The following is a 115,343-nucleotide window of genomic DNA, read 5'->3' as shown; positions in this document are numbered from 1 at the left end:
CCGCAGTTTTCGCGATGCTTCCACTGATGCTTTCAATCAGGACTTCCCCAAACCCGTCAACCGGGATTGATGTCAGAACCCTGCCGACCCTCCCTCTCAGATCATTATCATGAAATGTCAAACTTTCTTCCGCTGATGAGATGGGAATCAAAACAAATACATTCAGTAAAGTGACGATGGTAAATGAAATGATCAGGGAAATGCCGGCACTCAATCCAGCATGAAGTCCTGAAAGAGATTCAAGTAAAAACCCACTCGCAAAAAACACGGTCAAAAAGCTAAAAATGAGTGTAGGATTAAATATATCCGGTAATTCAAGTCCGGAAAATATATCATTAAACAAGATAAATAAGAAAGTTAGCCCCCCGAATATAATTAATCCATATAAATAGACTGTTTCTAATGGAACCCCAAATAACTCCATCTCTTTCATCCTTTAAATTCGATTTTTTCCAAGCCGCATACTATTTTAAGGACCTGGGATAAGCGTTTTCCCAACATTGATAGTCTTTGTTATAATCCCCTCCATTTTCTTCGCCTACCATTCATACGAATGATGCATTAAAAAAGTTTCATTTATTTTCCAAGTTTTGAATTTTACCCTTGTGTTCACTCACAAACAATGTAGTCTAATAAATCATTAATGTATTAAAATACATAATTTCATTGACAGTGTTTAGTTAACATATTAAAATTCTTTATATGTTAACTCGTCATATAAATAGGTTTACATTAGGAGGAAGCACAATGAAGGAGCGTCATGAGAAGTTAAGAATGATGATGGTTACAGCTTTATTTGCAGCACTTATAGGAATACTTGCCCAAATTACAATTCCACTGCCCTTAGTTCCGATTACAGGACAGACTCTAGCCGTCGGATTGGCAGCAACGATACTCGGTTCACGTTATGGAACTTCTTCCGTTTTATTATACTTGTTCATAGGAGCAGCGGGAGTGCCGGTATTCGCTGAAATGTCTGGAGGATTAGCTAAGATATTCGGTCCGACAGGCGGTTATTTATTATCCTATATCCCGACAGTATATATAACGGGGCTGATATTGGAAAAAACCCGTTTCACAGTTGCAATGGCTTTCCTTGCTAATACAATCGGGATGATAATTACTTTAGTCATCGGTACGGTTTGGTTAAAATATATGAGTTCATTATCTTGGCCAGTGGCATTTGCCAGCGGTTTTGCTCCATTTATAATCGTAGGCGTTTTAAAGGCATTCCTTGCATCATGGCTTGGCATCACAATCCGTTCAAGGTTAGCCTCGGCTAATATGCTGCCAAAAAAAAATGCACCACTTTCCCAATGATGGGTAAATGAAAGAGAGGGTACCGCTTGTGGTACCCTCTCTTTCATTTATATTCAACTTCCCGAAAACTTGCACAAAAAAAAGACTCTTAAAAAAGAATCTTTTTTACAAGTAATTATTGCGGTCCTATCCCCATAAGTCCGAATATAAATAGCAAATGTATATGATCCCCTTTGCTAACCGTAATCATTTTACTATAGTAACCGTCATTTGACAACTATTGAAGATACACATGAACTTACTGCCATTTTATTACTTAAGGAAGAATAAAGTAACGGATTTAATTACTTATTATTCACTTTATATTCTTTTTTCGTACCATCTTCGAAAACGACCTCTAAATCAAATTCTTGATAGTCATCCTTCAAATTAAAAGCTTTTGTCACTTCTTGAATGACTTCCTCCTCTGATGAATCTTTGGTGAATGTCAATTTTTCCAGAATCGGGGTCAATTCTTTCATTGCTTCATCACCGTAAACTTCATGTTTGTTAAGTTTGTCCTCGATCGAAGCTTCTGTTTGAGCACCCATGGTATCATATTCAGCTTCGTATTCGTTATCATTGCCTGTGTAATCTACTTCCAATTGAAAATCCTTATAAGTGAATGGCAGTTTTTCATTATTATCCGTTCCTGTTTCAGGATTATTTTCAGCTTGATTTTCATTCTCCTGAACCGGCGGGTTTTTCACCTCATCGTTTTCTTCGCCGCATCCCGCCAAAACAAGCATAGCGGCAAACGGAACTGATAATATTTTGATTGATCTTCTCATGAGTTTTCCCTCCTATAGTCTGTATACCTTATCTATTTCCTAATAGAGGTTAAATAAAACTCAAGATTTCCTCATATACATCAAATCGGCCAAGTGATCATAGTGGAAGGATATAAAACAATACCGCAAAAAAGTGTGTGACAGATCCCCCAAGCACGAATACATGCCAAACCGCGTGATGAAACGGAAAACCGCGCCAAACATAAAATATGGCTCCAAACGTATAAAGCAATCCACCTGCAATCAGTAACTGGATACCAGCTGTTGGCATCGTTGCTGTAAGTGGTCCCCAAACGATAACGATCATCCACCCCATTGCAATATAGAGAATCGTCGAAAGGAAGAGGAATTTTTTCACATAGAAAGCTTTAAAGACGACCCCAACTATGGCAACTCCCCAGATTATACCCAGCAGTGTCCAGCCCAGTGACCCTTGAATCACAAGAAGCATGATGGGCGTGTATGTTCCTGCAATGAATATATATATGGCTGAATGATCAAAGATTTCGAATATATCCTTTGTTTTGCCCTCAGGAAAACTATGCACTAATGTGGAAGAGACGTATAAAAGTAGCATGGAAACACCATAAATGACTGAAATGACTATATGCCAAGGCGATCCTGTTTGGGCTGAGAATATGATTAAAAACACAAGTGCTGCAATACTTAACAAAACGCCGACACCGTGGGTTATCGCATTGACCACTTCTTCTTTTTTTGTATAAACATGTGTATTGGCCATGTTACAGCTCCTTAGTTCCGAATTAATTTTTTAGTATCCAACCAAAGTATACAACAGATCTTCCAAGCAATATAGAAAAGTGAATATTAACTTGATTATCACCCTTTAATTAGATTATTATCTAATTAGATGATAATCTAATTAAAGGGAGGGGTAAAAGTGCAATTAGAAAAATTGGTCGCATTCCATAAAACGATTGGTGATGTTACAAGGATTAGAATTATATCCATCCTGGCAAATGGTCCAAAACACGGACAAGCACTTGCCGGAATATTAAAATTGACGGCACCGACCATCTCGCACCATTTAACTAAATTGAAGGGCATTAATTTAGTGAAGGATCGAAGGGAAAAAAATACGGTGTATTATTTTTTGAATGAAGATGTCCTGAAGCATTATTCGTCAGCATTACCTAAACTCGTTTCAACTAAGGGGGATTCCAATAAAATGGATAATCAAAAGCTTAATACAGAACACAAAAAGATCCTTGAAAACTTTTTGATGCCAGATGGTCGACTAAAAACCATACCTGCACAGAGAAAAAAGAAAATGATCGTTCTTCATCATATAGCCAGCCTTTTGGAAACGGGACGTAAATATTCAGAAAAAGAATTGAATGAATTCATCCAGTCTTTCCATGATGATTATGCAACAATAAGGCGTGAACTCATTATAGGGAGTATCATGTATCGTGAAAACAGTATTTATGAATTGAATCCCCGCGAGATGTGGGCTGATATCGTTTAACGGAAGGTTTCAAAATTAAAAAACCGGCCTCCCATTTGGAAAGCCGGTTCTTGAGATGTCGTTTATATGGCAAAGTGATGGCCGCCGATAATTTTTATTACCTCTAATTGTTTCATCCATTCGCTATCCGAAATACTAGGATTCCAAAAATACAAGGCATCATTTGTATAGCCATGAATCGCCAATGCTTCATTGACAGCTTTCTTCGCATCATCTCCTGCTGGTTTATTTATACTGCCGTCACCAACAGGCGAGAATTGGTTTTTTTGATAAATCACTTCCCGTACCGTATCAGGAAATTCATCGCTATCAAGGCGATTCAAAACGACTCCTGCCACCTCGACCTTACCTCTGTATGGCTCCCCTTTAGCTTCTGCATGCACAAGCCTTGCTAATAATTCTTTATCTTTTTCATTCATTACATGTGGAATGATCAATGTTTTACCTGGCTCGGCAACATTATTTACATTATTATTGACTTCTTTCAACTTTCCGATAGGAACACCGTACTGCTTCGCAATATCCCATATCGATTCACCTTGTTTAATGACATGTTTGGTTGCTCCATCCGAAGCTTTACTGGTCGTTCCCTTAGGAAAAGCTATCCCAAGCATGATGACACTTAGAGTCATTATCACGGTTATTATAACTGATAATTTCATCCTGTAACCTCCTCGTTAAGCATCTTCCAAGGATAACAGACCATATGGGAGAAAACAGTGCTAAATTTTTTCCAAGGAAATGAAGGAAAAATTTTCACGGGGGTCTATTAACTTCGAAATTTTAATGATTCCCATTCTTCCCGTAGCATTCCCATTCTGACTGAATCATAATAATAACCATCATGATAACGGCATTTCCTCATCCTTCCCTCTACTTGCATGCCTACCTTTTCTCCTACTGTGATCATGCGTTCATTACCTGACCATGTCGTCAGACCCACCCGCTCAATCTCCATTTTTTCGAATAAATAGCCTATGAATAACCTTAACGCTTCTGTTCCATAACCGCCATTCCAATACTTGGGCTCAAATATCGTAATTCCGATTTCAAGCCAACGTGAAGGTTCATGTTCCCAGTAATATACAACAGATCCTATTATTTGATCGTTCTTTTCCATTAATAGCTCAGAGTAAGCCCCCATTTTCTCATCATAGGTTCTATATTTCATTTCTTTATCGATATACGTTTGGAAATCAATGAGTTCAAGAGGATGATAAGGTGCATCCCACTTTTTCCATTCTGGATCGGCTTCTCCATATTTCAGGCTCCATAATCGTTTTAAATCGGCTTGTTTAACATTCCTTAATATTACTTTACTTCCTTCAATCCAAACATCGTCCAATCCGCTTCCTCCCAATTCAACCTTGCCGTACTTTCCATTTTACCTGTCGACACATAATTTAATAAAATATTGCCTTTCTCTGGGACCATCGAATTCACAAAAATATACACCCTGCCAGGTACCAAGGATCAAGCTCCCTTTATGGATGATCACCTGCTGTGAAGAACCAACCGCACTTGATTTCAAATGGGCTGCCGTGTTTCCTTCCATATGTAAATCCAATGTATGATTCCATGGGTATTGCTCATCCAGTCTTCTTAACATATCCTTTTTGACATCAGGATCAGCATTTTCATTAATCGTGATCCCTGCTGTCGTATGTGGACAATATATAAGAGCTACTCCCTCTTGAATCCCGTTTTCCTTGATGAACGCCTGTACTTCTGTCGTGACATCAATCATATCATCCCTCTTCGTCGTTTTTAAGGTATTTTTCTTCAGCATGTACGTTCACTCCTTTTTTTGTTCGTTTTTATATTCCTTTACCCATAAACATAAAGGTTCATGCTTTAATAAACCAGTCGATATTAAGATTAACAAACCTTTTTATTATTATTTTGTTATCATATTGGATTTATAAGGAATGAGGGGGTATCTTAAGTCAACATTTCAAATTAGCCACTCCTGCATATAAAGTGGACCGAATGATGAAGTAATCTGCAGTCTTAAGGGAGAGTATGGCTTGAATCCGGATCGATCAATTGAGGGCCGCGCGGAAAAGTCACATCCAGCTCTTGTAGTTGAAAATCAGATAGGCTATAGGCTTCTAGCCACATTTAATAATTAATCATATATCTTTAAAGTGAAAGTGACGCAATATTTCCTGAAGCGTACAGCATTTTTTTATCACCCTTTCTGCAACCGGATTGAAGTTTTGGATTGGATATAAGAAAAGCGGACCCACTGTATTTGGATCCGCTTTCTTTCAGTTTTTTTATATCCGTTTCTTTTTCCAGAACCCCAATAGTAAGGCGGTGATGAGGGATCCTATTAAAATGGCCAATAAATAGAAAAATGGGTGATTGACAAGTGGGATGACAAATATTCCACCATGTGGTGCAGGGAGAGTCACGTTAAAAGCCATTGACAGTGCTCCCGCTGTTGCTGCACCGACAACACTGCTGACGATAACACGCAATGGATCCGCTGCCGCAAAAGGAATCGCTCCTTCTGTAATGAACGAAGCACCCATGAAATAATTAGTGAATCCTGATTTTCTTTCCATTTCAGTGAACTTGCTTTTAAAGAATGTAGTGGCCAAGGCAATCCCTAGAGGAGGAACCATTCCACCAGCCATTACAGCAGCATGCGGTCCGAAACTCTGAGCTTCAATGGCCGCTAGCCCAAATGTGAAGGCAGCCTTGTTTAGGGGGCCACCCATATCTACAGCCATCATCCCCCCAAGAATCAAGCCAAGGAATATTGCGTTCGTACCAGATAAACCTTGCAGCCAATTGGTCAAGCCCATGTTTATTGCGGTTACTGGTTCATTTATGAGAAATAACATGATAAACCCTGTAATTAACATACCGAATACAGGATAGAGTAAAACTGGTTTAATGCCATCGAGTGTTTGCGGTAATCTGGAAAACAATTTTCTTAAAAGTAAGACGACATAACCTGCAAGGAAACCGGCGATCAGTCCGCCAAGAAAACCGGCATTAGCCTGTGCTGCCAATAATCCCCCTACCATACCAGGAGCAAAACCCGGACGGTCGGCAATACTTGAAGCAATGAACCCAGCCAGGACAGGGACAAGTAAGAAGAAAGCACCATTTCCCCCGCCAATATCACTTAATGCTTTGGCAATGGGATTATAATCCGGATTTGCCGGATTGGCCGCCTCGATTCCAAAAAAGAAAGAAAGCGCAATCAAGATTCCGCCACCGACAACAAATGGAAGCATATTACTTACGCCATTCATTAAGTGCTTGTAAATCCCCAATCCTCCTTTTGCTGAATCCCCTTTATCACTTTTATCGTTTCCTGTTCCGTTGTAAACAGGGGCGTCCTGATTCAGGGCTCTGGTTAACAGCTCCTCGGTCTTCCGGATTCCATGGGCCACTGGGACAATAATGACATGTTTCCCGTTAAAACGATTCATTTCCACCTGCTTATCAGCTGCAACGATAATTGCATCCGCCTCATCAATTTCTGCGGCGCTTAAACCATTTTTGATTCCTGTGGAGCCATTTGTTTCGACTTTGAAATCGATTCCCATTTCCTTAGCTTTAGCTTTTAACGCATCGGCTGCCATATAAGTATGGGCAATTCCTGTTGGACAAGCTGTAACGGCTAGGATTTTACCTACTTTATTTTTACCACTGGCAGCATTACTTGATTGCTGCTCTTCCATTTCTTCTTCATAAGCTTCCATTTCTTTTTGATTGATTATCTCCAACACTTCCTCACCAGAAGTAGCAGAAATCAATCGGGCTCTGAATTTATCATCCATCAGTAATGAAGAAAGCCGGGAAAGGGTTTCCAAGTGATCTGCATTCGCTCCTTCACTTGCAGCAATCATAAAGAACAAATGAGCTGGCTGCCCATCAAGCGATTCATAATCCACACCACTGACAGATTTGCCGAAGCAGATGGCAGGTACCTTTACAGCACTTGTTTTTGCGTGTGGTATGGCTATTCCTTCACCAATCCCAGTCGTGCTTTGCTCTTCACGTTTTAAGATGGCAGCTTTAAAACCCTCCACATCGTTTAACCTGTCTGCCTCGGCTAGCTTTCCTGATAGTTCGTCAATGACTGCTTGCTTTGTAACGCTTTGCAGATTGATGATGATTGTATCCAATTTTAACAAGTCTGTAATTTTCATAGAGTCAGCCTCCTGTTAGATAATTGATGGCAATTTGCGGTAATAACTCTTCAATTTTATCCAATGTACCAAGATCAGATGAAAAGGCCGTAGCACTTCCTGCTGCAAGACTGAAGCGGAATGCAGATAGAATGTCCCCTGTACTTTCATATGTCCCAATGAAACCTGCGACCATGGAATCACCGGCACCCACTGAATTGATGACGTTCCCTTTTGGAACATTTGCGGAATATGACACTCCACCGGAGCAAAGCACGGCCCCCTGTCCCGCCATTGATACAATAACGTTATGTGCCCCTGCTTCAACCAATTTAGCGCCATATTCCCTAGCATCATCAACCGTTCTTATTTCGGTTGAAAAAAGCTCACCCAGTTCATGATGATTGGGCTTTATTAAAAATGGCCGGTGTGGAAGGACATCCAGTAATTCCTTGCCACTCGTATCCACTACCACTTTAATGCCGTTATGGGAACATGACCTTGCCATGGCTTCGTATACATCCGAAGGAACGCTTGGAGGGATGCTTCCTGACAAAATGAGGATATCATTATTATTCAACTGTTCAATCTGACTAATTAATTGTTGATAATTCCCTTTTGAAATGATTGGCCCTTGACTATTTATTTCAGTCTCCAGCCCTGTTTTCAATTTAATGTTTATTCTTGTATCTCCAGCTATCTCTGTAAAGTCCGTGAAAATCTCTTCTTGTCTTAAAAACCTTTTTACAAATTCACCAGTTTGTCCACCGATGAATCCTAACGCTGTCGTACTATTTCCCAGCCTTTTTAGCACTCTGGAAACATTGATTCCTTTCCCTCCTGGGAATTTTGCATCATAACTGGTTCGATTCACCTTGCCCATTTGAAAACTCTCCACCTCGACCAGGTAATCGATGGATGGGTTTAGTGTCACTGTATAAATCATTAAATGGTCACGACCTTTATCTTTGGATTTTTTTGGAGTTGAGCAATTGCCTCTTCATCATTGCTGTCAGTAAGGATTATGGCATCGCTTACATCTGCCACCTTAGCGAAAGTAGCTTCATTCAGTTTTGAACTGTCAGCAAGTACGTAGGACTCGTTAGAGAGGCGTAATGCTATCTTCTTCAGTAGCGCTTCTTCCGGGTCGGGTGTTGTGAAACCCAGATCTTGATGGATTCCGTTCATTCCCAAGAAACATTTATCAAAGCGGTATTCATTCAGGAACTGTACAGCATTACTTCCAATAACAGCATTTGTCGAAAATTTTATCGTCCCGCCCACTAACACTGTTTTGATTTCCAATTCGATGAGTTTCGGTATATGCATTAGACCATTCGTCAGCACTGTTATATTTTTATCCTTTAAATAAGGAATCATTTCCGCAGTTGTCGTGCCTGCATCAAGATATATGCAATCATTTTTCTCTATGAATGAAACCGCCAGCTTTGCTATAAGTTGTTTTTCAGCTCTTGCTTTGTATTGCTTTTCCATAGTTGTTGGTTCAAGGCCTTTTCTCTGAAGTAAAGAGGCCCCACCATGCACGCGTTTCAAGAGCTTCATTTCCTCGAGTTGCACTAAATCTCTCCGAATGGTCGACTCCGAGGCTTGTAACTGATCTACAAGCTCTTGCAGCTTTACCGTTCCTTGTTCTTTAAGGATCGATAAGATGAACTGGTGCCTTTCAGTTGTCAACAATTCGCCCACCTCACTTTAATATCATCATCATATATGAAAACAAAGCAATAATCAATCAAAAACATTTAAAAGTAACCAAATTCATTCAAAAATACCTCCAAAAACATTCATATAGTTAGAGATGACCTTTCTTCAATACCATTATCTTTTTTCTATGAAAATATCCTTTCAGTTCTTCACGCAAAAAACCCCCATGTCATGATGACATGGGGGTTCGTATTTATTTTATTAGCCTTGAAGTAAAAGTTGTTCTGGATCTTCCAGCATATCTTTGATGGCTACTAAGAAACCAACAGCTTCTTTTCCGTCAACGATACGGTGATCATAAGATAATGCAAGGTACATCATCGGTCTGTTTTCGATTTGATCTCCAACAGCGATTGGACGAGTCTTGATTGTATGCATTCCCAAGATCCCAACTTGAGGGGCATTCAAGATTGGTGTAGATAATAGGGAACCGAAAGTCCCGCCGTTTGTGATAGTAAAAGTACCACCTGATAAATCTGAAAGTCCCAATTTGTTGTTACGCGCTTTAACAGCTAAATCCGAAATGTTCTTCTCGATTTCAGCAAAGCTTTTACGGTCAGCATCCCTTACTACCGGAACGACAAGACCTTCATCAGTGGATACAGCTACACCGATATCATAAAAGTTCTTTTTCAGGATATGGTCGCCTTGGATTTCAGCATTCAATAATGGATATTTCTTCAATGCGCCAATGACCGCTTTAGTGAAGAATGACATGAAACCAAGTTTAACATCATTTGTTTTCACGAAAGAATCCTTATGGCGGCTACGCAATTCCATGACTGCAGAAAGATCGACTTCGTTAAAAGTAGTAAGCATGGCTGCTTCGGATTGTACTTGAACTAGACGTTTGGCAATGGTTTGACGACGGCGTGTCATCTTAACCACTTCAATGCGGTCATCATTCACTTCAACAGGAGCTGCTGCCTTTTTAGCTGCAGGAGCTTGTTTAGGAGCTGCCGCTGGTGCTGCAGGTGCATTGCTTGCTGCTTCTACGTCTTGTACACGTACGCGACCAAGTGGATCGGCTACAGGCACTTGAGTCAAGTCAATACCTTTTTCACGAGCCAATTTCCTTGCAGCTGGTGATGCAATAACTTGTTGAGTGGATGATGCTTCTTTTGCTTCTGATTTAGGAGCTTCTTTAGCAGGAGCCGCTTGTTCAGCCTTAGCTGGTTCTGCTTTAGCTTCTTCAACCTTAGGAGCTTCCTCTTTTGGAGCTGCTGCAGCTGATCCATTTTCATCAACGATGGCGATAGCCTGTCCAACTTGGACAGTATCGCCTTCTTCTGCTAAATGTTCCGAAAGTGTACCAGTATAATCTGAAATGATTTCTACGTTCACTTTATCCGTTTCAAGTTCAAGGACATATTCTCCTTTTTCAACGTGATCACCGGGTTGTTTTAACCATTGCGCAATAGATCCTTCAGAAATTGATTCTGCTAATTCAGGTACTTTTACTTCAGCCATTTTATTTCTCCCCCTCATTATTGCGTGTAATTGCTTGAGTCATAATCCGTTGTTGTTCATTTTTATGGACAAGTGGATCTCCCTCAGCCGGGCTTGATCTGCGCTTCCTTCCTATATATGTTACTGAAAGATTGCCAGGAGCCGCAGCATTTAGGCGAGGTTCAACAAATGTCCAAGCACCCATGTTTTTAGGTTCTTCTTGAGCCCAGAAGATTTCTTTAAGATTTGTATATTTTTTCAGGGCTTCTTGAACTCCAGTGAATGGGAATGGATAAATTTCTTCGATACTGATGATTTGCAACCAATCTGTATTTTTTTCAGTTGCCGCTTTTTCACGAAGTTCAACCGCCAATTTACCTGATGCAAATACAATGCGTTCAACCGATTTAGGTTTTTTGCCCAAAGCTTTGGTTTCTACGAATGATTCAAAAGAGCCTTCACTGAATTCTTCTGCTGTAGAAGCCATCACTTGATTACGAAGCATACTCTTCGGTGTCATGATGACAAGCGGACGTACTTGCTCTTGATCCAAAATCTTCGCTTGTCTTCTAAGGATATGGAAGTATTGAGCTGCCGAACTCAGGTTGGCAACTGTCCAGTTGTTTTCAGCCGCTAATTGGAGGAAACGCTCCAGGCGGGCACTTGAGTGCTCTGGTCCTTGTCCTTCATAACCGTGTGGAAGCAGCATGACAAGACCTGATTTTTGACCCCATTTTGCACGGCCTGCCGCGATGAATTGGTCAAAGATCACTTGTGCTGTATTAGCGAAGTCACCGAATTGGCCTTCCCATAATACAAGTGTCTCAGGTGCAAATACATTATAACCATATTCATAAGCCAGAACTGCCGTTTCAGTAAGCGGGCTGTTATGAACAGCAAATGATGCTTTGGCAGTTTCTAGTGTGTGAAGTGGTGAATATGTTTTTCCGTTAACACTATCATGTAACATGATATTGCGTTGTGCGAATGTTCCGCGCTCTGAATCTTGTCCTGTCAAACGGATTGGAGTGCCGTCACTTAATATGGATGCGAATGCCAATGTCTCAGCATGAGCCCAATCAATTTTTCCGTCAGCACCAAAGGAATCCAAGCGACGTGATAAGATCTTTCCTAACTTTTTATTAGGAGTGAATCCTTCCGGCCACTTAACAAGTTCTTCGTTAATTGAAACAAGTTCTTGTTTAGGAACTGCCGTATCAATGGCTGGAAGTCCTTTTTCAATAATCCCAGGAGGATTACATTCTTTAGAAGCTTCCGGTTTATTTCCGGAAATTTTTGCATATGCATCTGCAAGCCTTGTATCCACTTGCTCAGCAATCGCTTTAACTTCAGCTTCAGTGAACTCACCGGATTGAATCAGTTTTTTTCCATAAAGCTCTTTAACGGTTTGGTGCTTATGAATTAATGCATACATTTCAGGTTGAGTCACCAATGGCTCATCCATTTCGTTATGGCCGAAACGTCTGTAACCGATCAGGTCGATCAAGAAATCCTTGTTGTATTTTTCACGATATAGGTTAGCAAGGTTCACAGCAGCCATACATGCTTCCGGATCATCTGCATTCACATGCACGATCGGCACTTCAAAGCCTTTGGCCAAATCACTAGCATATAGGGTTGAACGTGAATCTTCACTTTCCGTTGTAAAACCGATCATGTTATTGGCGATGATATGGATGGCGCCGCCAACTTGATAACCGCGTAAACGGCTTAAGTTAAACGTTTCAGGTACAATTCCTTCACCTGGGAATGCTGCATCACCATGAATCAGGATTGCAAGGGATTTGGAAATGTCTTGAACCGGGAACCCTTTTTCTGAACGGTCTTCTTGTGCCGCACGAGAATACCCTTCCACGATTGGACCGACTACTTCCAAGTGACTTGGGTTATTGGCAAGTGTAATCCTTGCTTTTTGTATATTTGATTTAGTTATCTGTTTATCCAGACCTAAATGGTATTTAACATCACCGGTCCATCCATTGTTAATGCCTGTTGAACCTTCGGAAGGAACCAAATCTTTATTCGGTGAATGTTGGAATTCAGAGAAGATGACCTCATATGGCTTTCCTAATACATGTGCTAGAACATTCAAACGTCCTCGGTGAGCCATGGCAATATTCACATTCCCAGTACCGCTTTGAACAGTTTGTGAAATCATTTCATCTAAAATCGGAACCAAAGCATCCAGTCCTTCAATAGAGAAACGTTTTTGCCCTACATATGTGCGGTGAAGGAATTTCTCGAAACCTTCGACTTCATTCAATCGTTTAAGTAATAGTTCCCTTTTCTCTTTAGTCACTTCCGGGAACATGTTTCCGGATTCGACCATATCAGTAAGCCATTGCTTTTCATCCAAGTCATTAACATGGTGAAATTCAAAGGCTATCGTTTTTGTATAGAGTTGTTTTAGGTATTGTACGGCTTCGTATCCGTCTTTCACGTCTTCAGGTGATTCCGGGCAAATAAAGTCAGCCGGTATTTTCCTTAAATCATCTGCAGTCAAGCCATATTTTTCAAAGTGAATTTGTTCAGTGTCCAGAGCTTCTTCTTTTAAAGGATAAATATTTGCAGCAAGATGTCCGTATGCACGGATATTTTCAGCTAACTTGACTGCAGACATAATTTTCTTCATCGGAAGAACTTCTCCAGCTTGTACAGTTGGTGCACTTCCAGTCGTTGTTTCTGCCGATACATCGAATGAAGGAGGACCTGCTACTTCAAAAAAGTTTTTCAGTTCCGGATCCACTTCTTCCGGGTTGGCTAGGAATAGATCGTATTGCTCCATGACATACCCAAGGTTTGGACCTGAAAAAGCTTTCCAGTGGTCTAATACCTTAGAATCATTGATGGTCATTTTGTAAACCCCCAAATTTTTCTCATAATTTTTTTCATTACGTTTTATCCATCCCCAAATTTCTTTCTTCTAAATTTTCCCCAAATATATGATATATATAAGATATACAATAAATAACTTTGGTCATTGAATAATAAAATTTTAAAGGATAAAACGTTTTCAGATGTTATATTAACATGTTTTTGTCGAAATATCCAAAGGTTAAACTACTTTATGCAACCTTTTTGCAACTATATTTCTGTTTAATTCGTCAAAATACGCTTTTAATTGACTTTTTTGCTCATTTAAGTCTTTTTTTCGCTAAAAAAAGATTTTTGTATTTTTGTATAATGATTATTTTTCAGGTAAATTTAACTAGTCTGAAAGCCCTTTCAGCTCAATCAAACTTCCAAGCTGATAAACTTAGATTGCCATATTGAAAGCTCCTATGCAGGAGAGCTGCCTCTTTTTTGTCATCCCCTGACCCCATTGCGATGACCAATGGAACGAAATGCTCTTTGGAGGGCACAGCTTCTGTACTGTATGGGGCGAATTTTTCATACTCAAACAAGGATTGCAAATCCCAATTCATGATTTTCTCTTCGACCCAGTTCTCAAACTCGATTGCCCATCCTTCTGCAACATGCATATCCTCCTGTATTTGGGCGAAATTATGGACAATTCCTCCACTCCCGATAATCAGGACATTACTTTCCTTTAATTCCCTCAATGTTTTCCCAATTTCATACTGCTTGTACAATGGCAGTGCAGGACTAATGGACATAGATACGGTCGGGATGTCAGCTTCGGGATACATGATATGCAAAAGCCCCCATGATCCATGGTCCAGGGGGCGCTTATCATCAAGTTCCCCCAATACACCTATCCTGGACAATAAGGTTAAAATTCGATCTGACAGCTCAAGACATCCCCTGGCTGGATAAGTAATCTGAAATATTTCTTCAGGATACCCTGCAAAATCATAAATGACTTCATGCTTCCCTACTGCTGAAATCATTTGATCTTCGCTTTCCCAATGTGCTGACAAAATTACGATGGCAGCAGGTTTCTTCATAGTTTGCATATAATCCTTCAAAAAAGAAGTGTAGCCATTCTTTTCCAAAGCTAATAGCGGTGTTCCATGTGATAAAAACAATGATGGCATCATAGAAACGATAAATCCTTTCGCATTGTAATCTCAATACCCTATACCTTAATTTACTATAGATAAACATTGTGTTCATCAATTAAATTGCAATTTCGGGGTTGTCTCATCAATAGTATCGAAGGTATACCCTTCTTTTTTAAGAAATTCAATTATATCAGGCAATGCTTTCACTGTATTCTTCATACTATTGATATCATGCAATAAGATATTAACATGCTTTTGATTTTTCGTCCCTTTTTGTACGGCAGTAATGATTTGTTGTTCACTTATTGACGGACTGAAGCCATCTGTCGAGTCAATGGACCAATCAAAGTAAATATACCCTTTATCCTTTAGTTGTTGAAGGATTCCATTAATGATGGGTTTCGTTGCAGCCTGATGCCGCAGACGATTATTCGAGCCGCCAGGAAGGCGCACAATACGGCTTTTTATCCCATATTCCTTTTGCAGCATGGTTTCAAGCCTATTCAAATCTTGAAAGAAACTCTCAGTCGATCGATAAACGATGGAATAATCATGTGTATAAGAATGAAGGGCAATCGCATGACCCCGGGAAACCATTTCCTGATAACTTTCCTTTGCGTATGGTTCTTCATTCCCTTTAACGAAAAATGTGGCCTTAACATGATAGCCGTCCAAAATATCCAATATCTTCATGGTATTCAAAGATGGTCCGTCATCGAATGTCAAATAAGCGATTTTCTGATTTTCCTTACTTTTCAGGAGCGGTGTGATCTCTTCGGGAACCATTGCATGTACTTGAATGTTCTCGACATCCACAGCCAACAAAATAATAATGAAAGAACCCGCCATGAATAGAAATAATTTCAGGAAATTATTCATAGGTGTTGCATCCCCTTCCTTTTGACCATTAAGATGTACCAATTAAGGGGTTTCATGCACTAAAAGGCAGCGGTAAAAAATACCGCTGCCTTTATTAAATGAGTTATCGATCGACATTGAAGTAACGGGCTTCAGGATGTGCAAAAACAATGGCTGACACGGAAGCCTCTGGTTCCATCATGAATCCTTCTGTCAATTCCACGCCAATATCCTGAGGTTGTAACAAGCGGAATAGCTTCTCCTGGTCTTCCAGATTAGGACAAGCAGGATAACCAAATGAAAACCTTTGCCCGGTGTACTTAGCGGCAAACCGCTCTTTCATGGTCATTTCAATCGGATCGCTTATACCTAAATCATCCCGCATTAATTGATGAATTCTTTCTGCGAAACCTTCAGCTGTTTCGAGAGCAAGTGATTGAAGGGCGTGATTTTTCAAGAAATCGCCTTCAAACTTTAGTTTTTCTGCCCATTTTCTAATCCCTTTTCCGGCAGTGACAAGGAAGAAACCAACATAATCCATTTGCCCGGAGGAGATTGGTTTCGCGAAGTCCGCTAAACAAAGATGCGGATTCGTATCTTGCCGGGGGAAGTCGAAAGTTTCCAAAACCTCGTTATGGTTGTCCGGGTTGTATACCAATAGCTTATCTCCTTCGCTTTGAGCAGGGAAAAATTGATAAACTGCATTCAAACCATAATCCGGTTCCATCTTTAGAAATTCAATCAATTCATCAACGAGATCATTTAGTTGCACTGCTTTTTCATTCCCTTGCTTAAGCAATTCGGACACTTTACCTTTTAACCCCAAATGATGTCCAATCAGCATTTGCCTATTAATATACGGCTGGATGACATCCAATGGATAGTTTTTCAGGACGTGACGCTTGATGTCACGCGGTATTTGAACAGGAGCATCGCTTAAAGGGGCAGCTGTGGACTGCTTCCGAACAGGTTTTTCCATCGTGGCAGCAATGGCGGCATTCGCTTTCGCTCTTTCCCGTTTCTCGACTAACTCTTCCAAGTACACCACTTTTTTGTCAGAGTCATGTAAAATATTCGTTACAGCCAAACCATCCATCGCATCTTTGGAATATAAAACCGGCCCTTCATATTCAGGTGATATTTTAAAATCGGTGAATTTACGGGATAATGCTGCCCCTCCCACTAAAATTGGGGTATCTATTCCCGCTTGCCTTAAATCCTGTGCTGTTAAAACCATTTGCTGTGCAGATTTGACAAGTAACCCAGATAGGCCAATGATAGTTGGCTCATGTTTTCGAACCTCTTCTATGATTTGTTGCGGTGCGACCTTTATTCCCAAATCAATGACTTCATAGCCATTATTGGATAGGATGATATCCACTAGGTTTTTCCCGATATCATGCACATCTCCCTTGACGGTCGCCAAAAGGATTTTCCCTTTCTTAGCACTATCTTCTGAGTTTTCCATTAGTGGTTCAAGGTGGGATACAGCCGCCTTCATCGCTTCAGCACTCTGGAGCACCTCTGCGACAATAAGTTGGTTGTCATTAAACAACCTCCCCACCTCACTCATGCCATCCATCAATGGTCCATTGATGATTTCCAATGGGTTGTCACCGCGCTCAATCGCTTCATTTAAATCATCAACCAATCCTTCTTTCGTTCCCTCGATAATATAGTTACCTAAACGTTCATCCAATGGCAGGATCACACCATTATCCTTCTTCTCCGCTTTTTTCCCGCGATAAAACTCGGTAAAAATCGCTAAAGTTTCAGTTGAAGTCTCAAATAGCAGTGCCTCAGCCAATTTCACTTCCTCTTCCGGTATCAGAGCGAAACGTTCAAGTTTTTCTGTATTCACGATAGCATAATCGAGACCCGCTTTTGTACAATGGTAAAGGAAAACTGCATTTAATATTTCCCTTCCCCTCGCTGGCAGACCGAATGAAACGTTAGAAATGCCAAGTATCGTTAGGCATTCCGGAAACTTTTCTTTAATCGCCTTTATTCCATTCACCGTTTCCAATGCAGATCCAATATATTGTTCATCCCCTGTGCCTACAGGAAATACAAGCGGATCAAAAATGATGTCACTTTTGTTCAGACCGTACTTATTAACGAGCAAATTCACAGACCGTGTAGCCACTTCCAATTTCCGTTCAGCATCGACTGCCATCCCAGTTTCATCAATGGTTCCTACGACAACTGCAGCACCATATTGATGGACTAATGGCACTATTTTTTCAAAGCGCTCTTCACCATCTTCAAGGTTTATGGAATTAATGATCGATTTCCCTTGTGAATGTTTTAATGCTTGTTCAAGCACGGCTTCATCCGTAGTATCGATGACCAATGGGACTTTCACTTTTTTGACGACCTCTTCCACAAATTCCTTCATATCGCCAAGCTCATCCCCATCAGGATCAGCAAGACAGATATCAATGACATGGGCCCCTTTTTTTACCTGGGAGCGTGCAATTTCGGCAGCTGGCTCATAATGCTTTCCGCGTATCAGCTCCTTGAATTTTCGGGAACCGATAACATTCGTTCTTTCACCTACGAATAAAGGCCGCATTGAATCATCATAAATTAGCGGCTCTATGCCCGATACGGCATGACCATGGGCTGTTTCCGTAATTGTACGGGGTTTCATGCCTTCGAGGACCCTGGAAAGTTCTTTAATATGTTCTGGTGTCGTACCACAACATCCGCCAATGATATTGATCCATCCCTTTTCGGCGAATTGCTTCATTTTCTCTGCCAGTGAAGTAGGTGACTCATGATAGTGGCCTTCTTCATCAGGGAGCCCGGCATTCGGATAACAGCTGATGGCGCTATTTGATATATCTGCAAGTGTCCTGATATGGTCTATCATGAATTCCGGCCCTGTTGCACAATTAAGGCCAACCGCAACGGGCTTCATATGTTCAACCGATAAATAGAAAGCTTCTATGGACTGGCCAGCAAGCGTAGTGCCCATCGGTTCGATTGTCCCTGATATGATGACAGGCACATCTTTTCCTGTTTTAGCGAATGCTGCTTTGATTCCGGAAAAGGCTGCCTTGACATTAAGCATATCCTGACAGGTTTCCACCAATAACAAGTCTACCCCGCCATCCAAGAGACCCAGTGCCTGTTCTGCATAGGAATCGGTTAAAATATCAAAAGTCGTTCCGCCCGTTACGGAAAGCGTTTTTGTAGTTGGACCCATCGAGCCAGCTACATACCTTGGCCATTCATCATTGGAGTACTTTTCACAAGCTTTAACGGCAAGCTCAGCTGAAATCTTATTAAGTTTGTAAGCGATAGTGCTTATTTGGTATTCCTCGAGTACGATGCTGGTCGCTCCGAAGGTATTTGTTTCAATGATGTCTGCACCCGCTGCTAAATATTTTTCATGAATGGATTGGATGATTTCCGGTTGCGTCAATGATAAATATTCATTGCAGCCCTCGAATTGTTCCCCTCCAAAATCCCCTGCCGTCAAATTCTCCGCTTGAAGCATGGTTCCCATCGCCCCGTCAAGAAGGAGTATTTTAGAATTCAACTGATCTTGAATCGCTTTTTTATTCATGTACTGCCACCTCTGATGTATGTTTACTATCGACTTTTCTAATATATTTCGTAAGTTCCGCCGTCATTTCATAGCGAAGGAACGGAGTGATTAAATATATGCCCTTGAATTTTTCCCTTGCCGCGTCCACTAGCTCTCGCGCGATATTCACTCCTTCAATCCTCGACTTTACAGGGTCATCCCCCGCTAACGCCATGGCTCTTCTAACATTATCAGGCAATTTGATGCCTGGGATTTCATTATGGATGAATTCGGCGTTCCTGGTGCTGGTCAAGGGCATGATACCGATGAAGATCGGGGTTTCTAAATGTTTTGTAGCTTCATATACTTCTTCGATCTGCTCCACGGAATAGATTGGCTGTGTCAAGAAAGATTGGGCACCGCAGGCAATCTTCTTTTCCATTCTCAGTACCGCTTTATCCAGATATTTCACATTGGGATTAAACGCTGCAGCAATTTTGAAATTTGCCCGTTGGCCCAAACTTTGACCCGAATAGGAAAGACCTTCATTAAATTGTTTGACCATACTTATTAGGTCAAAGGAAGATAAATCATAAACCGAAGTGGCGCCCGGGAAGTCCCCAATTTTTGAAGGGTCTCCAGTGATGATCAATATTTCGTTCAGGCCCACCGTCTGCAGACCCATTAAATGTGACTGCAGTCCAATCAAATTTCGATCACGGCATGTTATATGCACCATCGGCTCTATATTCAGTTGGTTCTTAAGTAAATTAGCCAGTGCATCATTCGATATCCTTGGTGAGGCAAGCGAATTATCCGCTAATGTAATGGAATCGACCCCTGCTTTTTTCAAAACCTCGGCACCAGTCATGAAGCTCGCTATACCTAACTTTTTCGGTGGATCAAGTTCGACTAGAATCGTCCTTTCTGTTTTGGCCTTTTCGAACAGGGGACGTTCCAATTCTCTATCATTCACTTCAATTATTTCTATTTCACGGGATTTCGTAAATTTCTCTTTCACAGGAGCCAAACTTCCAATCGCATTCTTTACAGCTTGAATATGCAGCGGAGTCGTTCCACAGCACCCTCCTATGATCGCGGCACCCTGCTCACGAAGTTCTAGGGCACTTGAACCGAAGTATTCCGGCACAGCTTTATAGACGAGCCTTCCATCCACATAATCCGGGAGGCTGGCATTTGGGTATATGGCAATTGATGCTTGCTTTGGCAAACTCACTTCTTCCAAGGCCCGAATCATATGATGTGGACCGAGACGGCAATTCACCCCCACAACATCGGCACCCAATTGCTCAAGTTTTTGAAAGGCTTCATTTAAATGGATTCCATTTTGAAGATTTCCCAGTTCATGCATCGAAACATTTGCGATGATCGGCAGTCCAGTTTCATTTTTAACGATTTGCAGGACGGTTTCCAGTTCTTCCAGGTCATAAAATGTTTCCAAGAGAATCCCATCAGGGTTTTCCATCAAAAGACTGTATAGCTGTTCACGAAAACCCCGTTTTATCTCTTCCATGCTTAAATCCGATTTCCTGATGCTCCGCTGTGCCCCTATGGTACCGAATACGTATGCCTTTCCTTTTGCCGCTTTTTTTGCAAGAATGACTCCCTGGCGATTGATTCTGCTTACCTCATCTTCCAGTCCATACCGTTTCAATTTGTTGAAATTGGCTCCGTATGTATTCGATTGAAGGATATCTGCACCAGCTTCCAAATAGGCACGGTGGATGGATTCTATTTGATCTGGGTTCGTGCAGTTTAATTCCTCATAGCATTGATCGATGCCATTTGAATACAATAAGGTCCCCATTGCCCCTTCCCCAACCAGTATTCTTTCTTTCACGTCTTTACGAAAATTCATCATTACATCCTCTCTCAAAAACAATCCTGTTTTTGTCGTATTCTATGAGTATGAGAGAAAAGGAAAAAAACCTTCTCAAAGAAGAAGGCTTTTTGAAACATTCTCCTCATCTATCAAGCTCTGCTTGCTGGATTTAGCACCTTTGCCTAAGCTGGTTGCTGAGGTTTCTTCGGGCCAGTCCCTCCACCTCTCTCGATAAGATCCATTTATATAATTTTCACAAGATTTCAAAATTTGATTATACTTAATTTACATTAATAATCTGTCAATTTCAATACCTGATCGACATTTTTTTCACTTTTGCAAAAATCATTCAACCTTTTGCAGCTTGAACCCTCTTCAGGATCCTTTGTTTCCAGTCTTCCGCTAACGAGTCTAGTGTAAGTAAAGCCTTTGCGCCTTCCAGCCCATCTCGTTTATGAAGGATTACCTCTGCTGCATAATGAACTGAAATTTTTTCCTGCAAACGATCTATCAGCACAATCTCGTTTTGTTTATTTATCGTTCCTTCTTGAAGTACTCGTGCAAAATAACCAGTTAAACTCGTTTTCAGCACAAGTTCCAAAAACTTAGGTTCTTGATTGAAATGGGAAATGGTCGAACAAAGTATCCTCCCCTGGTTAATTTGAACAATCACTTCGCCTATTTGATAAATATCGCCAATATATGTTGTTTCTTCTCTCATCCCCGCTACAGTTAAGTTTTCACCGAATGCAGGGATTTCTAGTTTTTTAGAGAATTTTTCATTCCATAATGAATAATGCTCAAAGGGGTAAAAGCACAAAACGCGATCAGGACCTCCGTGAAACTTTACATTACCAACCCCATCACCAATTATACCTGATTTAGTCACTGTCACATTATCCTGTGCTTGTTTATCCATTGCTGAAAAGATTTCGATATTCGAAAAAATTTCATGCTTCGGCTTCCCGGCATGAAGTGCTTTGATTTTTCCATTTTCCATTTTGCATCTTCCATTCAAATATATTTTTTATCATTCTGTATGTATAAATTATACTAAAAATCCATTTATTCTGTAGTTATTTATAAGAATATGAAAATGCAAAAGCCTCATGAGCCGTTAAATGGGGGAAATATCATTGATTTCCAGAAAAATTCATAGGTTAGTTTCAGTAATTTTGTTGCTATTTCAGAATTAAATATGGTAGAATATGAACACAATATATAGTCGAAAACTACAACCGTTCGCCTATATGTTGATTTTCACGATTGAATTCCTCATTGTCGCTCTTTAGGGAGCGAATTTTTTTGCCTTCATTTCCATCCACCATTTTCTATTAATCCCATTTTGTTTCTTACATCGTGATCCACTTACATATTTGCACTTTCCTTACCTATGTAAATCTCCCCCCTATTAATTCACTTTCCTTACCATTCAGAAAGCAAATTACCTTGCTAAAACAAGCAGGAAGCCGAGCGACATCATGTGTCTTCCGCTCAGCTTCCTGTTTAAGCTTGTTTCTTTTTTTTCGGTGCCACTTTCTTTCGGGTCGTCTTTTTCATTTCCGTTTCATCATGTTTCGTACGGTCAATGGATGCCTGTAAAGCCTCCATTAAATCGGTTACATTGTTGGAAACTGGTTCTTTTGTTTTGGCTGTAATCGTCGTCTGTCCTGCTTTCTTTGATTCAATCAATTCAAGCAACGCGGTTCGATAGTCATCGGTGTATTTTGCCGGATCGAAAGTAGTCGTTAATTGATCTATCAATAAAACGGCAGTATCGATTTCTTTTTTTTCAATGGTATCGTTGGCAGGAATATTCGGAACATCCGCTGTGGGGCGAACTTCATCCGGATAATGAATCGTTTCCATCACCAAGGTATTATCAACGACTCGGATTACCGCCATTTGTTCTTTAGAGCGGATGATGATTTTCGCTAACCCTACCTTATTCGATTCCTTGAGGGCCTGTCTCAAAAGAGAATAAGCTTTTATCCCTCCGTCATTAGGAGACATGTAATAACTCCGGTTAAAATAAATGGGATCTATTTCTTCAATTTTAACGAAATCCACGATTTCCACGGCTTTTTCTTCGTTTTGTTTTTTCAGTTGTTCTAGTTCATTGTCTTCCAATACAACAAACTTTCCCTTTGTATACTCAAAAGCGCGGACTATATCATCCTTCCCCACTTCTTTCTGGCATACCGGACAAACCTTTTCGTATTTAATCGGTGAATGACATTCCTTATGCAACGTCCTCAAAGAAATATCCTTATCCTCCGTAGCAGCATGAAGTTTGATCGGAATGTTCACCAAACCGAATGATATGCTCCCCTTCCACATCGTATGCATATTCGTCACCTCATAACTTATTTTTAAAGAGAAGAACGATTTTATTATTCCCCTTTGTTCAAAAAAAACCGAAAAAATAATTGCCAACTCTAACACTTCGTTTTTTTGGCAAAATAATCTTAACCAATTATTTGCGGAGGTAAATACAAAAAATGAAACCGATGCTGCCTACCTATTACCCTGAAGCCCACAATTCCAAGGATTGGCGTTATGAAGTCAAATATGACGGCTTTAGGGCTATTTTAACGATAGACTCCGATACCATTAGCATTTCGAGTCGGAACGAAAAGGAATTATCACCACAATTCCCGGAAATCATTGCTTACATCAAAAATCTGCACCTGAAAGACTATCTCCCGCTTCGGTTAGATGGCGAATTGGTCTGGCTTACCAATCAGGCAAAAGCCGACTTTTTTCAAATACAGTGGCGAGGACGCCTTGGGAAACAATCCTTAATTTCAGAAAATGCCCGTTTTTCCCCATGCCGGTTCATAGCGTTTGACCTGCTTAGCATCAGCGGAAAAAACGTAGCAGCTAAACCCATGGAAGAAAGAAGGGAATTGATGTTGAATATGGGGGCAAATCTTGGCTTTCCTATGCCCCCTGATCCCAACGATAAGGCTTTGATACAATTAATAGAGAGTTTTGACATATTGGATAATGCCTTGAATAAGGTCACCCTATTAGATGGCGAAGGGGTTGTCGCCAAGGAAATTCGTGGGACTTGGCAAGAAGGGAAACGTACTGCCTCATGGATCAAGGTGAAAAATTGGAAGACCGTTTCTTGTTTCATTACAGCATTGCATAAAGAAAATGGTTACGTTTCCCTCGCAGTTTTCAAAGAAGGTGCCGTAACCAAAATCGGAAGTGTTAAAAATGGACTGAGTCCTCAAGATAAAAGGATATTGCATGAACTGATCAAGCAAAATGCATCAGACGAGGACACACAATTTTTTTATATCCATCCATCCATTTGCATCGAAGTCCAATTCTTGCACGTGTATGAGGAGAATGAATTGCGTGAGCCTCAATTTTCACAATGGCTTTTACAAACGGCTCCCGAAGAATGTACCTGGGAGAAATTCGTGCTAGGTCAATATACATTTCCAGATACTGTGCAAATAACTTCCAGGGATAAACCGCTTTGGATAACAGGAAATAAAAAGGTGATAAAGGTTGAATACCTCCATTATTTACGGGAGGTTTCAGCTTTCTTCTTACCCTTCTTGAAGAATAAACTGCTTACGACGATCCGCTATCCTCATGGCACTTTGGATAAAGAAAGATTTTTCCAGAAAAACAAACCTGATTATGCGCCGTCCTTTATTAAAACGTTCATTGATGAAGATATCGAGTATATGCTATGTAACGATATTGAAACGCTTCTTTGGTTCGGCAATCAACTTGCATTGGAATTCCATGCGCCATTTCAGAAAGCGGGTAAAACACGCCCCGACGAAATCGTCCTGGACTTGGATCCTCCTTCCATCGAATATTTCTCCTTAGCGATAAAGGCCGCACAGGAAATAAAGAAGGTGATGGATTCATTAAGGATAAAAGCTTTTGTAAAAACTTCAGGTAACAAAGGACTGCAAATACACATCCCACTGCCTGTAGACACATTTACTTATCAGGAGACACGCATTTTCACTGACTTTCTCGGTGACTACTTATCAAGTTCCAACCCAAATGATTTTACAACGGAAAGGATGAAAATAAATCGGCATAATCGACTTTACTTGGACTTTGTGCAGCATAGTGAAGGAAAAACCATCATCCTTCCTTATTCCCCGCGGGGAAATTCTTTCGCTGGCGTGGCTACACCTTTGTTTTGGAAGGAAGTGGATGAAAGTCTCCAGTTAAAGGACTTTACGATTGAAACCATACCAAGCAGAATAAAAAAGGAAGGGTGTGCATTTATGGATTACAGACTCATCGATAATGGACCAGCCTTTTTGGAAGTATTGTCGTTCCTAAAACAAAAAAAGACCAACAGCTGATTGGTCTTAGCGAGTTTAAAATGAACCGTTGATCCCCCTCACCAGGCACTCTTTCTGGGACGCACTTTTCTAAGCAGGAGTCCCCTGACTTCCGGTCCGGATCAACTGGAATGGTCTTTTGATTACATTACTAAGAGGTTTTTAAATGAGAAAACTGCAGGCAAACTCTCTTCTTCGAGTTTGCTGCAGTCTGAATTTTTTTTATAATTTTGTTTTCAAATAACTTTGAACTTCATCCTGAAGCTTGGCATATAAGCTTGTTTCCAATTCAAAATCCTCTTTTTCAAGCACTTCAAATTTTTCAGGCTGATCTAAGTCCATTTCAATCGATACCTTGAATTCATAGGTTGCGTTCCCGATTAAATCAATTGAATACTTTTGGCTTTCATCATCATGGTGGACCACGCATTTAACTTTTCCGCCGTTATTGTAGACAGATATTTCACTTTCCAACGCGTTTAATCCAACAGAGCATGTTACTAGGCTTGAAGCTGACATCGCCGTTCCACACGCATTCGTGAAGCCTACCCCCCGTTCGAATGTCCGCACATAAATGCTCCCTGGTTCCAGCTCTTTCACGAAGCTGACATTGACACCATCAGGGAAAAGCTCATTCGGTTGATTGACCTTTGTTGAAAGTTCATCCTGCAAACCACTTTGCAAAACCTCACTATCAACCAGCGTGATCAAATGTGGATTAGGAACCGCCAATGCCGAAAATAATAGGGTATCATGAAGTTCCGGCAATAATTCGTTTTGCAACTGTTCTTTAGCCAATACAAGAGGTAGATCCTTCACATTAAAACTCACCGGTGAAATTTCCACCTTGAAAGTCGGAATTCCCTCATAAACATCTTCCGTTTTTTCCACGAGTAGATTTGCCTTCATGGTTTCCACAATCATTTTATCGAGTCCTAGAACGTCGTTCGCGTAACGTGCAACACAGCGAAGTCCATTGCCGCACATCGAGGCTTCCGATCCATCCGCATTAAAAACACGCATCCGGCAATCAGCATGTTCACTTTTCATTACGAACAAAATACCATCCGCCCCAAGCTTTTCCCTATTGCATAGGGCCTTCGCGAAATTTTTCCGCTCTTCTTCAGTAAACGTCAGGGTCGTAGTCAATTCATCAATGATTAAGAAATCATTTCCTGAACCATGGCTTTTTAAACCTTCAATAATCATCCTGTCACATCCTCTAATATGCTGCTTGTCATTTATCATTTTTTTAATATTCTATATCATAGCATTTTCAAGATGGATGTGTCATCGCGTAAATCACAATATATCTATTTTTTCCGAAGAAAAAACCAATAAGAAGAGCGGTTGGAATGAGAATTAACTCCTTCCAACCGCTCTATTGAATTATTAACCGATCATACCAATGATGAAATAGACGATAAACATTCCGGCACTCACATACATCGGGGCTGACACTTCTTTCGCTTTTCCGGTTACCAGCTTCAAGAACGGGTACAGGATGAAACCGAATGCCATTCCATCGGCAATACTGTAAGTGAAAGGAATGATCGTGATGATCATGATTGCAGGTATGCTCTCGGTTAAATCGCTGAAATCCAGCTCTTTTATATTTCCGAGCATCAAAATGCCAATGATGATTAAGATGGGGGCAATGGCGCTATCAGGGATTACTTTAATCACCGGTATAAATAGAAGTGATAGAATGAATAGCACGCCCGTCACCACGGAAGTAAAACCAGTTCTGCCTCCTGATGCGATTCCAGCTGCCGTTTCAACTGTAGCAACGGTAGGACTCGAACCGAATATACCTGAAAACAGAACGGACACACTTGTCGCCTGCAGCGACTTTTTATAGGCATCCTGGCGGTTTATGCTATCTACATGCCCGTGTACAAGACCAATATTTTCAAAAACAAGAACCATCGTCATTGCAAATACACTTATCCAGAATTCAATCCGGTTCGCTTCCAAGAACGATAATGAAAAGAAGAGATCGCCGTAGGAAGCTGTGTCAATGCCTGAAAAATGGATTTTTGAAAGTTGAACCGTCCCGAACCAATAAGCAATGAGGCTGCCTGCCAGGATGGTAATCATGAAATTACCGGGGACATTTTTGATGAACAGAGTGATTGCCAGAAAAAAGGTCAACACCGTTGCACACACCGCTGGATCGCTTAAATCTCCCAGTGCGACGATAGATGATGAACCTCTCGTGATTATCCCGCCCTTTTCGAGACCGATTAGCATCAAGAATAAGCCAAGACCGACAGATATGGCTTCTTTAATCGACCTTGGAATCGAATCACTGATTAACTTAGAGTATTTTGTAAAAGCGATGACTACAAAAATGACCCCTGAGATAAATACAGCACCCAATGCCGATTGCCAAGATAGACCCATCCCTTGAACCATTGTATAAGCAAATAGTGCATTTACGCCCATTCCTGGAACGAGGAGGATTGGGACATTCGCCCAAAGTCCTATCATGACACAGCTTAAAGCAGATAAAAGAATCGTCGCAATCACTGCACCATTAATCGGAATGCCCGCTTCCGATAAAATCAGGGAATTCACGATGAGAATATAGACTATTGTAAAATAGCCGACCACTCCAGCAAGGATTTCACGTTTTCCATTCGTTCCATAGTCGGAAAAATGAAAAAACGTTTCCAAGTTTAATTTCTTCATGATGTATCCTTATTAAATTTGTCCCTCGCCCACCCGTTTGTATTAGTGACAAACTACACTTGGCGATTTTAACAAAAAAAAGGATAAAAATAAATAGTAAAGATCAAAATTTGAAAAAAACTGTCGGAAATAATCCCGACAGCCTTGTTGAATATATTATTTTTGTCCTTCCGCATACCCATCGACTACCAATTCCAGCTTCCCTGTATCAGGTGAAATGATAAGACCATGAACAGGAATATTTTTAGGGATCAAAGGGTGTCCTTTAATCACTTCCACACTTTTCTTACAACTTTCATAAACATCATCAAATCCGCGAAGCCAACTGCGAATATCTATTCCTGAAGCTCCAAGGGTATCGATGGTGCTCTGTGGAATATCACGTTCGAGCATCTTCCCTACTACAGAATCAGCATCCACTGAAGCCATCCCGCAATCATGGTGAGGAATGACCAATACTTCATCTGCCTTTAGCTCATAAACGGCAACAAGGATACTCCGCATGACACTTCCGAAAGGATGGGAGACGATTGCCCCGGCAGTCTTCAGGATTTTGACATCGCCATTTTTGACATTCAAGGATTTTGGCAATAGTTCAACGAGTCGTGTGTCCATACAGCTTATGATGACCATACGTTTCTCAGGGAACTTATCCGTTCTATACTTGACATATTCGCCTTTTTCTACAAACTGTTCATTAAAATCAAGAATCTCATTAAGTAAACTCATATTTACCACCTTTTATTTAAGTATTTAATCTATGTATTCCACTAAGATTATATCAAATATTTAAAAGATTTGCTAAAGAGTAACCTTAGTCAATTTGAACGATGATTTAAAGTGGCTGCACAGAAGCCCAAGACGATGATTTTAGGAATTTTATCAACTTTTGATGAAAATGAAAGTATGGGTGTATTTGTCTTGAATCGTTTCCCCCACTCCAAAGGCATCCAGCCCTCTTGGTATGAAACGATTTTTTCCCCTTCTTTTGTGGAAATCTCGAATGAATTCACACTTCCCGGCGTTTCAATGGGCATCCATTCCGTACCATCTTCCTTATATATCATTCCATTAATCTTTAAGAATGACCGATTTTCTTGATACGATCCAATAATGCCACCCTGATCATCCATGATCGTCAATTTATTGAAAAGTCCCCTTTTAATATGGTACTTAGCCAACAATCGCCCCTCATGGTCCACCAGTTCATAACGCTTGGCCAGGAGCATCGACAAGAAATTGGGTATCATCCACATGAACCACTTCATATTCAAATCCCGTACCTCGCCCATTAGAGACCCATCCGGTGCAAAAAGAAGCAGGCGCAATGTCGGCGCTGGCATAAAGGTCAACAAAACATGTTCATTTTTAAATAACCCGGGATTTGTCCCGATGTGTTCATCAGGCAATTCCTTCAATCTATTTTCATATATACGATGACTGACAAATTGGGCAATGCTAATGAAAATAAAAGGAGACGTTATCAATAATATATTGCCCGGAATCATTTTGAAAATATGACAAATGAAAAATACAATGGCCAAAAGAAGTGATATCCAAGATGCATGGAAATTTGAATTGCTTGTTTTCTGATAATATTCACGTATATTCATATCCTGCTCTGCTCCTCACTCCTTACAAGAAAGATTGCCGCAACGAACATTGATTTTTTGCAGTACCACAAACCGCCCGGCATCCACTTCCTAAAAGTGCATTGAAGTAATTATCATAATACTTTATTCGCTTTAATGTGATCTATTCCTTTTTTAATGTAGGTCAATTCCCAACTTGGTTCATATAAAAAAGGACTCCGAATTGAACGGAATCCTTTTTACATCATTACTATAAAATCCTGAAAATCAACGGGAACCTATAATCCGTTCCTTCATAAGCCCTAATGGCAGCGATGATGGTGAATACGACTAAAGCTATCCCTATAACCGGCAATAGCAAGAATCCAACCAATACTACAGTGAGTATCCCTGCAACTATTGAATATACGGTGTAGGAAATGAAAAAATTCAGGTATTCCCTTCCGTGATAATCCACAAATTGTGACGAGTCCTTCTTCAATAACCAAATCACTAAAGGACCGATAAATGCTGTAAAAAAGCTGATCACATAAATAAGGGCAGCAAACACTCTTTCATCTTTAGTAGGCATAGTGTCTTCTCCTCCTTTCTCATATGAATAATTACGAATCAAATGCAAAATAGTTTCATTTTTCCTCTCATTATATTCGAAAAAAGTAAATTAGGACTGCCTTTTCTTTATAAAACCCAAATGGCAATACATATGACAAAAAATCAGAATATGTTCATCCGTCTTGTGCATACAGTTTAAATAATGGATGTCCCATACCTTCTAGAATGGAGTGATGTTTTTTTGCTGAACGAATTTCAAGCCTTCATCCTTGGGATCATTCAAGGCTTGACTGAGTTTTTACCTATTTCAAGCACTGGGCATTTATATTTAGGACGGCATATCTTCCATCTTGACGAGGCCGGCATTTTTCTGGATACCATGCTCCATATCGGTACCTTGCTAGCGTTATTGGTCGTCTATAAGAATGACATTATTGCCATTTTGAAAAAACCTTTCTCTAAAATGACCCTGCTTCTCATTGCCGGGACAATCCCTGCAGTGTTTGCCGGCATTTTACTCGGGGATTGGTTCGATGGCCTTTCAAAAACAGGCGTGACCATAGGCTGGGAATTTTTAGCGACCGGACTGATTTTATGGGTAGCGGACGGAGTAAGAAAAGGCGGTAAATCCCTTAATGAAATTTCGATTAAAGATGCCTTGATCATCGGTACCTTCCAAGCTGCTGCCATCATGCCTGCCCTTTCGCGTTCCGGCCTGACGATAGCCGCTGGCCTATTCTGCCGGCTGGATAGGGCCACTGCAGCCTATTTTTCCTTTTTGCTATCAATTCCTGCCATTACCGGGGGCATTGTATTTCAGATGAAACCGATTTTTACAGGAGAAATTGAACGGCTGCCACTCACTGCACTTTTCGTCGGAACCCTGGCAGCAGCAATCTTTGGTTATATAGCCGTAGTATGGATGATCGATTTCTTAAAAAAGCGATCACTGAAAATATTCTCCATTTATGTATGGGCCCTAGGCGCGATCATTTTATTCATGCAATTCACAGGTGAATTTTAACGAAAAAAGCAGGCGAAAAAACCAGTTTTTCATGGAAAAATGCATACGTTTGCCTTTCAAATTCACCCTTGTTGAAAAAGTTGAAATTTGACGAAAAAAAAAGGCAAAAAACCTATTCCCAAACTGTTTTTTTTTTAGTATTATACCTTCGTAAGGTTCTTTTGATTTGCATATTTTCTGACAATAAAAATAGGGAAGGCAAATGGTGCGCCACCGGTTTCCGGTTCTAGTGGGTTCGATTCCCACCCCGAAATTTTTTGATGAACGACTTAAAAAATTTCGAGGGTGGGCAGCGACTACGCATAAGAACTGCCCTCAAACGGAGGGACGGAAATGTTAAAAAAGAGAGATTTCACAGATTGTTTTTCTCTTTATGAACAAATGACGCATCCAGATGTCTTCCCTTTCGTGCGCCAAAAGGTAGATTCATATGAAGAATATGTTTTCATTACTAAGCAAACGATCGAAGCCGAAGATGCTGGGCAACTCATATCACGAACAATCTTGGATGAATGGGAAAATCCCATCGGTTGTATTTCTTTATACGATATTGAAAATGGTGCAGGTTTCTTAGGCACATGGCTCGGCAAGCCTTATCATGGAAAAGGGTATAATGCCATTGCAAAAGACGCTTTCTTTAAAGAGCTTTTTTTCGAGCTCGGTTTGGAAACGGTATTCATGCGTATCCGCAAAAAAAATATCCGCTCTATAAAAGCCGCAGAAAAGCTTCCCTATGCCGTCAATGCCAACGAAACAAGAAAATCCCTTTATGATCAAATCAATCATGAAGGAGATATCTACGATTTGTATGAAATCCCTAAAGATTTATACACGTTTCATATCCTTAGACAGCATGATGATGACGAACAACAGTTACTTGAAGCATAGAGCGAAGAACATTTCAGTATGGCTTTGTTTTTCTTTTCATATAATGGCCGGAGCTTCCAAACTTGGAAAGCTCTTTTTTCCATTTTCACAGGATGTTTAAGATCGATTGCTGCAAATCCCTATTCTTTTTAGGGATATTTTTTTATAATGAATACAATTGACCAATTCAACAATATATTCAAAGCGTCATTGAAAGGACTTAATCATGAAAAAAACATTTGCTTTTATCGTGCAGCTCATCTTCCTGCTCATCATTTGCAAGCTCGGCTATTATTTAGCCAATTTACTTCATTTACCCATACCAGGCAACGTCATCGGCATGATTCTATTATTCGGTTTATTACAGACGAAGGTAATAAAAGTAGAATGGATTGAACTTACTTCAGGATTTTTGGTAAAGCACTTAGCCTTTTTCTTCATTCCCATTTCAATCAGTTTAATGACCATGGGATGGCTTTTCATTGAATTCGGTTTGCCATTGGCACTGACATTGGGAGTCAGCCTGGTTTTTGGATTTATCGTTTCGGCTTGGACCGTCCAGAAGCTATCCCATAGAGAAGAGGTTAAGCAGCATGACAGAGCTCATCACAACTTATAGCATCTTGATAACCATCCTTGCCTATTTCATTGGAAGGAAAATATATGCTAAACATCCATCACCTTTTACGACACCCGTATTTTTCAGTACGATTACAATTATTCTCGTACTGCTGATCAGCGGTTTGGACTTCGAAGATTATTCACCAGGAAAGGACATCATCACCTACTTCCTGGGACCAGCTACCGTTGCTTTGGCCGTACCTCTTTATAAAAATAGAAAAATAATCGTTAAATATGCAATGCCGGCAATTAGCGGCATGGTTTTTGGTCTTCTGGTCACATTGTTCATTGCCTTTGCCATCGCTAAAGCATTTTCACTTCCGCAAATCATACTCCAAGGATTGGCGGTTAAATCCATTACAGTGCCCATCGCTGTTGAAATCACCGAACTTTATGGCGGAAATTCCAATATATCAGCAGCCTTCGTCATTTTGACTGGGGTATTGGGTACGATGATCGCTCCAAAAATGATGGATAAACTAAACATTACGATGCCCTTCGCACGCGGTATCGCTTATGGTACGATCGCCCATGGTCTCGGAACGGCTCAAGCTGCCCAGGAAAGTGAGTTTACCGGGGCTGTCGCAGGTGCGGCAATGGCTATCGCAGGTATCCTTATTTCCTGTTTCTTTCCTTTTATAAGTAATTTCCTATAAAAAGAACCGCAGCGTCAACGACGTTGCGGTTCTTCTTTATGATTTATTTTTTTTGCAGATCGTCGTATAGACGCCTTAAAATATAGGTTTTATACAGTTCCAGCTTTTTTTTCTCAATTGGATGATAGCTAATCCCTGCTGCTTTCAGCTGCTGAATGAACCACCCTTTGGAATATTCATAAGCCATTCTACCCCCTCCTCTGTTCGAAAAAGATATGCTTCATAGAGGGGAATGATACTTATTTTTTTGCACCCATTACTTTAAGTAGTAATTCATACATTTCAGCTGCCGTTTTGAATGGGCGCTTTTGACGCATTTTCTCCTGATATTCATCTGATTGTTTCACTAAATCCGCTAATGTAGCATTAAAAATCCGGTCATTTAGCTCTTCTTCTTCGATGACTTTACAAAAACCCTGTTTTTCAAAGCTTGACGCATTCAGGATTTGATCTCCACGGGATGCATTGGCACTTAGAGGGATAAGCAACATCGGCTTTTGCAAAGCAAGGAATTCAAAAATTGAATTTGAACCTGCCCTTGACACAACGACATCAGCAGCCGCCAAAAGATCGAACAATTCTTCATGTACGAACTCAAAAGGAGCATATCCCCTTTGTTTCAATTCCGTTTTCACATTTCCCTTCCCGCAAATGTGAATAATCTGATAATCCTTTAATAAGGCATCAAGGTTATCTGTAATCAGATTATTGATTTTAACGGCCCCAAGGCTTCCTCCCATAACGAGCAATACCGGTTTGTTATTCGTGAATCCACAAAATGTCTTTCCAGCAGAAGCGTTTCCAGTAAAAATCCCATCGCGCAATACAGCGCCAAGATACATGGCCTTCTCTTTAGGAAGATCCTTTTCCGTTTCCTGAAAAGTAGTGAAGATTTTAGATGCAAGCGGCATGGCAATCTTATTAGCCAGACCAGGCGTATAATCCGATTCATGTATCGCGATCGGTATTCTTAGCATCCTGCCTGCCAAAACGACTGGAACCGAAACGAATCCACCTTTAGAAAAAATGAAATCCGGCTTGGTCTTTTTTAATATTTTTCGTGCATCAAAAATCCCTTTTATGACCCGGAAAGGATCTTTCATATTTTCAACAGATAGATAACGCCGGAATTTTCCAACGGAAATCGTTTCATAACGGACCTCGGGAAATTCCGTTTCGATGATATTTTTTTCAATGCCTTTTTTTGATCCAATATAAGTAACATCCCAATCATGCTTTAAAAATTCCGGGATGATTGCTGCATTAACAGATACATGACCGGCAGAACCGCCTCCGGTAAATACTATTTTCTTAGTCAATATTTCCACCTTCCAAACTTAAAAAATCACTTTGCATCCATATTACCATATATCCTTGCCATTAATAACTTGAAAAAGTATTCAGTGAATCGCTAAATCCCAATGATGAATGTAATCATCGATTATTTTTCCTTTTTCAGCATGAATATATTATAATCTTAGTATTCTACAATACTACAAGATACATTGGAGGAGTAATACATTGCAAGAAGTTTCTGAATCACTCGATCAATTTGATGGAATCGAAGCCTGGACCGAATTAGGAATTTCCATTGGCATTTTTCTAATTTTCCTTTTGCTTCGAAAAGTATTTACTACATATATATTCAAGTTCTTTCTACGAATTGCAGAAAAACGTAAAGTAGAATTTGCCGCCAACTTAATGCTCGCTATTGAACAACCGGTAAGATTGCTTATCGTTTTGATTGGTGTCATTATATCCATGCACTATTTTCCGATCGACTCACCTTCGATTGAATTCAGATCGAAAATATATAGATCGTTTTTTGTTTTCTTATTCTTTTGGACGATTTTTAATATCAGTTCGAGCTTTACTATATTATTTCCGAAATTGGTAAGTAAATTCGGACTTGAAGTCGATCAAATCGTCATGCCGTTCTTTACGAAAATCATAAAATTAATCATCATTGCTTTTGGTGCCTCCATCATTGCGGAAGAATGGGGATTTAATGTCGATGGATTTGTTGCGGGGCTTGGTTTGGGTGGTTTGGCTTTCGCTCTTGCCGCTAAAGATACCGTCAGCAATTTCTTTGGGGGTATCGTCATCGTTACCGAAAAACCTTTTACCATAGGAGATTGGGTCAAAACTCCAAGTGTGGAGGGAACCATCGAAGACATCACATTCCGAAGCACCAAAGTTCGGACTTTTGCCCAAGCTTTAGTTACAGTCCCAAATGCGACCCTTTCGAATGAACCGATCATCAACTGGTCCAAGATGGGCAAAAGACAGATTGCCTTTCATTTGGGCGTGAATGTCACGACACCGAAAGAAAAATTGGAAAATGTCATTAGGAAAATTGAAAAAATGCTCATTGATCATCCTGAAGTGCATCCTGAAACGATTTTGGTTAAATTTGATGAGTTCAGTCATTCCGGTTTCAACCTTTACCTTTATTTCTTCACGAAAGCGACGGACTTTGGGGGATATTTATCAATAAAAGAAGATGTGAACTTTAAAATAATGGAGATATTGGACCAGGAAGATGTACAAATTGCCATTCCTTCACAGGCATTCATTCTTCAAAAAGACTCAAATTTTGAAGCCATGAATGATTTTGAATCCATGCGCGACTGACAAAAGGACTTGCCCATACGGCAAGTCTTTTTTAGCCTCTAATAAAAACTCTTAAAACATCACATGGTTATGTGATATAATTCTTTCATTGTGTTGAAAATTCCAAATATTGATATTGAGGTACTTTGATGAACCAGACTTATACTAAATCACAAAAGATCCGCTTGTTATTTTATATATTGATACCTATCCTGATCACCCAAATCAGCATGTATGCCATGACTTTTTTTGATGTGATGATGTCGGGACAATACAGCACCCAGGACGTTGCTGGCGTCTCCATCGGCAGTTCGCTATGGACACCAGTGTACACGGGGCTGAGCGGGATATTGATTGCCTTGACGCCAGTGGTTTCACAGCTGGTAGGTTCAAGGAAGTCTAAATCCGTTTCCTATTCCGTGATGCAGGCCATTTATTTAGCAGTAACTTTAGCCTTGATCATTTTAGTCATTGGGGCGTTTTCTTTGAACCCCGTATTGAGTGCCATGGACCTTGAAGATGGTGTTCACATGGTGGCCCATGATTACTTGATCGCCCTTTCACTCGGTATCCTTCCTTTATTCGTTTATAATGCGTTGAGAGCTTTCATTGATGCTCTAGGACAGACTAGGATTTCCATGATCATCACCCTATGTGCACTCCCGGTAAATGTCCTTTTTAATTACCTGTTAATATACGGGAAGTTTGGATTCCCTGAACTTGGCGGGGTGGGTTCCGGTTACGCCACTTCCATTACGTATTGGTTAATTGCCCTTGTGGCCATCATTGTTGTAATAAAAATCAACCCATTTTCTACATATGATGTTTTCAGTGAATTTTTCCGGGTTTCCTGGAAAGAATGGAAGGCCTTATTATTGATCGGGGTACCCATCGGACTGGCAATCTTTTTTGAAACCAGCATTTTCTCGGCCGTCACCCTTTTAATGAGTAAGTATGATACCGTGACTATTGCATCGCATCAGATTGCCATGAATTTTGCGTCACTGCTTTATATGATCCCGCTAAGTATTTCCATGGCATTGACGATCGTCATTGGATTTGAAATAGGAGCAGCCCGTTATAAAGACGCCAAAGAGTATAGCTGGATTGGCATTTCGATGGCATTGACGATGTCGCTCGTTTTGTCGACCATCCTATTCCTCTTCCGCGAACCTGTGGCCGCTTTATACACCAAAGACCATGAGGTAATGATGCTGACATCACATTTCTTGATATATGCCATCTTCTTTCAGATATCGGATGCCCTGCAGGCACCTATTCAGGGTATTTTGCGTGGATATAAAGATGTAAATGTCACATTTGCGATGTCACTTGTCTCCTACTGGATTCTCGGGCTTCCCATTGGCTATATCTTTGCAAAGTATACGGATATGGGAGCCTTTGGGTACTGGATCGGCTTAATTTCCGGCTTGGCTCTCGGAGCTATAGGCTTGGCGGCTCGCTTACGGTTCATACAGCAAGTAAAATATAAAAAAATGACGTAAAAAAAGGTGGGGCTGGATTATACCGGCCCCACCCTTTTTCATTCTGAATTAAACCCCTAAACCACTAGGCTTTATATATTTTCCCAAGAACATCCTTACCGCCTGTTACCGGTATGATGCTGCCGGTAATGAAATCTGATTTTTCATCACAAAGGAACGTGATGACCCTCGCTATATCTTCCCCTGTTCCCGGTCTGCCGACTGGAACCGTATCATCCTTTTCTTCTCTCGCGACCCTTATTTCCTCCTCTTTCCAGTCACCTACGATATCACCGGGACAAACCATATTCACGGTGATGCCATGTGCAGCTTCTTCGGCAGCTAAAGTTCTTGTCAAGGAGGTCAAGCCGCTCTTGGCAGCAGCAAAAACAGAACGATAGATCCAACCTGGTGCAGTTTCACACCGTTCAAACCCCAACGTAATGACTCTACCCCAGTTTCTACTGCGCATTTGTGGAATAAGCTCTTTCGCAAAATAGAAAAAACCATTTAAATTTCCATCGATGATGTATTTCCATTCATCACTGCCATATTCAGTCATGGGCTTACGATCATGCATATATGGCCCTGCATTATGAATGAAAATATCAACATGGCCAAATGACTCCGAAATCTTTTGTAAAATATTCAGGCAATCCTCCTCATTCGACGAGTCACCTTGAATCGCAATTGCCTTAACATGGTACTTATCCTGTAATTCATCCACTAATGCTAAAGCTGCCTTTTTACTTTTTCGATAAGTAATGATAATGGACATTCCATTATCCGCGAGTGAAAGTGCCATCCTTTTGCCGATTCCCGTTGCTCCACCAGTAATAAAAGCTACTTTGTCATCCACAGGCTTTACCCTCTTTATCTAATGGATTTTACTTAATTATACATAAGTTTATTCCATTTTCGATAATTTAGTAATTATAAAAAAGAACCTATGGGCTTTAACTGCATAAAATATAACAAATAAACCTGTCAGACCAAAAGCAGGAGAGAGGAATCCAATATGTTTCCCTGGAATTCACTTTTTTCTTTTAAGAATAACTCGAACCAGAATGAATTCATGAAAAATATGCAGCAAAGTGATGTACAATCGTTCATCGAAAAAGTATTTTCACAAGTCATCCCTGACAATATGCAAGGTATGATGAACCAAAAAAATGATGGCGGCTCACAAGTAAATGCCAGATCTGAACTTCCTTTACATGCAGAAGTATTTGATACCCACTTATATGTCTTTGTAAGAATTCCCATAGAAGATGAATCTTGGTTAAAAAAAATGAAACTTTACCATACATCTAACCAATCCATCATCGAGGGGATTCCTGAAGAGTCAGATCGGCATGTCATTACACTCCCCGCACTTGTTAAGAAAAAAGGGGCATCGGCCCAATATAAAGAATCAACATTGGAAATACGTCTTCAGAAAAGTTTCAATACCCAGTATTCAGAAATCGATGTATCCGAGATATAAGCTGCTACACACCGGGACCTCGCTGATAATAAAGTGCGGTTCCTGTTATTTTCTTGGTCCCAACCCTTTTTAGATTTCGATGTATTTTATTTCATGGAATGGAATGATGCATTCCCGCAAAAAAAAGAGCACCCCATATCAATGGGAAGCTCTTTTCTATTAATCTATTATTTTCCGATGAATTGTTGAGTCCAGTAGTTACCAGATTCTACATAACCTACTCCGATATGAGTAAAGCTAGGGTTCATGATGTTTTCACGGTGTCCTTGGCTATTCATCCAAGCTTGTACAACTTCTTCAGGTGTTTGTTGACCTTGTGCGATGTTTTCGCCAGCTGTTGTATAGCTGATTCCGAATTGTTTCATCATATCGAATGGTGAGCCGTAAGTAGGGCTATTGTGATCAAAGTAGTTTTTATCTTTCATGTCTTGAGACTTAATACGTGCAACTTTGCTCAACTCAGTGTCAATTTTAAGAGCTGCCAAACCTTGTTTTTCACGTTCTGCATTAGTTAATTTAACAACTTGTTGTTCAAAAGCACTTAATTCAGAGCTTGTCTCTTGTTTTTCATCAGTTGATTTATTAGGTGTAACTGGTTTTGCTTCAGGTTTTGCTTGGTTCGTTGTTCCAGCTTCTTGCTGAACTGGTTTTTGAACTGGTTTTTGAGCTGGCGTTTGAACTGGTTTTTGAGCTGGCGTTTGTTGTGCCTGCGCTGCAGGTAAAGTCATATTGTATTTAGCTAGGTATTGGTTAAGGGCTTTTTGCATATCCTCTTTATTAGTAGATTTAAAAGTTACTTGTTTCACAGTATCACAGTTGGCTGCTTCAGCTTGGTTAGCTCCTACTCCTGTGAATATAATAGCTGCAGCCGCTGCTGCTGACATAAACATTTTCTTTTTCATTCGTAATTCCTCCTGTGATGTTCGTTTTTTGTTGTGCTTTGCTTCTGGAATCATCATAACATGCGTTTTTTGTAATAATGGCTCCATCAATTTCCATCAAATTCACAGGAAGGGAATGAAAATATATTTATGATTCAAGTTTCAGAGTACTCTTGCAAAAATGCTTTAACAATCTATGTTTCTGCCAGTAGTATAAATACTCATATTTTCCCATTTATTTCTTGTCAATGGTAGTTACATAGAACCATTTCCATTGAATACTAATAAATTTTATTTGACATATCATTTCCAACCTGCTTTTTATGACTTTCTTTACTTTTATGTTACAAATTTTTCGGTTTAACTTCGACATTTCGTCATTCCCCCCTATTGTCTTGAACATTTTTCCAAACAAAAAAAACAATCCGGTTTTAAACCCGAATTGTCTTGATTTCGATCGTACATTCTTCATTTCATTTCTTCATCATTCATCTCGTCCATTTCCTTTTTTTCGTCATTTTGTTCAGGAGTGCTTGGTTTTCCTATTACGAATTCTTTCTTTGGCATGTTGTGCATATCCCTTGCCGTTACATGGGCATATACATAGTAGGTTCCTTCTTCATCAAAATTCTTTTCCAATTCATATATGCCGTTCCCTTTATGTTTCACTGCGATTTTTTCATGATTATCGCTATTCGCAAGCCAAATTTCAAAACTGACATCATCCGCATCTGTCACGGCTTCGTCCCCATATGTTACTTTTGCCTGAAATTTCACAGGCTCATTCACTTTACCCTGAATTGGATCGACAGCTAAATCGACATTTAACAGTTTCGGAATTTCCTCTTCCTTGCCGCATCCAGCCAAAAAAATTAACGCCATGCAAAATAACATGATTTTTTTCATTTTTGAACGTATCCCCTTTTTATGAATTCCATTCTTCTTTTATAATCGGTAGGATGACCCTAACTGTTGTTCCCCTTTTTTCCTTGCTTTCTATTTCGATTTTACCATTTTGTATTTCCACCAATTTTTTGACAATGGACAGTCCAAGCCCTGACCCGCCATCAAAACGGCTGCGTGCCTTGTTCACTCGGTAAAAACGATTCATGATATATGGCAGATCGGCTTCCGGAATCCCATTACCCGTATCAGTAACCAGCAGTTCGCAATCATCTTTATGCTGAATTAGGGCAATATGGATCGCCCCTCCGGAATCCGTGTACTGAATGGCATTATCAATAATGTTGTGCAGGATCTGTTCCATCCTTCCTTCATCCCCAAAAATAATCGGGTCTGGATCCAGATCTAGCTGCAAGCCCAAATGCTTTTCTTTTATTATCGGTTCATATTTCACTAGTACGTCTTCAATGAATTGCGCATAGGCAATCGGGGTTTTATTTAACAAGAATGGATCACTTTCCATTTTTGATAAGTCCATCAGATCTCCGACAAGCCGCTGCAGCCTAAGAGCCTCCCTTGAAATGAGTTGAAGGTATTTCCGTTGCTCTTCATCATTTTTCACGACACCATCCAATATAGCCTGCGTGTAGCCCTTTACGTAACTAAGCGGAGTTCTGAGTTCATGTGCAACATTTTCAAGAAATTCCTTTTTTCTTTCTTCTTCCATTTGGATGGAATTGGCCATATCATTAAAGGCCATTGCCAGTTTCCCTATTTCATCCTGACTCCTTACCTCGACCTGTATGTCATAATTCCCCTCTGAGACACGATGGGCTGCAGTCTCGATTTCCTTAATCGGACTGACTAGCTTTTTCAACCATTTCGTAGTAAACAAAATCGCTACAATCAAAAATAATAGAACGGCCGCCAACCATTTTGCGGCAAATTCCTTAAGTAAGACCGTAATGGAATCTACAGGAATATATGTATAGATGATACCTTCGAGCCGATTTTCGTCAATCAGGGGTATGATCGCCGCTACGATGTTCTTTTCAAACCTTTTCTCATATCCCTCTTTTTCAACGGCTTTCCCATCTAAAAGCATTTGCCGTTCTTCTTCAGAAATAAGGGTGTCATAATTGATTTCAAAAGGCAGACAGGCACTCAATTCCCTGGGATTGTTGACGACAAAGATCTCGCTGTCATTCTTACTGTTAAACCATTCAACTTTTTCCTTGAAATCTTCACTGATTTCACCGCCGGAGTAATCCGCCCCTAGCAATGACGCTTCATTGACTAAATCTGTTTTAAGCTTCTCCACATATAGATTTTTATAATAATATTGAGAAAGTGAATAAGCGAACAGCACGGATAGGATGATGGCGGTGATGATGGTGAGCCATAATTTAAAAGAAAGGGTCCGCCATTTATTGATCATTTCTTTTCCTCTATCTTATAACCGATTCCCCAGACGGTTTGAATGTAATCGGCCGCTCGTAATTTCATTCGTAACGTTTTGATATGGGTATCCACTGTACGTAAAGATCCTCCATACTCCCCGCTCCATACATTTTCAAGCAGTTGTTCACGACTGAGTGCCTGGCTTTTATGACGCATGAGGAATAACAGCAATTCGAATTCCTTCAAAGTTAAATTGATCGGCTTCCCTTCGACCAAAACCGTTCTGGATTGTAAGTTCAAGCTAATTTTACCGAACCGGACGTGGTTTTGACTCTCTTCATTCAATGATAATTTCCCTGTCCTTCGCAATACCGCTTCGACCCTTGCGACCAATTCTCCTGGATTGAACGGTTTGACGATATAATCGTCGCCGCCAAGCTTCAGCCCTTTCACCTTATCCCATTCTTCACCTTTCGCACTGACAAATATCACAGGGATTTCCCAATTTTCTCGAATTTCTTCACAAACGGAGAAACCATCCATACCTGGCATCATGATATCCAATAGGATTAAATCCACTTCCTCTGTTTCAACCATACTAATAGCTTCTTTTCCATTCGCAGCTTGAAGGCATCGATAACCTGAGTTCAGCAAATACATTTCAACTAGATTTCGCATATCCTCCTCATCATCCACGACTAAAATGGTATAAACATGCATGTCATCTACTCCCTCAACATCAATTGGAACGGACCTTCGCCGACTTTGATCGTTTTTTTAACATCGACTGTTCCAGCATCCATTACATACACTTCATCACTATCATAACCCGCCACGATCACATCTTCGTTGAAGTTCGCCATTTCAAAGGGGTTAACGCCGACCACTTTGCTTTTCACTACTTCATATTGATCATTCAATTTATATAAAGAGCTTGTACCATGACTAAGGACAAATATGCCTTCAGCATTTTCAAGGAACTTTATCGGCATGGTTGGAGCCTTAAGCTTATTCTTCAACTCTCCAGTTTTTGCCGAATAAATATATAGATCTTCTTCCACTTTGTCCCCATCACCGTGTCCTCCGATCCATATTTCATCCTTTTCTTCCCTTAATAATGTGCCTGTGCTGGAACTATGTACGGGAAATTCAAAATCGACCTTTTTCGTTTCAAGGTCTATCACAGAACATTTGGTATCACCAAAATTAATAACATACAAACGATTCTCTTGCACCCCTTGAAGAACGGTCAGGGGTCTTTTACCAACCTTGACAATATCCTGTTTCTCTCCATCTGTATTTAAAAAATAAATGGATTGATTCGATTGGTTGACCGCCACGATGCTTTTTCCATCACGTAACAACTGCATATTAACGATCCCTTTGCCAATTTCCCAACTGTTTATCAACTTTCCTGCTGATAAAGAGTACACTTGGACTTTCTCCATTTCTTTTCCATAAAGCAGGAGAGTATCTTTGTCTGCCAGGAGCAGGGCTCCGGTGAATGGTTCTGAAATATCCCATTTTGCAAATGGATGATAGTTTTCATCTATGAAAGTAAGTGAGGTATCCTTGATATTGACAGTCGCCAGGAAAGATTCATTTTTATTGATTTTAGTAAATGCATTACCGCTATTACACCCAGTAAGCAGTACGATGGCAAGAAAAAGCCCAATGCCCCACTTCATATTCTAAGCTCCTTATTCATTAAATATCTATTTTTTAAAGATTTTAACAATGATTTGTGAAAAAAGTATGAAGCTGAAAAGAATATTTGCTAACAAGCATCCGTAACACCTCGGAAATCATAAGCTTTCCAATTCAGTGATATAGGCCATGACGATCGCATTTTTCATTTCTTCTGAAAGCGATGATTCCATCACTCGTTTAATACAGAGGTAAAATTTCTCCAATACTGGTTTTCGGGCACGGGGATGGGCATTTTCATCCAAAAGCTCACGGCGGATGAGTTCCGACAACACTTCCCTTCCATCTCCATCATTGGTCATCTTACGATTATTCCATATGCTTAAATAAGCCATCAGTAATTCTTCTTGCCTGATATTTTCTTTCATATTATCCCTTCCATCCATTACTAATTTATACATATTAATGTTCAAGTTTGTAAAGACTATCTTAATAATACGATCACGCTTTTTAAAATTCAAAAAAGGAGTGAGTACAATGTCTCAAGTATACCGCTGCCCGAATTGCCGGACAAATAAATCTCGCTTCAATCTCATTCAGCAAGTAGCGACCCCCATTAAAAAGGATCCGCAGTCAGGTGAGATCATTGAACAATATTCGAACGATTCCCTTCAGCCATTCCATCTAGCCTATAATGGTCCTGAAGTTCGGGTTCAATGTGCTGCTTGCGGATTGATAGAAGACGAAAAGACATTTGCCGCCTTTGGAATGCAACAATAAAAATGGTCAGACCCCTAAATGGGTCTGACCATTTTTTCAATCTTTTCCTACCGACATCTTAGCGCGGTCTATGGCGATTGGAATGGCTTTTCCATCCTCATATCCTTCATCCAATAATGCATTGGCGATTTCTATAGCCTTTTCCCTTACATCTTTATCTAGATTCTTCATCGAGTTTGGGTAATCGTTCTTATTCCATGGCACTAAAACCGCCTCCTTGATAAGAATGTCTCCTTTTTATGTTTCCCTTCTTTAATGGGCGGTAAACTTTTATCGGGCAGCTTTCAATTCCAAAGCTTTCAACTGACCGATCAACATTTCCTTATCCAACTTTTCCCCGATTATGACGATATTCAATGGCATTTTCATCATTTCATTCATATACATCGGCATTCCGTATGAATATTGGAATAAATGGGGGTATTGTGAATGTGTAAAGGAAATGTATCCTTTCATCCGATAGACCGTTTCCGGCAAAGCCCTAAGCCACTCTTCAAAGTCGGTTTGTGCCACGGCACCTTCGAATGTATGAACGACTGCAGTTAAATGCAAATGGTCATGTACATCAAGCTTTTGATGGCCATTATGCCGTTTTCTTTGCATTTGCTGCAATGTTGCCAAGGATACGGCTGCATACTCCGTCAATAAACATACAGCATCCGGATTCAGTGCCTGTATCGTATATATCAGCTGTGCGGCATCCATCTCACTTACCAAATCCACTTTATTCAATAATATGAAATCGGCATGGTGGATTTGCTCGGCAAGCAACTGCCGAAGCTGCGGAGACAGTTCCTCCCGATCACGCCACCTTAATAAATCGACGACCGTGATAATTCCTTTATACTCCAGCCTTTTGGCGAAGATCGGCGACATGATGCCATCCAATACTTCAACTGGATGAGCTGCGCCCGTCGTTTCAATATAAACCGCATCCAGTTCATTTTCCGTTAACAATTCATGGAGCTGAACCTCTAGTTTATCTTGAATTGTGCAGCAAATGCACCCGTCAAACAGCTCCTTAAGAGGCACTCCATCACCAATGAGTCCGCTGTCAACCGATACACTGCCGAGCTCATTTAACAGCACGGCCACTTTTCTACCCGCTTCACTTTCCTGTTTTAAAATATTTCGAAGAAGCGTCGTTTTCCCACTGCCGAGAAAGCCGCCCAATATGTACACTTCGGTTGTTTTCATTCTTATCTGCTCCTATGATCCGGTTAAATTCGATTCCGTTAAATTTTATCATACTTATCTTACTAAAGCACTTGCCGGATCGACATAAAAAACCAGCCTGTAAGCTGGTTTCAAACATAGACAAATTCGAAGAAAAGCGAATTCGACTGCAGTTTTTTATATAAAAACGTCAAGTCGATTTCAGAAATCCGCTCCCTTTCCGCCGACTGTCTTCCGAGCCTCCTCGACGCAAGCGTCTGTGGGGTCTCGGCTAGCCAGTTATTCGGCAGGGGTGTCGCAATTTTCTTCAATCGAATAAGGATTAGACTATAAAACTATTAAGACCGGAGTACTATATTCGAGCGGTCATGAGATTTTATGACCTTCATCTCACTATTCGGACTCCGAACACCATTTTGTTGCCAAACTGAAATCACGGAGTCCATCTTCGTGGTTACAGACTTTAGGCAAACTCTATGAAAACTCAATTTGCCTAAAGTGTTTTATTTAAAAAGGTCAGTTGATTTCAGAAATCCGCTCCCTTTCCGCTGACTGTCTGACAGGCCTCTTCGGCGCAAGCTTCTGTGAGATCTCGGCAAGCCAGTTATTCGGTAGGAGTGTCGCAATTTTCTTTAATCTTGCGAGATTTCTTTCCTATAAAATAGAAAAAACACAAAGGATTAATCATGTTTTTTTAAAAAATCAAGGTTAGGTGAGACCATTCCGACTTCCCTTTTGTTTACAAACAGAAACCAGCCCGTAAGCTGGTTTTTCAACAATGATTATGCTTGAACTTCGTCTTTTTCGTAAATCGGCACCCATCCTGCCGCTGTAACGAAAATACGGACAGCAACAGTTTTCCGATCTTCTGCGAGCGTGAAATAATGTCTTGTTGATTCTGGTACACTAATAAGATCGCCTGGATTAAGACGTACATCAAACCACTGTTTATCATTGCCTTCTATGGCAAAGATACTAGTACCGCCTGCTATGAAACGCACTTCATCATCTTCATGGTGATGTTCCTGCTTAAAGTTTTCAAGCATTTGATCCAAGTTCGGATTTGCATCTGATAATGTGATGATATCATGCGCTTTATAACCTCTTCTTTCAGAGATTTCCGCTATCTCTGATTGGAATGTTACAAGGATTTCCTCCTTGTCAGCATCTGTTAAATCGTATTTTTCCACAAGATGGGCCGGTAATTTAGAAATGTCCCATTGTTCATAAATAACCCCTTGTGTTTCTAAAAATCCCTTTACCTGTTCACCGTTTTCAATAACCTCGTTTGTTTCATGGAATCTGATCGTCGCCATCATTCATTCCTCCTCTATGAGTGTTTATCTTAAAGAATCTGCAAACGCCTTTTGTTGATTAAGCAATAGTTGGTATTGAAATAAAAATTCGCAAGCTTCAAGTATTCTTTTTGCTTCGAGTCCGCTTTTACCCCAAACCGTAATGCCATGATTACGGATCAGCACCGCGCCAGAGTCTGCTTCGACATGTGGCTTGAACTTATCGGATAACAGCGGAATGTCAGCATGATTATATATGATTGGAATCCGAAGCTCCGAATCTTCCTCCCACCGATCGGTCGCTTTAATGATTTCGTGGTTACGAAAGGAAACCTGGCCTTCATCTCCGTACAATTCTGATATCACATTATTTTCAACAGTATGGACATGGAGTACACAGTTCGCATTGGTTTTCCGGTAAATGACTGTATGAAGTAAAGTCTCGGCCGATGGTCTTAGGTTCGTTTCTTCAACTGGTTTTCCTTTTAAATCCACCAGTAAAAAGTCCGAATCCGTTTGCTTCCTTTTATCCTTACCGCTTGCCGTAATATAAAAGAAAGCGCTTTTGGGCTCGCGGATGGACAGGTTCCCGCTCGTTCCCATAAACCAATCCCTTTTGGCCAGTTCAGCTTTAATATCTGCCAACTCCCGCCATTCTTTAGAATGATTGTTCACGCTTTAACCGCCTCCTGCCGCTTTAAAATGTCAATTACATCAAAAAATGTTTCAAACCCTTGATGTGGAATTCCTTCCCTTTCGCATTTTTCAAGCAGTATGTCACGGGCTATGACAAAATCGGCCTGTTTGGCCGCTTCAAAATCCGTTACTGAGTCTCCAATAACGAATTTAAAATCTTCCGCCCCCGCTATTTCCCGCATAATGGATGGCTTGCAGCAACCGCAATCATTATTACATTGATCATCACAATCATGCGGCCACTCAATATAAATCTTTTCCTTATCAAAAAATGCTTGGTTGCAATAAACGGACTCTGTTGGCAAGATATCATTTAAAAGCGGTGCAATGAAAAAATCCATGCCCCCGCTTACTATATATAAAGGGATGTTGGCTTGTTTCGTATACTCAACGAATTCATAAAACCCTGGACGAATGCCGGCCGTCTTTCTTACATATTGGATGATGTCATCCTTCATGCCACTATCAAGCAGTGAAAACATCTCCCCAACTCCTGAAGATATACTGATTTTTTGCTGGAGGATACCGTCTTTCAACGTTTCCCATTCCGGAGGAGCAAATTTTTTCATGATGGAAATGATATTATCCGTGTTGGTGATCGTTCCGTCAAAGTCACAAAAGATGATCGGTTTCATTATTCTTATAGGCCTCCCCATAACACAAGAGCTTTTTTTAGTGTTTCTTCCTCAGCAGCCGCTTCAGATAGGTCCTTTCCTGCTAGTACGGCTTCCACAGCAGAACGGAAAGCCTTGGCCCCGCCTTCTGCTCCGTCAGGGTGCCCGTGAACTCCCCCTCCTGCATTAATCACGCTATCGAGGCCAAAATCCTTGATCAGGTCCGGAACCATGCCCGGATGAATGCCTGCAGAAGGAACAGGGAAGGCTTTTTTCCATGAAAGTTCATCTTTTGTCAGAGCTTCAGCAATCGCCAAGGTCTCCTTTTTTTCAAGTGCGACATTTCCATAAGGGGATGGGAACAAGGATAAATCCGCACCTGATAACCTTACTAATTTACCAAGTAATAATGGATAGCCGATCCCATAAAATGATGAAGCTGCCAATGCCCCGCTAAAGGCGGGGTGCGCCATGATCGGCAACTTGATACGATCATGTTCACTCAAGGCCTGCAATACATCCAAACCATATGTATGAACGTTGAACAATAAGGCATCTGCCCCTGCTTCAGCCGCCTGCTCTGCCTTATCCAGTAATTCAAATGTTTTCCCTGATAGATTGACAGCATATAAAGTACGGTGGCCAGTGGTTTCATGGACTTCATTCAATATTCTTTTTCCCGTTTTTATTCTATCGAAAAATGGAGTCAGTTCCTGGTCGAAGAGGATCTCATCATCTTTAACTAGGTCGACGCCCCCTAATGCTTGTTGTCTCAGTTGCTCGTTATGGAATGTCAGGTCTCTTCCTAATACACCTTTAAAGATGCTCATTACCAGGGGCCGGTTAAATACGCCAATCTTCTCCCTTATGCCTCCAATGCCAAATTGCGGTCCGGGAAAAGCTTTTTGAATATCACCGACAAAATCCAGATCGATGAGTTTTATTTCTCCGTCCAATGAAAGTTTGCCGAAGACAGTCGTGAGGATTGCAGGTAAATCAATGGAAAAATTCCCTGCCGGATAGGCAATTTTAATAAGCGAACGGTATACTTTACGATTAAAGTAGCTGTTTGCCCTCTCTTCTTCAGAAAGTGGTGTCACCGATACAACGCGCCCCTTATGTTTTTCCAGTTGTTTCTGGACTAAATGTGGCAGGTCCGTCCATGTCCCGACAGTCAAACCTAGGGCAATGCTCTCTGCTTTTTTCTCATGATTTCCAGTGAAGTCATGAATTAAATAAGTAGCGACTATCTCGCTCATCTGATCACTCCTATAACACGTTAGTAAACTCTCGATGTCATTAACCTGAAATGGTCTCAAAATGGCAAAAGCCCCTTCATAAAGAAGAGGCTTTAAAAAGCCATCTTCTTATCTCCCAGCCATTGGCTGCAAGAATTAGCACCGTGCCTTGTGGATTTCAGAAATCCGGCGAAGAATTCCGCCCCATTTTACAATGGAATTACGGTCGGTTGCTGGGCTTCATAGGGCTAGTCCCTCCACCTGCTCAAAATAAGAAAACGCTGATATATAAATTGCATTCAAGTATCGAAAGATTAAGAATTTATTTTGTATTCTGACAGGTAATCCCTACTTTGTCAATAAGTTTTAACTATTTTAACGGTGAATAAATCGGATATCTCAATCGATCGTTAAAATAAGTTTAATTTACGTATTCGTTCCACAGCCTCTTCAAGTCGTTCTTCCGAGGTCAGCAGCCCTACCCTGACGTAACCTTCGCCAATTTCACCGAATCCATTCCCTGCGGCAACAGCTACGTGGGCATGCGTTAATAAATAGTCTGCAAAACTCTCTGACGTAAAACCATTAGGTACCTTGAGCCAGGCAAAAAACGATGCCGCAGGCGCTTTGACATCCCAGCCGATTGCCCTCAATCCCTCAATGAAAACATCCCTTCGTCTTTCGTACATCTGCACTAACTTCTCTACACAGCTCTGCGAATCAAGCAAAGCACTTGCCGCAGCTTCTTGTATCGCCGGGAAAAGACTCACATAAAGATGGTCTTGTAATAGTTCAAGAGCTTCTATTACACTCTTATTCCCCACTGCGAAGCCGACTCTCCATCCTGCCATATTGTATGTTTTCGATAGTGTGTATATTTCTATTCCAACATCCTTCGCTCCCTCCGATTGGAGAAAGCTTATCGGTTTTTTTCCTTCGAATCCGATCGCGCCATAAGCGAAATCGTGGACCACACAAATGGAATGCTCTTTTGCGAGGGTGACGGTTTCATCAAAGAAACTATCAGTTGCAGAAGCACCTGTGGGATTATTCGGATAGTTCAAGAACATCATTTTGGCTTTATCAAGTACTTCTTTATGTATGTCATCATATTTCGGAAGAAAATCATTTTCTTCTGTCAGAGGCATGAGTTCGGTCTTTGCCCGGGCTAAAACAACTCCGGAAAGATAATCGGGATAGCCGGGATCTGGAACAAGGATCGTATCACCTGGATTCAATAAACACTGCGGCAGTTCGACAAGACCTGCCTTCCCCCCGAAGAGAATCGCCACTTCACTATTCGGATCCAGCTTGACACCGTATTCTCGTTCATAAAAGACGGCGGCAGCATCTTTTAAATATTGATGTCCCCGGAATGGCGAATATTTATGATTAATCGTTTTTTCAGCGGCCGACTGCAAACTTTTCACGATATGTTCTGGCGTCGGCTGATCAGGGTTTCCCTGGCCTAAATTAATGACATCATATCCTTGCTCCGTGATTGCATTGACTTTTGCGACTAGTGAAGCAAAAAACTGCTTGGGCAGGTCCTGAAGCTGGCCGGATTTTTCGAATTGCACCATTTATACACCTTCTCTGAAATTTCTTGAAATTCTAGTCACAAATGATATATGTTTATCATAGTCTTGTAAAGCATTTTTTACATGTGGAGGTTTTAATCGATGAAATGGAAAATAGCTTGTATTCAAATGGATATAGCTTTTGGTCAACCGGATATCAATTTTCAGGTTGCAGAACAATGGTTGGAAAAAGCAGCACGGTCAGAACCCGATATCGTCATTTTACCGGAGCTTTGGACAACAGGATACGACTTGACCAGGTTAAATGAGATTGCTGATCACGAGGCAGAAAAAACGATTGAATTTTTAAAAACACAGGCACAAAAACACCAAATTCACATCATAGGCGGTTCCATCGCGAAAAAGACAAGCAAGGGAATCTATAACACGATGATCATCATTGATAAACATGGGAATCTCATTAAAGAATATGATAAGCTTCACTTATTTCAGTTAATGGATGAACATCATTTCCTGCAGCCAGGAGAAAAAGATGGTTTATTTACTCTTGATGAAAAAATATGTGCTGGATTCATTTGTTATGACATCCGTTTCCCTGAATGGCAGCGTGCCCATACCGTTCAAGGTGCCGAAGTTCTATTCGTAACGGCGGAATGGCCAAAGCCGAGACTCGATCACTGGAGAGCCTTATTGATTAGCCGTGCCATCGAGAACCAAGCCTATGTTGTAGCCGTTAATCGTTCAGGTTCGGATGTCAATAATACATTTGCTGGTCATTCCTTGATTATTGATCCATGGGGGAATCTCATTAGTGAAGCCGGAGAAGGAAACGAACTCTTGACAGGCACCTTGGATTTCAATAAAGTTACGGATGCCCGAAACAAAATACCTGTATTCGAAGATCGCCGCCCTGATTTTTATTAATTTACCCATTGACAAACTATTCAAAAGGTTGTTATTATTTTCCCGAAGATTAAAATTTCAGAAAACATTCACTCTTATCAAGAGCAGGCTGAGGGATAAAGGCCCTATGAAGCCCAGCAACCGACTGTAATACCATTGTGAAATGGGGCGGATTCACCGCCGGATTATAAAATCCACAGAGCACGGTGCTAATTCCACCAGAATTCATTTTCTGGAAGATAAGAGGTCCGAAGCCAAAACTTCTGCCTCTTTCTATATGAAAGAGGCTTTTTTATTCTTATTTTGAATCTGGAGGGAAAAAGAATGACTCAAAACCATTCAAATTTTAAGAGATTGACAAACGAAACAGCTATAAGCCTTGCAAAAAAACTTGGGTTGGTCAATGCGGATGCAAGTTTAAAGTGTAAAGAAATCGGCGATGGAAACTTAAATTATGTTTTTCATGTTACAGACACACACACAAATAAAGGAATAATCATCAAACAAGCGGTCCCTTATGCCAAGGTACTTGGTGAAAGCTGGCCGCTGACATTGAAAAGGGCTGCCATTGAAGCGAATGCACTGATTCATTTCAGAAGTTATTGCCCTGAATTCGTACCGCAAGTCTATTATTCGGATGAACAGCTTGCCATCACGGTCATGGAGGATTTATCTCACTTGAAAATCGTTAGAACAGGGTTGATCGATGGCGATTCATATCCATTGCTTTCACAGCATATTGGTGAGTTTGTTGCGAAGGCGGCATTTTATACATCCGATTATCATCTAGAACCATCTGCGAAAAAGGAAGTGGCCCGACATTTCACGAATCCAGAACTCTGCAAAATCACTGAGGTCTTTATTTTTACGGATCCATTTTTTGAGGAACTCCCAGGAGACTTCGAGGTGGAATTGACTGATGCCGCCAAAAATATCTGGAATGATCAAGAAGTGATACTTGAGGTCGCTAAGCTGAAACAAAGCTTTGAAACCGAGCAGGAAGCCTTACTTCATGGAGATTTACATACTGGAAGTATATTTGCAAGTGAAACTGAAACAAAGGTTATTGATCCGGAATTCGCTTTTTATGGACCTGTTGGTTTTGACCTTGGTCAATACACCGCCAACCTTCTCTTCCAGGCAGTCACACGCAATGGCGCTGGAAAGGAAGAGATCTTCACACACCTTCATGAATTTTGGAATGCCTTTGAAGAAACATATACCGACTTATGGGAAGGTCAAAATAAAAGCCCATTCCGCCGTGTGAAAGGTTATCTGCCTTACTTACTGACAAAATTCAAAAAAGATGCCTTCGGTTTTGCCGGCTGTGAACTGATTCGGCGAACCATCGGCCTTTCCCATGTTGCCGATTTAAACGTCATTGAAAATAAAGAGATAAGGATTGCTGCCAAAACGGCAACGTTGGAAATTGGTGCATTTTTAATTAAAAAACGGGATGAATTAGATGTTCCAACTGTCATTGAAGCGTTGAAGCAACGTACACTTCCATCTTATTCAACCATTTAAAAGGAGCCCTGCAAATGACTACACTAGCACCCTTACCCTATTCGGTACACTGGGATGATACCCATATTACATTATTAAATCAACAAGCCCTACCTTCCATAACTGAATTTATTGAACTTCATTCAGTTAATGATGTATATGACAGCATTTTGACATTAAAAGTTCGCGGTGCGCCAGCAATTGGACTGACGGCAGCATTTGGTGTTGCACTTGGTGCCAAACAGGAAACAACCGCTGAATTAGGGGATTTCAAGAGAAATGTAACGAGGCATATTGAAAAACTCGCCTCTTCAAGGCCAACTGCAGTAAACCTTTTTTGGGCGTTAAGGAGGATGGAGAACACCTTGCATGCTGCGCAAAGCATTTCAGCTGCAAAGGAAGCACTTGTATCGGAGGCTAAAGCCATCTTTGCTGAAGATGAAGAAATGTGCAGGAAAATCGGGGAACATGGTTTAACCTTATTCACTAGAGGAGATTCCATACTAACCCATTGCAATGCTGGGGGAATTGCCACAGCTCGGTATGGCACAGCCTTGGCTCCTTTCCACCTGGCTAAAGAAAGGGACTTTCCGTTAAAAGTATATGCATGTGAAACCAGGCCTGTCCTGCAAGGTGCGCGTTTGACGGCTTGGGAATTGATGCAAGCGGGGGTTGATGTCACCTTAATTTCAGATAATATGGCTGCACATACAATTCACCAGAAACGAATAAATGGAATTATCGTCGGGGCCGACAGGATTGCGGCTAATGGAGATACAGCCAATAAAATCGGGACATTGGGATTGGCCATATTAGCCAAGCACTTTGGCATCCCCTTTTATGTGGCCGCACCATCAAGCACATTCGACCTTTCCATCAAATCAGGCACATCCATCCCGATCGAAGAACGGAATGAAGCGGAAATCACCTCTATTCAAGGTGTAAGGATCGCTCCGGAAAACGTGAAGACTTTCAATCCAGCCTTTGACGTTACACCAAATCATCTTATTACGAGCATCATTACCGAAAACGGTATCATAACACCGGATTTCATTAAAAACATTCCGCATTTTGTTAATTGATCCAGGTTCCTTTATTGGTGATAAAAAACGAGAAGGATTTTTATCCCTCTCGTTTTTTATAGATGATTATGATTATTCTTACGAGGTCTATAATACAATAATTCAAGTGAATTCGAACATTTTCACTTAATATAAGGTTGTTTCCATAATAGTTCTTATTATTTTGAAAAGAACTCCCGAAGTGCCTTTTTATTTTTAGTGAAATCTATTTGCAAAACCGCTCCGGACTGGGGATATATTTCATCTTTAAAGCTTCCTTCCACTGGAACCCTTAAGGTTTCGACGGTGTCCGGTGTATGGAAGACGACTTTTGGACCCATTTCCATTAATGTTTTCAGACCAATATCTGTATCCAGGTACGAGATTCCTTGTTCGATGATACTAGGAAGGGCTGCCATCCCTTCGAAGGATGAGATTTGATTTACGAACGCTGTTTTTAATTGAACCATGACTTCTTGTTGACGCTCCACCCTTCCAAAATCACTTTCTTCGTCATGCCTAAAACGGACATATTTCAATATTTCCTCACCATGTAAAACATTTTTGCCAACACTTGCTTGAATGCTCATATCATCAATGATTTCCTGATCTATATTCACCGCTACCCCATCAGGGGCAAGTAAATCGACCATTTGCACAAATCCCTGGAAGTCGATTACCGCTACATGATCGACCTTGATATCGAAATTCTCCTGTATGGTTTTCTTAAGCAGTTCCCTTCCACCATAATAATAAGCTGCATTTATTTTGTTATATCCTGATTTATTCCCGGGCATTTTCACATAACTATCACGCATGATGGAAGCCAGCTTCAGTTTCTCCTGCTCAGGAAAGTATTTTGCCAATATAAGCGCATCTGATCGAGATTTTTGCTCTCCCCTTGTATCAACACCGATTAACAGAAATGTTTTCACGCTTTCCTGGTCGTCTTCTTTGGTAAGTTTTTTTTCCGTACCTGCATTTCCATTTTGTTTGGGTAAAGGGGCATAAGTGCAGCCTGCCAGAATCAAGATCAATAGATATATGAAGAATACCTTTTCTTTCATTGCCTCACCTCATCGGAAAATTATCCCTATTATCTGTCTAATAATGGAATTTTATGCATTTAACGACAAAAAAGCCTGTCAACGATATCGCTGACAGGCTTTTCGTGCATAATCATTTATTTAATTTCTTTCTTTAATACTTCTACTGCCTTTTTCACCTGTGTGTCGTTTTTAAGGATCTTCTCGCGGATGACCTGCATTAATTTCACGGTAGTATCATCTTTAATTGTCCCAGTTTCTTTAATTTTTTGTTCCTTCTGGAACGCTATGACCGCATTTGTGGTTGCTTCATCAAAAAATCCATCTATCTTTCCTGGATCATGGCCTGCTTCCTTCAGCATCTCTTCAGCCGCTTTCACTTCACTCGAAGAATCGGATGCTTTTAATTCCTTATCAGGTGAAATGTACGGAAGGCTGGCATAATCAGGAAGCTTTACATTAATATCCGGCTTGATCCCTTTCTTATGAATCCAATTGCCTTCAGGTGTCAACCATTTAGCTGCCGTATATTTAAAGTTAGATCCATCTTCAAAGTCTTGGGCAGTCTGAACTGTCCCCTTCCCAAATGACTTGACACCGATCAATGGAATGTCCGCAGACTCACTGACAGCCGCTGCAACGATTTCAGAAGCACTGGCACTTCCGTCATCAATCAACACGACTACCGGAATTTTCAGTTCTCCATCATTCTTCGATTTATAAACTTCTTTTTTCCCGCTGCGCTCCTCAACTTGAAGGACCACTTTCCCATTAGGTATGAACAGGCTCGCCATTTCTATTGCTTGGTCAAGAAGTCCCCCTGGGTTTCCGCGCAAATCCAATACGAGCCCCTTCATGTCCTTCTTCGACATTTCTTCAAGCGCCGTTTTCAGCTCTTGGACTGTATGTTCGGAAAAACTGGTCACTTGAATTTTTGCAACTCCATCATCAAGCATTTCCGCATATACCGTTTCAATCGGAATTGTATCCCGTTTAATGGTGAGCTCCATCGGTTCCGGCTCACCAGCTCTTGAGATGGATAAATTCACTTTCGTTCCCTTTTTGCCCCTGATTTTCAAGACAGCTTCAGAAGAGCTTAGTCCTTCAACGCTTTTACCGTCGACACTTAAAATGATATCATTCGGTTTTACCCCTGCTTTTTCTGCTGGGGACCCTTTTATCGGTGAGACGACCATGATTTGTCCATCCTGCTCCTGAATCTCGGCACCGATTCCTTCAAAAGATGAAGAGATGCTCTCATGGAAACTCGATGCTTCCTTTTTATCCATATAAGCAGAGTAGGGATCATCCAATGCTTTGATCATTCCATTAATTGCCCCGTCAACCAGCTTATCTTGATCAATCTCTTCATAATAGTTGTCTTTTATCGTATCATATGTAGAATACAGCTTTTCAAATTCCGAATGTTTATCCGGTGCTAATGACTCTACTTTTTCATCTCCAAAGGTCAAGGCTATTGTAGTAATCCCTGCAGTTAGAAATATGACTAAGAAAATCCCCATAATGAATGTAAACTTCTTTATTTTAATGAATTTCCCTGCCTCTTTTGGCTGTTTTTGATTTTCTTCTTCCACTGAAGCCTCACCACTTTCATTCTTCATGACGATATAAACGATTTCATTCCTATTTTATCAGCTTTCATGCCAATCGAAAAATAATAGTTATCAAAAATAACAATTTATGACCATATGTATTTTTTTACCTCTTCGCAAACGTTAATATAGAGAAAGCTCCAAGGGCAACAGCCAGCTCCCGACATAATAAAAATACGGATACCAAGGAATAAAGCGTCATTATACTGCATCACTTATTCCTGGTAACCCGCCTGACATTTACCTCCAATTATCAATCCTTGATAGCTGCTTCCAATGCCACCTCAACCATTTCGTTAAAAGTTGACTGGCGCTCATCCGACGTCGTTTCCTCACCGGTTAAAATGTGATCGGAAATGGTTAATACAGATAAAGCTTGGCGGCCAAATTTAGCGGCAAGCGTGTATAGGGCAGCTGATTCCATTTCTATTGCAAGTATTTGGTATTTTGCCCATTTTTCCAATTCACTATTATCGTTATAAAACTGATCGGCCGTAAATACATTACCGACCTTCAATTGCAAGCCCTTAGCCGTGCCGGCGTCATAAGCTTTTCTTAATAATTCGAAATCTGCTGTTGGGGCAAAGTCCACCCCGCCGAAAGTCATGCGGTTCATTTGGGAATCAGTGGAAGCACTCATGGCAAGGATCACATCCCTGACTTTTACATCTTTTTGAATCGCTCCTGCAGTTCCCACACGAATCAGCTTCTGGACATTATAGCTATTCATCAATTCATTCACGTAAATGGAAATGGATGGAACACCCATGCCAGTACCTTGTACTGAAATTCGTTTCCCTTTATATGTCCCTGTATATCCAAACATGTTTCGAACTTCATTATAAAGTTTAGCATCCTCTAAAAATGTTTCAGCAATATATTTTGCACGCAATGGGTCCCCTGGTAGTAAGACCGTTTCCGCAATTTCATTTTCTTTTGCACCAATATGTACGCTCATACGACTATGTCCTCCTTAACTTGTGGTTGAATGATATTCAAAAACTACTATACCATATCAACCACAAGTTAGGAAAATTGAACCTTATCCTAGAACTTGAAAAACTGGAAATCACGAAATGACTTATTGCACCCTTACTCTAAACCGCAAACAAAACGGCGGAGGTCCGCCGTCTTTTTTTAATCGTTAATAAAATTAAGGGAAAGGAAGCTGCTAACCGTCTTATGACCGGTTACTCATCGACTTCTTCATCAATTATGCATTTTTCTAGAAGATATTCGAATGTGATGTCAGCAAGATCTTCAACTTCAGCTTCTGATGGAAGATAGCCCCGTCTTATCAATTCTTGAAAAAAGAATTCCGCTATCTCTTCTGTATCAATAAAAACCTCAATTTCTCGCAAATCATCGCCCCCTTATTTAAAGGTCTATGAATGTGTAGAGTCAAATATACCAATAAGGCACCCCATAATGGAAAATCATATGAAGGACCTAAAAATATCATGGTCCATTTCTGTTCAATTTGAATGGAAGCTTCTATAGGGAATTTGGAAATTGCCCTTTAAAAGTTTGGGATACCTTTCACTTCGTTTGCTTCTTTTTATGATCTGGATAAATTTCCTCTGCCGCTTTTTCAATTTTCGCAAGGGCAATCTTCATGATATGGCGGTATTCATCATCGCCAAAATGTTCGTAGAGCTTACAATAATCATTATATAAATCCAACAGTCCATCAATCATTTCCTTTTTTTCATTTTTTGTCATTGTCATATCTCGCTCACCTTTACCAGGGTTGTTTTGTTTAGCAATGATAGCAAGCTCATTTTTCTTTTTAGGAAGTAGCAGACCCAACTTTTTTATAATTCCATCTGCACGTTTAGCATCGGCTATCAAAGTCAGTTCTTCTTCATGCGCTTCAAGCCATTCACCATCTGAGATTCTTGATAACTCATAGATTACATCCTCCCAGGCATTTTCCTTATAGCGCCAAATTTCCGTTCGATAGCCGATAATCTTGAAATAATCCTGTTCATATCCATCCACTTGGACCAAGTCACCTAATAAAAATTTATATTCAATATCGATCTGTTCTTTTGGATAAAGGATTTCTCCTTCATATTCATTTATCGATTGCAATGTTTTTTCGATATATAGGCCTTCACTATAGTTCACTTCATACACATAAGCACCATCGAGAAATTTCACATCGGTTATATTCCCGACTGTCCCATACATTGTTATTACGACTGTATCGCCTAATTTAAATTTTGGCTGTTTTTTTTTGCCCATAAGAGACATCCCCCAATATGGTCCTTATCGTTTGATTAGTAAATTATATGCACAAACAAACATAGAGGTTAATGGAAATGCGAGGGCATTTTGCTCAATTAGCTTAAAGGGCACTGCAACCAACCAAAAACCGCCTCATTTAATGAGACGGTTCGTAGTGGGGATGATGAGGGTCACTTTCGTTCCTTCGTCGCGGACGCTCTCCATTTGGAATTTACCTTTTAATTCTTCCATTATCTGAATACACGTCGCCACACCTAATCCGTTACCATCCAGTTTGGTGGTGTAAAAGGGCATACCGATATTTTTTAAATCCTCGGGACTGATGCCTTTTCCATCATCGCTGATCACTAATTTTACATATTGGGACACGGAAGTCTGTTGCAGTTCAATCTGCCCCCTTGCTTCGATGGCTTCACAAGAATTATTCAAGACATTCAAGAGAACCTGCCTTAACCGGTTTCTGTCCGAATAAACAAAGATGGATTGTGTCACTTCATTAATTATTCTTACATGATAACTCGGATTTGAGGGGGTATAAGTATCTAAAATTTCTTCAAGGAAATCCTTTAAATCGAATTTCTCCCATTCCAGTTGATGCGGTTTTGCCAAATCAAGAAGTTGTGTCACGAATACATTGACCCGATCCACTTCATGAAGCATGACATCACTATATTTTTCTATTAATGTTGCATCATGATCCTGGCTCTTCAATAATTGGAAAAAGCCCTTTATTGTCGTCAACGGGTTCCTGATTTCATGGGCGACACCGGCAGCAAGCTGGCCAACATATTTCAATTTTTCCGTTCGGACGATTTCCTTCTCACGATCTTCTATCGTTTCCATCATTCTTAGAAAGGCAAGGTTCAATTTTTCCATTTCCTCGAAGCTTCTTTTGTCGGAAATGATGAATTCCTTTCCTCCAATGAAATCCTCTGTCGCTTCTACAAGTTCTTGAACTGGCCGTACGATGGTCTTTGTTAGTAAATAGACAGCCAGAATGATAGAAACTAAAACGATGCTGTAGATTGTCAGGTACCGTGTTAATAGGTCATTCAAAGGTTGAAACACTTGTTTCTTATCAGCACCCACAACAACAAACCATTTATTCTCCGTTTCTGCAATCGTATGGACAGGCTGGATGGAATATATTTTTTCACCATTCTCTGAACTGTACAAATCATCCGATAACGAAGCTTCCATCAGCTTTCCTTTCGTTAATCCCATTTCTTTCAAGGCAGAACCCTGCATGAGGCCATGCGGGTCTTTTTTCGAAATCAAGATGCCTTCTTGATTGATCATGAAAAAGTTCACTGGGTATTTATCGCTAATTTCATTAGCCTTTTTCTCCATCATCTCCCAAAGCCCTTTTAATCGGAAAGCTGGAGATACGACTCCGATCATTTCCCCTGCATCATCATATACTGGCGCACTTAGAACCATTATGGGTTCTGAGAATGCCCTGGTTTTATAAACGTCAGAAAGGAATTCATGACCTTCTATGGCCTCTTTGAACCATATTCTCTTCGCGAGGTTTTCCCCGATCATTTTATTTGATGTATCTGCAATGACATTGCCTTCCATATCCAAATGCAAGACTCCGTAATAATTTCCTTTTGCATCAATAAACTTTCTTAGTTCATCTGACTTCTCTTCTCTTGAATGGCCAGGATTGATGATTACCGAATTTGCACTCATAAACTTCACATCACTGACCCGTTCGTTCAAATAGCTATATGTTTCATTTACCATATTCAGTGAACCTGCATTTAAGGCATTTCTTGCTTCCTTCTCCAGAAGGGAACGTTGTGATCCATAGGATATGATTCCCAATATCAGAAGAGGCACACTTGCAATAAGTAAAGAAAAAAGCAAAATTCGGGTTTGAAGGCTTTTAAACATCCTTCCGATCCTCCCTATTCCTGATCTCCCAATAAGAGCCCTTCTTCTATTTGGACATACTGTTCCCACGCTTGATCGAATACGGACATACTTTCGAGATAGTCTGCATTCAATTCTAAATAACTGCTCAGTTCATTATAATCTGTCGATTGTTTTGGGAAACCATGATCCTCATAGGCATGATTGGCAAATTTAGTGATAGCATCAATTTCCTTCGGTTGTCGAAATTTCATTAAATATAAATAAAATGGTCTCATGATGTCGAGCCCCCCTAAAATAACTATGATTTCTGCTTTAATATATCGGAAACTTTCGCTTCCGTCCACTTTTTTAAAAATCAATTTGGTTTTTTCTTCCTCATTTTAAGAAGTTCATGATTTTTCAACACAAAATGCATTCGTTATATTACGGAATTACACTTAGATATCGTACTCATTCCATATTGATTACATCCTTTTAAAGAATTTTTTTCCTTTAACGACTTAGTTCTTCATGATTCGATAAAGGAAACGAAGTGCCTCAATCTTGTTTAACCTAATGCCCAGGTCCCTTAATAAATACGCTAAGCATGTTCTGACGTGCCGCTTGAAGGATGGCGGAATTTCTTCAAAACCTCATTATCCAAATTACCAGCAGGCTTTCATTTTGCAAAAGGGAAAAACCCCCTTCATCTAAGAAAGAAATAGTGGTTTTCACTGTTCTTTCTAAAATGAGGGGATTTTTTTATTTATGGAAGCGTGAATGCACCCTGCCGCTAAAAGTTAAAGTATTTACGTTTCAGCAGTCTTTTCATATTCATTAGCTCACTATACAAAGGTAGGAACGTGGTCTTTATAGTAGTTTTTTCTAAAGAAAGCATGCGAAAAGAAGCCAATGGACACATGGTTGTTCCACTGCCTACTTAGTTATTTTGCTAGCACACTTTAATAATCAAAAAATAAATGAAAAAGCAAGTAAAGAATAATCATCTCTACTTCCTTTCAATTGAACTCTATTGTTAGTTATATTATTTTTTCCTTTTATTTGCTGTAAAAAATCCAGTCCTTTCACTATCGCCTTACACCTACCCATTTTTTCTCAATAATATTGGGGTTCTTACGATTAGTATGAAGAAAATATAACTCACGAGTAGGATTTTCACGATGAAGTTCTTGATAAGCTTTCATTGCATCAGGAGAAATAGGAAATTTCTTTTTGGTACTCTTCCCACCCATCAAACACCTTTCCATTACTTTTACTTAATGGTTTATTAAACATTTTTTCACCTAGATGGCCACCTGAATCCGCACTTTCAGTGGCTATTTCCCCTAGCAATTCGCTTGTATCTGTCTCTAAAGAATCGATTTCTCCGTTAGAAAATGAAAGAATCATTTTACTTTTACCACTCATTAGTTAGATTCCATAAGATTTTATCAGCAGTTATATTGCGATAGGGCATTATAAGCTTTTCGCTATTCATAGCTCATTGTCCTCCCTATTTCAACTTCAATTACTCATCATACGCCTACTGATTCCCGAGCTGTTTCATATCAATAAAAACCCCAGACCATACATAGTATTGTACCGAAGACAGTTATTAGAGCCAGTAATATAGCGCAATATAGAGTCATAAAAATTGATTTGCTATCATCAGTTTCACGAGCATGCATAAATACAACAAGTTGAACAGCTGCTTGTATGAATGCTGTCAATATAAAAATCGTAATGCCTGTTGCTTTTGACATATTGAAGAAGTAAACCAAGAGAGCTACAAATGTCAAAATCAATGAAAATACAAAACCCCATATTTGTTTAGCCGGGAATAATTCCTTCATGTTTATGTCATTCCTTTCATGTAGATAAAGGTGAAGATGAAGATCCAAACGATATCTAAGAAATGCCAGTAAAGAGAGAAAATGAAGGATTTATTGGCTGTTTCAGGTGTCAACCCGCGTTTTTTCACTTGAAGGATAATAAATAACCCCCAGAAAAGCCCTAATGTAACGTGTGCTCCATGTGTTCCTAATGTTGTAAAGAGCATCGATGTAAATGCACTAGTTTGCAGTGTAGCTCCTTCGCGATAATAGGTAATGAACTCAGTAATTTCAAATCCTAAGAATCCTAATCCAAGAAGAAGAGTGATTACGAAGAATGTCAACATGGCTTTCTTGTTGCCAAGTCGCATGGCATGAATTCCAAGCCCGATGACAAAACTGCTTGTTAAGAGCAAGAATGTTTCAGCAAGTACTGGAGTGATTTCAAAAATTTCTGCTCCAGTAGGACCGTTACCCGTACGATCAACTAATGTAAAATATGATGCAAAGAGTGTTGCAAAAAGCATAATTTCGGCTCCAAGGAAAATCCAGAAGCCTAAAATATTTAGACGATTTTGTTCCGTACTATATTCAAGAGGTTGCGAGTGATCTATTTCCATTTATTAACACCCCCAAATTTTGCTTCTGTCTCTTTAATTTCTTCTACAGAAATGTAATGACCATGATCTATTTCGAATGAACGATGAGCCATGCAAACAAAGATACCGATTAACCCAATAATCGCAAGAAACCAGATGCTGAATACTAACGCAAATCCAAAGACAAAGAAGATACAGGACATGATAAACGGTACGCCGCTGTTATTGGGCATATGAATTTTTTCATACTCACCCTTGAATAATTCATGACCTTTATATTTAGCATCCCAAAACGTTTCCCTTGAGTTCACTTGTGGAATAATAGCAAAGTTATATTCCGGTACTGGATTATGAGTAGCCCATTCAAGGGAACGTGCATCCCACGGATCATCACCAACATCTTTTGGAGCATGGCGAATGCTATAGTAAATCGTATATACGATTAATACAAAGCTGATTGCCATAAAAGCTGCCCCGATAAACGAAATCATATTCAATGGTCCAAATCCAGTCGATTCAGAGTATGTGTATATACGACGTGCTTGACCATCTAAACCAGTGATATACATAGGGAAGAATGCTAAGCAAAAACCAATGGTTAGAAACCAGAACGCCCATTTCCCAATCCTTTCATTCAACATGAAACCAAACATTTTCGGCCAGTAGTAAGTTCCGGCACCAAGTACAGCAAATACAACACCCGGAATAATGACATTGTGGAAGTGAGCTACTAAAAACATTGTATTATGGTATTGATAATCCGCCGCTGACATCGCAAGCATAACCCCGGTAACTCCACCGATTGTAAAAAGAGGTATGAAACCTATTGAATAAAGCATAGGTACGGTAAATCGGATTCTACCTTTCCACATCGTGAACAACCAGTTAAAGATCTTGATTCCAGTTGGAATAGCAATTACCATCGTTGTAATCGAGAAAATACTATTAACATATGCTGCTTGCCCCATCGTAAAGAAATGGTGCGTCCAGACGAAGAATGAATATATAGAGATAAATACCATTGATGCAACCATTGATCGATAGCCATATAGGTTACGTCGCGAAAAGGTTGGGATAATCTCACTAAAAAGACCAAATGCAGGCAAGATTAAGATATATACCTCAGGATGTCCCCAAACCCAGAACAGGTTAGCCCAAAGCATATCCATACCGCCATCAGTTATTGTGAAAAACTTGGTTGCGAATAGTCGATCCATTGTTCCCATGATCAGCGCCACTGTTAATACAGGGAATGCGAAAATGATAATAACGCTTGTGACTAAAGAAGACCATGTAAACATTGGCATTTTCATTAATGTCATACCGGGTGCTCTCATTTTAAGAATAGTCGTCAAAAAGTTAATCCCCGTCATTAATGTACCTATTCCGGCTATTTGAATACCAATCATATAATAATTCGTTCCAACATGCGGGCTAAATTCATTTCCTGCAAGCGGGAAATAAGATGACCACCCTGCATCAGGCGAACCACCAATTACAAACGAGATGTTGAATAGCATCGCACCCATAAAAAATAACCAGAAACTTATAGCGTTTAGACGTGGGAATGCTACATCACGCGCTCCAATTTGTAATGGCACTACGAAATTCATTAAGGCCATAATGTATGGCATCGCCATAAAGATAATCATCACAACCCCGTGTGTTGAAAAAATTTCATTATAGTGCTGTGAATCTAATAATTTGTTATCCGGTACGGCAAGTTGCGCACGCATCATCACAGCATCTACCCCACCACGAAATAGCATCAACAAAGCAGATATTAGATACATAATACCTATTCTTTTATGATCGACAGTTGTTAGCCAGCCACTCCATAAATAAAACCATTTTTTAAAGTGGGTTAAACCAACAATGATCAAGAGAACAGTAACAACAATGGCCACCATTGATGAGTAAATGACGGGACTAGGATTAGGTATAAGAAATCTAGAGAAAAAACCCATACTTTTGTGTTTCCTTCCTGAAAATATTTTTCTTGAGATAGATTAAGAAATTATTCATGATCGTGTGCTGATTTTTCTTTACTATTACTTGACTTATGTTCATGCTCCATATGTTCACCTTTTGAATTCGCGTTAGAGTCAATTGAACCATGATGATGTCCAGCATTTTCACCTTCTGGAGCTGGTGAGAAGTCCAAATGATTTCCAGTAAACGTTAACTGTCCCTCATGACCCGGTTTTAATAATTCATTGAATCTTACTTCAGTAATAGGTTTCGCAGTTTCTTTAACTTCCTTTACCCATTCATCAAACTTATCTTGAGACATCGCTTCGACGTGGAACGTATTTTCAGCGAATCCTTTCCCACTAAAGTTTGCATTTCGTCCCATCATTTCCCCTGATTCGTCCGCTGCTAAGTGTAATGTGGTCACCATGTTAGACATGGCATATTTTTGACCGCCAAGTTGTGGAATCCAGAAACTCGTGATAGGCCCGAATGAATAAAGTTTAAATTCAAGTGGTCGATTTGTTGGAATATACAAATAGTTTACTGTCTCGATATCGTTTTCTGGATAACTAAAATGCCACTTCCAGTCAGATGACGAAGCGTAAATAACTAATGGATCTTGTCCTTTGTACCCTTCCGGAGTGGCTTCCACTTTATTGTTGGAAATTACAGTAACAACGGAGAAGAAAATGACGATTAAAATCGGCACCCCAACAATAATCGTCTCAACAACGTGATTCCCTTCAATGTAGGGTGGTTCATATTCTTTAGGTAGTTTAGAGTCACGGTATTTCGTTAACACAAAGACTAAAATAGCACAAACAACAATAACAATAACCGCCATGATCGCAATTGATAGCCAAATCACATTGGCTTGCGTTTGGGCTTGAGGCCCTTTAGGATCTAAGACCGCTAATGATTCACAGCCAGAAAGCACATTGACTATGGTAGAAAGAATGGCTAATGAAACCCATTTTGTTTTCATATATTTATCCTTTCTTTTAAGATTTTATTTCTAAGTTATCCCAAAAAATGTTTATTAGTAGTGGTAATTTCTCACAATCACTTTTAGAGGGGGGATGTATATGTATTTGTAACGGCATTAGATAAATAACATTTTTCTTTTTTTCCACATGTATTTACTGCAACTATTATCTTAGCTGTTTTTTCAACAATGACCGTTTCATTATTTGGGGTAACAACACTCCTTGTGACCCTCGCAGATGGCGATGATGCTCCAGCTTTGTTCTCTAAAATGCTAAAAAAGTATAAGGAATTCCCTCTTCCTTCATTTTGTCTAGCAGCGATTGGATTAATTGCATCTATTGTCCCTGCGTTGCTGTTACAGCCGCAGGGATCTTAATTTTTGTTACAATAGGTCTTTTTATTTCTGCTCTTCCTATTTGGAAAATAAAAATTAGTTGTTTTAACGTACTTTTTCATCTACCCTAATACCCAATGAAGAAATTTCCATTAATGCCTTCACCGTTCGAGATGTTCACCATATAGACCGCACCTCCGGGCGCACAGAAAAACCTCACCAAAAAAGTAGATGAGGCAACTTCTAATCATTTTGTTATTTTCCAAAATCAAAATAATTCCGCTTTAACACCCGCTTCATCTTCAATAGCTCGTCATACGTCGTCTGTTTCCCTAACTGTTTCGAATCAATTAAAAATAGTTGATTTTCAATTCCCTTCACAATTTCATCACTTTGAAAAAAGGCATCGCAACTCTCACAATGGGATGAGGGAGTTTCCGTAATTTCAACCGCCCTCGTACCATCCGGCAGTTCCCAATACACAGTCCCCCTTACTGATGCAAGCTTCCCTTTCTCACACCATGGACACGTCTCCATGCTATTCATCCCCCTTTTGAGTGCCCTTTTTTTGCTGTGCCTGGAATTTCTTTTCTTTTAACAGATCTCGCTTTTCACGTTTGTTTTTCAATGAAGCATGCGCTGGGTTGGTCACGTAATTTTCCCGTCTATTCATTCGCCTCAGCCCTTCAGGCACTAAATTGAATTGCTTGTCGTTCATTAAACCCGATACACCTATATCTGACTGTTTTCCTTCCATATCAGGATATACCCCTTTGAAATAATCATCGGCAAGTCCTGGTGTATATTGCTCAGGTTCAGGATATGTGGTTATCACACCTTCAAAATTGCGCAGCACCGTTTTTGTTGGAGATTGTGAAAGGATATAATTCGGCTGCAGTGTGATCTTCCCTCCCCCTCCTGGAGCATCGACGACGAAGGTAGGGACAGCATACCCGGATGTATGGCCTCGGAGCCCTTCGATGATTTCAATCCCTTTTGAAATGGGCGCCCTGAAATGGCCGATGCCCTCCGAGAGATCGCACTGATAAATATAGTAAGGGCGGACACGGATCTTAACAAGATCATGCATCAGCTTTTTCATGATTGCGACACTGTCATTTATCCCCGCTAAAATAACTGCCTGGTTGCCCACAGGTACACCTGCATCAGTAAGCATCTCACATGCTTTCTTTGACTCTTCGGTAATTTCTATCGAGGTATTGAAATGAGTATTCAGCCAAACCGGATGATATTTTTTTAAAATGGCACATAAATTTTCAGTGATTCTTTGAGGAAAAACAACCGGAGCCCGCGTACCTATCCTGATTATTTCAACATGCGGAATTTCCCTTAAGTTTTTGAGGATATATTCAAGGATCGTGTCATTAATCAATAATCCGTCCCCTCCGGAAATAAGGACATCCCGAACTGCCGGCGTGTCACGTATATAACCGATTGCAGCGTCCAATTGTTTTTTGGGAACGCCCATGCCAATTTGGCCTGAAAAGCGTCTTCGCGTACAATAACGGCAGTACATGGAGCATTGATTCGTCACCAAAAAAAGAACGCGATCCGGATATCTATGGGTCAGTCCCGGTACTGGAGAGTCCTCATCCTCATGAAGGGGGTCTTCCATGTCATATTTGGTTTTATGCATTTCTTCCGAGATTGGGACCGATTGCATTCTGATTGGACACCTTGGGTCATCTTTATTCATTAACGAAGCATAGTATGGGGTGATATTCAATGGAATGGTTTTTGTGGAAATCCTCACACCTTCCTCTTCATCCGGAGTCAGGTTTATCACTTTTTTCAAATCATCAACAGTCCGGATCGTATTCGTAAGCTGCCACAGCCAGTTGTTCCATTGTTCTTCGGTTACATCTTTCCAAAGCTCTATATCTTTCCAATTTCGATCTGGCTTATATAAGTCAAATAACATGGTTATACCTCCTGAGTTATGATAGTAGTATTAAATGCAAGAAGGGTGCCAAAATGACCCAAAAATTCGAATGCCCATAAAAAAAAACCGGACTGCTGGGTGCATCCGGTTTTTTCCATTCAAATATGCTTTTTTATTTTATATTGCAAGGTCTGTCTTGGAATTTGCAATAGTTTCGATGCCTGGAAAACATTACCGTTCGTTTGAAGTAGAGCCTCGGTAATCAATTTTGTTTCCATCTCAATCATGGCCTCACGAAGCGGAAGGATTTTTTCTGATGGGGTGGGCTTTTTTAAAAATTGGGGCAAATCTTCAAGATTCAAAACATCATTCTCCGTATGGTTCATCATGAACTCTATCGTATGTTTAAGCTCCCTTACGTTTCCAGGCCAATGATATTTCCGAAAAAAAGTCTTAGCCTTCTCATCCATGCCTTTTATCGACAGTCCTAATTTACTGTTAAATGTGGATATGAAATGTTGAGAAAGAAGCTCTATATCATCAATCCGCTCCCTTAACGGAGGCAGCTCGTAGCTCAATACGTTCAATCGGTAAAACAAATCCGGCCTTAGCCTGTTTTCCGATACCTCCTTTTTCGGATCCATATTCATCGCTGCCATGATCCTGACATCCACCTGTACACTCTTTGTGCCGCCTATCCTCCTGATGAACCCATCTTCTAGCACACGCAGAAGCTTTGCCTGCAAGTCAATCGGCATCGATTGCAATTCATCCAAAAACAAAGTTCCGCCGTTTGCTAATTCAAACAATCCCTGACGTTCAACAGCACCAGTGTAGCTTCCTTTTGCCGTACCGAATAGAAGCGATTCCAATAAACTTTCTGGTAGGGCAGCACAATTTTGCGCTATGAAAGGTTCTTTACTGCGGCTCGAATCTTGGTGGATGCTTTGAACAAAAAGCTCTTTTCCTACACCGCTTTCCCCATAAACCAATACCGATGAGGAGGAGCGGGCAGCCTTTTTACCTTGTGCTATCAATCCTTTAAACCCATTATCTTTTGTCAGGATTTCCGCAAAAGAATACAATCCGCCGTTTGCAGGCATTTTCCTTTCAGGACTTTTGATCGTCTTGAGCGAGCTTTCCAGATCAGCTAACCTTTCAGATAATTGCTTCAACCTTGAATAATCCTTGGCAATTTCTATTGCACCTATCATAAACCCATCAACATATATGGGGAGCGTCGTATTTAGCGTCTCTATGATTCGTCCATGTGCATTTACATACGATTGACTATAGTTGTAGATTGGTTTTTCAGATTTAATGACCCGGAGTAAGGTCGATGATTTGTGATTCAAAGAAGGAAAGGCCTCAAGCAACGGTTTCCCAATGACCTCACTTCTTTTCATCCCATCATGATTGGCTGCCACTCCGTTATAAAAGATGGTCATTCCTTTTGGATCTATCACATGAATGCCTTCATCAATGGTTTCTAATATCGCTTCCAACACTTCACTTGTATTAAAAAATTCACTTGGCAAAATATCCCCCCTCAAGCCCTTCTTGCTAAATGTATATGAGGAAATGCCAAAAACTTGTCATCAACCGCCTAAAAATGAGCATTCAAGTTAAGTTTTTCACCCAAAGGTTCATATCTTCCAGTTTATCGAAGATATAACAATTATTAGCCAAACGTCCGCGGTACGAGTAACCATGCTGATGCAATGCAGCATTCATGCCGAATGAGAGCGACCTGGCAATCGAATAGATACAATAAATGCCATGTGAAATAAGATAGTCTTCAAGCGCGGAAATCAAGTGTTTCATCAAGCCGTACTGCCGGTGTTCCGGCAATGTCGCACAATCGGTGATTTCTGCATTATGGTAAAAGGAATTAATTTCTGCGGACGCAGCACTGACGATCCTCCCTTCATGGACAAAAACATAAAAAACCGTTCCCATTTCCATGCACTTTTCTACATATACCGGATCATTCATCGGTGTGGGATACACTTCGAAAACCTTACCATACAATTGGGCCAGCTGAAGTGCATCGGTAACTTCTGCTTTACGGCCTTGATAGGCTGACGGCGGATCATCCAGACCGGATTTTGCCGGCAGGCTCTGAACATCGGTAAGGATTTGATCTTCCTTCTCCCACTCTGCACTGTTGCGCCTTTCATTCCGGTTATATTTAACAAGGAAGAAACAATCGCTTCCCAAGAAGAATTTATCGATGCTTCCTTCATATAGAAAGCCTTGAGCAAGCAATGCCATAACGTTTTCCCTGCGTGATTTGAAGATGATTTTTTCTGCTGATACGCCTTTAGCCACCTTCAAAGATTCCTCCAAACAATCTTGAAAATGACCTAGATAATCATCAACCCTGATTCGCTTATTAAAATGGTCGATCGTAATATGTATGGTGCACCTTGGCTTTTGAATTCTTTTTTCAATGATTTTAGCCTCCATTTGTCCGCTCCTTTCACAGCTTCGAAAATTGTTGCGTAAGGTCTGACCCTTCCTGGAATCAGACCTTGGGAAAAATGATTAATCCTGTTCCACCCCACACCATTCAATAATGGTCAATGCGATGATTTCCGCTACCTCCATCATTTTATCCACCTCTATATATTCGTTCGAATCATGGGCCATCTTTGTTTCCCCTGGTCCAAACACAACTACTGGGGTAGAGCCAACCGATGAAAGATACCCTCCATCCGTCGCCCAAGGGGACGCTTCGACAAGCGGTTCTTCCCCTACCACTTTTTCATAGTATGTGCCAATTGTCTTCATAAGCGGGTGATTTATTTCGAGATTGCCAGGCAGCCATCTGGCCCCAAACCATTCTAATTCAATAGGTTTTTTTTTGAACCATGCATCAGTCCGGTTTAAAGCATCTATCCGCTCCTTCAGCGACTTTTGTGCCTCTTCCATGGTTTCTGTCGGGGCGATGCCGAATCTGCCTTCTAGAACGGCTGTATCCGGCACGGAGGAAGGCCAGTTCCCGCTTTGAATGCTACCTATGTTAATTGGAATCGGGATAGGGACATTTTTATAGAGTGAATGACGGAGTGACTCATTTCGTTCTTGTTCAAGCAACTTGATTTCATTCATTACACCAACCGCTTTATCTATTGCACTGACTCCTTCATACCTCGTGCCTCCATGTGCAGACTTGCCTTTTATTCTCAGTCGAAACCACATCGAACCTTGTTGTAAAGGGAATAGTTTCATATTTGTAGGCTCCGGAATGATTGCACCATCAGCTTTGTACCCCCGTATGACTGCCGCAAGTGTGCCGGCACCACCGCTTTCTTCTTCAATCACACTCTGGAATATGACATCTCCCTTCAATTGGATTCCAGATTCGACGATCGCTTCGATTGCGAGCAATAAAGATACATTGCCGCCTTTCATATCCGTCGTTCCCCGCCCGAAAACTTTCCCGTCTATCAACTTGCCGCTATATGGTTCATCGTGCCATGCTGCATGATCTCCTTCAGGAACTACATCAATATGCCCGTTTAAAATAAGGGATTTTCCATTGCCTGTTCCTCTTTTAATAGCCACAAGGTTCGGATTTCCTTTAAAATCCCTGCGGTCGCAATAAAAATGGGGATGTTTTCTTAAGTGTTCATCCCCGATTTCCCAAAGATCAATTTCTAGTCCAAGTTGTCTGCACTTCTCAACCACTATTGCTTGTGCACTTCCTTCTTGCCCCCTTTTGCTCGGTTCCTGAACCAGTTTTTGCAAAAGCTGAACCCCATTCAGCCGATGTTCCTTTAACCATGTTCTTATTTTTTCCTCATACATATCCATTCTCCTCTCTCATTCTTTTAAAATATGGATGTTTTCAGAGACGGTAAACGAGGCTTCGGTCCGATTCCTGATTTCCTGAATGCTGGACGTATCAAATACATCAGTTAATAGAAGGCCCTCCGAAGTTACGGAAAAAACGCCTAATTCGGTGATGATCATATGTACGCATTTCTTGGCAGTTAACGGCAACGTACATTTTTTGACTAATTTAGACATGCCCGCTTTATCGTTATGTTCCATCAAGACAATGACCTTTTTTGCCTTCGCAGCCAGCTCCATTGCACCGCCCATGCCTGGCACCCGCTTTCCCGGGACAATCCAATTAGCGAGGTCCCCCGCTTGACTTACTTGAAGGGCTCCTAGAATCGTGATATCCACCCTGCCTCGCCGTATCATCCCAAATGCAACAGTACTGTCGCAGTAAGAAGCACCGGCTCTAATGGTGATCGGCAGTCCCCCAGCATTGCAAAGATGCGGATCTTCCTTCCCCATTTCAGGAGTACTGCCAATTCCCACAAGGCCATTTTCTGCATGAAACATAACTTTATGATCATTCAAAAGATGATTCGGTACAAGTGATGGAATGCCAATTCCCAAATTGACAAGCATCCCATCGCTTATTTCTGCTGCTGCACGTTTCGCTATTCTGTTTCTATCTCCGGTTGCCAAACCCATTTCCAATCGACTCCTTTTGATGGAATGATATAATCCACAAAGGCACCGGGTACAATGATGTCCTCTGGATCCAAAGTGCCAAGCGAAACGATTTGCATGGCTTCGACTATAGTGATTTGACCGGCCGCAGCAACGATTGGATTCGTGTTCCTGGCACTTTTATCAAATATAAGATTTCCATAAGGATCTGCCATTTCTGCGTAAACAATGGCGATATCCGCAGTTAATGCCGGTTCCACCATATAATTTTTCTTACCTATCTTGACGGTTTGCTTGCCGTCCCGGACGATATCGGCGTCAATTCCAATATCAGTCAATACCCCGCCGAGTCCCATCCCTCCGGCCCGGATGCGTTCGACAAGTGTCCCTTGCGGAGAGAACTCCACTTCGAGTTCTCCATTGTTCATTAATAGTCCTGCATTGGGATTCGAACCGATATGGGAAACGATGATTTTCTTCGCACGGCGTTGGGTGACCAGTTTTCCGATTCCGATATCGGGGAAACCTGTATCGTTCCCAATCAAGGTTAAATCCTTAATACCTGATTCCAAAATCAGGTTGATCAATCCCGGAGGCGTCCCTATGCCGCCGAATCCCCCAAACAGGATGGACTGTTTATCTTTAAAGTGATGGCGGACATCCTCCAAACGACAAATCTTCTGGAATGTATTTTCCGCCACTATGACTCACTTCCTTGTTGTAATGGCCGTTTACCTATCGATTCTTTAAATTGTCTAAAAGTTATATCGACCCTCATTAACAGTTCAGCACACTCCTCTTCCGATATCGTTAACGGCGGGGAGATGATGATCGCTGACCCTGTTACACCGTCAAGGCCTGCAGCTGCGGGATAAAGAAGTATTCCATTCCTCATTCCCAATTCAATGATTTCATTAGTCACGTCTGCCTCCTTCGGAAATGGGGCCTTCGTTGCTTTATCCTGGACAAATTCGATGCCAATCAATAAACCTCTCCCGCGTATATCACCGATAAAGGAATACTTCCCTGCCAACTTTTTCAGGCCCCTAATCAGGTAATTCCCTCTGTCGGCTGATTTTTCGACAAGTTCATTCCTTTCGACATATTCTAAAACGGCCAAAGATACCGAACACGATAACGGATTTGCACTTAGAGTATGGCCTCCTATAATTGACTTCGACCCTTTCATTATGGGCTCCATCACGTTTTTGGTCATTACTGCGGCCGCGATCGGTGTATACCCTCCGCTCATACCTTTACCAAATGTTACGATATCAGGCTCCACATTCCAATATTCAGAAGCAAGCATCTTACCCGTGCGTCCAAATCCGGTCATTACTTCATCCGCAATGAATAAAATTTCATTCTCTTCGCAGATTTTCTTGAGTTTTCGAAAATAGCCATCAGGAGGAACAATGGCCCCTCCGGCTGCGCCGATAACAGGTTCTGCAATGAAAGCCGCTATATTTTCACTGCCAATACGCCGGATTGATGCTTCCAATTCCGAAGCACAGGACATTCCACACGTATGTGGATCAAGTTGAAGTGGACATCGGTAACAATATGGAGGAGATACAGAAGGATATGATTCAAGCATAGGAGTAAATCTTTCCCGGCGTATCGGATGTCCAGACATTGAAAGAGCTCCCATCGTGATGCCATGGTAGCTCATCCATCTCGATATGATTTTTTGTTTCTTGGGCTTCCCTTTTTCCTGCCAATGCTGGATGGCAATTTTCAATGCCGTTTCAGTCGCTTCGGAGCCGCTGTTTACAAAAAAGCTGTATGTCAGTTCCCCTTTGGTCAATTCCGCAATTTTTCCGGCAAGTTTCTCCGCAGCATCGCTGGTAAATTGGGAACGATACACAAATGAAACCTGTTTAGCCTGTTTTATCATCGCTTCAATGATTTCCTGGACTCCATGGCCAATATTGGCTGTAACTGCACCGGAAGAAGCATCAAGGTATTCCTTTCCATCTTTGTCGTATAAAAACACTCCCTGACCATGACTGATAGTCGGGTAGGCTCCTCCCAGGACCGGTTTGATCAATGAAGACTGCTCCATAAGCCCACACACTCCTTCTCTTTAAAAACAAATGCAATATAGTAAAGTGTATGTCCAGATGAAAGCAATCTTGCTAAAGAAATTAGCCTAAGCATGTTAACGGATAAATTTCTTGCTCTCATGAGTGATTGTCCAAAAAAGGTGACAAAAAAAGTGTATCCGCGAGAGATACACTTTTTTTCTTACAATGCGCTATTTAGTTTTTCTTCACGAATTGACTCCAAAAAACTTTCATCCTTTAAAACAGCCAGCACATTTTTATAAAAAGCAGTTTTATCGATAACTGAAGTATGCACATATTCATACTCTTTTAAAGACGGATGACGCAAAACATTTTTCATGCAGGAATGACAAACTTTTTTAGTTCCTAACTTATAATAGTTCAAGTTACTTGCATCCCCATTAGAAGTATCTTCGTTACAAACGAAACATGTATGGCTCACACGGCCTTTTTTATTATACTCGGCCAAAGCCCCTTCTAAACGAATGGATGCTGGAATTGTTAATAACACATAATCACCTTTTCTATTTTAAATCTCTTAGTATTATATCAGAAAAATATAGAATTTGAACTATTAGACTCATATTCCCTAATAATGCTTGTAAAATAGGACTATTTCCAGGGCTGACAAGAGGAAAGACTCCTAAAATACACCCTAATGTAAAATATATTCATGCATATCCCGAACAGATTAAAACACCGTTCACTTTTGAACGGCGTCTTCACACTATGTCATGGATGGATTTGGATCGTCGCTTTTCCGTTCTTCACCTTCATTACTGCCTCTGAACCAACCGGCACCGTTACAAATGGATGAACATGACCAAAGTTGGCATTAGCGATCACGGGTATGCCATTTATCTCCTTTTTGGCGGCGATGATTTCCTGCAACGCATATTCCGTCATTCCTGAATCCTTTTGGAAACGGCCGATGACGATTCCTTTAATCCCACTTGCACCTGGCTGATGGAGCAAGGATTGTAAATCCCGGTCAAAACTGAATGGGTGGCTTTCTTCGTCATCTTCTATGAAAAGAATACTGTCCTTTAAAGAGGGCATGTACTCTGTACCTTGTAATAGATTGAGTGTACAAAGATTTCCCCCAATGATTGTCCCAGCAGCTTCACCTTCCTGAATGACCATGTATCCAGCATTCGGGTGGAAGGTGCGGTCATCCTGCTCTAAATGCCATGAATCATCACTCCACGTTTCACTTGGATCAAGATAAAAGCCTTCACTTTCAATTACAGCCTTTTTAAAATATTCCATCGTATATTCCAGACCAGCCTTCATCCCGAACGTCGAGAAATGAGGACCTGAATATGTAGTTAAGCCTGTTTTATTATATATGGCCAATAAAATTGCAGTTATATCACTATACCCCATCAACACTTTTGGATTTTCCTTAATCAAATCATAGTCGATATACCGTAACAATTGGTTAGCATTATATCCCCCGATGGCTGTAAAAATCCCCTTCACATTCGGATCCCTGAACGCATCATGCAAATCCTCGATCCGGTCTTCGATCGAATTCGAGAAAAAGTCATCATGGAACAAAACCGTTTCACCATACGTCACTTTAAAACCAAGCTCAGTCAATCTTTCTTCTGCCAATCTGCGTTGTTCCCCTTTGACAATCGCCAAGCTTCTTGAAGGAGCGATTACGCGTATTTCATCCCCTGCTTTTAAACGGGAAGGTTTCATATCTTTATCCCCCTAAATTAATTACATTCTGTCGTTATTTTAGCAGAAATGGTGAACAAAGAAAAACCAAGACCCTTAATGGCATTCACACAACTCATTTTACTTCCTGATTGGCCTAATTTACCTCCTCAATGAGATTCAATCGTCATTCCCGACGTGCCATAATCAGGATTGGAAAAAGGAATGGTTATGCATCTCCTGTCTCATTTGGATTACATGTTTTTTCAATCAGAGACCTGGAATCTAAAAGGTCCACCGTCCCCCCACCAATTTCCTTACATAAAGAAAAGACCAGCTATCAACTGGTCTTTGGGTTATTGCCTTAGCAGCAGAATGAAGCGCCGATGATGATCAATAGAATGAACAAGACAACGATTAATGCGAAACCTGATCCAAATCCGCAACCGCCGCCGTATCCGTATCCACCTCCACCATAACCGTACCCTGGTCCTGCAACATTTCCACCATATCCGTACATAAAGTTTCACTCCTTTTAGAATTCTGATTTCTCTTTACACCTTACCATATGTCAATACGCCCGCCTCGGTCTGTGCATTTGCCCATTTTTCTGGATTTTAGAAAAAACTTCAATCAACACCATCTTCACCGCTAATCATTCAATGTCTGAAATACCACAATTAACCATGAAAAATGTCAAAAAACGTTTTATATTTATTGTGTTACTTCAAAATTGGGATATAATAAGGAAAAAAACAATTCTTAGCCTTTTTAAGCTATCTCATACCTGCATGGATACATAAAAGGCAATACGGGGGAACATAATTGAAAACGAACGCAAAATCCTTCATCCCTTTCGCTGCAATTGCCACGATCCTTCTAATCAGCTATATCCTTCAAAAAGTCCCAAAAACTTATGGATCAGATGATTCGATAAATGTATATCAAAAATTCCAATCAGACCAGCCCATTCAGTATCTTGTCATTGGTGACAGTATCGGAAGAGGGTCCGGAGCTGAAAATCCTAATCTAACATGGTTCAAACAGTTGGAAAATAAGATGAATGATGCCAATGATATACCTTTACACGGTGACTATGTGGTCCAAAGCGGATCCACTGCTTTTGAAGGGCTATTCAAGCTCTCCCAAAGAAGGGAGCATGATCATAAAGATCTGATTTTCTTCGTTTTTGGTGAAAATGACCGCAAATATATGAATGTCGATGATTTTACCATGACATATGAAGCGTTAATGAGGAAGGCAAAACGCCTCCACCCTAATGCTGAATTATTCACAATAACAGAGAGTTCCTTGAAATATGAAGAATTTGCTTCAGCCATCGGACTTTTATCCAAACACTACGGTGCAACGAATGTGGATATGCGACCAATATTCAAAAATTCAGGATATACGGAAAAGCAGCTAACCAGAGATTTGATTCATCCAAATGGCCTTGGTTATAAATTATATGCTGATGCTATTTATGAACGGTTCCTTGATAACATCAAACAGGAAAAGGCTGTAGCAGGCCTTCCATCTAAGCTGCATGCCCGTTCTGAATTTGAATTATCGGAAATTGACCACTATGAAAAAATGAGCGGGTTCCGTCCAAGGGGCGGCTATTTTACTAGCAGTGAAAAGGGCAGTGTGATTGAATATACCTTCAAAGGGAGTATGCTTGGTGTGAAACTGCTTAGAAGTCCTGATGGCGGGGAAGTGAACGTATGGATCGACGGAAATGAAATCACGACTTTGAATACGTGGTGGCCATTTGCCCGTGAAAGATATTTATTTGTCACAAATGGGCTCCGTCCCGGTTCACATACTGTCCGGTTTGAGGTGACTGGCAGGACTAAGGCAATGGAACTTACCACCATTCCATTTGTCCGGATCGCATCAATCATCACGGATTGAATCCCACCCAATATTAAAATAACCCCCTATCTATTTCTGATAGGGGGTTTTCCAATCAATCAAAAAGCTTTTTGTATTCTCCGTATCCTTCTCTTTCAAGATCTTGGAGCGGGATGAACCTTAATGAAGCAGAATTGATGCAATATCGTAAGCCCGATGGTCCCGGTCCATCATTGAAAACATGACCCAGATGGGAATCGGCCGTTTTTGAGCGAACTTCGATCCTTCTCATACCATAACTCGTATCGAGGTTTTCCACCACTTCCTCTTCTTTAAGCGGTTTAGTGAAGCTTGGCCAACCGCAGCTTGAATCGAACTTTTCCTTTGAAGTGAAAAGAGGATTACCTGAAACGATATCCACATATAATCCTTCCTCCTTCATGTTCCAATATTCATTGTTAAAGGCGGGTTCCGTTCCATTATTTTGTGTAACTTCATATTGAATCGGAGTGAGTTTCTTTTTTAATTCTTCTTTACTTTTCATTTTTTTCCCCCCAGTGATGTTGTATGAATGCTTTGCGTCCTGAGCCGATCGAATATCTTTCATAATGCTCAGGTTGCTTTTTATAATAATGCTGGTGGTATGTCTCAGCCGGATAGAATGTTTTGGCTGGTATTATCGGAGTTACGATCGGTGCAGAAAATTTCCCGCTCGCCTGCAGCTTGGCTTTGGATGCTTCTGCAATTTCACGTTGGTTTTCGTCATGATAAAAAATCGCCGTTTGATAGGAACTTCCCCGGTCATAAAATTGCCCGCCAGCATCTGTCGGGTCAATTTGCTGCCAAAACAACTCGATAATCTTCTCATATGGATATACGATTGGATCAAAGGTGATCTGAACGGCTTCATAATGTCCCGTGGTTTCAGAACAAACTTCTTTGTATGTGGGATTTTTCGTAGTCCCGCCTGTATAGCCTGAGATAACGGATTCGATGCCAGGCTGTTCATCGAACGGTTTCACCATGCACCAGAAACATCCACCTGCGAATGTTGCTTTCTCTAATTGCTTTGTCAAATGAAAATCCTCCTTTTTTACAAACCATCCATTGAATGCATTTTAACGCTTTTATTTTACCCTGTAAAATAATATGCCGATCGAACCTCTTTACGAAAATGGTCCATTCCCTTTTAAAAAATGAGACACATGCCCAAGCATAATTACATATGTTAAAAACATAATGGAAAAATGAGAGGTGTTGGAAATGAGCGATAAACAATCATATTCACAAAAATCGGTAACATATGATTTACTATCGTCTTATAATAAAAACAGCGATCCGCAATTCCAAGATTATTATTACCATAAGCATTTGAAAAATCTCGAAAAAGCAACAAAACAACTGGAATTTGCACAACTGGATATCACACTGCCGGCACAAGTTCGCTTTTTACACGCTGTCCCGACAGCTCCCTCATTTGATGTTTATGCAAATGAAATGCTTATCCTCAAAAGTTTCTCATATAAAGAGAACAATGGTTATTTACCACTGCCTCCTGGCAAGCACCAATTGGATATATACCTCAGCAGCCAAAGCACCTTACCTCTTTTAAGCCGTAAATTGGCCCTCGAAAGCGGGAGCTCCTATACCATTGCTCTAGCGCCTCCACAGGCTAATGAATCGTTGAAAGTGTTACCTTTCGAGGATAATCCATTTGTTCCTCCGAATGAAGCGAAGGTTCGATTCATCCAGCTTTCACATGATTTACTCTCGGTGGATATTGCCGTCAAAGATGGAGATGTCGTTTTTGATCAACTCCATTTCAGGAAAGCAAGCGAATATCTTAATATTCATCCAATGATAATTGACTTCGAAGTGAGGATATCGGGAACAAAAGAGATCGCACTCCCTTTGCCAAACAAGGCTTTCCAAGATAATACACCCTCCACCATTTATATAATCGGATCGAATCGGGAATCATCTTCACTAGAATCCCTAATGCTCTCTCCATAATGGATAAAAAGAATTGATATGGAAGGCTCTTTTCGTAAAGATTGTTGTTTTTAAAAACTAAACGATTTAAGGATGATTGGAGCGCAAGTGCGAGACTCCTGCGGGAGCAACGGGACAGGTGAGACCCCACAGGAGTTTACGCCGAGGATCACCGCCCGCCCCGCGGAAAGCGAGCATCTGGAGGGGAAATTAACCACACCGCTTTACTTGGTGAATAGCAACAAAGTACGTGAAAACAGCCATATGGAAATAGTAAGGTAACTCACCATTTGTTCACAACCAATATTTAGCATTTTAATCGAATCTCCAAGTCCCCTGTATTTAGACTTGATGATTCATAAGAACAGATACTCGTTCCTTCTAGGAGAGGGCTGTTATTTAATTTTACTAATAAGTTTTTTATACTGTAAATCACCATATCCTATTGTTGGGAAGTGGATAAATAACCTGTTAATCAATTGTGGTTCTGGCAGGCCTTTATTTTTAGAAATATAATTTGTAACTGGATTATCTTCTTTTAACATTTCTAAATATATGTCTATTGCCTGATACATTACTGGCAATACTTCAATTGATGTTTTTGTATGATTTAATAATACATCTTCATATACCGTTAAATAGTTGCCTAATTTAAGTTCAGTTTGCCTTACTTTAAATTCATCCTCTCTAAAACTGTTCAAGAACACTCTACCGCTATAATCGCCCTGTTCAAGGTAAGCAAGGATTGTAAGAAGATTCATTTGGCAAAACATATCTTCACCAAACCACAAAACGATGCATTCATAATCTTTGTTAAATAGATTATTTAATGGATTAATTACCTTGTCGATATAACTTTCAACTAATTCATGGTGTCCTATCGCTCTTGTTTTTATGAATTCCTCATTAAAAATGTTCTTAGTAGTTGTATTTACACACATAGCTTCGTTAAATGGAGCATAGTCTGTATTCCTCATTAGTTTTTTATCTTTAAACTCATCATACATAGCTTGGCCATTCAATATATTGAGTACATATTCGTCAAACAACTCTCTTTGTTGGTTGTGTATTTGATCAATCTCGATTTTTCTCGAAAAATTCATTCTGCACCACCCTTTTTTTATGAATAGTGAGCTTATTGAATGATTGAACCGGCATCCTGTTAAGTTGAAATTCTCTAGGACTAATGCCAAAAACAGTTTTAAACGCCCTACTATATGCTTCTTGCGAAGAATAATCATAATCAAAACCAATATCAATTATTCTCTAACCACTTACTAAATCATTTGTAGATAAGTAAAGCCTTCTAAGGAGCATATAACGCCTAATACTTATACCTGTCATTTGGTGGAATTTAAACGCGCAATAATAAGGCGAGTATCCCAGATCATCGTCAAGTTCATCTAAAGAAAATTTATATTTTATATGGTTTTCAATCCAATCAATCATTATTTGTATATTCATATAATTCACCTCTAACTGAAATTATAAGTGGGATCCATTTCATTTATTTGATATTTCTTGTGATTTAAATAAACTTTAAAAGTCTTCCCTTATATCTTACTTTATCTCAGAAATTGATAAGTCATCTAAATAATCAGGGTTTTAGGTTTTTTTCAACCAAAGGGGGCGTAAAAAAAACCACACATTTTAGACATATCTAAAATGCGTGGTCCTTTTATCATCAAATACTTAACACATCTAACCTGGTCTTTCTTCCATTTACTCGCTTTCACTGTAAAGATGATGGGATGGTCAATAAAAATGAAATGTCATCATTTTCAAGGTCGAATTCTTTCGCCTTCACCCTAATATCACTTTTCAGTTCCATATCCTGTAATGACACATAAATACTTTCGTCATTGGGACTGATGCTAACCCAATCCGGCATGCTATAACGCTCATTTATTAAATTCATTACATATGAAACAGGAAGGTTCATTTTTCCGACTGCAATTGATTTTTGTTTTAAGATCAAATCCCCATTTTTTTGGGCAATTGGTTCAAAAGTCAATTTCATTTCCACTTCACGGTTGAAAAATGGCATCGTTCCATATAACTCAACTTCATCCGTCAAATACACTTCATAGTGAATGGATCCCGTGAGCCCTTCTTTATCCAAATACTGGTTGATTAATCTCGTCAAATCTTCCCGATTTGTGTGAACTTGAAATTGGATATCTTCTTCATGGCTTACTTTCGGTATCAGCTCTTTATCTTTAGTCGGCAGATTAACTAAAATCGTTACAAACAGGATGACCAGGATGTTTAGGGCTAATAGGGAAATAAACAAAGTCTTCCATTTGACATTTGTCATTCTTGGTCATCATCTCCTTTGGCACTAGCTTCCAATGTGTCCTTTCCGATAGTGGTAATATCCATATCATTATAGATTCTTGTCGCGATTAACTCATAGCCGCGGTCATTTGGGTGAAAATAATCCTCGGCATACAGCAAATCTTCTTCGGAATTCTCGAAAATGTCTGCTATATCAATAAAATAGGCTGAATCATATTCTTCGATAATCTCTTTCCCGCTTTCATTCCAATCATTCATGATCATATCAAGTTCGTAAAAATCTGCGAACCATTTGGAAAATGGATTATAAACGCCCACAAGATAAATTTGCGCATGATCATTTTCGGAACGAACCTTATCAAGTATCTGCCTTAATCTTTTTTCATACCCTATTTTCGCAAAATCAAACTGATTCAGTTCCAAGTCCGAGAAATTCTGCTTAAAGACCTTCATGATATCATTTCCACCAATCGTGACGACAACCGAATCAGCTTGCTTTATGTCTTCTTTAATCCTAGCTTTATCCAGTCTTTTCAATAGTTGGTCGGTCCTATTTCCACGTATGCCATGATTAATCATCTCAACGGAAGTAATCGATGGTTCTTTTTCCAGCTTATTTTGTAAATAAGGCAGATAGCCGCCATTATCTTTACTATCGCCGACACCTTGAGTCAAGGAATCGCCAATCGATACGATTTTCACAGGGTCCGGAAAAAAGCTGGCAGGAATGGTTTCCTTTTTACTCAGCTCAACTATGCTTTTCTGCTGAACAGATGGCTGATTTGAGGCTGTTTCACTTTGGCCGCAGCCCGAGATCCAAACTAAGCATATGAAAAGACAGGTGATTCTGTACCTCATGACCCTCACCTTCCTACCCATATATTATATCATGCAGAAAACGAATGATTGCAAACAATATATCTTCTTTTTCATTGTACTTTTAGCTTGAGCCTTCCTTACTATACCATATGAAAAATGCAGTGAATTAAAGCTAGTCCTATAAAAATTAGCATGTACTGAGCATGCAAAATCATTCTTCACTTCCGCTGTTTCTTCAAAAACAAATTGGCATTTTTTCACCATCGCTTAAGCCCTAATGAAGCCATTGTAAAATGATGGATGAAAACAGAAAGAACAGGTCATTTAACCTGTTCAATAATTCTGTAAAATTTTAATATGCTTAATGATTTCATCAAAGGGAATATCTTGCAGACCTGTATAATCCATGATGATCTTTCCTTCTTGATCAATTAGAAAAAAGCTGGTCCCATGTATCACCTGATCTTCTGCTTCAGGTTTTTTGACGATCGTTTTAAAGTTATCCAATGCAAACTGCTCGATTTCTTCCTGACCATAACCGGTCAGAAAGTGCCAATTTCCGTAATCTACATTAAATTGGTCGCCATACCTTTTTAAAACATCAGGTTTGTCAATTTCCGGGTCCACGGAAAATGAAACGAACTCAACATCCGTAATACCTTCATCCTTCAATTGCTGCTGCAGCTTCGTCATATTAGAAGTCATGGGGAGGCAGACAGTCTCGCAGCTTGTGAATATAAAATCCGCTACCCAAACCTTTCCTTTTAGATCGCTTTTTGAGAAAGGTTTACCCTCCTGATCAATGTAACTGAAATCTTCAAGGTCCCAATTTTTAGCATCAGGTACACCATTGGAACCGCATGCTGCCAGCAGCAAAAAAATTGATGCTCCCATAGCTGCCATAAGCAAATGCAGCTTTCTCATCCCTACCCCGTCCTTTATGTATAAAATATTCTGTTACTTCATTTATTCTAACAGACCAATCGTAATGAGAACAGCAACTATTTCTACGAATTAAAGACAATTGTAAAGTGACAAAACCTCAGCCATATGCAGTTTCATATGTTTCGTCCATATCAGTCCCAATAATACATGATTGCCATGGCGCCTTCACCTGTATGAGTACTGACAACGGCCGTTGTTGCTTCTATCTTTATATCTTTATATCCTGTTAAGTCTGCAATGGCCTGGCGGACCTTATCCGCTATTTCGAGTCCATTCGCATGTACAAAACCAATGCCACTAATTTTTTTTCCTTGTGTATCTTCTTTGAATTTCTTGACGATGAACTTCACGACCTGTGACTGGCTCCTGGCTTTGGATACAGGATTCAGTACACCATCATCCAGAAGTGCAATCGGCTTTATGTGCAGCAATGAACCGATAAAAGCAGAAACTTTGCCAATCCTTCCACCCTTAACGAGGTTATCAAGAGTTTCTATGACAATGATTAAACTTGACTGCTTTTTAATATGTTCCAATCGTTCAATTATCTCGGCTACGGATTTCCCTTCCTTCGCCATCTTCGCTGCCTCGATCACCTGAAATGACATCGCTTTAGAAATGAATTTAGAATCAAGAACGGTAACCTTCGCTTCAGACATGCTAGCTGCGCTTTCCGCTGAGCGAACGGTGCCGCTCATGCCTCCTGTCATATGTATGGAAATAATCTCGCTGCCGTCTTTTCCGAGTTCATCATATACCTCCACAAAGGTACCTACAGCTGGTTGTGAGCTTTTTGGCAGTTCTTTTGACTGGTTCATCCTTTTCAGGAATTCCTCTTGTTCGATTTCAACCTTATCCAAAAAGGTCTCCCCATCTATAAAGATGGATAAAGGGACCATTGTTATCTCATAAAATTCCAGTTCCTCTGGTGTCATATCCACTGTCGAGTCTGTTACTATCTTTACTTTATTCATCATTACACATCCCTAACTTAACATATCTATTGTATTATACCTATTCAAGGTACTCATTCAAACCAAAGGTCTTCTTTTTAAAGTGAAGTGATACTATTCTATTGAAATGATTACACAAAAAAAGACCGTTCCATGAGCTAACCTGAACACATGCCCGATTTATTCGATATTGCTTGGCATTGTGTCATCTCTTTTAACGGAGAAGTTAGCTATGGAACAGTCCGCATTAAGCATTATTGAGTAAACTTCCAAAAAAAAGCTTGTTATAGACGGGCCATTTGAGTACGGATGCTAAATAATGCTTAAATGAGTAATTTTCTTTATGATCTTTATTGGCAAAAACCTTCTTAACAAACACTTCCAAACGCACGGTCAACATAAAAAAATTCGGATCACTAGGCAGTAAGACAGGTATTTCTGAAATTGTAACCTTATGTCCAAAACAATCTTTGAATTCCAAGCATTTGAACATCAAAATATCAATCCTCATTTTTAACCGATTGCTTACATTATACACAATAAATCCAAAAGTATAAATATTCAAATGTGGAAAAAAACAGAGAAATCAGATTGACTTTCATAAAAAAAAAGACCCATAAGGGCAAAATGCCATTATGGGCCTCTTCTTATAAACCTTCCTCGTAGGTGTCTTCCCGCAAGCTTTCACGTTTCACCCTTCGTTTATAAACGAGTTTTGATAACGATATACTGATTTCATATAATAACAGCAATGGAACCATCACCATGAAGTCTGACATAAAGTCAGGCGGCGTAATCGATATCGCTATGACAACCAGTACAAAGTATGCATACTTCCTTAACTTTTGAAGCACGTAAGGATTTATTATGCCAATGGAAGTCAAAAACATGGTAACGACAGGAAGTTCAAATAGAACAGCAAAAGGTATCGTCATATTAAATACGAATGAAAAGTACTTATCTGCTGTAAAACTGGTTATGAACATCCCATCGCCCAGTTCAATCAAAAATTGAAGAATGGTCGGGAAGATGACAAAATACCCGAAAGCCAGCCCTCCGATAAAAAGCAGGAAAAGTGCCGGAATATAAGCAAGGGTCGCCCTTACTTCATTTGGCATCAAAGCGGGTTTGACGAATAGCCAGATTTGCAAAGCAATTACAGGTATGGTTGCCGCAATGGCTACGACACCTGAGAGCATAAAGTAAACCCAGATAATATCACTCGGTCCCAATACCATCAGATCAAAATCAAGATCTTTCACGAACCAATTATAGATCTCCTCGACATAAATAAAACTGGCGATAAAAAAGATCAAAAAAGCAACAGCAGTAATGATGAGCCGTTTTCTCAATTCATCGAGATGATCGATGATATTTAATTCTTTATCTTCCAAAGTTGATCACGCCTTCATCTGAAAATCCGTATCTTTGTTCCAGCATAAAGGCGCAAGACGATTGCATCTTACGCCCAGCATTCAATCATTCATGATTTTTTTGTTGTATCTTCTTATCTTCTTCATAATCACCTTTTGTTAAATCACTCGTGGACTTTTTAAACTCACGAAGTGTTTGTCCAAAAGCACGTCCAATTTCCGGAAGTTTCTTCGGACCAAAGATAATTAAAGCCAATATTAAGATGAGAATTAGACCAGGTACTCCAATGTTTGACATGGATACATCCCCTTTGGTGTTGTAATTAGACCTACTCCGATTATAATACCATTTCCAACCAATTGAAAGGGAACTGGCAATTCGTCATAGAATGGTAACAATTATCGACAGTTTGCCCATATACGCCTGAGCCGGCAGAATAAAATGTAAAAACATAGGTTTTATTCTATCCTAATTTAACATTTAATCCATGATTAAATCAATAAGTGAAATAAATTACTGTCTTTATTGACCTCTACGAAAGAGAATCCTTTCTTGTTCATCCTCTGAATGAGCCCTTCATAATCATTTTTATCTTTCAGTTCTACGCCAACGAGGGCCGGACCGCTTTCTTTATTATTTTTCTTCGTATATTCAAAACGGCTTATATCGTCATTCGGTCCTAACACTTCATCGAGGAATTCCCTTAAAGCTCCAGCACGTTGTGGGAAATTCACGATAAAATAATAAAGCAGCCCTTCATATAATAAGGATTTCTCCTTAATTTCCTGCATACGCCCAATGTCGTTATTCCCTCCGCTGACCATGCATACAACCGTTTTGCCTTTGATTTGTTCCTTGTATAAATCCAACGCAGCTACAGATATAGCCCCTGCCGGTTCAGCGACAATCGCATGCTGATTATATAAATCGAGAATCGTCGTACAGATTTGGCCCGAAGGAACGACAACGATATCTTCCAGGTTTTCCTTACAAAGCTGGTATGTCAATTGTCCCACACACTTGACCGCTGCCCCGTCAACAAATGTATCTATGTTTTCAAGTTCAGAAACTTTTCCTTCCTTGAAGGAGTACTCCATCGAAGCAGCACCTTGCGGCTCAACACCAATGCATTTCGTATTTGGGGAAACCGATTTGAAATAACTCGATACTCCGGCCATTAAACCGCCACCGCCCATAGCGGCAAATACATAGTCGATTCCATCTTCACAATCATTCAGGATTTCTACAGCCGTTGTACCCTGCCCGGCGATTACCTTTTCATCGTCAAATGGATGGATAAAGGAACGCTCTTCTTTTTCACAGCATTCCATCGCCATGGCAAATGCATCATCGAAAGTATCCCCGACAAGGATGATTTCCACATTATCCCTGCCGAATAACTGCACTTGATCGACTTTTTGCCTTGGAGTTGTAGCAGGCATATAAATTTTCCCATGGATACCTAATTGGCTGCAGGAAAAAGCTACTCCTTGTGCATGGTTTCCTGCACTGGCACAAACGACTCCATTCTTCGTCTCTTCCTCGGTCAGGCTTTTCATTTTATAGTAAGCCCCTCTTAATTTAAAGGAACGTACGTGTTGTAGGTCCTCACGTTTTAAATAAACATTACAATCATATTTTTCAGAGAGCCTCTGATTTTTTTGTAAAGGAGTATGCAAAACGATTTCTTTTAGTTCTCTATAGGCAATTAGAATATCTTCCAATTGAATCCCCCTATTCTTAGATGCAGTCTGATTCATAACAATCCCTCATTTCCTTCCTTAATGAATTCAATCATTATAGCACTTTACTGTTATTTATGTAATTGATTTTTCTAAAAATTCTTTCTTTTGTTCGTTCCATACCAAAAAAATCCGATTACGGTCATTTCCCCATAATCGGATTAGCACTTTATTTTTTTTGTAGAATAATAAAATCATGTGCATAACGATTTTTTTCATCGATGCTGCCTGGGTTCGATGAGATTTTATCCCATTGACTTTCATCAATCACGGGAAAGAACGTATCACCTTCAAAGGTTTCATGAATTTCCGTTATATACAGGCGATCGGTAACAGGAAGGATCTCCTTGAAGATTTCGGCTCCGCCAATAACGAAAACTTCCTCATCACGGTTATCTGCAAACGTTTTGATTTGTGCAATATCATGTAAAACTACGCAGCCTTCCGCTTTAAAATCCTGATTGCGGGTAACGATGACATTTTCCCGGCCAGGCAGGACCCTGCCGATCGATTCAAATGTTTTTCGGCCCATTACGATCGGATGGCCCATCGTCACTTTTTTAAAATACTGTAAATCTGCCGGTAAATGCCATGGCAGTTCATTGTTTTTACCTATCACACGATTTTGATCCATTGCCACTATCAACGATATCATATGCTAACCTCACCTTTTATATGGGGATGGGCTTCGTAATTTTCCAAAACGAAGTCCTCGAAGCTAAAATCAAAGATATTTTTCACATCTGGATTGATTTTCATGATTGGCAATGGTTTGGGGTCACGGGTCAACTGCAGTTCCACTTGTTCAAGGTGGTTCGAGTAGATGTGGACATCCCCGAAAGTATGTACAAATTCGCCAACTTCCAGATCACACACCTGGGCGATCATCATCGTTAAGAGCGCATACGAGGCTATATTAAATGGAACACCTAAAAAGACGTCCGCTGAACGTTGGTATAGCTGGCATGAAAGCTTTCCATCAGCGACATAGAATTGAAAGAAAGCATGGCAAGGCGGCAAGGCCATTTCGTCCAGTTCCCCAACATTCCAAGCACTGACTATCAATCTTCTTGAATTAGGATTCGTTTTTATTTGTTCGATCAATTCACTGATTTGGTCGATTTGCCTTCCATCGGCCGTTCCCCAAGAACGCCATTGATGACCATAAATCGGACCTAATTCCCCATTTTCATCAGCCCATTCATTCCAAATCCGCACGCTGTTTTCCTGAAGGTAGCCAACGTTTGTATCACCCTTCAAAAACCATAATAATTCATGGATAATCGCTTTTAAACTAACCTTTTTCGTTGTAAGTACAGGGAATCCATCTTTTAAGTTGAATCTCATTTGATATCCAAAGGTGCTGATCGTTCCTGTTCCCGTACGATCGCCTTTTTGCGTTCCATTTTCGAGTACATGCTTACATAAATCTAAATATTGCTTCATGATAAACCACCTTTTCTACTTTCATTCTCCTTATTTTAACGTATTATTGCCCAATGTTTAATCTAATTGTTTAATAAAATTATAAGTCTCGGGGGCTTTTTGTCTAAGCAATTGATTTTGTTCATTGTTCACATAAAACATGGCAAACGTTTCTGCAAAGTATTCCTCAGGATAATTGGAAAAATACGTAATCCCAGGAAACAGCCCATTCACTTCCTTACCCCAAATCTTCAAATAATCCATGTCTTTACGGATTCCACCAAACACTATATTATCAATTGAATGCCCTAGCTCATGCAGTTCCAAATTAACGGAGCCATGCCCGTTGCCCTTGTCACTTGCTCCGATTTTAACCAATACCGTATGTGATCCGCCCATACCAGGCACATCATCCCAAGTTGTTTCTTTATTCAAATAACCACGCGGAGTTTTCCCCTTTAATTTGGCCGCGGATTGATTTTCTGTTATATCACCATCAAATAGTTTGATCCTCACACCACTTTCTGCAGTTTTCACCAAAAGGGAATGAGGCAGTTTATTAATGGTTCCAGCAATTTTGAGTGCTTCCCTTTCATCGAACTCCTCTTCCGGAAATAAAAATATCCTTTGTAATTCTTTATTCCCCTTAAAAAGTTCAGCTTGTCTTAAAAGATTATCTTTGTTTAAATTGCGCCATTTTACCCCTTCATCCTTCGCTAACGTATAGGAGAGCATGGAGAGTAAAAAGACAAATAATGCAAGTATGGATAACCATTTCTTCCTTTTCACACTCTTCTCCCCTTTCTTCATTTCTTATTATCGTTAAGAAAATATAAGTAATTTACAATCTCTAAATCTTGCATACTATTATATTAGTATAACATATTGATCTTGTGTAAAAAATCTATGTTTTTTTGGTATTTCCGGTTGCACATTCATTCGAAGAAGAACAATCGATCCAGTCTTTTCATATATCAACAATATATAATCGTAAAAGGTTTAAGGTGATCGCATGGAAACCAACAATAAAAAAGCCATTTTGGATGAACACCGTGAACTTGCAGAAGAAGTCCTTGATATCTACAGTTTAAAAGTGTTCATCATTCTCGACCTTTTTCTATTCTCCATTTTCTTTGGCATACTGCTGCATCCGCTAATGTCTTCTCTTTGGCTTAACTTATTATTGCCTTTGCTTTTCTTCACTACATTTACCGGCCTTCTTCACTTGCTTGAAATTTTCCTAAAAAAAAGCTGACATCATCTTTGATGTCAGCTTTTTTTTAATTGTGCTCAAACATGTTTCTTGAGCTTTTTCCCTTTCTTCAAATGAAATACTATCGTAGTGCCGAAAATCAGCAAAATAAAAGCAAAAAAGATTACAGCCGGGATTTCGATACCTGCAACGGCCATTAGCATTTTTATAGCAATGAATCCGATAAGGACATATGCAGCAGTTTCCAATTCAGGAACCTTATCTATCAATTTTAGAAATAACCCCGCCACTCCCCGCATCATCAAGACACCAATCATACCACCTGTCAAAAGGACCCAGACTTTTTCACTCACCCCGAATGCGGCCAAGACACTATCGACGGAAAATGCTATATCCATCAATTCCACTGCCGCAACCGTTCCCCATAATGTACCAAACATACGAATCAGAATGCTGTTTTTACTCATTCCCTGGATATCTTCGTCAGTCCCAGCTTGCTTTTTTTTATTTCTAAAGTATTTAAACGAAAGCCAGCCAAGGTAGGCGGCTCCAATCACCTTCACCCACCAAAGCTTAATGAGGAAAACACCGATTCCTATCGCAAAGAATCTAAAAGCGTAAGCACCTAATAAACCATAAAAAAGGGCTTTTTTCCGTTGTTTTTCAGGAAGGTGCCTGACCATTACAGCTAATACCAGAGCGTTATCCGCTGATAGTAATCCTTCCATTAATACGAGCGTTCCAATCAATCCCCAGCTCACCGGGTCGGATAAAACCTCCACCCACATATGCAAGTCAAAAAATTGGGCATACGTTTGCATGATGTTATTTAACAACTCTGACATGATAAAGACTCCTCTGCTACTATAACAGCAAAATTAGAAAACCTTTTAAAAATAACCTTGTTCCCCGTTATGATAAAAACTCTACTTTTATTTAAACACAAAATAAATACGTTGCATTTACAACGTATCATTTCGATGATTATTAGAAATCCATTTACATTTCATCATACTCTTACAACTAAATAAAATCAACGAAACCAACCACTATGAGAGCCTTTGTTTACTCGTCCACTCTGGCGGCGTGTTTTTATCCCAATATATTTTCCCGATATTATAATGGGTGGCAAATGAATCATGATGGGTATGATAGTGAAAATCGAACCAATATCCTTCCAGTGGAGGATTTTCCTGCCTGACATGGAATCTGATGATATCCTTCCCGCTGATTGAATCATAAATATGAAATATCTTCTCGGCCCTGCCAGCACTCGGCTGCTCAGTGATGGTTAATTGCTGTAATTTTTCATCTGGAAATTGTTCAGCCATTTCTGTAATGGCTTCTTCCATTTTTGGTAAGATGGCCATTTTGAACTCATCGCCAATTTTAGGATTGATCTTTTCGCCAAACTTCATAAATGCATTTTCCTCTGCCTTATTCAGAATGCCCGATAAAAATTCTTCCCGATTGAATTCTTCCTTAAGTTCAGTTGAATTCTGCGAAGGAAGATAGGCTAATCCCTCTTCTTCCACTAATCCCTTTTTAGTATCCTTTAACGAATCGGCTTCCGCTAGCCACGCCAGATCTGAAGGAGTGACAAGACCAAACGTCAAAACGGATACTAAAATGACGAGACTTTTCCTGAACCAAACCGTTGCTTTCAATTCACACTCCCCCTCCTTTTTTGTATTGTCTTTATATTTAGTATACTTTTATTTTTTGGTAATTACGAATATATAGTTACCTATGTTTTGAAAATCAAAAAAAAGGATAAATACCTATATAAACTTCATGAACCAGAACTTTTTTAGTAAATTTCAACAATTTTACTTTTTAATGAAGGATTTTGACGATTATTGGAGAAATTAATTAGATTCAAGTCTTTTTAAGGAGGGGTCTTATATGGCTTCGACTGCCATGTTGGCTTTATGTCTTGTAACATTAGCATTTTTCGTATATTTATCATTTGCTGATTAAGAATAGATGAATACCTACGAAAAATCTCCTTGTCATTTTTCTACAATGACAAGGTTTTCTTTTCAATCAAACATAAGCCTAACCTTTTGGCAGATAAAAGGACTGAATAATGGAGGAATCATTTTGGAAAACAACAATGAAATCATTAAAGATAGGGATTACAAAAGGGAAACAGATAAAGGGAACGCTGGAATGGTCGTTACAGCCCATCCTGTAGCCACTTCCATCGGGGAAAAAATATTACGTGAAGGTGGAAATGCTGTCGATGCGGCTGTTGCCATCCAATTTGCCCTAAATATTGTGGAACCCATGATGACTGGTATCGGGGGAAGTGGTTTCCTTATGGTATATAACGCTAAAGATAAAGAAACGAAAATATACGATGGCCATGTAAGGGCACCTAAAGCCGCACATCGAGACATGTTTCTTGATGATAAAGGGGAAGTCATCCCTTTTAAAGAAAGATCAATCAAAGCTACAGCGGTTGGCATCCCCGGAATCTTGAAAGCTATGGATGAAGCACTCGCCGAAAATGGCAGCAAGCCATTAGCGGACCTCATCGAGCCATCCATTGAATTTGCTGAAAAAGGAGTTCCCGTCAATTGGGTTCTTTGCGATGCACTTAAAAATTTTGAATATCGATTGGGTGATGAAGCGCGTAAGTTCTTCATGCCAAACGGAAAACCGTATCAAGATGGTGATCTGCTCAAAAAAGAAAAACTGGCGAATACCTATCGGATATTACAGCGTGAAGGCATTTCCGCTTTTTATGAAGGTGAAATCGGAGAAGGCATCATTTCCTGCATACAGGAACTTGGAGGGTTCATGGAGCTTTCTGATTTAAAGGACTATAAAGCTACCATCGATGTTCCCTTGTATGGGACATATAAGGATTATCAAATTGCATCATCGAATGCCCCAAGTGCTGGCGGATTCACGGTCATCCAAATCCTGAAAATATTGGAGAGCTTCCATATAGAACAATATGATGTCCGTTCTTGGGAAAAATATTATTTAATAGCAGAAGCGATGCGGCTGGCATTTACAGATAAAAAGGCATTCCTCGCTGATCCTGAATTCGCCGAATTGCCATTGGCTGGTCTCATGCATGATGAGTATATAACTAAACGCCGCTCATTCATAAATTTCAAAACAAGAAATAATGCCATTGACTTTGGAAACCCTTGGATTTATGATTCCGTAAAACAAAGGGAAGTCGTTCCGCAGCCTAATGAAGAAGATATCAGTGAAACGACACACTTCACTGTCCGTGACAGATGGGGGAATATAGCAGCATGCACTTCTACAGTGGAACATCCATTCGGATCAGGGATCATGGTTTCCGATTATGGTTTCATGCTGAATAACGAACTGACTGATTTCGATTCCATTCCAGGCGGCATGAATGAAGTGCAGCCCAATAAACGCCCAGTCAGCTGTAAAAGCCCGACCATCATCTTTAAAGATGGCGAGCCGATCTTGACGTTAGGTTCACCTGGTGGACCGACCATCATCAGTTCAGTCGTACAAACGATCATTAATGTACTCGATTTAAAAATGGATTTGAAAGCAGCCATCGAGGAACCTAGAATTTTCACTCCAATGGGCCCTCATATTGAATGGGAGCCTGGAATGGATATCACTAGCAAAGGCCACTTGGAAGCGATGGGCTTCGCCTTTAATGAAGTTCCCCACTCTATAGGGAATGTCCAAGCGATTCAAATCAACCCTGATGGCTCGAACTATGGTGCTGCCGATTCAAGCCGAGAAGGCTGTGCCATTGGTCTTGATGAAACAGATTATAAATCGTGATCACTGGATTGAATGAAGCCAAAATGGAATTTGGATGTTTTTCTCTTTATTACCTCAAATCCAAATTCCTCAAAGCGGGAGCTGCGAAAATGGTCTTTCAACACGACTCTCTTGCGTGCAACCCGCTTGGCTTCATTCATTATTTCCACAGATAACTCCTTACCTACCGCAAAATGAGTAAGTCCCCTGATTCCATTCGATTCCTGAATCGTTTCTTCAAACATGGGATCGAAATATACGACATCAAAATGATTATCCGGCAATGTTTTCAATATTTCGTAATGATCACCGTGCATGACCTCAACTCTTCGCATCGCAGAAACCATCTTTTCTTCTGCATTCTCCCATGTCTTCATCCCGTGTCCCACGAGCAATGCCAAATATTGATTTCCTTCCAATGCGACAACCTGTCCATGTTCACCCACTGCGAAACTTGCGACTATCGCATCCGAGCCCAAGCCCATTGTACAATCAAGCACAGCGTTCCCTTTGTTTATATCTCCGGCAATGAGAAATGGGTCACTCTCGCCGCGCATTATTCTTTTAATACGGATCATCGCCAGGTTCGGGTGAAAAAAGAATGGTTCTTTTTCCTGGTATCGATATAACTCCATCCGCTTATTACCAAAAACAAGGCAATCATCTTCATTCTGTTCCGCTTGAATATCTCTGACCGATCTTTTTCTTCTGGCTATAAAGGGGATTTTTAATTCTTCAGCTAACCTTTTGGCTAATATCATCGTTTCATTACCGGCTCTTCCTACTGTTGTGACAAACATGTATCCTACCCCTTCATACTCTCTAAAATTTGAAAAGAATGCCCTGTTTCCAGGGCATTCCGCTTCATCACTTATTTATTTGACTGAATGCTGCCAATAAATTTTCCATGATAGCTTCCATTGGCTGTCCTTCTATATCATGGCGAGGAATGAAATGTACGACCTCTTTGCCCTTTAAAAGAGCCATGGATGGTGAAGAAGGTTCTATTCCATCGAAGTATTCCCGCATTTTAGCTGTCGCTTCCTTATCTTGGCCAGCAAATACAGTTACCAAATGATCTGGCTTATTGTCTGCTTGAAGTACCGCTTGAGTAGCAGCTGGACGGGCTAACCCGGCTGCACAGCCGCAAACTGAATTCACGACCACAAGTGTCGTACCATCTACCGATTGCATAAAGCTTTCTACCGCTTCTGCGGATTCCAACTCATCAAAACCTGCTTGCACCAGTTCCGCCCGCATTGGTTTCACCATTTGTTTCATATATTCATCATATGCCATCGACATAAAAAAACCTCCTTGGTTACAATTCTTCAATTAGTCTAATCATACTATATTCTTAAGTGCATATGCAAAAATGACGCTTAAAGCTTTGTAAAATTTCATTGTTCTTCACAAAAAAACATGGTGACAGAATCCACTTTCATTCTGTCTCCATGTTTTTTTAAGCTTCCTTTTAGCTTAAACTTTCATCACGCCGCCTGAGCTTGCATTCGTCACAAGTTTGGAATAACGTGCTAAATAGCCTGTCCTGACTTTTGACTCGAAGCCTTTCCAATTGGCTTTGCGTTTTTCGAATTCTTCATCGGAAATTTCCAATTCGATTTTACGATTATTCAAATCCAATTCGATGATATCTCCATCTTCAACAAAGGCAATCGGTCCTCCCTCAGCTGCTTCGGGGGATATATGACCAATGCTGATGCCTCGGGATGCGCCTGAAAAGCGGCCATCGGTGATCAAACCGACTTTCGCTCCAAGTCCCCTCCCGACGATTTGGGAAGTGGGTGCCAACATTTCCGGCATACCCGGCCCGCCTTTAGGGCCTTCGTAACGAATGACCACTACATCCCCTTCTTTGACCTTTCCAGTAATGATCCCTGAAAGTGCATCTTCCTGGGAATCGAAACAAATGGCAGGACCCCTGTGGTAGCCACCAACTGATGCGTCAACCGCCCCTACTTTTACGATGGAGCCTTGAGGAGCAAGGTTACCAAATAATACAGCAAGCCCGCCACGCTCAGAATGCGGATTATCTAACGGATGGATGACATCCTTGTCCAATATTTCACAACCGGCAACATTTTCACGGAGCGTTTTACCTGAGACAGAAAGGCAGTCCCCATTAAAGGCACCTGGTTTTTTGAGTAACTCATTAATGACGGCACTTACACCACCGGCATTATGGACATCTTCAATATGATAATCGGATGCCGGTGCGATTTTCGCTAAATGCGGTACTCGGTTAGCTATTTCATTTATGCGTTCCATTGGATATTCAAAACCTGCTTCATGTGCCAATGCAAGTGTATGAAGAACGGTGTTGGTCGAACCGCCCATCGCCATATCCAAGGCAAAGGCATTATCAATAGCTTCAATCGTTACGATATCACGAGGCTTGATATCCTGTTTGATTAACTCCATCAACTGTTTAGCGGATTTCTTAACGAATTCCTTACGTTCTTCGGCTACGGCCAAAATCGTTCCATTTCCCGGAAGTGCAAGTCCTAAGCCTTCCGCCAGGCAGTTCATGGAGTTCGCCGTGAACATTCCTGAACAAGAACCGCAAGTAGGGCAAGCAACTTGCTCGATTTCCTGCAAATCTTCTTCATTGATATTACCTGCTTGATAAGCGCCCACACCTTCAAACACGGATGTTAGTGAAAGAGATTTACCATTTTTGTCTTTACCTGCTTTCATGGGTCCGCCACTTACGAATATTGTTGGAATATTGACACGAAGTGCTGCCATCATCATTCCCGGCGTTATCTTGTCACAGTTTGGAATGCAAACCATCCCGTCAAACCAATGTGCTGATACAACAGTTTCCACGGAATCCGCGATGATTTCACGACTTGGCAACGAATAGCGCATACCAATATGACCCATTGCAATTCCATCATCCACCCCAATCGTATTAAATTCGAAAGGAACACCGCCAGCCTCGCGAATCGCTTCCTTCACTATTTTTCCGAATTCCTGAAGGTGGACATGACCTGGAACGATGTCGATGTAAGAATTACAAACCGCGATGAACGGTTTACCGAAATCTTCTTCTTTAACCCCTGCTGCCCGCAACAGACTTCTATGTGGAGCTCGATCGACCCCTTTTGTAATCATGTCACTTCTCATATTTGATGTAGACATTTGTTGTACCCCCAATTTCCACTAAATGTTTAATGATTCAATATAATATAATTTTTAGTATACTCTAAAAATTCTAACATATTTACATCCAAATGCAACCATTCAATACAAAATATCTACAAAAATCATTTTACTAAAATAATAGCGATTAAATTTATATCAGAAAAACTTCTGTATAACGAAATATTAGCCATTTTGAATGTTTTGGATTTCGACCTAGGGGAACGATTGTCAAATGACTTGAAGATCCGCTTCAAGAATAAAAAGGCATACGGATTAAATCATCCGCATGCCTTTTGCCTGTAACCTTTACAGGTTCCATTAAGTTATTCCCCATTAAATCTCACTTGTCATTTGCTTGTCTTGATTCTGTCATTTGCTTCCAAACCGAACCTTTTGCTTCTTCCCCATTTTCTATACGGTCAATGGCCATCTTGACTTGCAGGGCCACTTCGAATTCAGGGTCCTGTTCCGCTTGCTTTAGATAAGGGAGGGTCGTTTCATTTCCCACTTCATATAAAAACATCGCCGCCCTCCATCTAACCAATTTATTTTTATCCGAAAGTGATTGAGACATTTCTCCCATCGCTTCTTCAAAGCCAAGATCGGATAAACAATCCCCAGCCGTACGTCTTACGGCTGCACTTTTATCTTTCAATGCTTTATACAAGCTCGGAAGCACTTTTCTATCTTCGATCATACCCAAGTATACTACCGCGAGCCGTCGAATCGAGACCTTACCATCGGAGAGTGCCATGTCCAATACGGGTATATCATCAACCGTTGGATCTTCCATTTGTTCTAAAGCCTGATATCGCTTTTCCCAGCTTTCGTCCTTCAGCATTTCTGCAGTCAGTTTAATTTTTGGTCGTTTCAAAATTGCTTCCTTCGCATCCACCATTTCTTTTGCAGCGGCTACCAGCCGATTAATTCGTTCTTCCGGGTAAGCTGCAATCAACTCATCGGATACTTCCTTCACGATATCTTCCATATCACCATATCTTACGCCATAATCCTTCCATTTTCGAAGCAGGACTACATTGTCCTCTTCTTTTTGGGCCGCTGAAATGCCCTTTAAGAAATAATCCGGTAAGGCAAAACGTTTTTCGTGTTGGCTATCACTTGCTTTAATTTGCATCGGAATGCCCTTGAATTGTTGAATGGCAACAGTTACTTCACCGTAATGTTCATTTAATGCCGTTTGTTGATTTTGTTCTTCGGTTTTTTCCCCGAAAACCTGACGGATTTGGACCAAAATATCTTTCCAATCATATTTGGCATTTCGCTCAACGGCTAAGAAGTCCGCAACATGATATACCCCTTTCACTCCCTCGATCGTAAATAAATCTCTAATCAGCTGGGGTGCTTGGTCAGCTTGATCTTTCTTATAATTATTGCTTTTACCAGCTAATAGCTCTTCAGTTAAATTGATTTTCATTGTATTCGGACTTGGTGTAGGTTCTATCGACTTAATTTTCAATGCATTTCTCTCCTTTAACAAGACGTTTCCATGTACTAGATATTATCACATCGGCAACAGATTCTCATGCAATTGAGATTGGCCAAAAAAAGACCGGTCCAGGCTTGTTCCCTTGGACCGGTCATCCCGCTCATTCCTCTTCCAATTTTTCCGCTAAATACGTCCATCTTTCCATCAAATGGTCTAATTTATCCGTTAGTTCCTTTTCTTCTTCAAGCAGCATGCGGACTTTTTCAAAGTCGCTTCCCGCTGCAGACATTTCTGATGTTATGTCTTTCAGGCGCAACTCGACCTTTTCCATGTTCCCTTCTATCTCTTCCCATTCCTTACTTTCCGCATAAGTTAGTTTTTTCTTTTTCTTTTCGGTCCGGTTCATCTGAGGTTCTGGTGCTTTTACTGTCACGGCCTCTTCAGTCTTTTCTTCCAAGAACTCTGAATAACTGCCGTAATAGAAATCAATTTCAGCTTTATTCTTGAAAACAAGAAGCTGATGGCACGTCTTATCCAGGAAATACCTATCATGTGAAACAGTAATGACTACACCTGAAAACGTTTCTAAATAATCCTCCAGAACGGTCAAGGTTTGTGTGTCCAAATCATTCGTCGGTTCATCCAAAAGCAGGACATTAGGTGCCGACATCAAAATGTTAAGAAGATATAAACGCCTTTTCTCCCCACCGGAAAGCTTGCGAATAGGAGTCCCATGAGAACCCATTGGAAACAAGAACCTTTCAAGCATCTGTGCAGCCGATATGAAACTACCATCTTTAAGGGCGATTGAATCCGCCGTTTCCCGAATATACTCGATCATGCGCAAATTCTCATCCATATCGACGCTTTCTTGCGTATAGTACCCTATTTTCACGGTTTGCCCTTTTTCTAGGTTTCCTTCATCTATCGATTCCCGTCCGGCCAGGATATTTAACAAGGTTGATTTTCCACTGCCATTATTACCGACGATCCCAATTCGATCACCCGGTTTGAAGAGGAAGGAAAAATGATTGATGATGGTTTTATCACCGAAGGATTTAGAAACATCCTGCATCTCGAGTACCTTTTTCCCAAGGCGGGCACCGCTTAATTCCATTTCCAGGTTCTCGGTTTTCTGCTTATCTTTTACACCTGATTCCAATGTTTCGAAGCGTTGGATCCTGGCCTTTTGTTTCGTTGTACGGGCCTTTGCGCCTTTACGGATCCAGGCCAGTTCTTTTTTGAATAGACTTTCCTTTTTCGATCTTTCAGCCGTTTCGTTATCTTCACGAATGGCCTTTGATTCTAAATAATCCGCATAATTTCCTTTGTATTCGAAAAGCTGCGTTTGGGCAATTTCCCAAATCTTATTGGACACGCGATCAAGGAAATATCGATCATGGGTCACAAATAAAACGGACTTTTGATATTTCCCCAAATATTCTTCAAGCCAAGTGATGCTTTCAAAATCGAGATGGTTCGTCGGCTCATCCAAAATCAGTAAATCAGGGGTCTCAATCAAGGTTTTTGCCAGGGCCGCACGTTTTTTTTGGCCACCTGACAGTTCCCCCAATTTCCTCGAGTGATCAGGAAGACCAAGTTTGGTCAGTATCGTTCTGGCATTGGCACTTGTATCCCAGGCACCAAGCGTGTCCATATCCTGTTGCTGCTTTAACAAACGGTCCTGAATTACGCTATTCTGTGGATCTACCTGTAGTTGAACGAGCGTCTTTTCATACTCCTTAATCAACGAAAATACAGGAGTTGAACTTTCATACATATATTCCATGATCGTCAATTTCTCATCAAAAAGCGGATCTTGGGATAGATAGGAAATCGTGTAATCATTCGGATGATCCTTCGTTCCTAAATCACTGTCTTCCAGGCCTGCGATGATATTCAATAATGTCGATTTGCCGGTGCCGTTTATGCCAACGATCCCGATTTTTTCCCCTTCGGTAATGGAAAAAGAGACATCTTTAAAAAGCAGCTTTTCCCCTTGGGTTTTCATTACATGTTCCATGCTAAAAACTTTCATAATCGTACATCCCATTCCTTATTAAATTCCTCTAAAAACCCAACCATATATTCATGCCTATCACTTGCAACCTTCTTGGCTGTACAAGTATTGAGCATATCTTGCAAACGCAATAATTTTTCATGAAAATGATGAATGGTTGAGCTTTTGCCACTCCTGTATTCCTTCTTGGTCATGTTTTCCCTTATGGGCAATGAAGGATCATACATAAGTTGTCCCTTTTTTCCGCCATATGCAAATGTCCTGGCTATGCCAATGGCACCAATTGCATCCAAGCGGTCAGCATCCTGAACAATTTCTGCCTCAATCGAAGGAAGCTTCAACTGCCCTGCACTATATGAAATTGTATTGATGATCTGTTTGACGGCATCAACACTATCATTATCCAACTTAATTTCATCAAACCAAACGTCAAGCTTTTTCCAGCCTTCATCGGCTTCATGGTTTAGTTTATCATCCGGGATATCATGAAGCAAAGCCGCCATTTCAATGATAAACTCATTTCCTTTTCGTTCTTCTTTTGCAATATGTAAAGCCAGCTTACGAACACGATCGATATGGAACCAATCATGGCCGCTGGCATCGGAATTCAATTGGTCATATACATACTTCTCCGTCAGTTCAATCATCGTTTGTTTCATATCACCACTCCATGTCCCTTCTATTTTACCATGGTTCTCAAAAAATGGTGTGCTTTAATCTTCATTGAACCAACTGATTCCAATCGTCTGTTCACCGGTATGCACCCCGATGGCACTGCCAAGTGGGGATACATGGATCGACACATGAGGAAATTCTTCGGTAATCATCTTTTTCCATCTTTGTGTCTGCTCAGACACTGCACCATATAATATGGTGCATTCTTTCACTTTTCCTGCTTCGACTGATCTGCGAAAATCAGTGAAGATCTGTTTTTCCGCTTTTTTAAGGTTCCGAGGTTTAGATTTAGTATGAAGCACACCATTTTCGATTGAAATGATGGGCTTAAAGCTCAATAGGTTTCCAAGAATATACTGTGCGTTCGTTAACCTGCCGCTGCGATGCAGCTGATCTAAAGAACCAATTAATACATAGGTTTCATGGTTATCCGCATACATTCTCGTTTTGACGAATGCCTCATCGATGGAATCCCCATTATCCATATAACGCATGAGCCTTTTCAAGATTAATAGCATTGGAAAGGAAATAAGTAAAGTATCAAAAACGTCAACGGGGATCGAAACCATTTGTGCAGCTTGCCTGCTCGCGGAAACGGTCCCGCTCAATTCACTTGAAAGATGTACGGCTATGATTCGATCATAGCGTTTTTCAAGCTCCATATATAACTCTTGGAATCTGCCGACCGAGGGCTGTGACGTAGTGGCTGTAATTTTTTCCTCACTCATCCGCCGGTATAATTCCTCAGGTAATAGGTCGACACCATCTTCATATTCCTTCCCATCAATGATGACGACCATCGGAACGACGTATACATGTTCATTCAATGATAATTCTTCGTCCAAAGTTCCCGTACTATCTGTTACCCATGCAATTCGTTCCATGGTTTCCCCCCTCGTTGTGTCTTCTATTATATTCAACATCCCACCCATCTGTCCCAAATTAAATACAGATGCATATAAATATCTTACTTCATAAAAAGAGCCCAACTGGAACTTCCGTTGGACTCAATATCATTCTTCATAATAATTTTTTTATATCCTCTTCCATTTCCAGAGGTTTTGTTTTAGGTGCATACCGGCTCACTATATTTCCATTACGATCAATCAAGAACTTTGTAAAATTCCATTTTATTGATTTGGACCCCATCACTCCAGGAGCATTTTCAGTCAAGTAATTGAATAAAGGATGGGCTTCCTTGCCATTGACATTCACTTTTGCAAACATCGGGAATGTTATGCCACGATTCAATTTGCAGTATGAATCGATTTCCAGATTATCACCAGGCTCCTGATTCAAAAACTGATTACAAGGAAAACCAAGCACGACAACCCCATCCTCTTTATATTGCACATACAGGCTTTGCAAATCATCATACTGTGGCGAAAAACCGCATTTGCTTGCGGTATTCACTATAATCATCACTTTCCCTCTATATTCCTCAAGCGAGATGGTTTCGCCATTGATTTTATTGACTTCAAATTCGTAAATGGACATGTATGATCTCTCCCTATAGTATGATGATTCATTTTACCGTATTTAAAGGTAGGTTTACCAACTTTTATCCTTCCCTTTCATCCTTGAATCTTCACTGCTTGTATGGATTGAATCAAATACTCTACCATGTCTTCCAAATCATCCATTTGCTCTTCTTTTACAAGCCTTCCAAATGAAACTTTATATATAGAAGAAGTAACGAGTTGCATTTTTTTACTGACCGTATCGCTGGTCGTCACTGTAATGATTCTCTGATCTCCCCAAATTTTTTCCAGATCATTCAACAATTGTTCAGCATTCACTTCATCGAGTTTTTTCGGAAAAGTAATGAAAATATCGACGGTGCAGCCCGAATGCGTATCATCAATAGCTGCATCGAGTAACTCCGAACTTAGGTTCTTGAGTGAAGCCTGTAACTCAATGGCACCGCTAATCGAAATGGGCGCGATTGGCTTTTTCAATTCCATCTCAATCTTATATGATCTGGACAAAGTCGAAAGATTCACTATATCATCACGCTTTATGACCAATATATCTCCAATGAAGTCACGGTCGTAAACCGCTCCTTCCAATACCACTTTCATGTTCTCAAATGCTGTAGGATCAAACAATCTCCAAACACCTCTCCAACTTCATAGTTTATGTATTCATGATCTTCCCATTTTACCATTCCCAGGCCATTTCCTTTGGGATTTACAAGAAATTATTAAAATAGCTTTTCTATTCAATAATTTTCTATATAATTAAAATATTATGATTTTTGAAGAAGGAGGCTAATCATGCCAATCAGAATTCCGGGACAACTGCCAGCAAGGGAAATTTTAGAACAGGAAAATATCTTCGTAATGGATGAGGAAAGGGCTACCAATCAGGAAATCCGTCCATTGAATATATTAATTTTAAACCTAATGCCAGAGAAAGAAAAAACGGAGGCCCAGTTACTGCGCTTTCTCGGCAATACTCCGATTCAAGTAAATATATCATTCCTGCGCTTGAGCACACATGAATCAAAAAACACAAGTAAATTTCATTTAGATCAATTTTACAAATTATTTAATGATATCCGCACGAAGAAATATGACGGCTTGATCATTACAGGCGCTCCAGTAGAAAAGCTGGAATTTTCAGACGTTAATTATTGGGAAGAACTGCAGAGTATCATGGATTGGTCAAGCGAAAATGTCACATCCACCCTACATATTTGTTGGGGGGCACAAGCTGCCCTTTACCATCATTATGGAATAGGCAAATACGAACTTCCGGAGAAATGCTTCGGGATATACACCCATGAGGTCCTTGAACCGAATGAAAATCTAGTCCGCGGATTCGATGATTATTTTATGGCCCCTCATTCTCGCCATACGGATATTGACTATCAAAAATTAGTTAACCATCCGGAACTGAAGGTTCTTGCACAGTCCGATCAAGCCGGTGTATTGATTGCTGCTTCAGTTGATGGAAAAAGAATTATGGTTACAGGCCATTTCGAGTATGATGCCGATACCCTTGGTGAAGAATACAAGCGCGATAGGGAGCGTGGAATCAATACACAACTCCCTGAAAATTACTTTCCTGATAACGATCCGACCAAGGTTCCTCTTCACCGATGGAAAAGCCATTGCAGCCTGATGTTCTCGAATTGGCTGAACTATTATGTCTACCAATCAACCCCTTATGAGTGGGATTGAAAGGGTAAGAAAAAAGAAGCTTTCACTTTTAAGTGAATCGTTTATTGGGCAGCCACTTCCGATTATCATGGGAAACAACCTGAGTTTCTGACTCAGGTTGATTGTTTCATGATTCCTTATTGCCGAAATAAACCTCTTCAAAAGGTTGGACGACCACAAATCCTTGACCTTCGAATTTCATTTGAACGGATTCGCCGCTTCCCCTTCCAAAAAACGACTTCAGTGAAACATCCGTTACGAATTCAGGCTGCAAATCCCCTGACCAAGCCACTGTGGCATTCGGGTCCGTATAGACCGGATTCCCATGTTCCACCATTAAAGTAAGCGGCTCATAATGGGAAGTGAAGGCAACCATGCCTCTCCCCTCGAGCCTTACGTTGAACAATCCACCCGCCAATAACCCGGCAATGCGCCGCATCATTTTTATATCCCATTGAATCCCCGGCTCAAATGCAAGTAAATCATTTCCGTTAACACAGATTGATTCACCATTTAACTGTAAAATGGAAATCTTCTTTCCTTGATCCGCGACGTACAGCTTGCCGCTTCCAGTCGCCTTCATCAAAGATGCACCCTCACCTGTCAAAGCCTTTTTGAAGAGTTTACTAAGACCATGCTCCAAGATACCTTCCCGCTCGAATTTAATATGGCCGCGATAAGAAATCATCGTCCCCATCTTTGCCCAGATCTGCTGTTCCAAATTAATTTCCAAAATTCGTTCCGTTTCAAGTTCGAATAAACCTTGCCCTTTATCCTGCTGTTTCGTCTTTTCAACGAATTGATCGATTTGATACTTCTCCATCACTGCCCCACCTCTTTTTGAAGGAGGAAAAGCCACATGAACGATACAGCTTGCTTTAACTCCTTTGAAAAATGCCCCAGTTTTGTATAGTCCACCCCTCTCTTTGCAACGCCGGTATCTGCCACTGCCTTCCATCCGGTTTCTAAAGCCATCTTTTCAAATTCCCAAGGCTGCATTGTATTCATGATGACCTTATCTCCTAATAACCGTTGAAAACTGAATTTTTTTCGTGGTTCAGCTGTTGGACCAAGTATTCCAAAACAGACATAACCGCCAGGCTTTATTACCCGTTGAATTTCGTTCATCACCATTAATGGTTCACCCGTATATTCCAAAGAATTAATGACCATTGCCGCATCCATTTCTTCATCTTTGAATGGAAGATTATAAAAATCCCCTTGCAGGAAAGAAAGTTCTGGTTGTTGAGCGGTTTTCCCCTTTGCAAAATCGATCATCACATTGGATAAATCAACTCCGGTTACTTCAAATCCCGCTTCGGCCAATTTCAAGGAACCAACTCCATCTCCACAGCCAATGTCAGCCACCTTCACTCCCGAAGGTACATATTCAGAAAAGAAAGGAATAATGTTTTTCCGGCTTCCCGTTTCCCACATTTCTTGCGAATTCTTCACCCACATCGGTGCAAAAACATCCCATTCCTTTTTCGATTCATTATGCCATGTATGTAAATTCATCAGAAATTCCACCCTCCTTACTAGCAAGTTCCTACTATATTAATAACACTAAGTTTCCAGAATCAAATTACCTGGGCTTCTATATAGCTATTCTGCTCAAAATTAAAAAATCCTCTTTTATAAAATTCGTTCAGGAATACAGGTGATTTGCAAATACATAAAAAAAACTGCCGACGGCAGCTTATTTCGAATTTTCTTCATTTCTTTTTTGTATCTTTCGTAAATCCTCGACACGGTCAGGGGATTCTTCAAAGAATTCAACCAGGTCTCCAACCCTATCGATGGCATTCCAACTAAGATGGTGTTCGATTCCCTCTACATCATGATAAATATTTTCTTCCTTGACCCCAATCAACCTTAGCATCTGTTCTAAAAGTTCATGACGGTATACGAGCCTTTTACCAACTTTTTTCCCATTTGCAGTTAAAACGAGCCCCCGGTACTTTTCATATATCAAATATTTTTCCTGATCAAGTTTTTGAACCATTTTTGTAACAGAAGAAGGATGGACGGAAAGGTTTTCGGCAATATCGGAAACTCTTGCATATCCTTTTTCTTCGATAAGTAAATAAATTTGTTCTATGTAATCCTCCATGCTTGGTGTAGGCATTCGGAATCCTCCCATTCAAACGCATATCTAAAAATTTTACTATATAAACGACCCCGAAACAAGAAGATATAAGTCTCAGGGCGCCTTTAATGAAGTTTCTTCTCAAGTTTGCTTGACGTTTTGTTCTGTCGGAAATGTAAAACTGATTTTCTTTTCAGAGTCGGACCAGGATAAAATGGCATCAAAGGTCTTTTCCCCTTTTTTAAAACCGCTTATCAAATCCGTTTCACCGCTCGCCAACAGCTTTTTTATATTTGCTTGACTGATTTTCTTATTAAGGATTTTTTTGGAGATAGTGAAGTTACACTTTGTTTTTTGATAACTTACACATCCATAGAATTCCCCTTTATCGACAATCTTAGAACCGCATAGTTTACAGCTGCCCACAGATGCTGAACTTCTCTTTTTTGGGCCGCTTCGTTGAATCGACTCGGTGTCCAGCCCTTGAAAATTCCAGCTTTCCGATGATTCCACGGCATCACTGATAATTTTAGCTGACATCTTTTTAACAGCTTCCATAAATCCGCCAGCTGATGCCTTCCCTTCACCGATTTCCCTTAAACGCTGTTCCCATTTGGCTGTCATCTCGGGTGAAGCCAGGATTTTCTCCCCAATCGCAGTAATCAGCACTTTCCCTTTATCTGTCGCAAACACCTGGTTTTTTTTAACATTGATGTATTTACGGTCTTTGAGCATGGTAATGATGCCAGCCCGGGTTGCTTCGGTTCCAAGACCCTCGGTTTTCATCAGCACCTTTTCTAACTCTTCATTATCCAGATGCTTTCCGGCAGTCTTCATTAAAGTGATCAGCTGACCTTCTGTATAGCGCTTTGGAGGCTGGGTTTTGCCTTCTTTCACCTTTATATTGGCGACCTTTCCAGAATCCCCTTTTGAGACGGACGGCAAAATGATATCATCGTCTTCCTTGTCATTTTGGAAAATCACTTTGCGCCATCCCTCTTGAATCTGCTGCTTTCCTTTAGAAATGAATTCGGCACGCTTATCGACAAGCGTTTTAATGGTGGTGTAATCGAAAATGGCTTTCTCATAATGGGCCGCAATCAAGCGGCGTACCACCAAGTCATAAATATTCCGTTCTTCAGCTGAAAGGCGCTTTGGGTCGGTTACCTGCTCCGTCGGGATGATGGCATAGTGATCAGTCACTTTCTTTTCATTCACAAACCTTTTATTATTCATGATGTTCGGTTGTGGCAAAGGAAACAGGGATTCATATTCCGAAAATCCGCTTAGTTTTTGCAAAATATCGGGAAATGTTTCAGCTTCCCCCTCCGTCACATAATTGGAATCTGAACGTGGATATGAAACGATTCCTTTTTGATATAAACTTTGTACGATATCAAGCGTCTGTTTCGGTGAATATTTATAAATCTTGTTAACTGTCGCTTGCAATGACGATAGATTAAATAATAAAGGCGGCTGAAATTCTTTCCTTTCTGTATCCATTTCAGCTATTTCAGCTTCCTTATCCTTGCAAAAAGCGGCAATTTTATCAGCCATTTCTTTTGTCTTGATTCTCGAATCATTGTTCTGCTGCCATTTTCCCTTATATTTCTTTCCATCCATCTTGAAGTCAGCGAACACTTCCCAGAACGGTTCGGACTTGAATTGCTCAATTTCCATTTCCCGCTTCACAATCAGGGCGAGTGTCGGTGTCTGAACCCTTCCAGCTGAAAACACATCCGAAACGCCCCTTTGTTTCAATAAAATACTATACGCTCTCGACGCATTCATTCCCACAACCCAGTCCGCGCAAGCTCTCGTATACGCTTCATAATAGAGCGGCCTGGTTTTTTCCTCACTCTTCAGATTTTGGAATCCCTCATAAATCGCTTTTGGGGTCAAAGAGGAAATCCATAACCGTTTCATCGGTTTATTGACATTGCATAGATTAACGATATTGCGGACAATCAATTCTCCTTCACGCCCGGCATCACCTGCATGAATGATTTCATCGACTTCCGGTTTCCTAAGCAAAGTCTTCACAACATTGAATTGCTTTGCCTTTTGTCGGGTCACTTCATATTGAAATTTCTCAGGAATCATCGGCAACGTTTCCATCGACCATTTTTTCCATTTTGAATGATAGGTTTCCGGCGAAACGAGTTGACATAAATGCCCGACGGCCCAAGTTACATAAGCTCCATCGGGAAAAAGTTCATTCGGCATGATTTCTATATAGCCTTGCTGTTTCTTCTTTTTAAATTGAGCCGCAAGCGTTGAACCTTGATCGGGTTTCTCCGCAATGATTAGCTTCATGTTCATCTTCACCTAATCCGTTAAAAAATATCTTCCCCTATCATTATACCTTAATTATCACAATCGGCTAGATATGACATCGTTTTTACTGAACTGTCCCGGAAAAGCATGAAATGATTTCTTTACTGCTTCGAAGATCGGGAATTTCAGGCTGATGATAAAAGAGGCAGTTTAATTTGCAAAAAAACAAGCTTCATTAATGGGTGGCCAAAATAGTTTCGGAGGAATTGAGCTATATACAAAAGCAACAAATTCAATGTTAAATGTTCCTTTTCTTGCCTTCCATTGGTTAGATGAAGGTGAGGAAATAATTTTTTTTGATTGCAACACAGCTAATTATTGATCCTAACAGCCCCTTGTATAATAAAGGAACGTTAATTGGCAAAAGAACTAAAGAAAAGCATATTACTTTACAAAATGTATATAAGTATCTTTTGTTATTCCAAATACGTCTAAAATCCCTTCAATTTTTGGTTTAAAATAGGAATAATGTAAGATAAATCTATTTTTCTTGTATGATAAAGTAGAATAGTAGGAAACTAAATCGAGGGATGTGGTATTATTTGAAGTTAAACGTAAAAAAAATGTCGTTTGTTGTTTTTATTTGTTTCTTGTTTTTTATGCCAAATTCAATCCTTGCTCAAGAAATTTTACACAATGGAAGTCAAGGACAAGCAGTTTATGACTTACAAGAAAATTTAAGGAAAATGGGTTACTTTAACAGGCAACCAACAGGGTATTATGGTTCAATTACTGATCATGCAGTTAAACAACTTCAACAAGATTCTGGAATATTACCAGATGGAGTTTTTGGATTCCAAACACAACAAAAATTAAATAGTATTGAAATGATGGCCAGGGTTGTTTATGGAGAAGCTCGAGGTGAAACTTATGAAGGAAAAGTAGCTGTCGCTGCAGTAATTTTGAACCGAATGTCAACGCCAGGTTTTCCTAAAAATACTTACGATGTTATTTTCCAGACAAATGCTTTTACTGCTGTACATGATGGGCAATATAATTTGACCCCAAATAGCTATTCTTATCGAGCTGTTATTGATGCATTACAAGGTTGGGATCCTACTCATGGTTCTGTTTATTATTATAATCCGTTCTTGGCAACAGATGAATGGATTTTCACAAGGAAAACAGTCATTAGAATAGGCAACCACTTATTTGCAAAGTAAAACTAATCTACATACATATTGAGGAATGATATTTTTATAGTTTCGTATTATAAATATCCCATTAACTATGTCGTGTGTATAAAAGGCCGGGCAGTATTTGCCCGGCCTTTTTGGTGGCACCACCATAAGAAAAAACTGCCTTAAAGACAGCTCCGATCTTCAGCTAACGTACCCGATAGTTGAAAAGAGTGAAAGTTAAATTGTTCCTTTCATTCTAATTACTTTCGCACCTAACTCAAATTTAAGTTCTAGCATTGCTTTTTTTAAAAGCTATTGCTTGCTTGTTACTAGGTGACATATGAAGGTGATATTCATCAACTCCATTGTTTTTAAAGAACTTGAATCATAAATCAGCCATTTAGTTCAATATCATCTCCTTAAACTTTTGAATTATATTTGATGTTTTCCCTTATTTTCCGTACCCATTTGCTTATAAACAATAGTAAGTATTTTTCCTTTGGTTCCAAAAGAAAAAAGCGATTACCTGGTATAGGAACCGCCTTCAACAATCTTTTCAAATTCATCAAGAGTAGTCGAATACTTGATATAAATTCGTGGTAAAAGATAAAGTTCATCTTTAATGCCCTTCTCAGAAAATAGTTCAGGAGTTGTCGTAAGTCCAAATAAATAATATTTCTTCGTTTCTTCTACGACTTTGTCATTGAAATTTCCGTATGGATACGCAAGAGCATTTACTGGTTTGCCTGTTATTTTTTGAATTTTATCTTTGGACCCTTTCAGTTCATATTCATAATTTTTTATTTCCGTCAAATCAGGATGTGTAGCAGTATGAGACTGGATTGAGATTATACCCGAATCAGCCATCATTTTTAAATCCGATTTAGATAATCGGTTTGAACGACCGATAAAGTCAGAAATAACAAAAATGGTACCACTTGGTTTAAAACGTTCGTCTTTAAGTTTTTGAAAGATAGCGAATGCATTCAGATTGTTTTTGTATCCGTCATCAAAGGTAATGAAAATGGGTTTATTTGCTTTATAAATGTCTTGCCAACGATCAAAAGTTAATAATGTGTAGCCATGTTCTTTTAAATAAATCATTTGTTTCTGGAAATTATCAGGAGTTACATATAGCTCCTTAGAACCATGCCCAGTAAACTCGTCAATCGAATGATAAACTAAAATAGGTACTTTTCGTTGAGCAAAAACTTGTGATGGAAGAATTAAGATAAGAAGACATAGGAAAAACATTACAAGCTTTTTCATAAAATTCCTCGCTTTGCATCATTTTTTATATCTTTTCAATTTATTGTGCCTCAAAAGCATGGTTCTATTATGATTTCTCCCATATTTAATTTTATCTCCCATTGATCAATGGTGACTTTGATAATCCCAAATGAAAAACTAATTTCTTAAAACACTATAGAATCAGACTAGCTCTATAAGAAAAAGAGCTGCCAAAGCAACTCTAAATATCAGGTTTTAAAAAATAGAACCCCTCAGTAAGATACGAGCATAGAGACCCATTTAACTCAAAGTCTTAAGGAGGAGCCCTACTATGAGTTTTAAAATGTAAAACAAAATCAACTAATTGAGAGAATTACGGATTAACATCTAGTTGTTGGTGTGGATATTGCCCAACACGTACACGTGGCCCGTGCTGTAAACTTTCGGGGCATTGTGTTCGGGAAACCCTATCTTTTGAAAATAACGAGGAGGGTTTTACTAGCTTACTAAACTGGATTCAGGAACTAAAACAAATGAAAGAATTTGTGAATTCTTAAATAATTACAATATTTAAAATATAAGAACAGCGCTAATATACTCAACTACGCAATGCCACTTTAAACCTTCTATCAGCATTTTGAAAGAGGGCTTGCTAGAAAAAAATTTTACTCTCACATGATTACGTTGTCCCTATTATTTTTATCCTTTACTTTTGTGTAAAAAAATAATTATTCTTTATCAATAGGAGAATGAATATGATCTCTATATGTATCAACATACATATTACCATTGGCAGCCAGTACTGCATAAACAACATCATCTTTTGATAACTTACGCTTTTTTAACTCTGATTCTAACCAGGAAAACGTTATATTATTTTGTTCTAAATTCTCTTTAATTATTTCTCCATCCATAATAAGTTCAATAGGTAACTTCTGTTCAGGCATTACTGCAATCATCAAATCCTGTTTTGTTACGTTTCTAAATTGCGGCTTTTTTAGTACTGTTAACGTTCCATTTGTTTCTACTATTGCAAATAGAACCTCTTCAATGTTAAAAATATCTCTTTCCCTTAGTTGTTGATTTAAATAATCCAATGTATATCGCATTTTATTCATGTTTCCTTCTAATACTTTTCCATTTTCCATCACAATTGTGGGATCTCCAGCCAGAAATTTTCTTCCTTTTCTATTTTTTAATGAAATAACTGCAATCATGAAAAGAATTGCTACATATATAGTAAATGCAATAATTGTATGATGTACCTTAATAGAAGTATTAAAGGCTAAATTCGCTGAAATTGCGCCTAGCGAAATTGCTGCAACAAAATCAAACATTGTCATTTGAGATATCGTTTGTTTACCTAATATTCTTGCTCCGATTAGTAATAAAGTGAAAGAAGTAATTGACCTCAGAATTACTTCGATATGTTCAGGCATTTCCCCACCCCAATTTTATCTATTGTTAGTCATATCATATCCTTGATTTTAATTAATTATTTATTTCATATTGTATTATCCGCTTTCACGATATATAAGAAGAAGACAGGTTTCCCTGTCCTCAACATTAGTATATTTCATATTAACTTTTGGATTCATTCATTATTAATAACAATTTCCGCCCTCTGTTTTACCACTATTTGTGATCGGTTCACCATGATAATTCTAATCCTACTCTCGGCCTAAAAAAGGGATAAGAGAACTGCCCTCGCTTGCAGCAAGATAGGTTTCACTCTATTTATACATATTTTTGCTTTGCTGAAGAAGTTTGGATTCTCCGGTACGTTCCCATTCCTCTACTTTTTCACATGCTTTTTCAGGAGAATATCCTTACCCTACAAGAACTCCCATTAGAATAAATTCTTGAAGAATATGTGTAGCATTTATTCCTCTTTTAACATCCTCTAACCCTTCATTCACCAAAAATTCCATGTGCTTTATCCATTCATCTGGATTCCTGCCAGGAATAACTGTATTACTATTGCCATGGACCGTAACCTTCTTCCGAAGCCACTGCATCTGCTTTAGTTTCATGAACAGTACCAAATGGATGGTTAGGAGGAGCATATATCGAGTAAAGTTTTAGCGGAACATTACCTGTATTGGTTACATTATGCCATGTGCCAGCAGTCAACAAGATTAACTTTTGTAAGTTAGTTCCATACATACCTGCTTTCCTAAAAAAGTGACAACCAAGGGATAGATGCCTTTACCATTTCATAAACACTTTGAATTCAAATTGATTAACTATCTTTAAAAAATATTGTATTTATTGGTCTTCTTATTAACAACCTGTCCAAACCAATCGATACTTTCATCATAGAATGAATACAAATGATTATAAGATATGGAGGAAACAAACCAGTGAGTGACACAGATTTTTCAAATGATTCTCCCAAGGGCCCAAAAGGAAGACTAAT

The 115,343-nt window shown here is 40.1% G+C and carries 111 protein-coding genes, 5 pseudogenes and 3 riboswitches (2 of these 119 only partly in view); of the genes and pseudogenes, 23 read left to right on the top strand and 93 right to left on the bottom strand.

Annotated elements, in window-relative coordinates; translation table 11 throughout:
* Positions 1-424, bottom strand: the 5' portion of a protein-coding gene (locus ACQKFG_RS08060) for an NfeD family protein (protein WP_214787077.1). 95 nt of this gene lie to the left of the window's left edge; 424 of the gene's 519 nt are visible here — the first part of the coding sequence; its start codon is at positions 422-424; its stop codon lies off the left edge, out of view.
* Positions 425-747: 323 nt separating this feature from the next.
* Between ACQKFG_RS08060 and ACQKFG_RS08055 the strand changes: the two genes are divergently transcribed.
* A complete protein-coding gene (locus ACQKFG_RS08055; protein WP_228467433.1) occupies positions 748-1,320 on the top strand; it encodes a biotin transporter BioY in 573 nt (190 codons plus the stop codon).
* Between the two features lie 284 nt (positions 1,321-1,604).
* Here the strand turns inward: ACQKFG_RS08055 and ACQKFG_RS08050 are convergent, their stop codons facing one another.
* Together ACQKFG_RS08050 and trhA are read right to left on the bottom strand one after the other, a co-directional pair.
* Positions 1,605-2,090, bottom strand: coding sequence for a YusW family protein (locus ACQKFG_RS08050; RefSeq protein ID WP_192205115.1), 486 nt, complete (start codon positions 2,088-2,090; stop codon positions 1,605-1,607).
* Positions 2,091-2,187: 97 nt separating this feature from the next.
* On the bottom strand, positions 2,188-2,832 hold the full coding sequence (gene trhA / locus ACQKFG_RS08045; protein ID WP_349728246.1) for a PAQR family membrane homeostasis protein TrhA: 645 nt from the start codon (positions 2,830-2,832) through the stop codon (positions 2,188-2,190).
* 159 nt (positions 2,833-2,991) lie between these two features.
* On the opposite strand from trhA, the gene ACQKFG_RS08040 reads away from it, so the two are divergent.
* Positions 2,992-3,579 (top strand): metalloregulator ArsR/SmtB family transcription factor, encoded by a 588-nt coding sequence (locus tag ACQKFG_RS08040; RefSeq protein ID WP_427557670.1) that lies wholly within the window; start codon positions 2,992-2,994, stop codon positions 3,577-3,579.
* A gap of 62 nt (positions 3,580-3,641) precedes the next feature.
* Here the strand turns inward: ACQKFG_RS08040 and ACQKFG_RS08035 are convergent, their stop codons facing one another.
* The 14 genes from ACQKFG_RS08035 to ACQKFG_RS07970 all read right to left on the bottom strand — a co-directional run bounded on the left by ACQKFG_RS08035 (position 3,642) and on the right by ACQKFG_RS07970 (position 23,475).
* Positions 3,642-4,241 carry a cell wall hydrolase gene (locus ACQKFG_RS08035; protein WP_427557667.1) on the bottom strand — a complete coding sequence of 200 codons (600 nt, stop codon included), beginning with the start codon at positions 4,239-4,241 and terminating at the stop codon, positions 3,642-3,644.
* 107 nt (positions 4,242-4,348) lie between these two features.
* Positions 4,349-4,924 (bottom strand): GNAT family N-acetyltransferase, encoded by a 576-nt coding sequence (locus ACQKFG_RS08030; RefSeq protein WP_427557664.1) that lies wholly within the window; start codon positions 4,922-4,924, stop codon positions 4,349-4,351.
* A gap of 39 nt (positions 4,925-4,963) precedes the next feature.
* Positions 4,964-5,368, bottom strand: coding sequence for a secondary thiamine-phosphate synthase enzyme YjbQ (locus tag ACQKFG_RS08025; protein ID WP_192205119.1), 405 nt, complete (start codon positions 5,366-5,368; stop codon positions 4,964-4,966).
* Positions 5,369-5,858: 490 nt separating this feature from the next.
* The gene (locus tag ACQKFG_RS08020; RefSeq protein WP_427557661.1) at positions 5,859-7,751 is read right to left on the bottom strand and encodes a PTS fructose transporter subunit IIABC; all 1,893 of its coding nucleotides are present in this window, start codon (positions 7,749-7,751) and stop codon (positions 5,859-5,861) included.
* Between the two features lie 4 nt (positions 7,752-7,755).
* On the bottom strand, positions 7,756-8,676 hold the full coding sequence (gene pfkB, locus ACQKFG_RS08015) for a 1-phosphofructokinase (RefSeq protein ID WP_192205121.1): 921 nt from the start codon (positions 8,674-8,676) through the stop codon (positions 7,756-7,758).
* Complete coding sequence (locus tag ACQKFG_RS08010; protein WP_427557658.1) at positions 8,676-9,428, bottom strand: DeoR/GlpR family DNA-binding transcription regulator; 753 nt, start codon at positions 9,426-9,428, stop codon at positions 8,676-8,678. Before ACQKFG_RS08010 ends, pfkB begins: the two co-directional genes overlap by 1 nt.
* A 228-nt stretch (positions 9,429-9,656) precedes the next feature.
* Positions 9,657-10,925 carry a 2-oxoglutarate dehydrogenase complex dihydrolipoyllysine-residue succinyltransferase gene (odhB, locus tag ACQKFG_RS08005; RefSeq protein ID WP_192205123.1) on the bottom strand — a complete coding sequence of 423 codons (1,269 nt, stop codon included), beginning with the start codon at positions 10,923-10,925 and terminating at the stop codon, positions 9,657-9,659.
* 1 nt (position 10,926) lies between these two features.
* Positions 10,927-13,779, bottom strand: coding sequence for a 2-oxoglutarate dehydrogenase E1 component (locus tag ACQKFG_RS08000; RefSeq protein WP_192205124.1), 2,853 nt, complete (start codon positions 13,777-13,779; stop codon positions 10,927-10,929).
* 376 nt (positions 13,780-14,155) lie between these two features.
* Entirely contained in the window at positions 14,156-14,926 is a 771-nt protein-coding gene (locus tag ACQKFG_RS07995; RefSeq protein WP_427557654.1) for a dioxygenase family protein, read from the bottom strand.
* Positions 14,927-15,001: 75 nt separating this feature from the next.
* Positions 15,002-15,769 carry a polysaccharide deacetylase family protein gene (locus ACQKFG_RS07990; RefSeq protein ID WP_427557651.1) on the bottom strand — a complete coding sequence of 256 codons (768 nt, stop codon included), beginning with the start codon at positions 15,767-15,769 and terminating at the stop codon, positions 15,002-15,004.
* Between the two features lie 103 nt (positions 15,770-15,872).
* Positions 15,873-19,322: a methionine synthase gene (gene metH / locus ACQKFG_RS07985; protein ID WP_427557649.1), complete on the bottom strand. Its 3,450-nt coding sequence runs from the start codon at positions 19,320-19,322 to the stop codon at positions 15,873-15,875.
* Entirely contained in the window at positions 19,315-21,162 is a 1,848-nt protein-coding gene (locus ACQKFG_RS07980; protein ID WP_349728563.1) for a bifunctional homocysteine S-methyltransferase/methylenetetrahydrofolate reductase, read from the bottom strand. The genes metH and ACQKFG_RS07980 overlap by 8 nt, the downstream gene beginning before the upstream one ends.
* 103 nt (positions 21,163-21,265) lie before the next feature.
* Positions 21,266-21,364: riboswitch (SAM riboswitch) on the bottom strand.
* Positions 21,365-21,475: 111 nt separating this feature from the next.
* Positions 21,476-22,126 (bottom strand): MOSC domain-containing protein, encoded by a 651-nt coding sequence (locus tag ACQKFG_RS07975; RefSeq protein WP_427557645.1) that lies wholly within the window; start codon positions 22,124-22,126, stop codon positions 21,476-21,478.
* 506 nt (positions 22,127-22,632) lie between these two features.
* The gene (locus ACQKFG_RS07970) at positions 22,633-23,475 is read right to left on the bottom strand and encodes a Ku protein (RefSeq protein WP_192205130.1); all 843 of its coding nucleotides are present in this window, start codon (positions 23,473-23,475) and stop codon (positions 22,633-22,635) included.
* 152 nt (positions 23,476-23,627) lie between these two features.
* On the opposite strand from ACQKFG_RS07970, the gene ligD reads away from it, so the two are divergent.
* The gene (gene ligD, locus ACQKFG_RS07965) at positions 23,628-25,475 is read left to right on the top strand and encodes a DNA ligase D (protein ID WP_427557642.1); all 1,848 of its coding nucleotides are present in this window, start codon (positions 23,628-23,630) and stop codon (positions 25,473-25,475) included.
* Positions 25,476-25,676: 201 nt separating this feature from the next.
* On the opposite strand, the gene dapF is transcribed toward ligD, so the two are convergent.
* The 5 genes from dapF to ACQKFG_RS07940 all read right to left on the bottom strand — a co-directional run bounded on the left by dapF (position 25,677) and on the right by ACQKFG_RS07940 (position 30,311).
* Positions 25,677-26,663: a diaminopimelate epimerase gene (gene dapF / locus ACQKFG_RS07960; protein WP_427557639.1), complete on the bottom strand. Its 987-nt coding sequence runs from the start codon at positions 26,661-26,663 to the stop codon at positions 25,677-25,679.
* Between the two features lie 183 nt (positions 26,664-26,846).
* Complete coding sequence (locus ACQKFG_RS07955) at positions 26,847-28,148, bottom strand: NCS2 family permease (protein WP_427557636.1); 1,302 nt, start codon at positions 28,146-28,148, stop codon at positions 26,847-26,849.
* A gap of 156 nt (positions 28,149-28,304) precedes the next feature.
* Complete coding sequence (locus ACQKFG_RS07950; protein ID WP_192205134.1) at positions 28,305-28,877, bottom strand: beta-class carbonic anhydrase; 573 nt, start codon at positions 28,875-28,877, stop codon at positions 28,305-28,307.
* Positions 28,878-28,966: 89 nt separating this feature from the next.
* The gene (locus tag ACQKFG_RS07945) at positions 28,967-29,761 is read right to left on the bottom strand and encodes a hypothetical protein (protein ID WP_192205135.1); all 795 of its coding nucleotides are present in this window, start codon (positions 29,759-29,761) and stop codon (positions 28,967-28,969) included.
* Between the two features lie 229 nt (positions 29,762-29,990).
* Positions 29,991-30,311 carry a DUF4870 domain-containing protein gene (locus ACQKFG_RS07940; RefSeq protein ID WP_427557631.1) on the bottom strand — a complete coding sequence of 107 codons (321 nt, stop codon included), beginning with the start codon at positions 30,309-30,311 and terminating at the stop codon, positions 29,991-29,993.
* Positions 30,312-30,536: 225 nt separating this feature from the next.
* Between ACQKFG_RS07940 and ACQKFG_RS07935 the strand changes: the two genes are divergently transcribed.
* The 4 genes from ACQKFG_RS07935 (at position 30,537) to ACQKFG_RS07920 (ending at position 33,460) form a co-directional block, all read left to right on the top strand.
* Positions 30,537-31,316, top strand: coding sequence for an undecaprenyl-diphosphate phosphatase (locus tag ACQKFG_RS07935; RefSeq protein WP_427558229.1), 780 nt, complete (start codon positions 30,537-30,539; stop codon positions 31,314-31,316).
* 333 nt (positions 31,317-31,649) lie between these two features.
* Positions 31,650-32,204, top strand: coding sequence for a GNAT family N-acetyltransferase (locus ACQKFG_RS07930; protein ID WP_192205137.1), 555 nt, complete (start codon positions 31,650-31,652; stop codon positions 32,202-32,204).
* A gap of 205 nt (positions 32,205-32,409) precedes the next feature.
* Positions 32,410-32,802, top strand: coding sequence for a CidA/LrgA family protein (locus ACQKFG_RS07925; RefSeq protein ID WP_192205138.1), 393 nt, complete (start codon positions 32,410-32,412; stop codon positions 32,800-32,802).
* Positions 32,777-33,460: an LrgB family protein gene (locus ACQKFG_RS07920; protein WP_192205139.1), complete on the top strand. Its 684-nt coding sequence runs from the start codon at positions 32,777-32,779 to the stop codon at positions 33,458-33,460. Before ACQKFG_RS07925 ends, ACQKFG_RS07920 begins: the two co-directional genes overlap by 26 nt.
* 43 nt (positions 33,461-33,503) lie before the next feature.
* Here ACQKFG_RS07920 and ACQKFG_RS07915 read toward each other — a convergent pair whose 3' ends face one another.
* On the bottom strand, positions 33,504-33,647 hold the full coding sequence (locus ACQKFG_RS07915; protein WP_192205140.1) for a DUF2639 domain-containing protein: 144 nt from the start codon (positions 33,645-33,647) through the stop codon (positions 33,504-33,506).
* A 52-nt stretch (positions 33,648-33,699) separates the two neighbouring features.
* Complete coding sequence (locus ACQKFG_RS07910; RefSeq protein WP_342614020.1) at positions 33,700-34,788, bottom strand: undecaprenyldiphospho-muramoylpentapeptide beta-N-acetylglucosaminyltransferase; 1,089 nt, start codon at positions 34,786-34,788, stop codon at positions 33,700-33,702.
* A 193-nt stretch (positions 34,789-34,981) separates the two neighbouring features.
* Between ACQKFG_RS07910 and ACQKFG_RS07905 the strand changes: the two genes are divergently transcribed.
* Positions 34,982-36,094 (top strand): mechanosensitive ion channel family protein, encoded by a 1,113-nt coding sequence (locus tag ACQKFG_RS07905; RefSeq protein WP_228467435.1) that lies wholly within the window; start codon positions 34,982-34,984, stop codon positions 36,092-36,094.
* Between the two features lie 128 nt (positions 36,095-36,222).
* Positions 36,223-37,578 carry an MATE family efflux transporter gene (locus ACQKFG_RS07900; protein WP_427557624.1) on the top strand — a complete coding sequence of 452 codons (1,356 nt, stop codon included), beginning with the start codon at positions 36,223-36,225 and terminating at the stop codon, positions 37,576-37,578.
* Positions 37,579-37,642: 64 nt separating this feature from the next.
* On the opposite strand, the gene ACQKFG_RS07895 is transcribed toward ACQKFG_RS07900, so the two are convergent.
* A complete protein-coding gene (locus ACQKFG_RS07895; RefSeq protein ID WP_427557621.1) occupies positions 37,643-38,416 on the bottom strand; it encodes an SDR family oxidoreductase in 774 nt (257 codons plus the stop codon).
* Between the two features lie 159 nt (positions 38,417-38,575).
* Between ACQKFG_RS07895 and ACQKFG_RS07890 the strand changes: the two genes are divergently transcribed.
* The gene (locus tag ACQKFG_RS07890; RefSeq protein WP_192205145.1) at positions 38,576-39,043 is read left to right on the top strand and encodes an Hsp20/alpha crystallin family protein; all 468 of its coding nucleotides are present in this window, start codon (positions 38,576-38,578) and stop codon (positions 39,041-39,043) included.
* A gap of 167 nt (positions 39,044-39,210) precedes the next feature.
* On the opposite strand, the gene ACQKFG_RS07885 is transcribed toward ACQKFG_RS07890, so the two are convergent.
* The 6 genes from ACQKFG_RS07885 to ACQKFG_RS07860 all read right to left on the bottom strand — a co-directional run bounded on the left by ACQKFG_RS07885 (position 39,211) and on the right by ACQKFG_RS07860 (position 44,303).
* Complete coding sequence (locus ACQKFG_RS07885) at positions 39,211-39,945, bottom strand: CAP domain-containing protein (RefSeq protein WP_427557618.1); 735 nt, start codon at positions 39,943-39,945, stop codon at positions 39,211-39,213.
* A gap of 447 nt (positions 39,946-40,392) precedes the next feature.
* Positions 40,393-40,830, bottom strand: coding sequence for a FixH family protein (locus ACQKFG_RS07880; protein WP_427557615.1), 438 nt, complete (start codon positions 40,828-40,830; stop codon positions 40,393-40,395).
* 19 nt (positions 40,831-40,849) lie between these two features.
* On the bottom strand, positions 40,850-42,265 hold the full coding sequence (locus tag ACQKFG_RS07875; protein WP_349728220.1) for a sensor histidine kinase: 1,416 nt from the start codon (positions 42,263-42,265) through the stop codon (positions 40,850-40,852).
* Positions 42,262-42,948: a response regulator transcription factor gene (locus ACQKFG_RS07870; protein ID WP_098369359.1), complete on the bottom strand. Its 687-nt coding sequence runs from the start codon at positions 42,946-42,948 to the stop codon at positions 42,262-42,264. The genes ACQKFG_RS07875 and ACQKFG_RS07870 overlap by 4 nt, the downstream gene beginning before the upstream one ends.
* A gap of 5 nt (positions 42,949-42,953) precedes the next feature.
* Entirely contained in the window at positions 42,954-43,916 is a 963-nt protein-coding gene (locus tag ACQKFG_RS07865) for a WD40 repeat domain-containing protein (protein WP_427557611.1), read from the bottom strand.
* A gap of 117 nt (positions 43,917-44,033) precedes the next feature.
* Entirely contained in the window at positions 44,034-44,303 is a 270-nt protein-coding gene (locus ACQKFG_RS07860; protein WP_369619248.1) for a hypothetical protein, read from the bottom strand.
* 109 nt (positions 44,304-44,412) lie between these two features.
* On the opposite strand from ACQKFG_RS07860, the gene ACQKFG_RS07855 reads away from it, so the two are divergent.
* Positions 44,413-44,655, top strand: a complete 243-nt coding sequence (locus ACQKFG_RS07855; protein ID WP_076366082.1) for a DNA alkylation repair protein — start codon at positions 44,413-44,415, stop codon at positions 44,653-44,655.
* 57 nt (positions 44,656-44,712) lie between these two features.
* Here the strand turns inward: ACQKFG_RS07855 and ACQKFG_RS07850 are convergent.
* The 7 genes and pseudogenes from ACQKFG_RS07850 to ACQKFG_RS07820 form a co-directional block, all read right to left on the bottom strand.
* Positions 44,713-44,859: pseudogene (locus ACQKFG_RS07850) on the bottom strand (DUF2188 domain-containing protein); the annotation flags it as partial.
* A gap of 66 nt (positions 44,860-44,925) precedes the next feature.
* Positions 44,926-45,852, bottom strand: coding sequence for a CobW family GTP-binding protein (locus tag ACQKFG_RS07845; protein WP_342614027.1), 927 nt, complete (start codon positions 45,850-45,852; stop codon positions 44,926-44,928).
* Between the two features lie 761 nt (positions 45,853-46,613).
* Positions 46,614-47,147, bottom strand: a complete 534-nt coding sequence (locus ACQKFG_RS07840; protein ID WP_048686713.1) for a cupin domain-containing protein — start codon at positions 47,145-47,147, stop codon at positions 46,614-46,616.
* 24 nt (positions 47,148-47,171) lie between these two features.
* Positions 47,172-47,801 (bottom strand): methylthioribulose 1-phosphate dehydratase, encoded by a 630-nt coding sequence (locus tag ACQKFG_RS07835; protein WP_427557606.1) that lies wholly within the window; start codon positions 47,799-47,801, stop codon positions 47,172-47,174.
* Positions 47,798-48,457: a 2-hydroxy-3-keto-5-methylthiopentenyl-1-phosphate phosphatase gene (locus ACQKFG_RS07830; protein WP_349728218.1), complete on the bottom strand. Its 660-nt coding sequence runs from the start codon at positions 48,455-48,457 to the stop codon at positions 47,798-47,800. The genes ACQKFG_RS07835 and ACQKFG_RS07830 overlap by 4 nt, the downstream gene beginning before the upstream one ends.
* Positions 48,458-48,462: 5 nt before the next feature.
* Positions 48,463-49,695: a 2,3-diketo-5-methylthiopentyl-1-phosphate enolase gene (mtnW, locus tag ACQKFG_RS07825; RefSeq protein ID WP_342614030.1), complete on the bottom strand. Its 1,233-nt coding sequence runs from the start codon at positions 49,693-49,695 to the stop codon at positions 48,463-48,465.
* Between the two features lie 105 nt (positions 49,696-49,800).
* Positions 49,801-49,951: riboswitch (SAM riboswitch) on the bottom strand.
* A gap of 133 nt (positions 49,952-50,084) precedes the next feature.
* Positions 50,085-51,257 carry a pyridoxal phosphate-dependent aminotransferase gene (locus tag ACQKFG_RS07820; protein ID WP_427557601.1) on the bottom strand — a complete coding sequence of 391 codons (1,173 nt, stop codon included), beginning with the start codon at positions 51,255-51,257 and terminating at the stop codon, positions 50,085-50,087.
* A 99-nt stretch (positions 51,258-51,356) separates the two neighbouring features.
* Here ACQKFG_RS07820 and ACQKFG_RS07815 point away from each other — a divergent pair, with 99 nt between their 5' ends.
* From ACQKFG_RS07815 to mtnA, 3 genes are all read left to right on the top strand, one after another.
* Positions 51,357-52,139 carry a carbon-nitrogen family hydrolase gene (locus tag ACQKFG_RS07815; RefSeq protein ID WP_192205155.1) on the top strand — a complete coding sequence of 261 codons (783 nt, stop codon included), beginning with the start codon at positions 51,357-51,359 and terminating at the stop codon, positions 52,137-52,139.
* A gap of 71 nt (positions 52,140-52,210) precedes the next feature.
* Positions 52,211-52,364, top strand: a riboswitch (SAM riboswitch).
* Positions 52,365-52,442: 78 nt separating this feature from the next.
* A complete protein-coding gene (mtnK, locus tag ACQKFG_RS07810) occupies positions 52,443-53,645 on the top strand; it encodes an S-methyl-5-thioribose kinase (RefSeq protein WP_427557598.1) in 1,203 nt (400 codons plus the stop codon).
* A gap of 14 nt (positions 53,646-53,659) precedes the next feature.
* Positions 53,660-54,706: an S-methyl-5-thioribose-1-phosphate isomerase gene (gene mtnA, locus ACQKFG_RS07805; RefSeq protein ID WP_342614033.1), complete on the top strand. Its 1,047-nt coding sequence runs from the start codon at positions 53,660-53,662 to the stop codon at positions 54,704-54,706.
* Between the two features lie 158 nt (positions 54,707-54,864).
* On the opposite strand, the gene ACQKFG_RS07800 is transcribed toward mtnA, so the two are convergent.
* From ACQKFG_RS07800 to qoxA, 12 genes are all read right to left on the bottom strand, one after another.
* On the bottom strand, positions 54,865-55,752 hold the full coding sequence (locus tag ACQKFG_RS07800) for an LCP family protein (protein WP_427557595.1): 888 nt from the start codon (positions 55,750-55,752) through the stop codon (positions 54,865-54,867).
* A 116-nt stretch (positions 55,753-55,868) separates the two neighbouring features.
* Entirely contained in the window at positions 55,869-57,326 is a 1,458-nt protein-coding gene (locus ACQKFG_RS07795) for a S41 family peptidase (RefSeq protein WP_349728209.1), read from the bottom strand.
* A gap of 271 nt (positions 57,327-57,597) precedes the next feature.
* The gene (deoD, locus tag ACQKFG_RS07790) at positions 57,598-58,302 is read right to left on the bottom strand and encodes a purine-nucleoside phosphorylase (protein WP_076366058.1); all 705 of its coding nucleotides are present in this window, start codon (positions 58,300-58,302) and stop codon (positions 57,598-57,600) included.
* A gap of 232 nt (positions 58,303-58,534) precedes the next feature.
* A complete protein-coding gene (locus ACQKFG_RS07785; RefSeq protein ID WP_192205160.1) occupies positions 58,535-58,705 on the bottom strand; it encodes a YozD family protein in 171 nt (56 codons plus the stop codon).
* Between the two features lie 178 nt (positions 58,706-58,883).
* Entirely contained in the window at positions 58,884-59,591 is a 708-nt protein-coding gene (locus tag ACQKFG_RS07780) for a hypothetical protein (RefSeq protein ID WP_192205161.1), read from the bottom strand.
* 135 nt (positions 59,592-59,726) lie between these two features.
* The gene (locus ACQKFG_RS07775) at positions 59,727-61,493 is read right to left on the bottom strand and encodes an ATP-binding protein (RefSeq protein ID WP_427557590.1); all 1,767 of its coding nucleotides are present in this window, start codon (positions 61,491-61,493) and stop codon (positions 59,727-59,729) included.
* Positions 61,494-61,507: 14 nt separating this feature from the next.
* Positions 61,508-61,750 carry a YozE family protein gene (locus tag ACQKFG_RS07770; RefSeq protein ID WP_192205163.1) on the bottom strand — a complete coding sequence of 81 codons (243 nt, stop codon included), beginning with the start codon at positions 61,748-61,750 and terminating at the stop codon, positions 61,508-61,510.
* 913 nt (positions 61,751-62,663) lie between these two features.
* A complete protein-coding gene (locus tag ACQKFG_RS07765; protein WP_352920729.1) occupies positions 62,664-62,882 on the bottom strand; it encodes a hypothetical protein in 219 nt (72 codons plus the stop codon).
* A gap of 140 nt (positions 62,883-63,022) precedes the next feature.
* Positions 63,023-63,307 (bottom strand): cytochrome aa3 quinol oxidase subunit IV, encoded by a 285-nt coding sequence (qoxD, locus tag ACQKFG_RS07760; protein ID WP_427557586.1) that lies wholly within the window; start codon positions 63,305-63,307, stop codon positions 63,023-63,025.
* A 2-nt stretch (positions 63,308-63,309) separates the two neighbouring features.
* Positions 63,310-63,906, bottom strand: coding sequence for a cytochrome aa3 quinol oxidase subunit III (gene qoxC / locus ACQKFG_RS07755; protein WP_098369342.1), 597 nt, complete (start codon positions 63,904-63,906; stop codon positions 63,310-63,312).
* Positions 63,897-65,852, bottom strand: coding sequence for a cytochrome aa3 quinol oxidase subunit I (qoxB, locus tag ACQKFG_RS07750; RefSeq protein WP_192205166.1), 1,956 nt, complete (start codon positions 65,850-65,852; stop codon positions 63,897-63,899). The genes qoxC and qoxB overlap by 10 nt, the downstream gene beginning before the upstream one ends.
* A gap of 50 nt (positions 65,853-65,902) precedes the next feature.
* A complete protein-coding gene (gene qoxA / locus ACQKFG_RS07745; RefSeq protein WP_192205167.1) occupies positions 65,903-66,844 on the bottom strand; it encodes a cytochrome aa3 quinol oxidase subunit II in 942 nt (313 codons plus the stop codon).
* A gap of 129 nt (positions 66,845-66,973) precedes the next feature.
* Here qoxA and ACQKFG_RS07740 point away from each other — a divergent pair.
* Positions 66,974-67,204 (top strand): annotated as a pseudogene (locus tag ACQKFG_RS07740) (amino acid permease); the annotation flags it as partial.
* A 231-nt stretch (positions 67,205-67,435) separates the two neighbouring features.
* Here the strand turns inward: ACQKFG_RS07740 and ACQKFG_RS07735 are convergent.
* The 11 genes from ACQKFG_RS07735 to ACQKFG_RS07685 form a co-directional block, all read right to left on the bottom strand.
* Positions 67,436-67,717: a YokU family protein gene (locus tag ACQKFG_RS07735; RefSeq protein WP_427557581.1), complete on the bottom strand. Its 282-nt coding sequence runs from the start codon at positions 67,715-67,717 to the stop codon at positions 67,436-67,438.
* Position 67,718: 1 nt separating this feature from the next.
* Positions 67,719-69,122 (bottom strand): lysine 2,3-aminomutase, encoded by a 1,404-nt coding sequence (gene ablA / locus ACQKFG_RS07730; RefSeq protein ID WP_427557579.1) that lies wholly within the window; start codon positions 69,120-69,122, stop codon positions 67,719-67,721.
* A 119-nt stretch (positions 69,123-69,241) separates the two neighbouring features.
* On the bottom strand, positions 69,242-70,621 hold the full coding sequence (locus ACQKFG_RS07725; protein WP_427557576.1) for a sigma-54 interaction domain-containing protein: 1,380 nt from the start codon (positions 70,619-70,621) through the stop codon (positions 69,242-69,244).
* Positions 70,622-70,703: 82 nt separating this feature from the next.
* Entirely contained in the window at positions 70,704-71,552 is an 849-nt protein-coding gene (ablB, locus tag ACQKFG_RS07720; protein ID WP_192205170.1) for a putative beta-lysine N-acetyltransferase, read from the bottom strand.
* Between the two features lie 78 nt (positions 71,553-71,630).
* A complete protein-coding gene (locus tag ACQKFG_RS07715; RefSeq protein ID WP_427557573.1) occupies positions 71,631-72,902 on the bottom strand; it encodes a peptidase in 1,272 nt (423 codons plus the stop codon).
* Between the two features lie 9 nt (positions 72,903-72,911).
* Positions 72,912-73,577 (bottom strand): 3-oxoacid CoA-transferase subunit B, encoded by a 666-nt coding sequence (locus tag ACQKFG_RS07710; protein WP_260288142.1) that lies wholly within the window; start codon positions 73,575-73,577, stop codon positions 72,912-72,914.
* Complete coding sequence (locus tag ACQKFG_RS07705; RefSeq protein WP_427558226.1) at positions 73,544-74,233, bottom strand: CoA transferase subunit A; 690 nt, start codon at positions 74,231-74,233, stop codon at positions 73,544-73,546. Before ACQKFG_RS07705 ends, ACQKFG_RS07710 begins: the two co-directional genes overlap by 34 nt.
* Positions 74,234-74,256: 23 nt before the next feature.
* Positions 74,257-75,621 (bottom strand): aspartate aminotransferase family protein, encoded by a 1,365-nt coding sequence (locus ACQKFG_RS07700; RefSeq protein WP_427557570.1) that lies wholly within the window; start codon positions 75,619-75,621, stop codon positions 74,257-74,259.
* A 182-nt stretch (positions 75,622-75,803) separates the two neighbouring features.
* Positions 75,804-76,133, bottom strand: a complete 330-nt coding sequence (locus ACQKFG_RS07695; protein WP_076366028.1) for a hypothetical protein — start codon at positions 76,131-76,133, stop codon at positions 75,804-75,806.
* A gap of 221 nt (positions 76,134-76,354) precedes the next feature.
* Complete coding sequence (locus ACQKFG_RS07690) at positions 76,355-77,329, bottom strand: S66 peptidase family protein (protein WP_349728201.1); 975 nt, start codon at positions 77,327-77,329, stop codon at positions 76,355-76,357.
* A 322-nt stretch (positions 77,330-77,651) separates the two neighbouring features.
* On the bottom strand, positions 77,652-77,807 hold the full coding sequence (locus ACQKFG_RS07685; protein ID WP_427557567.1) for a YjcZ family sporulation protein: 156 nt from the start codon (positions 77,805-77,807) through the stop codon (positions 77,652-77,654).
* A 305-nt stretch (positions 77,808-78,112) separates the two neighbouring features.
* Between ACQKFG_RS07685 and ACQKFG_RS07680 the strand changes: the two genes are divergently transcribed.
* Positions 78,113-79,201 carry a GDSL-type esterase/lipase family protein gene (locus ACQKFG_RS07680; protein WP_427557564.1) on the top strand — a complete coding sequence of 363 codons (1,089 nt, stop codon included), beginning with the start codon at positions 78,113-78,115 and terminating at the stop codon, positions 79,199-79,201.
* A 55-nt stretch (positions 79,202-79,256) separates the two neighbouring features.
* Here ACQKFG_RS07680 and msrB read toward each other — a convergent pair whose 3' ends face one another.
* Together msrB and msrA are read right to left on the bottom strand one after the other, a co-directional pair.
* Complete coding sequence (gene msrB / locus ACQKFG_RS07675) at positions 79,257-79,685, bottom strand: peptide-methionine (R)-S-oxide reductase MsrB (protein WP_427557561.1); 429 nt, start codon at positions 79,683-79,685, stop codon at positions 79,257-79,259.
* Positions 79,675-80,217 (bottom strand): peptide-methionine (S)-S-oxide reductase MsrA, encoded by a 543-nt coding sequence (gene msrA, locus ACQKFG_RS07670; RefSeq protein ID WP_427557558.1) that lies wholly within the window; start codon positions 80,215-80,217, stop codon positions 79,675-79,677. Before msrA ends, msrB begins: the two co-directional genes overlap by 11 nt.
* A 187-nt stretch (positions 80,218-80,404) precedes the next feature.
* Between msrA and ACQKFG_RS07665 the strand changes: the two genes are divergently transcribed.
* Entirely contained in the window at positions 80,405-81,154 is a 750-nt protein-coding gene (locus ACQKFG_RS07665; protein ID WP_427557555.1) for a DUF4397 domain-containing protein, read from the top strand.
* A gap of 374 nt (positions 81,155-81,528) precedes the next feature.
* Here ACQKFG_RS07665 and ACQKFG_RS07660 read toward each other — a convergent pair.
* The 12 genes and pseudogenes from ACQKFG_RS07660 to ACQKFG_RS07605 form a co-directional block, all read right to left on the bottom strand.
* Positions 81,529-82,597 (bottom strand): annotated as a pseudogene (locus ACQKFG_RS07660) (helix-turn-helix domain-containing protein).
* Between the two features lie 268 nt (positions 82,598-82,865).
* Positions 82,866-83,450, bottom strand: coding sequence for a YpmS family protein (locus ACQKFG_RS07655; RefSeq protein WP_192205179.1), 585 nt, complete (start codon positions 83,448-83,450; stop codon positions 82,866-82,868).
* On the bottom strand, positions 83,447-84,289 hold the full coding sequence (locus ACQKFG_RS07650; RefSeq protein WP_427557552.1) for an SGNH/GDSL hydrolase family protein: 843 nt from the start codon (positions 84,287-84,289) through the stop codon (positions 83,447-83,449). The genes ACQKFG_RS07655 and ACQKFG_RS07650 overlap by 4 nt, the downstream gene beginning before the upstream one ends.
* A 294-nt stretch (positions 84,290-84,583) precedes the next feature.
* A complete protein-coding gene (locus tag ACQKFG_RS07645) occupies positions 84,584-85,174 on the bottom strand; it encodes an SCO family protein (RefSeq protein ID WP_192205181.1) in 591 nt (196 codons plus the stop codon).
* A gap of 152 nt (positions 85,175-85,326) precedes the next feature.
* On the bottom strand, positions 85,327-86,169 hold the full coding sequence (locus ACQKFG_RS07640) for a DegV family protein (protein ID WP_427557549.1): 843 nt from the start codon (positions 86,167-86,169) through the stop codon (positions 85,327-85,329).
* A 226-nt stretch (positions 86,170-86,395) separates the two neighbouring features.
* Entirely contained in the window at positions 86,396-86,641 is a 246-nt protein-coding gene (locus tag ACQKFG_RS07635) for a DUF2535 family protein (protein ID WP_223255914.1), read from the bottom strand.
* Positions 86,642-86,795: 154 nt separating this feature from the next.
* Entirely contained in the window at positions 86,796-87,542 is a 747-nt protein-coding gene (tatC, locus tag ACQKFG_RS07630) for a twin-arginine translocase subunit TatC (protein ID WP_192205183.1), read from the bottom strand.
* An 85-nt stretch (positions 87,543-87,627) separates the two neighbouring features.
* The gene (gene tatA / locus ACQKFG_RS07625) at positions 87,628-87,819 is read right to left on the bottom strand and encodes a twin-arginine translocase TatA/TatE family subunit (protein WP_192205184.1); all 192 of its coding nucleotides are present in this window, start codon (positions 87,817-87,819) and stop codon (positions 87,628-87,630) included.
* A 194-nt stretch (positions 87,820-88,013) separates the two neighbouring features.
* Positions 88,014-89,282, bottom strand: coding sequence for a threonine ammonia-lyase IlvA (gene ilvA / locus ACQKFG_RS07620; RefSeq protein WP_141994643.1), 1,269 nt, complete (start codon positions 89,280-89,282; stop codon positions 88,014-88,016).
* Positions 89,283-89,433: 151 nt separating this feature from the next.
* Positions 89,434-89,919, bottom strand: a complete 486-nt coding sequence (locus tag ACQKFG_RS07615; protein WP_192205185.1) for a dihydrofolate reductase — start codon at positions 89,917-89,919, stop codon at positions 89,434-89,436.
* A complete protein-coding gene (locus ACQKFG_RS07610; protein ID WP_098369320.1) occupies positions 89,916-90,710 on the bottom strand; it encodes a thymidylate synthase in 795 nt (264 codons plus the stop codon). The genes ACQKFG_RS07615 and ACQKFG_RS07610 overlap by 4 nt, the downstream gene beginning before the upstream one ends.
* 57 nt (positions 90,711-90,767) lie before the next feature.
* A complete protein-coding gene (locus tag ACQKFG_RS07605; protein ID WP_427557543.1) occupies positions 90,768-91,478 on the bottom strand; it encodes an anthrax toxin lethal factor-related metalloendopeptidase in 711 nt (236 codons plus the stop codon).
* Between the two features lie 223 nt (positions 91,479-91,701).
* Between ACQKFG_RS07605 and ACQKFG_RS07600 the strand changes: the two genes are divergently transcribed.
* Positions 91,702-91,944: a hypothetical protein gene (locus tag ACQKFG_RS07600; RefSeq protein WP_427557541.1), complete on the top strand. Its 243-nt coding sequence runs from the start codon at positions 91,702-91,704 to the stop codon at positions 91,942-91,944.
* Between the two features lie 35 nt (positions 91,945-91,979).
* Here the strand turns inward: ACQKFG_RS07600 and ACQKFG_RS07595 are convergent, their stop codons facing one another.
* The gene (locus tag ACQKFG_RS07595; RefSeq protein ID WP_427557538.1) at positions 91,980-92,747 is read right to left on the bottom strand and encodes a TerC family protein; all 768 of its coding nucleotides are present in this window, start codon (positions 92,745-92,747) and stop codon (positions 91,980-91,982) included.
* A 204-nt stretch (positions 92,748-92,951) separates the two neighbouring features.
* Complete coding sequence (locus ACQKFG_RS07590) at positions 92,952-93,569, bottom strand: YpjP family protein (RefSeq protein WP_427557535.1); 618 nt, start codon at positions 93,567-93,569, stop codon at positions 92,952-92,954.
* A gap of 436 nt (positions 93,570-94,005) precedes the next feature.
* Between ACQKFG_RS07590 and ggt the strand changes: the two genes are divergently transcribed.
* On the top strand, positions 94,006-95,694 hold the full coding sequence (ggt, locus tag ACQKFG_RS07585) for a gamma-glutamyltransferase (RefSeq protein ID WP_427557532.1): 1,689 nt from the start codon (positions 94,006-94,008) through the stop codon (positions 95,692-95,694).
* Here the strand turns inward: ggt and ACQKFG_RS07580 are convergent.
* The 9 genes from ACQKFG_RS07580 to ACQKFG_RS07540 form a co-directional block, all read right to left on the bottom strand.
* The gene (locus ACQKFG_RS07580) at positions 95,682-96,473 is read right to left on the bottom strand and encodes a class I SAM-dependent methyltransferase (RefSeq protein WP_427557529.1); all 792 of its coding nucleotides are present in this window, start codon (positions 96,471-96,473) and stop codon (positions 95,682-95,684) included. The two genes, ggt and ACQKFG_RS07580, sit on opposite strands and share 13 nt — an antisense overlap.
* Positions 96,474-96,540: 67 nt before the next feature.
* Complete coding sequence (locus ACQKFG_RS07575) at positions 96,541-96,978, bottom strand: BrxA/BrxB family bacilliredoxin (RefSeq protein ID WP_192205192.1); 438 nt, start codon at positions 96,976-96,978, stop codon at positions 96,541-96,543.
* Between the two features lie 174 nt (positions 96,979-97,152).
* The gene (gene ilvD / locus ACQKFG_RS07570; RefSeq protein ID WP_192208319.1) at positions 97,153-98,823 is read right to left on the bottom strand and encodes a dihydroxy-acid dehydratase; all 1,671 of its coding nucleotides are present in this window, start codon (positions 98,821-98,823) and stop codon (positions 97,153-97,155) included.
* 358 nt (positions 98,824-99,181) lie between these two features.
* Entirely contained in the window at positions 99,182-100,318 is a 1,137-nt protein-coding gene (locus tag ACQKFG_RS07565) for a conserved virulence factor C family protein (protein ID WP_192205193.1), read from the bottom strand.
* Between the two features lie 130 nt (positions 100,319-100,448).
* Positions 100,449-102,326 (bottom strand): ABC-F family ATP-binding cassette domain-containing protein, encoded by a 1,878-nt coding sequence (locus tag ACQKFG_RS07560; RefSeq protein ID WP_427557526.1) that lies wholly within the window; start codon positions 102,324-102,326, stop codon positions 100,449-100,451.
* Positions 102,323-102,967: an HD domain-containing protein gene (locus tag ACQKFG_RS07555; protein WP_427557523.1), complete on the bottom strand. Its 645-nt coding sequence runs from the start codon at positions 102,965-102,967 to the stop codon at positions 102,323-102,325. Before ACQKFG_RS07555 ends, ACQKFG_RS07560 begins: the two co-directional genes overlap by 4 nt.
* A 54-nt stretch (positions 102,968-103,021) precedes the next feature.
* Positions 103,022-103,867, bottom strand: coding sequence for a DegV family protein (locus tag ACQKFG_RS07550; protein WP_427557520.1), 846 nt, complete (start codon positions 103,865-103,867; stop codon positions 103,022-103,024).
* Between the two features lie 136 nt (positions 103,868-104,003).
* Positions 104,004-104,480 carry a glutathione peroxidase gene (locus ACQKFG_RS07545; protein WP_192205197.1) on the bottom strand — a complete coding sequence of 159 codons (477 nt, stop codon included), beginning with the start codon at positions 104,478-104,480 and terminating at the stop codon, positions 104,004-104,006.
* A gap of 77 nt (positions 104,481-104,557) precedes the next feature.
* Complete coding sequence (locus ACQKFG_RS07540) at positions 104,558-105,091, bottom strand: hypothetical protein (protein ID WP_192205198.1); 534 nt, start codon at positions 105,089-105,091, stop codon at positions 104,558-104,560.
* 168 nt (positions 105,092-105,259) lie between these two features.
* On the opposite strand from ACQKFG_RS07540, the gene metA reads away from it, so the two are divergent.
* Complete coding sequence (gene metA / locus ACQKFG_RS07535) at positions 105,260-106,168, top strand: homoserine O-acetyltransferase MetA (RefSeq protein ID WP_427557516.1); 909 nt, start codon at positions 105,260-105,262, stop codon at positions 106,166-106,168.
* Positions 106,169-106,274: 106 nt separating this feature from the next.
* Here metA and ACQKFG_RS07530 read toward each other — a convergent pair whose 3' ends face one another.
* The 4 genes from ACQKFG_RS07530 to ACQKFG_RS07515 all read right to left on the bottom strand — a co-directional run bounded on the left by ACQKFG_RS07530 (position 106,275) and on the right by ACQKFG_RS07515 (position 110,552).
* Complete coding sequence (locus ACQKFG_RS07530) at positions 106,275-106,970, bottom strand: AIM24 family protein (protein WP_192205200.1); 696 nt, start codon at positions 106,968-106,970, stop codon at positions 106,275-106,277.
* Complete coding sequence (locus tag ACQKFG_RS07525; protein ID WP_349728186.1) at positions 106,970-107,665, bottom strand: class I SAM-dependent methyltransferase; 696 nt, start codon at positions 107,663-107,665, stop codon at positions 106,970-106,972. The genes ACQKFG_RS07530 and ACQKFG_RS07525 overlap by 1 nt, the downstream gene beginning before the upstream one ends.
* A gap of 181 nt (positions 107,666-107,846) precedes the next feature.
* Positions 107,847-108,275 (bottom strand): transcriptional regulator MntR, encoded by a 429-nt coding sequence (mntR, locus tag ACQKFG_RS07520; protein ID WP_192205202.1) that lies wholly within the window; start codon positions 108,273-108,275, stop codon positions 107,847-107,849.
* Between the two features lie 102 nt (positions 108,276-108,377).
* Positions 108,378-110,552 (bottom strand): DNA topoisomerase III, encoded by a 2,175-nt coding sequence (locus ACQKFG_RS07515; protein ID WP_192205203.1) that lies wholly within the window; start codon positions 110,550-110,552, stop codon positions 108,378-108,380.
* 563 nt (positions 110,553-111,115) lie between these two features.
* Between ACQKFG_RS07515 and ACQKFG_RS07510 the strand changes: the two genes are divergently transcribed.
* The gene (locus ACQKFG_RS07510; RefSeq protein ID WP_427557510.1) at positions 111,116-111,736 is read left to right on the top strand and encodes a cell wall hydrolase; all 621 of its coding nucleotides are present in this window, start codon (positions 111,116-111,118) and stop codon (positions 111,734-111,736) included.
* Between the two features lie 480 nt (positions 111,737-112,216).
* Here the strand turns inward: ACQKFG_RS07510 and ACQKFG_RS07505 are convergent, their stop codons facing one another.
* A complete protein-coding gene (locus ACQKFG_RS07505; RefSeq protein ID WP_427557507.1) occupies positions 112,217-112,963 on the bottom strand; it encodes a polysaccharide deacetylase family protein in 747 nt (248 codons plus the stop codon).
* Positions 112,964-113,287: 324 nt separating this feature from the next.
* Here ACQKFG_RS07505 and ACQKFG_RS07500 point away from each other — a divergent pair.
* A pseudogene (locus ACQKFG_RS07500) lies at positions 113,288-113,463 on the top strand (IS110 family transposase); the annotation flags it as partial.
* A gap of 189 nt (positions 113,464-113,652) precedes the next feature.
* Here the strand turns inward: ACQKFG_RS07500 and ACQKFG_RS07495 are convergent.
* Together ACQKFG_RS07495 and ACQKFG_RS07490 are read right to left on the bottom strand one after the other, a co-directional pair.
* A complete protein-coding gene (locus ACQKFG_RS07495) occupies positions 113,653-114,363 on the bottom strand; it encodes a DUF421 domain-containing protein (protein ID WP_427557504.1) in 711 nt (236 codons plus the stop codon).
* Between the two features lie 538 nt (positions 114,364-114,901).
* Positions 114,902-115,063, bottom strand: a pseudogene (locus tag ACQKFG_RS07490) (cupin domain-containing protein); the annotation flags it as partial.
* Between the two features lie 224 nt (positions 115,064-115,287).
* On the opposite strand from ACQKFG_RS07490, the gene ACQKFG_RS07485 reads away from it, so the two are divergent.
* A protein-coding gene (locus tag ACQKFG_RS07485) for a cytochrome P450 (RefSeq protein WP_427557501.1) crosses the window boundary here: on the top strand, positions 115,288-115,343 show its start. 1,345 nt of this gene lie beyond the right edge of the window; 56 of the gene's 1,401 nt are visible here — the first part of the coding sequence; its start codon is at positions 115,288-115,290; its stop codon lies beyond the right edge, outside the window.

The sequence above is a fragment of the Peribacillus sp. NPDC076916 genome, from assembly GCF_050269675.1.
GTDB classification, from domain to species: domain Bacteria; phylum Bacillota; class Bacilli; order Bacillales; family DSM-1321; genus Peribacillus; species Peribacillus aracenensis.
This window is presented reverse-complemented; position numbering and strand designations above follow the sequence as displayed.

Excerpts from the sequence above, each read along its gene's own strand:
- ACQKFG_RS07600 (WP_427557541.1), top strand. The coding sequence starts at position 91,702 with ATGGAAACCAACAATAAAAAAGCCATTTTGGATGAACACCGTGAACTT.
- ilvA (WP_141994643.1), bottom strand. The coding sequence starts at position 89,282 with ATGAATCAGACTGCATCTAAGAATAGGGGGATTCAATTGGAAGATATT.
- ACQKFG_RS07560 (WP_427557526.1), bottom strand. The coding sequence starts at position 102,326 with ATGAAAGTTTTTAGCATGGAACATGTAATGAAAACCCAAGGGGAAAAG.
- ACQKFG_RS07515 (WP_192205203.1), bottom strand. The coding sequence starts at position 110,552 with ATGAAGCTAATCATTGCGGAGAAACCCGATCAAGGTTCAACGCTTGCG.
- ACQKFG_RS07650 (WP_427557552.1), bottom strand. The coding sequence starts at position 84,289 with ATGAGGTACAGAATCACCTGTCTTTTCATATGCTTAGTTTGGATCTCG.
- ACQKFG_RS07890 (WP_192205145.1), top strand. The coding sequence starts at position 38,576 with ATGTTTCCCTGGAATTCACTTTTTTCTTTTAAGAATAACTCGAACCAG.
- ACQKFG_RS07980 (WP_349728563.1), bottom strand. The coding sequence starts at position 21,162 with ATGAATTTTCGTAAAGACGTGAAAGAAAGAATACTGGTTGGGGAAGGG.
- ACQKFG_RS07615 (WP_192205185.1), bottom strand. The coding sequence starts at position 89,919 with ATGATATCGTTGATAGTGGCAATGGATCAAAATCGTGTGATAGGTAAA.
- ACQKFG_RS07715 (WP_427557573.1), bottom strand. The coding sequence starts at position 72,902 with ATGGATATGTATGAGGAAAAAATAAGAACATGGTTAAAGGAACATCGG.
- ACQKFG_RS07920 (WP_192205139.1), top strand. The coding sequence starts at position 32,777 with ATGACAGAGCTCATCACAACTTATAGCATCTTGATAACCATCCTTGCC.
- ACQKFG_RS07950 (WP_192205134.1), bottom strand. The coding sequence starts at position 28,877 with ATGAGTTTACTTAATGAGATTCTTGATTTTAATGAACAGTTTGTAGAA.
- ACQKFG_RS07775 (WP_427557590.1), bottom strand. The coding sequence starts at position 61,493 with ATGTTTAAAAGCCTTCAAACCCGAATTTTGCTTTTTTCTTTACTTATT.
- ACQKFG_RS07685 (WP_427557567.1), bottom strand. The coding sequence starts at position 77,807 with ATGTACGGATATGGTGGAAATGTTGCAGGACCAGGGTACGGTTATGGT.
- ACQKFG_RS07865 (WP_427557611.1), bottom strand. The coding sequence starts at position 43,916 with ATGAAGTGGGGCATTGGGCTTTTTCTTGCCATCGTACTGCTTACTGGG.
- ACQKFG_RS07880 (WP_427557615.1), bottom strand. The coding sequence starts at position 40,830 with ATGAAAAAAATCATGTTATTTTGCATGGCGTTAATTTTTTTGGCTGGA.
- ACQKFG_RS07635 (WP_223255914.1), bottom strand. The coding sequence starts at position 86,641 with ATGTTCAAATGCTTGGAATTCAAAGATTGTTTTGGACATAAGGTTACA.
- ACQKFG_RS07925 (WP_192205138.1), top strand. The coding sequence starts at position 32,410 with ATGAAAAAAACATTTGCTTTTATCGTGCAGCTCATCTTCCTGCTCATC.
- ACQKFG_RS07900 (WP_427557624.1), top strand. The coding sequence starts at position 36,223 with ATGAACCAGACTTATACTAAATCACAAAAGATCCGCTTGTTATTTTAT.
- ACQKFG_RS07655 (WP_192205179.1), bottom strand. The coding sequence starts at position 83,450 with ATGACAAATGTCAAATGGAAGACTTTGTTTATTTCCCTATTAGCCCTA.
- ACQKFG_RS07765 (WP_352920729.1), bottom strand. The coding sequence starts at position 62,882 with ATGAGTGGTAAAAGTAAAATGATTCTTTCATTTTCTAACGGAGAAATC.
- qoxD (WP_427557586.1), bottom strand. The coding sequence starts at position 63,307 with ATGAAGGAATTATTCCCGGCTAAACAAATATGGGGTTTTGTATTTTCA.
- metA (WP_427557516.1), top strand. The coding sequence starts at position 105,260 with ATGCCAATCAGAATTCCGGGACAACTGCCAGCAAGGGAAATTTTAGAA.
- ACQKFG_RS07915 (WP_192205140.1), bottom strand. The coding sequence starts at position 33,647 with ATGGCTTATGAATATTCCAAAGGGTGGTTCATTCAGCAGCTGAAAGCA.
- tatA (WP_192205184.1), bottom strand. The coding sequence starts at position 87,819 with ATGTCAAACATTGGAGTACCTGGTCTAATTCTCATCTTAATATTGGCT.
- ACQKFG_RS07995 (WP_427557654.1), bottom strand. The coding sequence starts at position 14,926 with ATGATGCCATCATTGTTTTTATCACATGGAACACCGCTATTAGCTTTG.
- ACQKFG_RS07840 (WP_048686713.1), bottom strand. The coding sequence starts at position 47,147 with ATGGCGACGATCAGATTCCATGAAACAAACGAGGTTATTGAAAACGGT.
- ACQKFG_RS07595 (WP_427557538.1), bottom strand. The coding sequence starts at position 92,747 with ATGTCAGAGTTGTTAAATAACATCATGCAAACGTATGCCCAATTTTTT.
- metH (WP_427557649.1), bottom strand. The coding sequence starts at position 19,322 with ATGAATAAAAAAGCGATTCAAGATCAGTTGAATTCTAAAATACTCCTT.
- ACQKFG_RS08000 (WP_192205124.1), bottom strand. The coding sequence starts at position 13,779 with ATGACCATCAATGATTCTAAGGTATTAGACCACTGGAAAGCTTTTTCA.
- ACQKFG_RS07505 (WP_427557507.1), bottom strand. The coding sequence starts at position 112,963 with ATGAAAAAGCTTGTAATGTTTTTCCTATGTCTTCTTATCTTAATTCTT.
- dapF (WP_427557639.1), bottom strand. The coding sequence starts at position 26,663 with ATGATTATTGAAGGTTTAAAAAGCCATGGTTCAGGAAATGATTTCTTA.
- deoD (WP_076366058.1), bottom strand. The coding sequence starts at position 58,302 with ATGAGCGTACATATTGGTGCAAAAGAAAATGAAATTGCGGAAACGGTC.
- ACQKFG_RS07860 (WP_369619248.1), bottom strand. The coding sequence starts at position 44,303 with ATGAAAGAAAATATCAGGCAAGAAGAATTACTGATGGCTTATTTAAGC.
- ACQKFG_RS07690 (WP_349728201.1), bottom strand. The coding sequence starts at position 77,329 with ATGAAACCTTCCCGTTTAAAAGCAGGGGATGAAATACGCGTAATCGCT.
- ACQKFG_RS07575 (WP_192205192.1), bottom strand. The coding sequence starts at position 96,978 with ATGTCGATGGCATATGATGAATATATGAAACAAATGGTGAAACCAATG.
- ACQKFG_RS08025 (WP_192205119.1), bottom strand. The coding sequence starts at position 5,368 with ATGCTGAAGAAAAATACCTTAAAAACGACGAAGAGGGATGATATGATT.
- ACQKFG_RS08020 (WP_427557661.1), bottom strand. The coding sequence starts at position 7,751 with ATGAAAATTACAGACTTGTTAAAATTGGATACAATCATCATCAATCTG.
- qoxB (WP_192205166.1), bottom strand. The coding sequence starts at position 65,852 with ATGGGTTTTTTCTCTAGATTTCTTATACCTAATCCTAGTCCCGTCATT.
- ligD (WP_427557642.1), top strand. The coding sequence starts at position 23,628 with ATGAAACCGATGCTGCCTACCTATTACCCTGAAGCCCACAATTCCAAG.
- ACQKFG_RS07975 (WP_427557645.1), bottom strand. The coding sequence starts at position 22,126 with ATGGAAAATGGAAAAATCAAAGCACTTCATGCCGGGAAGCCGAAGCAT.
- mtnA (WP_342614033.1), top strand. The coding sequence starts at position 53,660 with ATGACTACACTAGCACCCTTACCCTATTCGGTACACTGGGATGATACC.
- ilvD (WP_192208319.1), bottom strand. The coding sequence starts at position 98,823 with ATGAGAAGTGACATGATTACAAAAGGGGTCGATCGAGCTCCACATAGA.
- ACQKFG_RS07735 (WP_427557581.1), bottom strand. The coding sequence starts at position 67,717 with ATGGAGACGTGTCCATGGTGTGAGAAAGGGAAGCTTGCATCAGTAAGG.
- ACQKFG_RS07555 (WP_427557523.1), bottom strand. The coding sequence starts at position 102,967 with ATGAAACAAACGATGATTGAACTGACGGAGAAGTATGTATATGACCAA.
- ACQKFG_RS07955 (WP_427557636.1), bottom strand. The coding sequence starts at position 28,148 with ATGAAGAAATTAAACTTGGAAACGTTTTTTCATTTTTCCGACTATGGA.
- ACQKFG_RS07870 (WP_098369359.1), bottom strand. The coding sequence starts at position 42,948 with ATGCATGTTTATACCATTTTAGTCGTGGATGATGAGGAGGATATGCGA.
- ACQKFG_RS07545 (WP_192205197.1), bottom strand. The coding sequence starts at position 104,480 with ATGTCCATTTACGAATTTGAAGTCAATAAAATCAATGGCGAAACCATC.
- mntR (WP_192205202.1), bottom strand. The coding sequence starts at position 108,275 with ATGCCTACACCAAGCATGGAGGATTACATAGAACAAATTTATTTACTT.
- ACQKFG_RS07580 (WP_427557529.1), bottom strand. The coding sequence starts at position 96,473 with ATGTTTGTCACAACAGTAGGAAGAGCCGGTAATGAAACGATGATATTA.
- ACQKFG_RS07815 (WP_192205155.1), top strand. The coding sequence starts at position 51,357 with ATGAAATGGAAAATAGCTTGTATTCAAATGGATATAGCTTTTGGTCAA.
- ACQKFG_RS08050 (WP_192205115.1), bottom strand. The coding sequence starts at position 2,090 with ATGAGAAGATCAATCAAAATATTATCAGTTCCGTTTGCCGCTATGCTT.
- ACQKFG_RS07855 (WP_076366082.1), top strand. The coding sequence starts at position 44,413 with ATGTCTCAAGTATACCGCTGCCCGAATTGCCGGACAAATAAATCTCGC.
- ACQKFG_RS07645 (WP_192205181.1), bottom strand. The coding sequence starts at position 85,174 with ATGAGAAAGCTGCATTTGCTTATGGCAGCTATGGGAGCATCAATTTTT.
- mtnK (WP_427557598.1), top strand. The coding sequence starts at position 52,443 with ATGACTCAAAACCATTCAAATTTTAAGAGATTGACAAACGAAACAGCT.
- ACQKFG_RS07525 (WP_349728186.1), bottom strand. The coding sequence starts at position 107,665 with ATGAATTTACATACATGGCATAATGAATCGAAAAAGGAATGGGATGTT.
- ablB (WP_192205170.1), bottom strand. The coding sequence starts at position 71,552 with ATGGAGGCTAAAATCATTGAAAAAAGAATTCAAAAGCCAAGGTGCACC.
- ACQKFG_RS07820 (WP_427557601.1), bottom strand. The coding sequence starts at position 51,257 with ATGGTGCAATTCGAAAAATCCGGCCAGCTTCAGGACCTGCCCAAGCAG.
- ACQKFG_RS07495 (WP_427557504.1), bottom strand. The coding sequence starts at position 114,363 with ATGCCTGAACATATCGAAGTAATTCTGAGGTCAATTACTTCTTTCACT.
- qoxA (WP_192205167.1), bottom strand. The coding sequence starts at position 66,844 with ATGAAAACAAAATGGGTTTCATTAGCCATTCTTTCTACCATAGTCAAT.
- qoxC (WP_098369342.1), bottom strand. The coding sequence starts at position 63,906 with ATGGAAATAGATCACTCGCAACCTCTTGAATATAGTACGGAACAAAAT.
- ACQKFG_RS07800 (WP_427557595.1), bottom strand. The coding sequence starts at position 55,752 with ATGAAAGAAAAGGTATTCTTCATATATCTATTGATCTTGATTCTGGCA.
- ACQKFG_RS07945 (WP_192205135.1), bottom strand. The coding sequence starts at position 29,761 with ATGAATATACGTGAATATTATCAGAAAACAAGCAATTCAAATTTCCAT.
- trhA (WP_349728246.1), bottom strand. The coding sequence starts at position 2,832 with ATGGCCAATACACATGTTTATACAAAAAAAGAAGAAGTGGTCAATGCG.
- ACQKFG_RS07550 (WP_427557520.1), bottom strand. The coding sequence starts at position 103,867 with ATGGAACGAATTGCATGGGTAACAGATAGTACGGGAACTTTGGACGAA.
- msrB (WP_427557561.1), bottom strand. The coding sequence starts at position 79,685 with ATGAAAAGTAAAGAAGAATTAAAAAAGAAACTCACTCCGATTCAATAT.
- ACQKFG_RS07830 (WP_349728218.1), bottom strand. The coding sequence starts at position 48,457 with ATGAAACCGATCATCTTTTGTGACTTTGACGGAACGATCACCAACACG.
- ACQKFG_RS07770 (WP_192205163.1), bottom strand. The coding sequence starts at position 61,750 with ATGAGACCATTTTATTTATATTTAATGAAATTTCGACAACCGAAGGAA.
- ACQKFG_RS07940 (WP_427557631.1), bottom strand. The coding sequence starts at position 30,311 with ATGCCTACTAAAGATGAAAGAGTGTTTGCTGCCCTTATTTATGTGATC.
- ACQKFG_RS07990 (WP_427557651.1), bottom strand. The coding sequence starts at position 15,769 with ATGAATAATTTCCTGAAATTATTTCTATTCATGGCGGGTTCTTTCATT.
- ACQKFG_RS07875 (WP_349728220.1), bottom strand. The coding sequence starts at position 42,265 with ATGATCAATAAATGGCGGACCCTTTCTTTTAAATTATGGCTCACCATC.
- ACQKFG_RS07885 (WP_427557618.1), bottom strand. The coding sequence starts at position 39,945 with ATGAAAAAGAAAATGTTTATGTCAGCAGCAGCGGCTGCAGCTATTATA.
- ACQKFG_RS07930 (WP_192205137.1), top strand. The coding sequence starts at position 31,650 with ATGTTAAAAAAGAGAGATTTCACAGATTGTTTTTCTCTTTATGAACAA.
- ACQKFG_RS07780 (WP_192205161.1), bottom strand. The coding sequence starts at position 59,591 with ATGGGCAAAAAAAAACAGCCAAAATTTAAATTAGGCGATACAGTCGTA.
- ACQKFG_RS07640 (WP_427557549.1), bottom strand. The coding sequence starts at position 86,169 with ATGAATAAAGTAAAGATAGTAACAGACTCGACAGTGGATATGACACCA.
- pfkB (WP_192205121.1), bottom strand. The coding sequence starts at position 8,676 with ATGATTTATACAGTGACACTAAACCCATCCATCGATTACCTGGTCGAG.
- ablA (WP_427557579.1), bottom strand. The coding sequence starts at position 69,122 with ATGTTATTTGACTTATATAAGCCAGATCGAAATTGGAAAGATATAGAG.
- ACQKFG_RS08055 (WP_228467433.1), top strand. The coding sequence starts at position 748 with ATGAAGGAGCGTCATGAGAAGTTAAGAATGATGATGGTTACAGCTTTA.
- mtnW (WP_342614030.1), bottom strand. The coding sequence starts at position 49,695 with ATGAGCGAGATAGTCGCTACTTATTTAATTCATGACTTCACTGGAAAT.
- ACQKFG_RS08035 (WP_427557667.1), bottom strand. The coding sequence starts at position 4,241 with ATGAAATTATCAGTTATAATAACCGTGATAATGACTCTAAGTGTCATC.
- ACQKFG_RS07710 (WP_260288142.1), bottom strand. The coding sequence starts at position 73,577 with ATGGGTTTGGCAACCGGAGATAGAAACAGAATAGCGAAACGTGCAGCA.
- ACQKFG_RS07700 (WP_427557570.1), bottom strand. The coding sequence starts at position 75,621 with ATGGAGCAGTCTTCATTGATCAAACCGGTCCTGGGAGGAGCCTACCCG.
- ACQKFG_RS07610 (WP_098369320.1), bottom strand. The coding sequence starts at position 90,710 with ATGAAGCAATATTTAGATTTATGTAAGCATGTACTCGAAAATGGAACG.
- ACQKFG_RS07530 (WP_192205200.1), bottom strand. The coding sequence starts at position 106,970 with ATGGAGAAGTATCAAATCGATCAATTCGTTGAAAAGACGAAACAGCAG.
- ACQKFG_RS07665 (WP_427557555.1), top strand. The coding sequence starts at position 80,405 with ATGAGCGATAAACAATCATATTCACAAAAATCGGTAACATATGATTTA.
- odhB (WP_192205123.1), bottom strand. The coding sequence starts at position 10,925 with ATGGCTGAAGTAAAAGTACCTGAATTAGCAGAATCAATTTCTGAAGGA.
- ACQKFG_RS07970 (WP_192205130.1), bottom strand. The coding sequence starts at position 23,475 with ATGCATACGATGTGGAAGGGGAGCATATCATTCGGTTTGGTGAACATT.
- ACQKFG_RS07845 (WP_342614027.1), bottom strand. The coding sequence starts at position 45,852 with ATGAAAACAACCGAAGTGTACATATTGGGCGGCTTTCTCGGCAGTGGG.